Here is a 115,343-nt window from a genome sequence, read left to right on the forward strand (position 1 = left end):
GCCCCCTATGGTCACCAGCGTGGATGGGGCCTCGGAGACGGATGACGGCGGTGCGTCCAAGGGCGACGAGATCGTGCTTGGAACCACGCGCAAGGGGTCATCCCATGCAGTGACTCTGACGCTCGAAGGGGTTGGCGGCCAGAAGGCCGAGGAGTCGTTGCTGATCGACACCGGAGCGGACCAGGTGGTGCTGCCGGTCTCGCTGATGTCGACGCTCGGTATGAGCCCGAGTTCCACGCGGAGCCAGTCGGTCCAGACCGCGAACGGTTCGGTCGAGGCGTACGTCGGCAAGCTTTCGGCCATCTGGTTGGGCGAGACACGTATCTCGGATGTCGAGGTCGCCTTCATCGACGACCAGCGTCTTGGCGGCAATTCGCTGCTCGGTATGAGCGTGCTCGGGCGCTTTCGCATGACCATCGACGACGAGAAGAATCAACTCACGCTGGCGTCCAAGTGAAACCGAAACCGCCGGATCGCGTCTTCATCGCCCCTGTTTGAGCTGGTGTATCTGCTCACGCAGCTCACGCAGCTCGCTCTGGATCTGTTCCATGCTGCTGGCGTGCAGCTCCTCGTGCTTGGCCTGATTGAGGGCGATCTGACGGTTGAATTTGCGTTGCTCGTTCAGATCGCTTTCGACACGGCCCAGGCTGGTGGTGATCTGTTCCAGATGCGCGTTACCCGACTCCAGACGTTCGTCGAGCCCCAGGCGCAGTTTGTTGAGGTTCTCGCGAAGCTCCCTCAGTAGAACCAGTACGAAGCCGTTGGCCATGGTGTGCTCCAGGGGAGTGGGCGGATCAGAGGGACATGGACGTCGAGGTCTGACATGGTCGTTGCGATCGGGTCCGGTTAGATACCAACTGCCGTTCGTGCTGCTGCGCACCGCGCCAGCCCAAGTTCGTCTGAAGGGCGGAACGGATTGATAATTATATCAAGAGTGCTGCTCTTATTGCCGCCTGTGCCGAGCGGCGACGAGTGTAGCGCGCTGCTCCAATGCGCCGGGTCGGTCGCTATGGTGTCATGAAATTTCGACCCGACGCCAGGCATCGAGAGGATCCAGGGAGTGGTGGAGACGGATCTATCGCCGTGTGCTGCGGGGGCTCCGGTCAGGTAATCGTTGCGCCTATCATCCCTGACCTCTGGTGCGCGTCTTGCCGAGTGCCGCGTTTTTTTCGATCAGGTCGATCATGAGGCCAGCAACATCCTTGCTGGTCGTCGACTCGATACCCTCCAGGCCTGGTGATGAGTTGACTTCCATGACGACCGGTCCGTGGTTTGAACGCAGGATGTCGACACCCGCCACGTTGAGTCCCATGATTTTGGCCGCGCGGGTCGCGGTGGAGCGCTCTTCCGGTGTGATGCGAATCAGCGAGGCGCTTCCGCCCCGATGCAGGTTGGAGCGGAATTCCCCTTCCTTGGCCTGGCGCTTCATGGCGGCCACTACCTTGTCACCGATCACCAGGCAGCGGATGTCCGCGCCCTGGGCCTCGCGGATGTATTCCTGGACCAGGATGTTGACCTTGAGGCCCATGAATGCCTCGATCACGCTTTCGGCCGCCTGTTGCGTCTCCGCCAAGACCACGCCGATGCCCTGAGTGCCTTCCAGCAGCTTGATGACCAGGGGGGCGCCGCCGACCATTTTGATCAGGTCCTGGACGTCATCCGGGGCATGCGCGAAACCGGTGATGGGCAGACCGATGCCCTTGCGTGCCAGCAGTTGCAGCGAGCGCAGCTTATCCCGCGCGCGGGTAATGGCGACCGATTCGTTGAGCGGATAGACCCCCATCATCTCGAACTGTCTCAGCACGGCTGTGCCGTAGAAGGTTACGGAGGCGCCGATTCGCGGGATGACGGCATCGAAGTCCTTGAGATCCTCGCCCTTGTAGTGGATCGAGGGCGCGTGCGAGGTGATATTCATGTAACAGCGCAGGACGTCGAGGACCTTGGTCTCGTGTCCGCGGGCCTGTGCTGCCTCGACCAGACGACGGGTCGAATAGAGCGACGGATTGCGCGAAAGGATGGCGATCTTCATACATGCCTCTGCCGCCGAGCCGGCGCCCGGCCCGCGCGATCGGTCGCGTCGATGACCTCTGGGGCGTCAGGGTGCGGTTGTGTGGAAAGTGCTTCGGAAAAGGTGATGAAAAGAAAAGGCGAGGCGGCGATCGGGCCGAGTCCTTTCTGATCTCGACGGCGCCGGCCTTTGTTGGAGGCGCATCATACCCAAATCCTAGACCGCCTTGTGGTTTGGTCGAGTCTTTTCCAGTCGTGGTTCGGGCCGGTCGAGGCGAACTATGGTGTCGCGTCGCGGGACGCGCGGCCCTGGCGCAGATCTTCGACCAGGAAGATCCAGAAGAGCGCGGCGACCCCGAGCGTGATGGCGCTGTCGGCGACATTGAAGGCCGGCCAGGGATTGAAGATGGCGAGCGGGATGACCGGGATGTAGACCTGGATGAAGTCGATGACATGTCCGAGCAGAACGCGGTCGATCAGATTGCCGAGCGCACCGCCGATCAAGAGTGCCAGCCCCGCCGCCTGGACCTTCTCATGCGGCTTGAGCCGCAGCAGCCAGCCCACCAGAACCAGGCTCACCACCAGCGCCAGCCCCGAGAACAGCCAGCGCTGCCAGCCGCCGGCTGTCGAGAGAAAACTGAACGCCGCACCCTCGTTGAACATCAGGGTGAGATTGATGTGCGGTAGCACCTCGACCGGTTCGAACGGCTTCATCAGGGCCAGTATCGACCACTTGGTCGCCTGATCGAGGGCCAGTACGAAGAGCGAAAGCCAAAGCCAGTGTTTCAAGAGTCGGGTTCCTCTTTTGAACCCTCGATCAGGCGTCGAGGATGCGCGACTGGAAGACGGGGGAATGAGGGCAGACAGCGTTTGCCCGGTTGCTCGGCAGTATACCTAAAGTGCCAAGTTTGCCGAGAGATCCCGGCGGCTTGGACATTGGTGGGGCGGTGTGACCTTCTCGCTGGCCGGTTGGCGCCGCCCCGGATTCGCTATCGCTCCATCCGGTTGCAGACCCGCCGTGTGCGTGAATCCGAATCGACGCCCGGCACGGGATGTGCCGGGCGTTCTGAGGTCTAGCGGTCATGCTCCCGTTGGGAGCGGCAGAGTCTAAGCGAAACGTCTGACCTCGCCGTCTCCGGCGACGTTCTCGGCGCAGCGTCCGCAGAGCTCGGGATGCTCGGGGTTGGTGCCGACGTTGGCGCGGTGGTGCCAGCAGCGCACGCATTTGACGTGGGCCGAGGGCGTGACCAGGACGGCGAGTCCGTCGAGATCCGTGTCGGACGCCGTTTCTGGGCGTTCGGCAATCGGATGGACTCTCACCTCAGAGGCGATCAGGGCAAAGCGCAGCTCGTCGTCGAGCCCCTCCAGTTGTCTTAAGCGGTCGTCCGAGGCGTAGATATCCAGCTCGGCATCCAGCGAGGAGCCGATCTGTCCGGCCTTGCGGGCGCCTTCCAGAGCTGGGCCGATGGCGACGCGTGCGGCGATGATGGCGTCCCAGAAATTGCGGTCCATCGGGGTGCCTTCGTCCAAGGTGAAGAGCCCGTCGTACCAGGTCTCGGTGAAGACGGTCTCGGCGCGCTCACCCGGAATGGCCTGCCAGATCTCGTCTGAGGTGAAGCTGAGGATGGGCGCCAGCCAGCGGCTCATGGCCTCGATGATGTGGTACATGGCGGTCTGACAGGAACGTCGCGCCAGGCTGTCCGCTGGGGTGGTGTACTGGCGGTCCTTGATGACATCGAGATAGAAGCCGCCCATGTCGACCACGCAGAACTGCTGCACCTTCTGATAGATGAGATGGAACTGATAGTCCTGGTAGGCGGCGATCACCTCCTGTTGCAGGCGCCAGGCGCGGTCGACCGCCCAGCGGTCGAGCGCGACCATCTCGGCGGGCGGCACCAGATTGCTGGCCGGATCGAAGCCGTTGAGGTTGGCGAGCAGGAAGCGCGCGGTGTTGCGGATGCGGCGGTAGGCGTCGGCGGTGCGCTTGAGGATCTCGTCGCTGACGCTGATCTCGCCACGATAGTCGGTGGCGGCGACCCAGAGTCGGATGATGTCGGCGCCGAGCGTCTTCATCACGTCCTGCGGGCTGACGGTGTTGCCCTTGGACTTGGACATCTTTTCGCCCTTCGCGTCCACGGTGAAACCGTGGGTCAGCGCCTGGCGATAGGGCGCATGGCCGTGCATGGCGACCGAGGTCATGAGCGAGGACTGGAACCAGCCGCGATGCTGGTCGGATCCTTCCAGATAGAGATCGGCCGGCGCGCTCAGATCCTCTCGATGCTCCAGCACGCAGGCATGGGTGACGCCCGAGTCGAACCAGACGTCGAGCGTGTCGTGTACCTTGTCGTAATGCGCGCCCTCGTCGCCGAGCAGATCCGCCGGTTCCAGCGAGAACCAGGCCTCGATGCCGTGCGTCTCGATCCGCTTGGCGACCTCTTCGATCAGCTCTTGGGTGCGGGGATGGAGCTCGGCGGTTTCCTTGTGGACGAACAGGGTGATGGGCACCCCCCAGGTGCGCTGGCGCGAGATGCACCAGTCGGGACGTCCCTGCACCATGGATTCGATGCGATTGCGGCCCCACTCGGGCATCCAGTCGACCTTTTCGATCTCGCGTAGTGCACCCTCCCGCAGCCCCTGCTTGTCCATACTGATGAACCACTGGGGCGTGGCGCGGAAGATGATGGGGGTCTTATGGCGCCAGCAGTGCGGATAGCTGTGGGTGAAGCGGGTCTCCAGCATCAGCGCGCCCTTGGACTTGAGGATCTCGACCACGTGCTCGTTGGCTTGGAAGACGTTCTCGCCCTCGAAGAGCGGCGTTCCGGGAAGGAAGCGGCCGTTGCCGCCGACCGGGTTGTCGACCGGCAGGCCGTAGCGCTGACCGACGATGTAGTCCTCCAGGCCGTGCCCGGGCGCGGTGTGCACGGCACCGGTGCCGGCATCGAGCGTGACGTGCTCGCCGACGATGACCGGTACCTCGCGGTCGTAGAAGGGATGTCTGAGTTTGATTCCCTCGAAATCGATGCCGCGACCGTAGCCGACCACCCGATAGTGCTCGATGCCCCACCGATCCATGGTGTCCTTGAGCAGGCCCTCGGCGACGATGAGCCGCTCCTTGCCCGTCTCGGAGTCGGCCTCGACGATGACGTAGTCCAGTTCGGCGTTGAGCGCGACCGCCTGGTTGGCGGGCAGGGTCCAAGGTGTGGTGGTCCAGATGACGACCGAGACCGGACCTTCGCCGCAGCCGTTCGGGGTTCCGTGACAGCGTTCGGCGAGCAGGGTGGGGTCGATCACGGGGAAGCGCACGTCGATGGCGAGCGACTGCTTGTCGGCGTATTCGACCTCGGCTTCGGCCAGCGCCGACCCGCAGTCGATGCACCAGTGCACCGGCTTCTCGCCCTTCTGGAGATGGCCGTTGGCGATGATACGCCCCAGCGAACGGACGATGTCGGCCTCGAAGCCGAAGTCCATGGTCAGGTAGGGGCGCTCCCAGTCGGCGAAGACGCCGAGTCGCTTGAAGTCCGCGCGTTGGCCGTCGACCTGTTTGGCCGCATACTCGCGGCAGGCGACCCGGAATTCGGCTGCCGAGATTTTCTGGCCGGGCTTCCCCTTTTTCTTCTCGACCTGCAGCTCGATCGGCAGACCGTGACAATCCCAGCCGGGGACATAGGGCGCGTTCATCCCGTCGAGGGTGCGCGCCTTGACGATGATGTCCTTGAGCACCTTGTTGACCGCGTGACCGATATGGATATTGCCGTTGGCGTAGGGAGGGCCGTCGTGCAGGATGAAGGTGGGCGCGCCGGCGCGGGCCTCGCGGATACGTCCGTAGAGGTCCAGGGATTCCCAGTGCTTGAGCATTTCGGGCTCGCGCTGGGCCAGATTGGCCTTCATCGCGAAGCTGGTATTGGGTAGATTCAGGGTGTTCTTATAATCGGTCACTTCTTTCGGTCTCGGGTGCGTCGATAAGGCTAGAAAATTCCTAATGATGCAAGCTACAAGCCGTTCGGTTGAGAATCAAGCGCACCAATCCCGGGCACGTCTGTGCTGGGCGCCTTTTCAGGTGGCTCGGAGAACGGCTCCATTTGCTGGATTTCGATTCTATACCCTATGCTTGCGGTTCTCTGCCGAGGATCGGCGGTGCCGCTCAGGGTCCGGAAGGTCGCGTTTGGTGTGGTCCATGATGTGAGCAATACAACTGTCGAAACGAGTCAGCTGAGGATCGGTCTCTTCGTGCATCTCGATTTGCCGTGGATGAACCACCCGTTCTTGACCGGCAGCTTCAAGATCCGCACCCAGAAACAGCTCGACGCCCTGCGTCAGCTCGGTATCGCCTCGATCCGCATCGACCCCAACCGCAGCGACCCACCGCCCGAGGGCGGGGAGGCGCCCGTGGTGGAGGAGGAGCCCCTGACCGATGAGGTGAAGGAGCATCTCTCGCAGGCGTTGTGGGAGGAGAAGCGGCGGCGCATCGATGTTCTCAAACAGCGCCGATCCCGTCTCAACCAGTGCTCGAAGCGTTATAGTCAGTCGGTCAGCTCGGCCAAGACCCTGATGAATCATCTCCGATCCTCGCCGATGCAGGCGGTCGAGGAGGCCCAGGAACTCGTGGTCCAGATGGTCGACGATCTTACCGCCGATTCCGAGGCCACGGTGCAACTGGTCAATCTCAAGCACCAGGACGAGAACAGCTATTTCCACGCGGTCAACGTGGCTGCGCTGGCCCTGGTGATCGGCCAGCAGCTCACCCTGGAAAAGTCCCAGTTGCGCCTGCTCGGCATGGGGGCGCTCTTTCACGATCTGGGCCATCAGAAGATTCCGCCGAAGATCCTGCTCAAGAAGGAGGCCTTTAACAAGGCCGAGCGCCAGTTCTATGAGCAGCATCCGCGTTATGGCGCCGAGATTGCACGCGCGATCTCGGGTCTGCCCAAGGCGGTGATCGAGGTCATCTCCAGACACCATGAACATCTGGATGGCAGCGGCTTTCCCGAGGGTCTGTCCGGGGGCGATATCGGGATGCTGACACGTATCATCGCGGTCGTGAATCGATACGACAATCTCTGCAACGGATTCGGTGCCGAGCGCGGGCTTTCGCCCCACCAGGCGGTTTCGCGCATGTATTCGCAAGAGCGCAAATGGTACGACGCCAAGGTGCTGACCACCTTCATCACCAATCTGGGCGTTTATCCACCCGGGACGGTGGTCAAGCTCGCCGACGACCGCGTCGCTCTGGTGGTCACCATCAATCCGGCCGATCTGCTCAAGCCCAACGTGCTGCTCTACTCGCCCGAGATCCCTCAGGATGAGGCGCTGATCTTGGATCTGGCGGAGGAGGAGGTCGACATCAGTAAGAGTCTGCACCGATCCGACCTGACCGAGGATCAAATCGAATATCTCAATCTTTCCGACAAACTGAGCTACTACTTCAAGCCGCCATCGGGTCGTCGGTCTGGCTGAGGGGGCGGCTGGACGTCTTATCGATGTCCTCCTGGTCGACAGGCTCAGGCGACTTGGCGGATCGGAACAGGAGTGGAGGTCGAGTATGTCGGCGTTTTGGACCATCGGTTTGGCGCTTATGCTTCTGGCGTCTGCGGGCGTGGGCGCTGGCGAAGCCTTGTATCGCTGGACGGACGATCAGGGGCAGGTGCATTTCAGCGATCGCGTTCCCGACAGGGAGGCGCGTTCGGTCCAGACGCTGCCGATGCCGGAGACCGGGACCTTCGTCGCGCCCGGCGACGATCGCTATTCGGTGATGAACCAGAGCCGGCGGATGCGGGCGGAGCGTCAGGCGCGTGAAACGGCGAGACGCCGGGCCTATTTGGCCGAGTTGGAAGAGCGTCAGCGCCTTGCCGAGATCGCTGCCGCCGAGGCGCGGGCCAGGCAGCTCGACGCGGAGGCCCAGCGGGCACGCGACCCGGTCTATGTCCTTCCATGGGGGTGGTCCGGGCGCCATCCACATCATCGCAGACCGCCACCGCCTGTGCCGCAGCTGAGCCCGCAATCGCCTCCCAGTCAGATGTCGCTGCGGCGACCTGGCCGCTCGCTCAAGCCGGTCGCGCCTGCGGAGGAACGCCGTTGACGGGGTGTGGCGCTGACGGGTATAGAATGCCGCCCGACATTGCCATCCGCGACCTGCCTGGATTCTCACCTTGAACCCGATCAAACGTCTCGCCTCTCAGACGGCCATCTATGGCGTCAGCAGCGTCTTCGGGCGCTTCCTCAACTATCTGCTGGTTCCCTTCCTCACGTACAGTTTCGCGCCGGTCGAGTACGGCGTGGTCGCCGAGTTCTACGCCTACATGGGGTTCTTTGCCGTCGTTCTGGCCTTCGGGCTGGAGACGGGCTATTTCCGCTTCCGCTCGACGGGGGATTGGTCGCCGGAGGCTGTCTACGGGACCGTGCTGCGATTCCTGGTGCTGTCCAATGGGGTATTTTTCGTCACGCTGCTGATGCTGAGTCAGCCGATCGCCGATCTGCTGCGCTATCCGGAGCACCCGGAATACATCTGGTGGTGCGCGGCGATCCTGGCCCTGGATTCGGTCGGTGCGGTCGCCTTCGCGCGGTTGAGGGCCGAAAACCAGGCGCGTCGTTTTGCCATCATCAAGCTGCTGGAGATCGGGGCCAACGTGGGCCTGACGCTCTTTTTCATCTATTCATGCCGACACGCCTACGAGGCCGATCCGGCGTCGCTGCTCGGCCGGCTCTGGGATCCGGAACTCGGGGTGGGCTATGTCTTCATCGCCAACCTGGCCGCAAGCCTCATCAAGCTGGTCTTGCTCACCCCTCAGTTCAGGGGGGGGCTGCGGGTCTTCGATGGCGTGCTCTTCGGACGTCTCATCCGCTATTCGCTGCCGATGGTGGTCATCGGCTTCGCCGGCATCATCAACGAGATGCTGGACCGCGCCGCGCTCAAGTATCTGCTGCCCTACGACACCGAGACCAACCTCGCCCAGCTCGGTATCTACAGCGCCTGCTACAAGCTCTCGATCCTCATGTCGCTCTTCATCCAGGCCTTCCGCTACGCCGGCGAGCCCTTCTTCTTCAGCTATGCCAAACAGAGCGATGCCCGCCAGACCTACGCGTTGGTGCTCAACTGGTTCGTGATCTGCTGCGTCTTCCTCTTCCTGCTGGTCGTGCTCTACATGGACGTCTTCAAATACTTCGTCGGCGATGCCTACCGCGAGGGGCTGGACGTGGTGCCCGTGCTGTTGCTGGCGCAGCTCTGTCTCGGTGTCTACGTCAACCTGTCCATCTGGTACAAGCTGACCGACCGCACCCTGTTGGGGGCGGGTGTGTCGATCGTCGGGTCGCTCATCACCGTCGTCCTGCTGTTCTGGTGGGTGCCCATCTACGGCTATCAGGGCGCGGCCTGGGCGCATCTGGCTTGCTACAGCTCGATGGTGCTCATGTCCTATCTGCTCGGACGGCTGTACTACCCGGTGCCCTACGAGATCGGGCGCGTGCTCGGCTATATCGCACTGGGGCTGGGGCTCTATGCCGCCGCTGGCTGGGTCGAGTCGGTCACCGCCTGGCACTCGCTGGTTACCGGAAGCCTCGCCATGGCCGTCTTCCTGCTGGTCGTTCTGGTTGCGGACGTGCGCCGGCTTCTGGTTCGACGGTCACCGGCGATTTAGCCGCCGGCTTGAGGGGCAGGGGCCTTGGGCGCTCTCTGTCGCCCAAGGCCCGAGGGGGCACCGCAGGGCGCGGTCAGGGCAGGATCTGGATCGGCGTGCCGTCCGGGACCAGACGCCAGATCTCGTCGATCTCGTGGTTCTGGACCGCGATGCAGCCGTGCGTCCAGTCACGACCCCCGTACTGCTTGCGCAGATCCTCCGAGCGCACGTAGTTCGGCAGGCCATGAATCATGATCATGCCGCCCGGGTTGTATCCGAGCTGGCGGCTGACCATGCGGTCGCGATCGTTGGGGTAGGAGATGTGGATCGCCTTGTAGAAGTTGCTGTTGGCGTTACGCCAGTTGAGGACGTAGTCGCCGACCGGGGTGCGCTGATCGCCTTCGCGGTATTTGTGTCCCACGGGCGATCCGCCGAGCGAAACGCGATACTGGCGTACCACCTTGCCGTTCATGACGAGTTCAAGCTGACGCGCCGATTTCTTCACCACAACCTTGTCGATAGGCCCCGTAATTGGGGGCGGGGTGTCTTTCTGCATGGCGCATCCGCCCAATCCGATGAGTCCAGCCAGCGCGAATGCGCCGAACAGGCCCGAGGGAAGCGAGGCGATCCGCGATCTCCAGGTTTTACGATGATGACTTGGCTCGATGTGCTGCATGGGGTTTGGCGTGACTTTCATGGTTGGATCTTGAGTCGATACCGGACGGGAAGGCTCCTATGAGGCATGAGAAAGTCTATGTAGGCGCATGGAAAAAAGCTACCAGCTACCAGCTACCAGCTACCAGCTACCAGCGAGATGATATCGCTGGCGGCTGGCGGCTGGCGGCTGGCGGCTGGCGGCTGGCGGCTGGCGGCTGGCGGCTGAATCAGAATGCCGGCAGGGCGCGCAGGAACAGCGTCTTGAGATAGGCGGTTTCTTGGATCGCCGGATGCACCGGATGATCCGGGCCTTGCTGTCCGGCTTCGAGCAGTTGCAGGCTGCGTCCGGCGCGTCGGCCCGCTTGCTGGACGGTACGCAGGAAGGTGTCGCGTCCCATGTGGAACGAGCAGGAGGAGGTGACCAGCAGTCCGCCCGGTTCGAGCATCTCGATGCCGAGTCGGTTGAGACGCTGATACGCCTGCGTGCCGTCCTTCTCGTCCTTGCGGCGCTTGATGAAGGCGGGCGGATCTAGGAGCACGGTATCGAAGCGCTGTCCCTGATCGCGCAGCTCGCGCAGAACCTCGAAGGCGTCGCCCTGAATGCGGGCGACGCGGTCGGCCAGACCGTTGCGCTCGGCGTTCTCGGCGACCCGTTGGAGCGCCGATTCCGAGCTGTCCACGCAGGTGACCTGCTCGGCTCCCAGCGCCGCCGCACGCACGCCCCAGGCGCCGATATAGCTGCAGACGTCCAGAACCCGTTTGCCGACGCCGTAGCGAGCGAGGCGGGCGCGGTTCTCGGACTGATCGAAGAACCAGCCGGTTTTCTGTCCGCTCAAGGGCGAGATGACGAACTCCTGTTCGTGCTCGATCAGCGTGACCGTGTCCTCGGGGGATCCCAGGACGACCTCGACCTTCTGCTCCAGACCCTCCAGGGTGCGCACCGAGGTGTCGTTGCGCAGCACGATCGCCTTGGGACGAACCACCTGTTCGAGTGCCGCCAGGATCTCGCCGCGTGCCCGCTCCATGCCGGCGGTGGTGATCTGGACGCAGAGCAGATCGCCGTAACGGTCGACGATGAGTCCGGGCAGGCCGTCGCTCTCGCCGAAGACGAGCCGGTAGTAGGGGTGTGGATAGAGCCGCTCGCGCAGGGTGAGCGCATCGTGGATGCGCTGTAGCCAGAGCGCGGGGCTCAGCGGATGGTTCGGGTCGCGGCTGACGATGCGGGCACTGATGAGCGAATGCGGATTGACATAACCATGACCGATCCAGCGCTGGTGGCTGCTCAGGATCTCGACCGGCTGTCCGGGCTCCAGTGACTTGAGGGGGGTCGCTTGGGTGTCGACCTCATTGCTGTAGGTCCAGCAATGGCCGGCGAGCAGGCGGCGTTCCTGGTCCTTGCGCAGGATGAGAGGCTGAATCTTCATGGTGCATGTCCGATCGGTGTGAGGCGAGTCTTCGCTGAGCCGACAAAGACTACCAGAAGGCGCCGCCATGCGGCATGGTCAGCCCAGATCCTCTGGACGGATCAGACCAGGCGATGCCGATCCTTCATGTACAGATAGACCAGGTTCGAGACCTCGCGGATGGCATCGCTGCGCTTGGAGATCCAGCTGCCATAGTGGCGAGCCCGGGTCTGTCGCTCGATGATGCCGATCATGGTGTAGGCGTGAGTGCGACCGTATCGGTCGCGCGATTCGATGATACCCATGTCGCCGCAGAGCTTGGCCGTGGATCCGGTCTTGTCGCAGGCATGTACCGAAGAGGGCATGCTCGCGACCCCCGTGGTGATGCGGTCGTGGTTCGGCAGACGCATCAATCGATGCATCTCCTTGCTGTAGGGCAGTTTGCCGTGGTGCAGCGCGTAGAGGAAACGGCTGTAGTCCCAGGCGGACGCGCGATTGGCGTAGGTTGCACCGCTGGTGGGGATCTTCTCGACCACCCGAACCTGCTTGAAGATGCCCGGCGCGTTCGCTTTGAGCACGGCCTCCACCTCGTGCGGGCCGCGCCCGGCGCCGTGGCGGCTGACCAGATCGAAGAGTCTGTTGGTCGCCCTGTTGTCGCTGTGTTGAATCATCCGCTCCATGGTACGACGCACCGAATCGGTGTAACGGGCGCCTTTTTTACCCTGGGATACCTGATAGAAATAGGCCTGTGCGACGAAGGGTTTGATCATGCTCGCCGCCTGGCGGGGGACGGCCTCGTTGATGGAAACGAGCTTGGTGCGGGTCGTGAAGTCGTAGACGGACCAGGAGGTGCGTTCGCTCGGCAGGATCAGACCTCGCCGACGCATCTTTTTGACCAGGCGAGTCACCTGGTTCTCAAGCGATGAATCGGCGGATTTCGCTGCGGCGAGATCGGGCCAGCCGACCAGCGCGCCAACCGAGCCGACCGCCAGCGTTTCGAGAAACCAGCGTCGTTCGGGGCAGTGAGTGCACGCCACTGCATCCTCGGCGGCATGCTCGGTCGATGTGAAGAACGGCATACCGACCCTCAGGCTTGAAGCAAGAAATAGACTCCGGCGGCGGCCCCGATGCCGGCCAGCGCAGCGAGCGCGACCAGGGTGTAGAGGCGCCCCATGGCGCTGCGCAGCGATTGCTCGACCGCTTGGAGGGATTGCTGGGAGGTCGCGAGCGCCGATTCGATGGCCTCCTGGGTCTCGCGGCGTGCCGCCGCAGCCGCCTTGGTGGCGCTTTCGGGCGCATCCTGTCCTTGACCGGCACCCCCGCGAGGACGCTGATCGCGCATGTGTTTCTCGAAGGATTCCAGCAGGGAGGCACGCTCGGCCTCGATGCCGCGCTTGACCAGGTCGGGCAGGGTTTCGGTCGCCAGGCGCGTGGAAATGGCCTGCAGATCGGCCATGGTGGGCTTCGGGGGCGCTGTTCGCTGGGCGGCCTGATCGGTGGCGAGGCGCTCGTCGAGGATGCGGTTCGTCTCGTTCCGCAGTCCTTCGGTCAGATCCCGGCGCACTTCCTCCACAAATGCGGGCAAAACCCGGGATAGCCGGGCTTCCAGTCTGGACTCGATGAGCTTGAGCACGGCCTCCTCGGACAGACCGGCCGGCGCTGCATGCGGGGTGGCTCCGCGCTCTTGGACCGGGGCCGGGGGGGCGACGCCGTCGAGTTCGGCGTTCAGCCGTTCTAGGATTTCGGGCAGCAGATCGGGCGCCGCCGATTTTGGAAGGATGCCGAAGACGCCTTTCTTCTTAGCTGTGGCGACGAATTCCGGTTCCTCGTGCGAGGTGCACATGACGACGGGAATCGCGGCGGTGCGTGGATCCTCGCGGATGACCTCGAGCGCCTCGAAGCCGTTGAGCCCGGGCATCATGTGGTCCATGAAAATGGCGTCCGGGAGGCTCTTTCGCAGAACCTCGAAGGCGGATTCTGCCGAGTCCGCCGTTTCGACCTCAATGCTGTGGCGCTGGAGCTGGAGTCGCAGCGCGTAGCGCGCGGATTTTGAATCGTCGACCAGAAGTATCTTCATCGGGGCATCGCTTCCAATGATTGGTGTGGTGAACGGCTAAGCTGATCCGCCGGACTCCATGTTGTTGAATTTCCAGTCCGAGCCCAGGGTTTGAGCGCATCCGTGGCGAGGCGCTTCTTGGTTCGGGTCGGGGCCGATCGGTCTGGGAGACGCCGTAGCGGCGGTGCGTCGAGCAACGGTCACGACTGTCGGTAGGCGGTCGGAATGGGTCGGCTTTCGAAGCCATGGCCAAACGACCTGTCGCCTTTTCCCTATGTGTATCGGTGGGATCGCCTCGCCACCTAATCTAGCCGCAGATCGAATCCTGGACTGGGATCCGTTGCACATCTTTCCTCCGCTCGGCGTTGCGGCGGGTGTCGGCGGCTGCATCGGTCGGTCTGTGCGTTCCCTGTAGTCGTGGCGCCATAAGCCGTCATTCTGATACCGGCGCGCGGTGCGGGCAAGCGAATCGGCCCAGGGTTTTGGATACGGGGGCGTCGGTTGCTCGTGGCGTGAGTTGGCGATCGATCGGTGCGGAGAGGGGGCGATGGACGACGCCCCTGGCATTGGGGCGCCGTCAGAGACGGAGAGAGGTCAGATGCGTGGGGCGTCCGTCAGCTGATCTTGATCCGCAGCTGCTCGCCGGATTCCGGGTCCGTGAGATGCACCGCGCAGGCGATGCAGGGGTCGAATGAGTGGATGGTGCGCAGGATCTCGATCGGCTGTTTGACGTCCGCAAGCTGATGGTTGTCCTCCAGCGCGGCCTCGTAGGCCCCGGCCTGATCCGAGCCGTCGCGGGGTCCTGCGTTCCAGGTCGAGGGCACGACGGCCTGGTAGTTGGCGATCTTGCCGTCCCGGATGACAATCCAGTGTCCCAGCGCGCCGCGCGGCGCCTCCATGTAGCCCGCGCCACGGCACTCGGAGGGCCAGGAGGACGGGGCCCAGAGGCTGTCGTCGAAGGTCCGGGTGTCGCCGGCCTTGACGTTGGCGATCAGCGCCTCGTACCAACCGTGCATGGCATCGACCATGACCTTGGTCTCCAGCGTTCGCGCGGCGGTTCGGCCCAGGGTGGAGAAGAGCGCCTCGACCGGCAGGTCGAGCTTCGAGAGGGTCATCTCGACCAATTCCTTGGTCTGAGCATGACCGGTGGCATAGAGCATGAGGACGCGCGCCAGCGGGCCGACCTCCATCGCCTGTCCCTTCCAACGCGGCGCTTTCATCCAGGAATAGCCCTGGTCGACATCGAGCTGGGTGTAGGGCGGTTTGACGCCACCGCGCCCGTCGTATTCCAGATTGGTCTCGCCGTCGTAGGGGTGCAGACCCTGGTCGTTGCCGGCGTCGTAGTCGTACCAGGAGTGGGCGACGAACTCCTGGATCTGGCTCGCGTCGTGGATGTCGATCTCGTGGAGGGTCGAGAGGTCCCGATTCAGGATGACGCCGCGCGGGAACAGGAAGGTTGCGGGGTCCATGGTGCCGGTGTCCGGCAGGTCGCCGTAGCACATGAAGTTGCCCAGTCCCTCGCCGCGCCCGGCCCAGTCCTTGTAGAAGCCGGCGATGGCGAGGGTGTCCGGGACATAGACCTGATCGACGAAGGTCTGCATCGATTGGATGATGTCCAGCACCTCGGCGAAGCGCTTGGCGTTGATGGCCGAGTCCGAGTTCAGATCGATGGGGCAGGCGACGCCACCGACGACGAAGTTCGGATGCGGGTTCTTGCCGCCGAAGATGGCGTGCAGCCGGGCTGCGTCACGCTGCCAGGCGAGCGCTTCCAGATAGTGGGCCACCGCCATCAGGTTGGCCTCGGGCGGCAGCTTGTAGGCCGGATGGCCCCAGTAGCCGTTGGCGAAGATCCCGAGCTGGCCCGATTCGACGAAGGTCTTGAGGCGCTTCTGGGTGTCGGCGAAATAGCCGGGCGAGGACTTGGGCCAGGCGCTGATCGACTGTGCCAGATCCGAGGTCGCCTTGGGATCGGCACCGAGCGCGCTGACCACATCGACCCAATCGAGCGCGTGCAGGTGATAGAAGTGCATCACATGATCGTGTACGTACTGGGCGCCGATCATGAGATTGCGGATGAGTTGGGCGTTGGCGGGCAGCTCGATCTGGAGCGCGTCCTCCACCGAGCGCACCGAGGCCATGCCGTGCACCAGGGTGCAGACGCCGCAGATGCGCTGGGCGAAGGCCCAGGCATCACGCGGATCGCGGCCCTTGAGGATGGTCTCGATGCCGCGCACCGAGGTGCCGGAACTGTAGGCCTGGGCGATGCTGCTGCCGTCCATCTGCGCCTCGATGCGCAGATGGCCCTCGATGCGGGTGATGGGGTCGACGACGAGTCGTTCACTCATGTTGGCGGATCTCCTGCGCGGGGCCGGCGGACCGGCCCCGCAATTGTCGGGTGCTGGCCAGCGGATCAGGCCTCGGCGTCATCCTTGGCGGCGCGCGGTTTCTCGACCAGATGCTCGGCGATCATCTCGGTCAGACCGATGACCGGAATGTCCATGTTGAAGGTCTCCAGTCCTTCTTCGAGCTGGGTCCGGCAGGTCGCGCACATGGTGACCATCCGCTCGGGGGACACCTCCTCGATCTGCGCCTTCTTGCGCTTGAAGGCCGCCATCTTGAGCTCTTCGGCACGCTCGTTGGAGCTGACGCCGCCGCCGGCGCCGCAGCACCATTGGAACTTGCCGTGCTCCTTGAGATCGACGAAATCCTCGGCCACCAAGTCGATGAGGTTGCGCTGCTGCTGGATCACGCCGCTCTTGCGGGCCAGGTTGCAGGGATCGTGCATCGAGAGTCGATCACTCTCCTTGCCCTCGGTCTGGATGCGTCCCGCCGCGCGCAATTCCTCCAGCACCTCGATGATGTGGAAGACCCGGAAGGGGTAGGGGCGTCCGATCAGGTTCGGACCTTCCCAGCGGATGGCGGTGAAGGCGTGGCCGCACTCGGGGCTGATGACCTTGGGCACCTTGAGGGTTTCGGCCGCCGCGACCACCCGCTCGACCAGCTGAGCGGCGATGTCCTTGTTGCCGATCTGGATGCCGGCGTTGGTGGCCTCGAAGCATTCTGTGGAAAGGGTCCAGGTCACTCCGGCGTGATCGAAGATCTTGGTGATGGCTTCCAGGTACTCGGGGAAGTTGATGATCTCCATCGAGGACATGAGCACCATGTATTCGGCGCCTTGCTTGTCGACCGGAATCTCCAGTCCGGTGCTGGCCTCGACGTGCTTGATCTGCACCGCCAGGGTCTTCCACTGCAGGCCCATGGGGCTGCCGGTGGTGATGGCGCGGATCGAGGCGTTGATCAACCCCTCGGGCGCGTGGCCGGCCTGGACCATGCCCTCGCGCGACTTGCGGATCATATAGGCCAGGTCGTTGCCGACCGGGCAGACCATGGAGCAGCGTCCGCACATGGAGCAGGAGTCGTAGAGCAGCTCTTCCCATTCTGCCAGCATGGCGTCGGTGACCTTCTGCTGCAGACCCAGCAGTCCCTTGATCTTGCCCCAGAGGGTGAATTCGGCCTCCCAGACCAGACGCAGCGGTTCGAGCTTGAGGATGGGCGTGTATTTGGGATCGCCGGTTTCCAGATAGAAGGGACAGGACTGGGCGCAGATACCGCAATGCACGCAACTGGAGAAGAAGGCGGCGGTCGGCGCGTCGACCTCGGCGCGAAAGGCCGCGAGTCCGCGTTCGAGTGTGAGCTCGGTCATGACTGAACCCCCTTGCGGCCGAAGGCGGCGCCGTTGTACCAGCGGGCGATGAAGGCCGTGAAGATGTGCGTCAGCTTGGTGAATGGCAGCAGGACGAGCAGCAGCTCGGCCGAGAGGATGTGCATCCCCAGTGCGAGCGGGTAGGGCTCGACCAGGCGGTGATAGGCCAGGTAGCCGGTCAACACCACCATGAAGACCACCGTCCACAGCAGATAGTCCTCGGTCGTGCTGATGCGTTTCTTGACCGGATGGGTCAGCCGATGCACCAGGGTTGCGATCAGTGCGATCAGGGTCACGCCCGTGGCCAGGTCGACGATCGGGTTGGGCAGTCCGGGCCAGTATAGGCCGAGCACGCCCTTGAACAGCTCGATGTGCGGGATGAACAGCAGCAGCGCGATCAGAAAGCCGATGTGCCAGAGCCAGCCGACCACCACGTTGAAGGGCGCTCGCTTGAAGGTGCCGGGATCGGCGACGGTGCGCGTGATCATGGTTCGCAGTCCCGGCAGCCATTCGCCGGCACGGGCCTCGGCATAGTTGGGTGCGCGTCCGAGCAGGAAGATTTCCAGGAGGCGCGCGAACAGACCGATGGCGAAGATCACCATGGCGATGGTGAATAGGGGGCCTTTGACCCACAGCAGAAATTCCATCGAGCCGTTCATAGTTTCTGCTCCAGTTCTTCGATCGTGACGGGCTGGCGCGTTTTCACGGCGTCCTTCTTGCCCTTGCGAGCGACGGTGGCGATTCCGGCACCGGCGACCGCGCCGACCGCCGCTGCTTCGAGGAGCGTCGTCGTGCTGGTCCCGATGGGCACCGAGACCGGCTCGTAGAAACCGCCGCCATCCCAGAAGCCGGGTTCGGAGCAACCGAGACAGGGATGACCGGACTCGATCGGCCAACTGGTGCCCGCGTTCCAGCGCATGGTGGCGCAGGCGTTGAAGGTGGTCGGACCCTTGCAACCGAGCCGGTAGAGGCACCAGCCGAGCTTGGCTCCCTCGTCGTCGAAGCTGTCCGCGAACAACCCCTTGTCGTAGAAGGGCCGGCGATAGCAACGGTCGTGGATCGACTGGCCGTAGAAGGCCATGGGACGGCGGTAGGCATCCAGCTCCGGCAGTCGTCCGAAGGTCAGGTAGTGCGCCAGCACGCCGGTGATGACCATGGGGATGGGCGGGCAGCCGGAGACGTTGATCACCGGCTTGTCCTTCACCAGATCCATCACCGACATGGCACCGGTCGGATTGGGCTTGGCCTGTGGCAGCCCTCCGAAGGCGGCACAGGTTCCGACCGCGATCACGGCGGCGGCATGCTCGACCGTTTCCATCAGGATGTCGTAATTGCTGTGTCCGGCGACCGTCGAGAATCCGGGGTTGGCGTCCGGGCCGGGGATGGAGCCGTCGACGATCACCAGATACTCGCCGCGATTGGTCTCCATCGCCTGCAGCCGGGCCGCCTCGGCGGCTTCGCCAGCGGCGGCCTGCAGGGTGTGGTGGTAGTCGAGCGAGATGAAATCGAAGATGAGTTCCTCGACGCTCGGGCTATGGCTGCGTGTCAGGGATTCGGTGCAGCCGGTGCACTCCTGGAAGGACAGCCAGATGACCGACGGGCGCCTCGCCTGTTCGAGCGCGGCGGCGATCGCCGCCGCCATGCTCGGTGGGAGGGCCATCATGGACGCGGTCGCGGCGCAGAACTTCAGGAATCCACGACGCGACAGCCCGATGTCTCGCAGGCTCTCGCCGAGGGTTTTGTCGGGGGTTTTGCGGGCAGCCATGGTCCCTCCTCAGTATGGTGTCAGGACGATAGTGGCGGGGTGTTCGGTGCCGGGGTGCCGTCCAGGCGGGCATCGAGCCGATCGATCGCGAGCGCGAGATCCTGAGGCTGCGGGCGCAGGATCTGCGGAACGCTGGCGATCTCGATGTGCAGTGTGAGGCGTTGGTTCTCGGCGTTCAGATAGTCCACCAACCAAACGCTTGGAATCGCGGTCTCCTGAATGCGGGTGGGTCCGAGCGCCTCGACCGATGCCTGGACCTCGCCCGTGCCCAAGCAGTCCGTCAGGCGCTCAAGGTCGCCAGGCCCGAAGGGCATGGCGCTGAGGTCGATGCGGGTTTCCTCGCCGCTGGCGATCAAGCGCTCCAAGGCGTGACGGATCTGGCCGAGGACGGCGCGAGCATTCCCGTAGTCGCGAGGCTTGCCCGAGCAGGGCGCGTTCGATTCGATGGAAACGGGAATCTGATCCAAACCTGACATGACCGACCCTCGGCGTCGCGATATTGAGAAAAATTCTAGGCCGATTCGGCGTTCCCGGATTTGATGCAGCGCATCTTTGTTAGAAGTTCAGCATGAACGAATATTAATTCGCATTGAAATTCATAATATTCTTGGATTGGTGATATCGGGTGTCTCCGGTCTACTCGCTATCCCAGCGGGCGAGCAGGTCGTGAATGCGTTGGATCGCGATGGGAACGGCTGCCTCGACCGCTGGCGTCAGGCTCTCGCCCCAACCGATGAACTCGGGCTCGATGCCGATCAGAGCGCGCCGACCGGGCAGGCTGTCGGTTAGACGCGCCATGTCCATGAGGTCGGAGAGGCTGACTTCGTGAACGCTCTTGGCGTTGGAACGTAGCTGGCGATCCATCTCGGCATCCTCGAAGACGCGCACGCCGCCCGGCGTTTCGCCGAGCTTGGCGGCATCGACAACGATCAAACGCTGGCAATCGCCGATCGGAGCGGCGAGCGTGAAGCTCAAGGTGCCGCCGTCGATGCAGGTGATCGATGGGTCTAGTGTCGGATCGGAGGCGAGACGGCGAATCACCTCGGCGCCGACCGCTTCGTCGGTCATGAGAACGTTTCCGAGTCCGAGAACGAGTGTGCGTGGTTTCATGATGCGGGCTTACCGGTCTTGATGGACGACGCCGACAAGCATAGCCTCATCCCCATCCACACCGGGTCGATTCGGAGGTCTGAGGATGTGTTTCGCGATTCCCATGCAGGTCCGCTCCATCGATGGCTTCCTGGCCCACTGCGAGGCTAAGGGTGTCGAGCGCGAAGTGAACCTCTTTCTGATGCAGCACGAGTCGATCGAGGTCGGCGACTATCTCGTCGTCCATCTGGGGCAGGCGATCGAAAAGATCGACGCCGAGCGGGCGATGGAAGCCTGGGAGATCTACGATGCCATGCTGGCGTCGAACGGCTCCCCGAGCGGCTGATCCCCTGGATGCTTTCGCGACCTATTGTCAGAAGGTCGGGCCAGTCTCTATGATGGCGCCGCCAGGCAAGTAGCGTTGGACTCGAAGCTCCGCGATGTGGCCTGCAGTCTCGACCCCACCCCTCCTCGTGCCGTGCTTCTCTGGCGTTTCCGCCATCCTTGGAGAGCCGGTAACGGAAGTGCTCAAGGTTTCAACCGCAACACATTGACGCGCCGATCAGGGCTCGGTTGACCGCGATCCGTCTTTGGAGCCGCTCTCCATCGCGTATTGGCGGGACCTGTCGGATCCGATCGGCGTCGCAGTCTCCCGACCACGCGATTGAGCTGGTGGACGCCGTGTGGAATCGCGGTCCCACGGGTGCGGTTGCGCCCGTGCGTCTTGCGTTTCGAGCGACCGCCAAGTCGGTCTCATGGCGATGAATAGGTCCGACCCCCGCGTGTTAGGACGCCAGAACGATGCTTTCCATCAAGCTCGGAAATATCGATTTCGTTGCCAGGCGTAAGCTGGCCTATGTTTTATCGGCTGTCGCCATCCTCGTTTCATCCCTTTCGCTTGCGATCAAGGGACTGGATCTCGGGTTGGATTTCACCGGCGGGACCCAGGTCGAGATGGGTTTCCCCGAACCGGTCGAGATCGAGTCGATCTCGCGCGTCATGGAGAGGGCGGGGCTTCGCAGCCAGACCATTCAGTATTTCGGGACCAACCGGGATCTGTTGCTGCGTTTTCCGCCTTCCGCCCACATCGACCAGCTTCAGCTCAAGGATCAGTTGGCGCAGGCTTTCCAGGGAAGCGGACAGCCGTCGCCCGAGGTTCGGCGGGTCGAGTTCATCGGTTCTCAGGTCGGCAGCGAGCTGATCGAGGATGGCGGTTTGGCGATGCTGATCGCGCTGGGCGGGATCGCCATCTACATCTGGCTGCGTTTCGAGCGCCGCTTCGCGGTCGGGGCCCTCATTGCGACCTTGCACGATCCCATCATCACGCTGGGCTATTTCTCTCTGACCGGGACCAGTTTCGACCTCACGGTGCTTGCCGCGCTGCTTGCCGTCGTTGGCTACTCGGTGAACGATACGATCGTGGTGTTCGATCGTATTCGCGAGAATTTCCGCAAGATGCGCCAGGCCTCGCCCGCCGATGTGGTCAACACCGCAGTCAATCAAACCATGTCGCGTTCGCTCATTACCTCCGGCACCACGCTCATGGTCGTGGTGGCCATGTTCTTCGTCGGCGGGCCACTGCTCGAAGGATTCTCGCTCGCGCTCATCATCGGCATTCTGGTCGGGACCTATTCGTCCATTTTTGTGGCCAGCACGGTCGCCCTGGATCTGGGCGCGAGTCGGGCCGATCTGATGCCGGTCGATAAGGAGACCGGAAAGCCGATCGAGGGGCCTTGAGCCCGGAGGAAACGCAGACGCCCGACGGGCCAAGGGCCGTCGGGCGTCCATGGGGCGTGCAGGTCGGGGTCAGTTCAGGAATTCGCTGGCGATCCTGTGCTGCTGCTCGGCCTCTTCATACTCGGAAACGCTTTCGTCCTCCATCATGGCGCAGTTGACCGCCATGCGCGCCTGAACCGCCGCCTTCCATGCGCGGTTCTGTTTTTCGGTCATGAATTCTTCCGGAGTCAGCGCGGCCGTGATGGAGGCGGCAACGAAGTGATCCGCCTGCGCCATCCAGTCGGTGTCCTTGCCGCAGTCGGTATAGGTGGTGACGGCATAGGATTTGGCCGACTTGAAGGCGTCTTCCAGCTCTCCGGGGCTCGCGTCGGCGCGCAGTCCGGTGGCGATCGCGCGGTCGATGCGCTCGTCCCGGCTCAGATGCATGACGCGCTCGGCGAAGCGGGAGCCGAGTAGACGCTGCTGCTCGGCATTCAGCCGATTGAGCGCAGCCCGGAGGTCTTGGTCGTTGTCGATGGTGGCCATTGGGTGGTCCTCAGCCAAGTGAAGAAGGTCCCGGCGGGCGGCTCCCCCGTCATCCCGCGCCGGATATCTCGCATATCAACAAATTCCAATATAGAACACATTGACATGGGTCACACCGCCCGGTTGTGATGCACGATCGTTACGGCGCGCCTCGCCGTCGATTCCAATCATTCAGTTGCAGAGAACTCATGAACCGCACCGTCTTCTTCGTCTCCGAAAGCACCGGCATCACCGCCGAGACGCTCGGTCACAGCCTGCTGTCGCAGTTCGATACCGTGAATTTCGAGCAGGTGTACATGCCCTATATCAACACCGAGCTGCGCGCCAAGGCGCTGACCCAGCGGATGGCCGAGGCCGCCGATCGCGATGGGGCGCGGCCGATCGTCTTTGCGACCATGCTCAATCACGAGATTCGCGACATCCTCAAGGGCGGCAACTGTTTCTACGTGGAACTCTTCGAGGTTTTCGTCGAGCCGCTGTCGGCCGAACTCGGTGTGCCGCCGAGTCTGAAATCCGGCCAGAGCCACGCCATCACCAAGCCCAGCTACTACACCAAGCGCATCGAGGCCATCAATTTCGCGATGGCCAACGACGACGGTATCCGACCGGACAATTTCCATCGTGCCGACGTGGTCCTGACCGGCGTGTCGCGTTCCGGCAAGACGCCGACCTGTCTCTATCTGGCTATGCACTACGGTCTGCGCTCGGCGAACTATCCCATCACCGAGGAAGACTTCGAGCGCGGCGACTTGCCCCAGCTCCTCTACGACTGCAGGCACAAGCTGTTCGCCCTGACGATCGAGCCGCAACGGCTGCAGCTCATCCGCGAGGAGCGTCGCCCCGGAAGCGGCTATGCCTCGCTGGAACGCTGCCAGGAGGACATCAAACAGGCCCAGAAGATGTACAAGCGTCTGCAGGTTCCCGTGCTCAACACCACCACCCAGTCGATCGAGGAGATTTCCTCGCAGATCATCAAGATGCTCAAGGACAATCTCGAAGGCGGGGCCGCTTCCGGGGGGAAAACCGCCGTGATCTGATGCCTGCTGGCATTCAGTCAGCGCGTGCGTCGAAAGCGCGGTGTTCGACGCGCTTCATGTTCGAGCACGCGCGTGCTCGAACATGTCGGGCCATCCTTGGCCCTGACAGGAGCGGCGATCAATCAGCGTTCTATCGGCCGATTGCCCATGCATCACTGCGGCATCAGGGCGAACACACCCCAGCCCAGATATTCACGTGTGTAAGCGGCGTAGCGTTCGGGTTCGGTGGTCAGTTGGGCGCGAACATCCTTGGCGAACGCGTCTTCTGGATTGGCCTCAAGCCATCGACGCATGGTGAGCCAGATCCAGGATTGCATCAGTCGTCGAGCCTTTTGATCTCGCCATAGGCGCGATAGAAGTTGCCGCGCGAGGAGGGGCGCAGCTCGTCCACGACATAGCGGCGACCCGCTTCGCGGATGTTCTTCGGGAACTGGACGTTCCAGGCCTCGTAGCCTGCACTCACTACTCGCACCCGCAACTTGGAGCCCTCCTGATAGCACTCGACCACCACCTTGTCACCGGCGTTGTCGACGTGCTCGACGCTCGATTGAACCTGGGCAGCGGCGGTCTCCGTGGGTGCGGTAAAGGTCTTGGCCTCGGGCACCGTACCGGCTTCCGCCGCCTCGATCGCGGCATCGGAGACGTCGAGACAGGCGAGCGTGCCGTCCGAGGTGACGATATAGAGACGATCGCGATGATATTGCATGGACAGGGCCGAGCCGCAGCGGGTGGCCAGCTTCCAGATCCGCTTGCCGTCCTCGGCGAAGCAATAGACGGATGAGCTGTTGTCGCCGGCAAAGACGTACTTGCCATCCTCCGCAGTCGCGCAGGAATAGACCGTGCTGTCGCACGCATAGGTATGACCCGGCTCGCCACGCTTGCTGAACTGCAGCACCTTGTCCGCGCTGGTGGCGGCATAGACATGGGATTCTTCCTGCCAGCCGAACAGGACCTGGCCATCGGTGTCTGCGTGCCAGATCTGGGTGCCATCCTCCCAGTCGTACATGGTGATGCCGCCGCTGTGGCCGTGATAGACGCCAAGCTCGTCGCAACGCACCATCCAGCCCGACTTGCCACGGGACTGCTTCTCCCACTGGGATTCGTCGTCGTGGTTGATGATCACGATCTTGCCGTTGGCGTCCGCCACGCCGAGCACGCCATCGGCGATATCGAGCCAATAGATATCGGTGCTTTCGTGGATCTCGTAGGCCACCATCGGCGCCTTGGACGAGAGGTCGTAGACCTTGCCGTCGTCGCAGCCGGCGTAGAGCCAATCGTCGTCGGCGACGATGCATTTGACGCCGTCGGGCAGCTTGAACTGATGGGTGACGTTGCCCTCGTGGCTGAGACGGAAGACACGCCCGGCCTGGGTGCCTGCCCACACGGACGCCTCGTCGACGAAAATGCCAAAGGTGGCCGCGCCGGTCTCGAACCGCCAGATCACCGGCGATGGCTTGGATCTGGATGGCGAGCTGGCGGTGGCGCGTCGGGTGATCGCGCGTTTCTGGCGAACCCCCATTACCGCGTTCTCGTAGCCCTTCTTCTTCTTTGCGCTGATCTTCTTCTTGGCCTCGGCGAGCGCCTGTTCATGACTGGGGAAGCGCTTTTCCTGGCGCTGTCCCTGGTCGCCGATACGCCCGTAGCGGATGGTCAGGAGACAGTCGCTCACCGCGACTTCGTAGAACTTGTGAGCGCCACCCTCCGCTTCGGAGAGCTCGAGATACTCTAACTGGTCGGCCATGATTGGCTCCTTTTCTGGTCGTATCGGGTCGAGGCGTGCGCCGAGCGGGATGCCGATCTCTGCAGACGACCCTTCCCTGGCACGCTTGAGCCTAAATCCGGCAATTGGAACCGCAAAGGCGCAAGGACACGAAGAAAAACATCGAGTTGCCTTGCTGCATCGTCTCATCCCTTGGGTGAGCATCGCTTCGCGGACAACATGTTGAAATTCTTTGCGCTCTTTGTGCCCTTTGCGGTTCAACTGCTCTTTTCAGGTTGAAGTCCCATGCTGTCAGCGTCTAAAACAGCTTCCACCAGTTCTTCTTTTTCTTCGTGCCATCGACGGCTTCGGGCGCTGTGGTGTCGCGCTTCGGCGCGCTCGTCGAGCTGCCAGTGGATGGGTTAGGGCGCCGACGGCCCTTGAAGGGTGTGGCCTGCTTCGGGTAGCGGGCGATCAGCGCGGCCACTTGCGCCTTGAGCGGCTGACCCTTGGCCGGATCCACCATCGCGACATAGTTGGCGAATCCTTCGATGGCGGCCATCAAGTCGACGCTGTTATCGCCTGTGGCACGGCCCCAGCGCTTGCCTGCCGGGCCGTCCTTTTCGATCTGAAAGAGCGTGGCGCGGAACCGCCTGAGGGTCTCCCGAGGCACCGCGGGGCGCTCGTTGACCACGATCCCGGTCACCTCCTGTCGCCGGCTCTGCCTGAGCACCCGTGTCTTGTCCGGGTGGACGACGAACCCGTGGCGTTGCACCAGCCACCGGACTCGTCCCAGCAATCGGCCCACGTCGGCATTGGCATCGTCGGAGGAGAAGCTCAGGTCGTCGGCGTAACGCGTGTAGCGAAAGCCGAGCTGACGAGCGGTCTTCTCCAGCGCCCGATCCAGGCCGCGACAGATGAGGTTCGTAATGGCCGGGCTGGCCGGCGATCCTTGCGGCAGGACCCGATCGCCGAGCGCCACGAAATAGCGCTGGCCGTCGAGCTCTACTTCCTGGGTCTCCGGCGCGGTGCAGATCAGTCCGAAGATCGAGGCGATCTGCTCGCCATAGCCGAGGGACTGGAACAGCCCTTTGGTACGGCGATAGCTGACGGTGGGGAAGAAATTCTGCAGGTCGCAGTTGACGACCACCCGGGACCCCAGATGGGGCTGGGCGTTGGTGAGAATGGAGCGCCCGTGACGAAAGCCGTGGGCATGCTCGTCGAGCGCGACCGGGTCGAGCACGTTGGCCAAGATCCAGTGCTGCGCATGCTTGAGCTTGGGCATGGGCGCCGAGATCGCGCGCTTACCGCCGGTGCGCTTGGGAATGAAGAAGTGCACATAGTGACTGACCCGACTGGTCGTGCGGGCATAGGCGAGGAAGCGCAGGGTGCCCAGATCGATACCCATGGCCGCCGCCACCGCCGCCGCGTCGGCGAGTTCCGGAAGGCCATGCTCGGCCAATCGCTCGGCGTCGCAGCCCTTGTGCCCGAGCCCGGCGGACACTCCCTCCCCGAGAAACCCGATATCCGTCTCTTTCTTGGCCTTCCAGGTCTCGGCCCGCGCCTGGCGCTCGGCCAGCTTGCGCGCCTTGGTCTCTTGGCGGCGCTCACGGGCCTCGGCCATGCGGCGCTTGCGGACCTCGCGCTTGAGCGCCTCGATATTGTGCAGTCTGGTCTGCTCGGTGCGCAGTGCACGCAACTGGGCCTCAAGCTCGGCGCGCCGGCGGATCTCATCCGCCGGGTCTTCCGGCATGGTGCCGGCGGCCGGCCAGAATCCGAGGCGAATCATCTCCTCGACGATGACGGAGTCCTTCGAGCTCTTGCGGATGCGATCGTATAGCTCTTGGCGAGAGGAGGGCTGGGGCATGGCGCGTCTAGGGTCTGTTGACTGGGATTTGGGGCGGTCTGACGGCGAGCCGCATGGCGCGAGCATGAACGGGAACGGATCTCGCGAGCAGTGCCCCTGCGGTGATGCTCGACAGGCTCGGATGTGGTGAGGTGGCAGGCACGGATGAGGGTGGTGAGGAGGGGGCTGGAGCGGTGCGGAGTCCTTTCGAATGACTCAGGACTAGATCGTCTCAACTCCAGGCGATACGCCCCCTAGGTGCACCTTTGAATCCAAGGGATTCAACCGGCAAAGGCACCTAGGGGGCAGTATCGCCACAGTTAAGAGCGAGCTAGTGACGCATGAACAACCACTTGGCAAAGACGGCGATCCGCCGCCCAAAATGCAAAGGATGAGTCCGCTTCCGATGTCGCGCCTCTAGAGAGCAACGCGACAAGGGATGACCGCGACAGCCTGATCCTCCTCACCGAAACCGGTTCCAAAAGGAACGTTTTTCACTCTTGGCCATGCGCAGCGCCAAGATGTGCTCGCATGGCCCCTGGAACAACTTGTTCTGCTGATAGAAATTGCAGCTGCAACGAGCCTGGATCATACGTCGATCCGCATCGAGCAACAACATCGCTTGGTGGACGTGACTTCCGTCCTTGACGGTGCCCGTGAGTTCCAAGCATTGATCCGGGGCGGCGTTCCTCCGAACCGAGACGCGATGCGCTTCGACCAGCCGCGTCGCGGCCTCCTCTCTGGGACTCACGAAACGCAGCCTGTCCATCGGCAAGGGCTCGCGCGACAGCTCGCGGACCCGGTAGACGCCCTTGTCGATGTCGAAGATGGCGCGGCCGGCCTGCGTGTAGGCGGACAGGGCGCCCAGCACGATGGAACGGTCGAGCTGAAGCCGCCGCGCCAGCGACTCCGGGGCCTCGTACCAGTTTTCCTTCAGAGCATCGAAGACGCGACGTTTGGTCAGGTCGTCGACGTCGGTACGCGGCGCCATCAGGTCGAAGTTGCCGGCGCTGGACCAGTCGTTGGCGGTCCAGCCCGACAGCCCCAGCGTGAAGCTCATGTCTCCGAGATCGGCGACATAGAAGGCGGGCAGGCCGCTGCCGAGCAGATGGACGACGAATCGCTTGGCGACCGGCACCAGCCGCTCGAGGATATGGATGCGCCGCCGCCCCCAGACCCGCACCTCTTCGGCCGTGTCGCCCTGATAGATCGAGCGTGCGCAGATCACTTCGATGTTCCAGGGCTCGAAGATGACCTTGACCGGCTGGCCAGGCGTGAGCACATAGCGCATGGAACGCGGCCCATGCAGCTCCTTGTGGCGCCGCAGCACGAAGCAGAAGTTGTGGATGTCCATCGGGTGCAGCTCGAAGGTGATGGCCGGCAGGCTCATCGCCGAGCTCACCTGGAGGAAACCGCGCACCCAGGAGTCGGGCAGGTCGATCTTGACCTCTTTGTAGCTGTCCTCATCCGTCGTCTCGACCTCGAAACCGGACGGATCCACCTCCAGCCAGGTGGTCTTGTAGCTGCGGATCTTTTGGAATTCGTCGTAGAGCGCCTGGGAATAGTCCACATTGGTGGTGCCGCAGGCGCGCTCGCCCAGGCTGGTGAACACCTCGTAGCTGGCGCCGAGCTTGCCGTAGGTGGATTCGTCCTGGGAGAAGCACTCGAAAAAAAGCTCGTCCGGGTGGACGGTGATCACCGGATCCAGGACATACCAGTAGTCCATGTCGGTGCGGTAGAGGTAATCGAAATAGCGTTTTCGCGCCCGATAGAAGGGGGCCATCCGCTCCGAGCTGGTGCGGCGCAGGCCGTCCAGTTCATGACGCAGCGTCTCGATCTGCTGCCCCAGGGTGCCGCGCTGCTGGAGCACGTGCGCCCAATCGAGCTCATCTTGTGTGGCGAGCCATTCCATGTAGGCGGTGCGATCCTTGGGCTGGAAGCGCAGATCCGAGACGACCACGTCGTGCAGGGCGCTGATGGCCTCGCGGAACGGCAGGGATTTCGCCAGCTCGCCGCGAAAGAAGGTGGGCTCGCGCTTGGTGTCCGGCGCAAAGGACATGTCCGTGCGATCGGCGCCGCCCTGAACCGACGAGCTGCCGCGATAGGCGTAGCTAAACTCCATATTCCCCCCTGCGGCTCGACGGTGCATCGTGCTCCGGCGTATTGATCGGCTGTAGCGGCAGCGCGATCCGCGGCCAGGTCTGTTGGATCCGCACCATGCCTTCGATCATCCGAGCCTTGTCGCCGATGACCATGGTTAGGGATTGACGTGTGAAGATCCGCGCCACCACCTGGGCGCTCGCCTCGTCCGTCAGCGCCTCGGCGACCAGGAACTGGAGTACCCGGCGTTTGGCGATGCGCCCCTTGTTGACGCGCGAGAGGATGGAGACGAAGTAGTGCTCCAGCTCGCCGAGCCGCCCCGCGTTGCCGCTGGCGTAGCGTTCGAGGTAGTTGGTTGCGAACAGCTGTAGCGCCTCGGATGGATGCTCGGCCAGCTTCAGCAGATACTGCTCTCCATGCGCCGAGTCGAAATAGCGGGTGATCAGCTCGCGGCCGAAGGCTTGGACGTCCGGGCGCACGCTGTCGCAGATGGCGACGAGCACCTCGGGCGTCAGCTGGTCCGCATCGAAGCTGTCGCGAAACAGGCCGAAGGCCCATTCACGGGAGTCGTCCCAATTGGTGTCGAGCAGACGCACCGTTTGCGCCATCGACTCTTTGAGACGGTCGAGGCTGCGCTCGCTGAGCCGCCAGCCGGCCTCGCGCACCGCCAGCACCTGGTGGTCGACGAGCCGAACGATCTCCTTGATGGTCAGCGTCTCGGTGAAGGTGTCGCGCTGCAGCATCAGCCCGCCGAGTTCCTGGGCCTGGGGGATCTTGCAGCGCAGGAGCCTGAAGATCTCGTCTTTTCCGAAGACGGGGAGCGCGGTCGACAGCTCGTCGCGCAGGAGACTCAGCAGATGGCTGTGCACGCCCTCGGGCGCCTCCTGGCATAGGCCCTGTATCAGCATCGCGGCAAAGGCGGATCCGAACTCCGGCTCCCGCTCGACGAGTCGGGCCAGTACCGGGCGGATGGTCTCGCGCAGGTCGGCGTGTTCGCTGCAGGTCAGTGCATAGAGCAGCTCCGGACGCTGCGTGAGTTCCCGGTCCTGAATCTGTCCTACCAGTCGCGCCCCGATGATCCGCAGGCTGGAGGTCTCCGAGCGCAGCAGGGCCAGCAGCAGGTCGTCGGCGATCTGTGCGCTTTCTTTCGCCAGCAGGATGTGTCCGGCCAGTTCCCGCAGCGCCACCAGAGGATGCGCCGCCAGGTCGCGGATCACCGGGTCGCCGATCGCCGGCAGTTGCCCGGCGAGGGCCCGGATGACGACGTCGACGGCCCCGGCCGCCCGGTCGGCGTCGTCCGGGCCGAGCAGCAGCAGGGCGGCGAGGATGCGCCCGACCAGGACCCGCGCCTGATGCTCGGGCAGGATGGCCCCGAGGAGCAGCCGCTTCGCCAGGTCACGGGTGTCTTGGTGGGGCGCGAGCACCAGGGCCGCGATCAGGCCGCTGTTCGCCAGGAAGGTCTGGCGATTGCCTTCGATCCAGCGAAACGCGGCCTGGCGCGCGGGCTCATAGGCGCAGCAGGCGACCGCGGACACCAGGTCGACGTCGATGTGCGCGGGGTCGTAGCGCCGCTCGGCCAGCTCGAAACCCAGCTGGGCGGTGACCGCGTAGGGCCGTGACAGCAGCATGACCAGGGCATCGGTGTCGAGCTGGTCGCAGAAGGCGCGATTGTCCCTCAGGGCCTTGACCGCGAACTGGTGGACCGGGAGGCAGTTGCTCTCGTCCAGCAGGTGCAGTAGGCCCTGCGGCAATCGGTCCCACAGCTCCGGAAAGGCCTCCTCACGCTCCGGCACATCGCGCTCGATCGCGGCGCGGTCTTCGGCGCGAAAGGTCTTGTGCCCCTTGTCGGGGCGGAAGCGCCTGCTGTTGCGGTAGAGCAGCTGACAAAAGACCCAGTACCCAGCAAAGGGCGGCCATAGCTGCTGGGTCTCGTGATAACGTCTCTCTCGATGGTCGTAACGCATCTGCTGCCGGACCTGGATCTCGCCGCCATGCGCATCCGTGAAGGGTACCAGTGCACCGACGGCCAGGCCGACCCAGTCGTTGGAGCCGAGTTCGCCCAGACGGCGCAGCAGGCGCCAGCTGCGTCTGACGAGATAGGCGCGCCTCCAGGCATTGCCGCCGCGCTCGGTCTGGAAGCGAAAGGCGAGCAGGCCGAAGGCGCGGCCGTCCCGTCTCAGCTCGGCGCACTTGTAGAGGCGTTTGAGTGCGCGGAAGCCGTTGTCGGCGAATGGAGGCAGCTCCGACAGTATCTGGAGCACCGCCGGCGTCAGGTGCTCGTTGCCGATCAGATAGGCGGTATGCAGCGGCTCGAAGTCGTTTCGCGCCACAAGCTCTCTCAGGACCCGCGCGGCCTCGGTGGCGGGGCCTTCCCTGGCTGGCGCCTTCAGCGCCGCGGGTAGGGTGTCGATCAGACCCTCGAGAAACCGCTCGCGATCGGCGTCGCTGTAGAGCAACCTCAGGGCCTCTCCCGCGATTTGGCGCAGATCGCTCCGCTCTCGCGGGCTTTCGAAGATGCGGCGTAGCGGCTCGATGGCGGCGATCGACCCGCTGCGGCCCAAGGCCCACACACAGCAGTAGCGTCGCAGGTCATGGGCGCGCGGCTCGCAGGCCTGGAGGATGGCGAGGATCTGGGGCTCGGCCTCGCGCAGCTCCAACTCACCGGCGCGCCAAATGGCGCGCTCCAGTGGCCAGTTCGAGCGGGATCGATCGGCCTCGCGCAGACGGCGCAGCACGGCCTCGGCTCGGGCGTCGTTCTGGGGTTGGTGCGCGTCCTCGTCCTGGACGCTGGGCGCCGGAGCCGAGGATGGAGCACGATCGGCCCGTGTCTCGGCAGGCTCGTAACCCTTGGTGATCTTGTCATCGACCAGCTTGTCGAAAACCTGATCGGCCTCGGCTCGGCTCACGGGGGCGATGGTCTTGGAGCCATCGCGAAGCGTGGCGCCGAATCGGCCGTAGCGAAAATTGACGACGAACTGGTCGCGGCCCACTTCGCACAGATCGACCTCGTAGACCTTGTGGGATCTGCCGGCGTGAAACGCGAGCTTGACCTGCTTGACCAACTTCACGGCCGTGGTCTCCGGTTTGGCGAGACCAGGGATCCTACTGATCGGGTTCATCGAGTGTCAATTCAGTGAGCCGCTGATGATGACGCCTCTTTGGTCCCAAACGGACAGGATTGACTTCCACTCTGTTTGGCGTAGCTTATGACGACATCGGCGGCCCTCCGTCGTGATCACCGATAGACGGTGATCCCACAAATATTCATTGGGGGATTCCCATGAATCGCTACGATCTCGCGGTCTATATCGGCCGCTTTCAGCCGTTTCACGACGGCCATCTCGCCTGCGTGCGTCAGGCGCTCGATCTGGCTGCCAATCTGGTCGTCCTGGTCGGATCCATCAATCGTCCGCGCAACATCCGCGATCCATTCGGCTATGCCGAGCGGCGCGAGATGATCGAGTCTGCGCTGCCCGCCGATCTGCGCGATCGGGTCGTGATCACGGGCGTCGCCGATCGGCTCTACAATCTGTCGAGCTGGGTCGCCGGTGTGCAGGGCGCCGTGGACGGGATCGTCGCGGCCGTGGCCGGCGGCGAGGCGTCCATCACGCTGGTCGGTCATCGCAAGGATCACAGCTCCAGCTATCTGGATCTCTTTCCGCAGTGGGACTTCAGCCCGGTCGAGCCGGTCTCCATGCTGTCGGCGACCGAGATCCGCGACGTCTTGCTGGGGGAGGGCGCGTCCAGCCTGGACGAGACCCTGGCCGCCCAGCCCCTGCCGGACGGGGTCAAGTCCTATCTACGCGACTGGATCGGGGCCGAGCCGGACGCCTGGGAGTCGCTGCGGCAGGAATGGGCCTTCGTGCGCCGCTATCGCTCCCAGTTCGCGGCATTGCCCTATCCGCCCATCTTCCAGACCGTCGATGCCGTGGTGCTGCAGGCGGGTCATATTCTCATGGTCGAACGCGGGGCCCAGCCGGGGCGCGGTCTGCTGGCCCTGCCCGGTGGCTTTCTCGACGTCGAGGAGACCATCGAGGACGCGGTGATCCGCGAGCTGCGCGAGGAGACGGGCATCAAGGTTCCGGAGCCGGTCCTGCGCGGCAGCATCCGTGCCCGGGCGCGCTACGATGATCCGCAGCGATCGCTGCGCGGGCGTACCATCACGGATGCCTTTCTGTTCGAGCTGCGTCCGGGACCTCTGCCGCGCGTCAAAGGCGGCAGCGACGCCCGAAAGGCGCAGTGGATCTCGCTGGCCGAGTTCCAGTCGCTCGAGGCGCGGATCTACGAGGACCATTACCACATCGTCCAGGATCTGCTCGGTCGCGCCTGAAGCGATTGCGCGCCTCCGATCGCCGGCCCGATCCGGGCCGGCCCATTCCCGGGGATTCCGGGCCATAGGGGAGAGACCCAATGAACGCATCCGTTCCGTCGCCATTGAACACCAACTTCATCCTCAACAGCGATTCCTACAAGCTCACGCACTATCTGCAGTATCCGCCCGGCACCGAGGCGATCTTCAGCTATGTGGAGTCGCGCGGCGGGCGCTTCTCGCGCACGCTCTTCTTCGGGCTGCAGATGTTCGTGCGCGACTATCTGTCGCGGCCCATCACCCGAGACATGATCGAGGAGGCGGCCGAGTTCCAGGTCCGCCACCTGCCCGGGGCGCCCTTCAACCGCGCGGGCTGGGACCATATCCTGAACCGGCACGGCGGCTGGCTGCCGATCCGGCTGTGCGCGGTCGCCGAGGGCAGCGCGGTGCCGGTGCGCCAAGTGCTGGCCACGGTGGAGTCCACCGATCCGCAGGTGCCCTGGATCGGGCAGTACGCCGAGACCGCCATCCTGCGCGCCATCTGGTATCCGACCACGGTCGCGACCATCAGCTGGCACATCAAGGGCCTGATCCGGCGCTATCTGGAGGACACGGCCGAGTCGCTGGACGGGTTGTCTTTCATGCTGCACGACTTCGGTTCGCGGGGCGTCAGTTCGTTCGAGTCCGCCGCGCTCGGGGGCGCCGCGCATCTGGTCAATTTCCAGGGGTCGGATACCTTGGTCGGGGTGATCGCCGCCAATCGCTATTACGACGCCGAGATGGCGGCCTATTCGATCCCGGCGGCCGAACACGCGACCGTTACCGCCTGGGGCGAGGCGAGCGAGCTGGACGCCTATCGCAACATGCTCGATCGCTTCGCCCGGCCCGGCGGCATGCTGGCGGTCGTCTCCGACTCCTACGATCTGGAGCGCGCCGTGGGCTACTGGAGTCACGAGCTGCGCGAGCAGGTCCGAACGTCGGGCGCAACCCTGGTGATCCGTCCCGACTCGGGCCATCCGCCGACCATGGTGCGCCGCACCTTGGAGCAGCTCGCCGAGGGCTATGGTGCCCGGATCAACGCCAAGGGCTACCGGGTGCTCGACGGGGTGAGGGTCATCCAGGGCGACGGGATCGATCTGGACTCGATCGGCGAGATCTTGGCCGAGGTCAAGCGCGCCGGATTCTCGGTGGAGAACCTGGCCTTCGGAATGGGCGGGGCGCTGCTGCAACGGCTCGATCGCGACACCCAGCGCTTCGCCTTCAAGGCCAGCGCCATCCGGCGCGACGGGGTCTGGCGCGACGTCTCCAAACAGCCGCGCACAGATCCCGAGAAGGCGTCCAAGCCCGGCCGGCTGAGCCTGCTGCACAACCCGGAATTCGGCACCTGGCGCACCCAGCGCGAGGAGCAGTCTGTGGAACCCGGTTGGCGGTCGGCCCTGGACTGCGTCTACGAGGATGGTCGCATCCAGGGGCAGCAGACGCTGGCCGAGATCCGTGCTCGCGCCGACGCGGCCTTGGCGATGTAGGTGTCCGAAGCGGTGTCGTCGTCGCTTGGGGCGCGCCGCCGCATTCCCGATCCCCGGTTGCGGGGATCCGGGTCGGTTACCATAATGCCTGGATTTTTGCCGCCCTCGACGGCGGTGACAGAACAATAAAAGGCGAATCACCATGAAGATCGGAATCCCCTCGGAGACCTGCCCTGGAGAGACGCGGGTCGCCTCGATCCCCGAGGTCGTCAAGAAACTGGTCGGCAAGGGCTTCGAGGTCCTGGTCGAGGCCGGTGCCGGGGTTGCTGCGGGCTTTCCCGACGCCGAGTATGAGGCGGCCGGGGCGCGTCTCACCGACCGCGCTGGCGCCTACGATGTTGACCTGCTGCTGAAGGTTCGGCGCCCGGATGCCGGGGATGTCGAGGCGATGCGCGCGGGCGGTCTCTATGTCGGTCTGTTGGAGAGCTGTGGCGAGGACGCGGTGCTCTCGGCCATGCTGGCGAAGGGAATGCGCGTGCTGGGCATGGAGCGCATGCCGCGCACCTCGCGTGCCCAATCCATGGACGTGCTGTCCTCGCAGAGCAACATCGCCGGTTATCGCGCGACCATCGAGGCGGCGGCCCGTTATGGGCGCTTCTTTCCCATGATGATGACCTCGGCCGGTTCGGCCAAGCCGGCGCGGGTCGTGGTGCTGGGTGCCGGCGTCGCCGGTCTGCAGGCGATCGCGACCGCGCGCCGTCTGGGGGCCGACGTGCATGCCTACGACGTTCGCCCCGAGACCCGCGAGCAGATCCTCTCGCTCGGCGCCAAGCCGATCGACCTGGATCTGGGCGAGAGCGGGGCGGGCGAGGGCGGTTATGCCAAGGAACTCTCGGACGAGGCCAAGGCGCGCCAGCAGGCGGCACTCGGCGACGCGCTGGCCAAGGCCCACGTCATCATCACCACCGCGCAGATCCCCTGCCGTCCGGCGCCCGTGCTGGTGACCGAGGAGGTGGTCCGGCGCATGCGTCCCGGATCGGTCATCGTCGATCTGGCCGCCGGGAGCGGCGGCAATTGTCCGCTGACGGTCGCCGACGAGGTGGTGGTCCGTCACAACATCACCCTGGTGGGATTCACCAACTATCCCGCGATGGTCCCGGCGGACGCGAGCGCCTTCTATGCCCGCAACCTGTTCAATCTTTTGGACATCATGGTCAGCACCGGCGAGGCCGGTCCCGAACTCGCGGATCTGACGCAGGACGACATCACTGCGGCCATGCTGGTCGAGTCGGCCGCCTGACCGGCGTCCTCAGCGCCTCCGCCGTTCGCCGGTGGCGCCCACACAATCACGATTTGGAGTTACGCACATGCCCGAGGCACTGGATCCCTCGATCGTCGCCCTTTACGTTTTCGTCCTCGCCTGCTTCATCGGCTACTGGGTCGTCTGGGGCGTCACCCCGTCGCTGCACACCCCGCTGGTGGCCCTGACCAACGCCATTTCGGGCATCGTCCTGATCGGCGCGCTCTTGGTCGCGGGCGATCCCAATGCCGGGATTGTGGTTCAATTCTTCGGCTTTCTCGCGGTTCTGCTCGCCTCGATCAATGTCTTCGGGGGCTTTCTGGTGACGCACCGCATGCTCTCGATGTTCAAAAAGAAAAAACAATAGGGGCGGTCAGCGATGGAACTTTCGATCAATCAACAGGCACTGGCCTATCTGCTTTCGGCCATCCTTTTCATTTTGGGCCTCAAGGGCCTGACGCATCCGTCCACGGCACGGCGGGGCAACGTCTACGGCATGCTCGGCATGCTGATCGCCATCACCGCGACCCTGATGGGGCGTGATGTGCAGTCCTATGGCTTCATCATCGCCGGTGTCGCCGCCGGCGCGGTGATCGGTAGCATCCTCGCCGCGCGTATCCAGATGACGGCGATGCCGCAACTGGTCGCGGCCTTGCACAGCTTCGTCGGTATGGCCGCCGTGCTGGTCGGCATCGGCACCTTCCTGCATCACCGCAGCGCCGATCTGCTCAATCCGGTGCTGATGGGCGAGATCTCGGCTGGCGTGGTCATCGGCGCCATCACCTTCACCGGATCCGTCATCGCCTTCGGCAAGCTGCAGGGGCTGCTGAGCGGCGCCCCGGTCAAGTTCGCCGGACAGCATCTGCTCAATGCACTGATCGGACTGCTCACGGTGGCGTTGGCCGTGCATTTCGCGATGACCGGCAGCCTGCTTTCGCTGATCGCCATGACGCTGCTGGCTCTGACGCTCGGCGTGACCCTGATTATTCCGATCGGCGGGGCGGACATGCCGGTCATCATCTCCATGCTCAACAGCTACTCGGGCTGGGCGGCGGCGGCGACCGGTTTCACCCTGCACAACAACCTGCTGATCATCGTCGGCGCGCTGGTCGGCTGTTCGGGCGCCATCCTGTCCTTCATCATGTGCCGGGCGATGAACCGCTCCATCATCAACGTGATCTTCGGCGGTTTCGGTTCCGAGTCCGGCGGTGGCGAGAGCGCTGGCGCCCAGGCGGCGGAGAAAGGCGTCAAGTCGGCCTCGGTCGAGGATGCCGTCTACTGGATGGAGGATGCGGGCAAGGTCATCATCGTGCCCGGCTACGGCATGGCCGTTGCCCAGGCCCAGCACTCGCTGAAGGAGCTGATGGAGCTGCTGCAGGCGCGCGGCGTGGAGGTGAAGTTCGCCATCCATCCGGTCGCCGGTCGCATGCCGGGGCACATGAACGTGCTCCTGGCCGAGGCCGATATCCCCTACGACAACGTGCTTGAGATGGACGAGATCAATCCTGAGTTCCCCGGCGCGGACGTGGTCCTGGTGGTGGGCGCGAACGACGTGGTCAATCCGGCGGCCAAGGAGGACACGTCGAGCCCCATCTACGGCATGCCGATCCTGGAGGCCGGGCGGGCGCGTCAGGTCTATTTCCTCAAGCGCTCCATGCGGCCGGGCTACTCGGGCGTCGACAACCTGCTCTTCTACCAGGAGAACACCTCGCTGGTCTTCGGCGATGCTAAGGACACCATCGAGGGAATGAATGCCGCGCTCAAGGGCGGCGGACACTGACCGGGCGCACGAGACGGCGTCCAGGAGCCGGGCGATGCTGAAGACGGATCGAGCGAGTCAGGACCGTGTGAACAAGGTCGTCATTCTGCTGATGGCCTTGGGGATCTCTGCGCTCTTTCTGGCGATGATCCAGGGGTTCCTGATGGTCCTCTTCCTCGCCGGGCTCTTCAGCGCGCTCGCCCGCCCGCTCTATCTGCGTTTCGAGCGTCTGCTCGGAGGCCGGAGCCATCTGGCCTCCGGTCTCTCGCTCCTGGTGGTCGCGGTCATGGTCCTCATCCCGCTGGCCTTGCTGGTCGGGGTTCTGGTCGCCCAGGCGCTCGACGTGAGCCAGGTGATCACCGAGCGATTCAAGGGCGTCATCGAGGATCCGACCTCCTTTGCCGCCTACCTCCAGCATCTGCCGTTCTACGACCTCCTGCTGCAGCATCGCGATCTGATCCTCCAGCACGTCAGTCAGGCGGCGAGTCTCGCCAGCGGCTTCCTGGTCGAATCCGTCTCTTCGTTCACCCTGGGGACGGCCAATGTCGTCTTCCTCTTTTTCGTTCTCCTCTACAGCATCTATTTTCTGCAGATGGACGGTCCGAAGCTGATGGTGAAGATCCTCTATTACCTCCCGCTCAAGACCGCCGAAGAGCGCCTGATGCTGGAGAAGTTCACCTCGGTCACCCGGGCCACGCTCAAGGGCTCCTTTCTGATCGGGCTCTTGCAGGGAACCCTCGCCGGGATCGCCTTCGCCGTCGTCGGCATCGACAACGCCGTTTTCTGGGGCAGCGTCATGGCGGTTCTCTCCACCATTCCCAACGTCGGTGCGGCCCTGGTTTGGATCCCCGCCGTGGTCTTCCTTATCCTCGACGATCAGGTGCTCAGTGGCGTTCTCCTGGCCCTGTTCTGCGGTCTGATCGTCGGCAGCCTGGATAACGTCCTGCGACCCATGCTGGTCGGCAAGGACACCAAGATGCACGAACTGATGATCTTCTTCAGCACCCTCGGCGGCATCTTCATGTTCGGTCTGCCCGGCGTCTTCATCGGCCCCCTGATCGCCTCGCTCTTCATCTCCATCTGGGAGATGTACGGCGTCGAATTCTCCGACATCCTTCCCGACGTGGATCTGGTCCTGCTTGGATTGCGTGAAGCGGAAGGGAGTCAGCAGGTCGTGGAGGCGATTTCGGAGCCTGCCGAAGAGTCGGCCGGCGAACAGGATGAGGATCCCGGCGCGTCGAAGGGTAAGGTATCCCCTGAGAAGCGGGGCTGATCGGTCGCGATGTGTCGCGACAGAAAGGCCACCAGCTTATCGGCGTGGCGGTCGATTGCCTCGATGGATTCATGTCCGGCGTCGGGGATCGGCAACAACGTGACCCGGTCGTCCCGGCGGTTGGCGTGGATTTGATCCGCCTCCGCGAAGGGAACTCGCGCATCGTCCTCGCCATGCACCAGCAGTACCGGACATTGCGCCCGGCGGATGGTCCGGCAGGGGGCGATGTCGTCGAATCGGGCCTGGATGCGGTATTCGATAAAGCGCAGCACCAGCCAGACGATCGGTCTGGGAATGTGCTTGGAACGCAAATGCCGCTCCATCAACTGCTCGGGGTGGGCGAATGCGGCGATGCTGATCGCTGCGGCGAGCTCGGGGCGTCGCGACGCCGTGAGCAGGACCGCGCCGGCCCCCACCGAATGACCGAGCGCCGCCAGTCGCTGCGGATCCACCTCCGGGCGCTGGGCAACCCAGTCGAGCGCGTCTTCCAGATCCTCTGCGAATCGTGGCAGCGATGAGAGCCCGTCGCGATCGCTACGCCCGTGATTGCGAGCATCGAAGAGCAGCACCGCGAAGCCGGCGCGATGCAATGGCACAGCGAACGGTAGCATCTGCTCGGCATTGCCGCCCCAGCCGTGGAGGATGAGCACGGTCGGGGCCGGCCCCAGGTCTTGGTCGGCCGGGATCAGCCAGGCGAACAGCTCTTTGCCCTGGCGCGTCTCGATCCGAGCCTCTCGGTAGGGAAGATCCCAGTCGGCGGGCGTGCCCTGTTCTGGGATGCGCGGTGCCCGATAGGCGCGTTGAATGAGGACGGGGGCGAGGACGATGCCTGCCGCCAGGAGGGTGCAGAGGATGAGTAGATTCAATGGTGATGGACCGGATTGATCGAATCCGCTCAAGATACCGGTATTCGGCCGGTCTCTCGCGCTGACATTTCTCAATAGAGGGCGATCTAGGCCCGCTTTCGGTCTTGGAAAGGGCGTCGAGGGGAAGGTCGATCGCCAGCAGCGGCTGCCGCCGGCGATCGAGGGGCTATCAGAGCGTCTTGGCCTGCTCGGCCAGGTAGATCCAGGTGTCGATCACGGTATCAGGGTTCAGCGAAATGCTGCTGATGCCTTCCTTGAGCAGCCAGTCGGCGAAGTCCTTGTGGTCCGACGGTCCCTGACCGCAGATGCCGACGTACTTATCCTTGGCGCGGCATGCGGCGATGGCCATGGAGAGCATCTTCTTCACCGCAGGGTCGCGTTCGTCGAAGTATTCGGCCACCAGGCTGGAGTCGCGGTCGAGGCCCAGGGTGAGCTGGGTCATGTCGTTCGAGCCAATCGAGAAGCCGTCGAAGTACTCCAGGAACTCCTCGGCCAGGACGGCATTGGAGGGCAGCTCGCACATCATGATGAGACGCAGACCGTTCTTGCCTCGCTCTAGACCCTGCGCAGCCAGCGACTCGGACACGGCCTTCGCCTGACCCAGGGTGCGGACGAAGGGGATCATGATCTCGACGTTGGTCAGACCCATGTCGTCGCGCACGCGCTTGAGCGCCTCGCACTCCATCTCGAAGCAGTCCTTGAAGTCCTCCGCCACGTAACGACCGGCGCCTCGGAAGCCGATCATGGGGTTCTCTTCCTCGGGCTCGTAGCGCGGACCGCCGATCAGGTTGGCGTATTCGTTGGACTTGAAGTCCGACATGCGCACGATGACCGTGTTGGGCGCGAAGGCGGCGGCCAGGGTCGAGATGCCCTCGGCCAGCTTGGTGACATAGAACTCGCGCGGGCTGGGGTAGGCGGCGATGCGCGGTGCGATCTTGGCCTTGAGGTCGGCGGGCAGCTGGTCGAATTCGAGCAGCGCCTTGGGGTGAATGCCGATCATGTTGTTGATGATGAATTCGAGACGCGCCAGACCGACGCCGGCATTCGGCGTGGCCGAGAAGGCGAAGGCGCGGTCGGGGTTGCCGACGTTCATCATGATCTTGACCGGGATCTCGGGCATGGCGGTGAGCTCGACCGTCTTGTGGTCGAACTCCAGCATGCCGTCGTAGATGTAGCCGGTGTCGCCCTCGGCGCAGCTGACGGTGACCTCCTGGCCGTCCTTGACCACGTCGGTGGCGTTGTTGCAGCCGACCACGGCCGGCACGCCCAGCTCGCGAGCGATGATGGCGGCGTGGCAGGTGCGCCCGCCGCGGTTGGTCACGATGGCGGCGGCGCGCTTCATGACCGGCTCCCAGTCCGGATCGGTCATGTCGGTGATGAGCACATCGCCGGCCTCGACCTTGTGCATGTCGGCGATGCTTTCGACGATGCGCGCCTTGCCGGCGCCGATGCGGCTGCCGATGCTGCGGCCGTTGGTCAGGACCGGGCCCTTCTGGCGCAGCACATAGCGCTCGATGACGTTGCCGCTGCGGCTCTGGACCGTCTCGGGACGGGCCTGGACGACATAGATCTTGCCGTCGGTGCCGTCCTTCGCCCACTCGACGTCCATCGGGCGACCATAGTGCTGCTCGATCTGGATCGCCTGCTTGGCCAGTTCCTCGATCTCGGCATCGGTGATGCTGAACAGGGGGCGCATCTCTTCCGGGACCGGCTCGGTCTTCACATAGGAGTCGGCGCCGGGCGCGTTGTAGACCATGCGAATGGCCTTGTCGCCGACGGTGCGGCGCAGGATGGCCGGCCGGCCGGCCTGCAGCGTGGGCTTGTGGACATAGAACTCGTCCGGGTTGACCGCGCCCTGGACCACCATCTCGCCCAGGCCGTAGCTGGAGGTGATGAAGACGGCGTCGCGGAAGCCGGACTCGGTGTCGAGCGTGAACATGACGCCCGAGGCGGCCAGGTCGCTGCGCACCATGCGCTGGATGCCGGCGGACAGGGCGACGTGACGGTGCTCGAAGCCCTGGTGGACGCGATAGGCGATGGCGCGGTCGTTGAACAGGGAGGCGAAGACCTCCTTGATCCGGAATTTGATGTTGTCGATGCCCTGGACGTTGAGGAAGGTTTCCTGCTGGCCGGCGAAGGAGGCGTCGGGCAGGTCCTCGGCGGTGGCGGAGGAGCGCACGGCCCAGGAAACGCCGTCACCGGAGTCGGCGGTCAGCTTCGCGTAAGCGGCGTCGATGGCGGCATCGAGCTCGGGGGGGAAGGGCTGTTCCATGACCCAGCCGCGAATGCGGGGGCCGGCCTCGGCTAGCGCGGTGACGTCTTCCACGTCCAGCGCGTCCAGAACCGATTGGATGCGTTCGTCCAGCCCGTCGCGTGCGAGAAAGTCGCGATAGGCATCGGCTGTGGTCGCAAAACCGCCAGGGACTTGCACCCCGAGATGAGTTAGATTTTGGATCATCTCGCCGAGGGAGGCGTTCTTGCCTCCAACGATGGGTACGTCGTTCATCCCGAGGTCGCTCAGCCAGCGGACGTAGTCGGTCATCGTGTTCGTTCTCCGGTCGCTAAAATTCGTAGGGTCATCTTATTGAGATCATGCGGCGCTCGGCGGGACGCCGACGGCGTACGCCCGGATTGGGGCGATTCGGCTGAGGCGATTGCAGAGGCGGGGGCGTAGCCGCGAGCGTTTAGCGCTGGTTGGTTGATAACGCCGCTAAACAACCGTGAAAATATAGCGCACGGAGGTACTGGGCGTCCTCGGGCTGACTCAATCTTGAGAATTAATGAAACCGACACATGACCTGGAGCATTCGGCGAACGGTTTGTCGGATTTGGATCTTGGTCCCTTGAAGCGGGTGCTCGAATCTCACGATCTTGCTTGAACCGAGCCGCCCGTTCAGGCAGCCTAGGAAGGCTTAGCTGATTGCAAGCAATTTTTCAATTTATCGTTATCCGAACATGAGGATGCACCTAATGAATGAAGTCGTGGCTGGTCGTTTTGCTCAATTCAAGGCCATGCTGGATGAGTACAATGCGGGTACAACCGTCGTCGCTGTCTGGACGCTGTTGATGGTTCTGGGGGGGATTTACGCGGTTTCTCATGATGTTCTCGTCGTCGATCGCGGGTCGATCGATCAGGCTGAGGTTACGGCGAACCTGACCCCGATTGGTCAAGTGGCTCTGGTTCAGCCACCGGCGCCGGCTGAACCGGCAAAGGCAGAGGCTGCCCCTTCCGATGCTGCCGAGCCTGCCAAGGCCGAAGCTGCTCCCGCCTCGGCTGCCGAGCCTGCTAAGGCTAAAGCTGCTCCTGCCCCGGCTGCCGAGCCTGCCAAGGCTGAGGCTGCTCCCGCCCCGGCTGCCGAGCCTGCCAAGGCTGAAGATGCTCCTGCCCCGGCTGACGAGCCTGCCAAGGCTGAAGCTGCTCCTGCACCGACTGCCGAGCCTGCCAAAGCTGAGGCTGCTCCCGCCGCCGAGCCGGTTAAGGCAGAGGCCGAGGCTCCTGCTGATACGGCTGTAGAGACCGCTCCGGTCGAGGCAACGCCCGCTCCGGCTGCGCCGATCGTTCGGCCGATGCCCGAGTGGATGCGTCACATGGCTCCGCGGAATTAAGCGCCAAGCTTGAAATCGGGTCGCGCTGCGTGTGCGATCCGATCCGTCGCGTTCCTGAATCCGCTTCTGGACGTTCGATGCCAATCTTCCCGTCGTCTCGCTACACTCCTAATCGCTCGTCCTGCTCTCGATCTGAACGCGAGTTCGGCGCGCATCGGACCTATTTCAGTCCCCTTCCTTGATTTTCAGGTCTCTCGCCTATGCGGATCCGCTGGCGCTCGACGGTTGTTCTACTCTTCGTCATTGCCGCCTTCGGCGCGCGGCTCGCGCTGGCAGGTTGCCGTTCGGGCGATGAGCTGACGATTCTTCATTTCAACGATTTCCACGGCCAGCTGGAGCCCTACCGGGATCCGGATAGCCAGACGCTCCGGGGAGGTCTCGCGCGTCTGACTGAGGTGGTCCGTCGGATTCGCGCGGAGGATTCGGGGCGCCCGGTTCTGTTGCTGTTCGCAGGGGATCTGTTGCAGGGCACCCTGACGTCGACCCTCTTCCTGGGCGTGCCCGATGCGCTGATGTTCGATCGGATGGGCGTCGACGCAGCGGTCATGGGGAATCACGAATTCGATTATGGGTTGGACGTCTTCCGTCGTTTGGCGGGGCAGGTGGGGTTTCCCTTTCTCGCGGCGAACGTGCGTGTCTCCCCCGAGCCGTTGCCGACCCGTGGTTCGATTGTGTTGGACGAGAAGGGCGTCAAGGTCGCCGTGGTGGGTCTCGTCACGCCCGAGCTGCTCACGGCAACCCACCCGCGCAACACCGTTGGTGTGATCGTCGAGGATCCGGTCGCTGTGGCGCGTCGGCTGGTGCCGGAGCTGCGTGATCGGGCCGATCTGGTGGTGGTGCTCTCTCATCTGGGGTTGGCTCAGGACAGACGTTTGGCCGACTCGGTGCAGGGGATCGACCTCATCGTCGGTGGTCACAATCATCATGTGCTGCAACAGCCGGTCGTTCAGTCCGGTGTGCCTATCCTGCAGGCTGGCGAGCGTGGCGAGTGGATCGGCCGGATGGATCTGGTGTGTCGGGATGGGGCGATGCATCAGGCGGCCTATCGGTTGATTCCGATCGATGCGAGTCTGCCCGAGGATCCGGAGATGGCGCGCGAGATCGCGCGGATCGTCGATCAGGCGGAGGCCGATCTGGGCGAGGAGATCGGTGAGACAAAGGTCGATCTGAGTGCCCGCCGCGAGGACATTCGGCGCGGTGAGGCGGTATTCGGCGATTTTCTGGCCGACCTGGCGCGTTCCGAAACGGGCTCGGATGTCGCCTTTTTCAACGCCGGTGGTTTCCGCGCCGACATTCCTCGGGGAAGGATTTCGCTCAAGCAGATCTATCAGACGTTCCCGTTCAGGAACGAGCTGGTCGTGGGGCGGCTGAGCGGAAGGCAGATCCTCGATGCCTTGGGTCATAGCGCCTCCATGGATCCCGAGGACAACCCCGGCGGCTTTTTGCAGGTCTCCGGGGTGCGTTATGAGATCGTTGGGCGAGGGCTTGGGGCTGTCTCCATCGCGGGCAGACCCATCGATCCGGATCGGCTCTATTCGGTCGTGACGTCCGACTTTCTGGCCGAGGGGGGCGATGGCTACGCCGTCTTCAAGACGATGGTCGAGCCGGTGATGACCGGTCGGCTGATTTCGGACATGCTGGTCCAGGCCATTCGCGAGCGGGGTGTGATCGCGCCGCATCTCGACGGGCGGATTCGGCGCGTTGAAGATCAGCCGCTGCTCTGAGGCTTGCTCCGAGATCAGTGGTCGCGTCTGGCGAGGGTCCAGCGTTCCAGCGTGTGCAGAATGGGGGCGATCGCTGGCGGTTGCGGGTCTCCAGCCCGTGAACGCAGCAATATCCTTCGGTGCGATCCCTCGACGAGGATCGGTGGCGCTGCGTTCGGAAGGCTGAGCGATGCGCGCGTGACGACCCCATCGCCCAGGCCCTTGTCGAGACTGGACCACCAGTCGCCCAGTCGTTTCGTCAACTCTTTCGATCCAAGCTCGCGCCCGATGGTCGCGAGGCTTTGTTCCATCGTTTCCGTGGGTCGCATCAGGCGTCCTCCGATCAGTTGGATGGGGATCGCCGCAGGCCAGGGTCGGGCGTTGAGCGTGTCGAGGAAATCGCTCCCGGGCCGCAGGTCGATCTTCGCCTCCCCAGTTCCGTCGCGTAGCGCCGAGAAGAGTGAAAAGCGCCGCTCGCGCTCGCCGCTCAGGTGATCGCGCAGTTCCAGCCAGACACGCAGTCGTGCCCACTCGGACCCATGATTCGGGGTGCCGACCAGAATGACGCCGAGAAGAGGGGGGCTTTGCACGCGAGTCGCTCCGGGGCTTGGTGTCAGCCAGGCCGTCACGAAGTCACGGATCACCAGTCCGCCCATGCTGTGTCCGATCAGCGCGATAGGCCGGTCCTTTGGGAGCTGTGGCCAGAGTTTCGCGAGGTATTGGGTGCTCTGATCGACGCCCTGGTCGTTCGGATAGCGGAATTCCCAGACGCTCAGGTCCGCCTTGTCGAGTGCGGGGATGAGGTCGTCCCAGATGGTGCCTGGCTCGTCCAGACCGTGGACCAGTAGAACCCGTGCGGGCGTTTCGGGTGTCGCGGGGCGTCGTTCGATGAGCCCATACCAGCTATCCCGCTCGATCGACATGGACTCTGGAAACAGCTGTTCGAGCTGCTGGTGGACGAAGACGCGCAGTGCCCGCTCTTGTCGAGGATGGGCCTCGGCCCACCAGGTCCATCCCAGGGTGGAGGCCCCGATCGCGAGGATGCTGACGGCCGTCAGCCGTCGCCATCCGAGGCGCCCGATCGCGCTTCTGGGTGTGGAGTGTTGCGTGTGCATGGTACGTTGGCTCGGGCGGGATGTTCGCAAAAAGATTGAAACGGCGAGGGCGTCGACATCGGCGGCAGGTCACAGGAAGAGGCGTCGCATCTCCGTGTCTGGGTTGCTGCGCTCCCACATCTGCTCGAAATCCATCCGTAGGAGGCGCGAGTCCTGAGGGTTGTCGAAATCGGCGACGGCCTCCATGGTATCGGCTAGACGCCGTCGTATATAGCCGCGCTCGTCCGCGATCAGGAAGGCGTCGAGCCGTTCGCGGTCGTCTTCGCAGACGCACTGGATGGCGATGCGGGAGGTGAGCCTTCGGCTCAGTTCGATCAGACGATGACCGGTGCCTGTCGCCTTGCGTGTGTCGAATAGAAGAATCCGAACGCAGATCGACGGGCGATGCAGGGCGAGCCGTCTAACGCCATCGAGAAATGGCTGGCTGTCATAGAGTTGGGGGTCGAAGTTTCGGCCGAACAGCAGGAGTTCTCGGCGCGACTGAGTCGCCATGAGGGCGCTGGCATGTCGGATCAGATTGCTTCGATCGAGCGTTATCGCCCCTTTCGAGGCCCCGAGGATGCGGTCGTCGAGAGCGGACTCTAGCTGCATGGATCGGTTCCGCGTGAAAACATTGGGATGGGCGGTTGTTGCCGATACCTGAAAATGCTTGCCGTCACCCGCCGCTTCAATGCCTCGCTTGCGGTGTCTGTTGTGAAATGGTGACGGCTTTCAATGCCGGTTTGTGTGCGCTGAAGGCTGCTGGCAGCGCGTTTGGTTGGCTTCTTGTTGTATCGGTATAACGATCGTTGTAAATATACATCTAAACTATAAAAAAGTTGCACTTATGTTCCTGTTGTGGGCTAAAATGTCTGTGTCCCAAGAGCGGTCGACCTATCGCCGCCCGCACCCAATTATTTTGGATTTCAGTTTCGGGAGAGCGGGATTGCGGCGCTAAAGAAAAAATCACGACGCTGTTGTTTTTTACTGACGTGCATTTCAGCGATAAGCCAGGATTCCCGATTCGATCCTCTCCACCCACCTGAACAGGAAACAAAAGATGCGCAAACAAAAGAACACTTTACGCCTTGCCTCGCTGGCGGCTCCGTTCGCGGTGGCGGCGGTGCTGGCTGCCCCCATGGCCGTGAATGCGGGTGACTACAACAACGAGCATTTCTGGTCGGCCAAGCCGGAGGGCACGGCTTGGGTTACCAATTACGGCGAGTGCTGGCAGAGTCTGCACGGCCCGAACGATCTGGATCCTTGCGTGGCGCCCGCTCCGGTTCCGAAGGAATTCAATGTTCGTCTGAACTTCGAGTTCGACAAGTACCGGATCGAGAACATCGTCAACGATGGCGAACTGCAGCGTCTCGACAACTACATCGCACAGGTCAACGATACCCCGGTGCGCGAGAAGATCTCCCTGGTCGGTCACACCGATGCCAAGGGGTCCGAGGCCTACAACTATCAGCTGGGCATGCGTCGTGCCGAGACCGTGCATGACTACATGATCAGCCGTGGCATTCCTGCCGAGGACATCATGTCCGTCGAGAGTCGTGGTGAGCTCGACATGCTGCCTGGCGTCGACATCTACTCCGTCGAGCAGCGTCGCGTGACCATCAAGGCCGATTACGACGATTGATCCTCGGTGAAACTGGAGGCCGCCGCGTGCGCCGCATCCTTCGCGGCGTGAGTGCGGCCTCCAGCTTGGCGCCGACCCATGTCGCCGGCGCCAGAAGACGTATCGCAGTACATCCCCGATTTTTTGGTATTTGGATCGTTTAAGGTCCAGTGCCAACTCTGGTCCAATGAGCCTCACCCCCCCCGACCGAGGCTTGTGGTAAGGCCGATCATGCCTTGGCATGATCGGCCTTTTTTATTGCCCTCGGAGATTCGATCGAGCTCGGCTTTTGGGTTGAGGCCGAGTGTGTCCGCTGTGGGTCGCGATCAGGCTAGATTTCGCGTGCGAGTCGAGCAGCCTCGCCCAGATAGGTGGCCGGCGTCATGGCGGCGAGCTGGGCCTTGGCCTCGGCGGGGATCTCGAGCGTTGCGACGAATTCGGCAAGCTCCTGCGGGCCGACGCGACGACCACGGGTCAGTTCCTTGAGCTTCTCGTAGGGTGATTCGACGCCATAGCGGCGCATCACCGTCTGGATCGGCTCGGCCAGCACCTCCCAGTTGGCGTCCAGGTCGGCGGCGAGACGCTCTGGGTCCGCCTCCAGCTTGCCGATGCCGCGCAGTGCCGAGGCGAGCGCGATCTGGGTGTGGGCCACGCCGACGCCCAGGTTGCGCAGCACGGTGGAGTCGGTCAGGTCGCGCTGCCAGCGCGAGATGGGCAGCTTGCGGCCCAGGTGCTCGAGCACCGCGTTGGCGATGCCCAGGTTGCCCTCGGCGTTCTCGAAATCGATGGGGTTGACCTTGTGCGGCATGGTTGAGGATCCGACCTCGCCGGCGATGGTGCGCTGCTTGAAGAAGCCGACCGAGATATAGCCCCAGATGTCGCGGCAGAAGTCGATCAGGATGATGTTGAAGCGGGCGATGGCGTCGAACAGCTCGGCCATGTAGTCGTGCGGCTCGATCTGGGTCGTGTAGGGATTCCAGGTCAGCCCCAGCGATTCGACGAACTCGCGCGAAAAGGCGGCCCAGTCGATCTCCGGATAGGCGGCGCGATGGGCGTTGTAGTTGCCGACGGCACCGTTGATCTTGCCCAGGAGCGCGACCTCGGCGATCCGCGCGCGCTGTGAGCGCAGTCGCTGGACCACGTTGGCCATCTCCTTGCCGAGCGTGGTCGGCGTTGCCGGCTGACCGTGGGTGCGCGAGAGCATGGGCAGGTCGGCGTAGCGATGCGCCAGGTCGCGGATCGCCCCGATGAGCTGGTCCATCTGCGGCAGCAGTTGCTCGTCGCGGCCGGCCCGGATCATGAGCCCGTGCGAGAGGTTGTTGATGTCCTCGGAGGTGCAGGCGAAATGGATGAACTCGCCGACCCGTGCCAGTTCGGCATTGTCCGCGATGCGTTCCTTGAGGAAGTATTCGACCGCCTTGACGTCGTGGTTGGTGGTGCGCTCGATCTCCTTGATGCGTTGCGCATGGCTGAGATCGAAGTCGTCGACGATCTGGTCGAGCCTTTGGTTGGCTTCGTCCGAGAAGGGCGGGACCTCGACGATCTGGGGATGGCGAGCCAATGCCTGGAACCAGCGCACCTCCACCTGGACGCGGCAGCGGATGAGTCCGTATTCGCTGAAGATGGCCCGCAGATCGGCGGTCTTGGACGCATAGCGTCCGTCCACCGGGGACACGGCGGTGAGGGTGGATAGCTCCATCGGCATGGATTGCTCCGGATTGTTCATGATCGTGATGGGTTGGGGCCGGTCCCGTGGGCTCTGGCCTCGATTCGGAAAGGGCTGAAGGCTGCCCCAGGATGTGTGGGAAAGCAAGAAGAAGGGGCTTGCTACCTGTTGCGGTCAGGCTACGAAATGAGCGGGCACTCCCGGATCGGGTAACGGCTGGCTGGGGACGCCGTGAATCCATCCCTGGAGGCTTGACGACGGCATCCATGCCGTCGACACCCCTGCCATCCGTCACCCGACCCTCTGTCGGGAGCCAGGTTCCGAGCTAGCGTAGGGCGCAATAGCGAAGCGTATTGCGCCGCATGGCTCCTCGGAGATCCTCTTAGGCCGCCAGCTTGCGCAGGACGTAGTGCAGGATGCCCCCGTTGCGGTAGTAATCCACCTCGTTCGGGGTGTCGATCCGGACCTTGGCCGTGAAGGACTTCACCGAGCCGTCGGCGGCGGTCGCCTTGACCTCGACCTGCTTGGCCTCGCCGTTCTCGAGTCCGACGATGTCGAAGCTCTCGGTGCCGGTCAGACCGAGCGACTGGGCGGTGTCGCCATTGATGAACTCGAGCGGCAGGATGCCCATGCCGACTAGGTTGGAGCGGTGGATGCGCTCGTAGCTCTCGGCGATGACGGCGCGCACGCCCAGCAGACGCGGCCCCTTGGCGGCCCAGTCGCGCGAGGAGCCCGAGCCGTATTCCTTGCCGGCGATGACGATGGCCGGGGTGCCCTCGGCCTGGTACTGCATGGCCGCGTCGTAGATGGACATCTGTTCGCCGCTCGGCTGGTGCAGGGTGACGCCGCCCTCGGTGCCCGGCGCCATGAGGTTGCGCAGGCGGATGTTGGCGAAGGTGCCGCGCATCATTACCTCGTGGTTGCCGCGGCGCGAGCCCAGGCTGTTGAAGTCCTTGGGGTCCACGCCCTTCTCGATCAGGTACTTGCCTGCGGGGGAGTCGGGCTTGATGGTGCCGGCGGGCGAGATATGGTCGGTGGTGATGGAGCGGCCGAGCAGTGCCAGACAGCGCGCGCCCTGGATGTCCTCGACCGGGGCCACGTCCAGGGTCATGCCCTGGAAGTAGGGCGGGTTCTGGATGTAGGTGGAGTCCGCGGGCCAGTCGTAGGTCTGGGTCTCGGCGGCGGCCAGGGACTGCCAGCGCGCGTCGCCGCTGAAGACGTCGGCGTAGGCGGTGGTGAACTCGTCCGGGGTGACGAACTCGGAGATCGCCTGGGTGACCTCGTCCTGGCTCGGCCAGATGTCCTTGAGGTAGACGGGGTTGCCCTGGGCGTCATGCGTCAGGGGATCCTTGAAGGGATCGATGTCGATACGGCCGGCGATGGCGTAGGCGACGACCAGCGGCGGGCTGGCCAGATAGTTCATGCGCACCTCGGCGTGCACCCGGCCCTCGAAGTTGCGGTTGCCCGAGAGGATGGAGACGGCGCAGAGGTCGTTGTCAGCGATCGCGTTGGAGATCGGTTCGGGCAGCGGGCCCGTGTTGCCGATACAGACGGTACAGCCGTAGCCGACGTTGTGGAAGCCGAGCGCCTTGAGCGGCTCGGTTAGCCCAGCGCGGTCCAGATAGCGGGTGACCGCCATGGAGCCGGGACCGAAGGCGGTTTTGACCCAGGGGGCGCGCTTCAGGCCCAGCTCGGCGGCCTTCCTGGCGACCAGGCCGGCGGCGATCAGCACGCTCGGGTTCGAGGTGTTGGTGCAGGAGGTGATGGCGGCGACCACGATGGAGCCGTCGGAGATCTCGACCTCCTCGCCGTCGATCACGGCCTTGGCCGGGCCTTTGCTCGGGATGTTGCGCTCCTGCTTGAGCGATTCGAGGGCGGCCGGGAAGTGGCTGGCCATCTCGGACAGCTCGACGCGGTCCTGGGGACGCTTGGGGCCGGCGAGCGAAGGAACGACGTCGCCGAGATCGAGTTCGAGCGTCTCGGAGTAGTCGGCCTCGGCGGCGTCGGCGGTGTGCCACACGCCCTGCGCCTTGCAGTAGGCCTCGACCAGTGCGAGCTGCTCCTCGCTGCGGCCGGTCAGGCGCAGATAGTCGAGGGTGATCTGATCGATGGGGAAGAGGCCGCAGGTGGCGCCGTACTCGGGACCCATGTTGGCGATGGTGTTGCGCTCGCCCATCGGCAGGCTGCTGATGGCCGGGCCGTAGAATTCGACGAACTTGCCGACCACGCCGTGCTGGCGCAGACGCTCGACGATGGTGAGCACCAGGTCGGTCGCGGTGACGCCTTCCTTGAGGGTGCCGGTCAGCTTGAAGCCGACGACTTTGGGTACGAGCATGGAGATCGGCTGGCCCAGCATGGATGCCTCGGCCTCGATGCCGCCGACGCCCCAGCCCAGCACGCCGATGCCATTGACCATGGTGGTGTGCGAGTCGGTGCCGACGCAGGTGTCGAAGTAGGCCTGGGTCGTGCCGTCGAGCGGTTTGGGGAAGATGACGCGCGAGAGATACTCGACGTTGACCTGATGGACGATGCCGGTGTCGGGCGGAACGACCTTGAAGCCGTCGAGCGCGTTCTGGCCCCATTTGAGGAACTGATAGCGCTCTTTGTTGCGGCTGAACTCGAGCTCGGCGTTGAGACCGAAGGCGGAATCGGATCCGAAATGGTCGACCTGGACCGAATGGTCGATGACCAGCTCGGCCGGCTGCAGCGGGTTGATCTTGCGCGGGTCGCCGCCGAGTGCGGCCATGGCGTCGCGCATGGCGGCGAGATCGACCACTGCGGGCACGCCGGTGAAGTCCTGCATCAGCACGCGGGCGGGGCGGTACTGGATCTCCTTGGCCGGCTCGGCCTGGGAGTCCCATTGGCTGAAGAATTCGATGTCCTGGCGCGTGACGGTCACGCCATCCTCGTTCCGGAGCAGGTTCTCGAGCAGGATCTTCAGCGAGTAGGGTAGCCGCTCGGCGCCCGGGACGGCATCGAGCTTGAAGATCTCGTAATCCTGGCCAGCGACGTTCAGGTTGGTCTTGGCATTGAAGCTGTTGGGCATCTAAAAGGCTCCGGACTGGTTCGCGTGATTCGGTGCAGCCCGAAATTTTACCGTTCTACTCGGTTGTACGCCACATGCTGCGGTGCAGTAGGCGAGGATGTTTATCGTGCGACCCGGATGCTCGCCGTTCATTCGTTCGTTTGAGCGGCGAGATAGCGTCGGGCATCCGCTAGAATCTGTCTGTTTTTGAAAAGGATCTGCCAGCGCGAGCCGCCGATCTGACGCCAAAGCACGGCGGATCTCACGCCCGCTAGCAGCAGTGCGCGGATACGGTTCTGATTGTCCGGGTTTTGCAGATGGAGCGATTCGCCTCGGATGATGATGCGGGGTTCGAGTCTGCTGAGCGTTTCGCTGTAGAGTTCGGCGAAATGGGCCAGGAGATTGGGGTGCAGTGGCCCGAAATGCTCCTGCTTGACCTTGGCCTCGGCGACACCTTCGCTGAGGCGGTCCAGCAGCTTCGGCCGCTGTGCCAAGCTGCGCTCCAACTTGATCAGTTGTACGACATAGCGGGTCAGCTCCAGGTTGCGCTCCGGCTGGCCGGTCAGTTGGGCGACCAGCTGACGCATTCCGCTTGCGATCGCACCGGGCGCTCCGAAAACGGTCTCCACATTGGCGGCATCGATCTGGAAGAGGCTGTGGATGCAGGGCGCCATGGCATCCGTATCCGTGTCCCCCGTGCGCGCGATCTGTATGACGCAGGTGACGGCTTGATAGATGCCTGCGAGCGCGACGACGCGCTCCAGATTGTCACGAGGCATTGGCTTTGAATCTCCAGCAGGTTGGCTCTTGCCCCATTTGAACGCGAAGCCGGGGTGAGCGCCAGATCTTGCCGGCGGCAGGATTGATGGTGGACATGGAATCGATGCATCTCGGGAGGGAGGTCATGCCGCGCGCTCGATGACGGCACCCCCGAGGCATTCGTCCCCATCGTAGAAGACGACCGACTGACCGGGAGTGATGGCGCGCTGGGGGGCGTCGAAGCCGACGCGGCAGCCGGTCGCGTCGACCTCCAGCAGGGTACAGGATTGCAGCGGCTGTCGATGACGCAGCCTCGCACGGCATCGATAGGGTGTTCGAGGGGCCTGCCCGCTAATCCAGTGGGGTCTGAGTGCATGGAGTTCACGGGACATGAGCAGCGGGTGCGCGTCGTCCTGTACGACCACCAGTCTGTTTCGGGTGACATCCTTGACGGCCACGTACCAAGGGGCCTCGCGGCCTCCTGCGATGCCGCCGATCCCCAACCCCTGGCGCTGACCGATGGTGTAATAGGCCAGTCCCTGATGCTCTCCGAGTAGGACGCCCTCGGGGGTTTCGATCGGGCCAGGGGCGCGCGGCAGGAATCGCTCCAGGAAGTCTTTGAACCGGCGTTCCCCAATGAAGCAGATCCCCGTGCTGTCCTTCTTCTGTGCATTCGCGAGTCCGAGGTCGCGGGCGATCCGCCGGACCTCGGGCTTAGTGATGTCCGCCAACGGAAAGCATGCATGGGCAAGCTGAGTCTGGTTCAGAAGATGCAGGAAATAGGTTTGATCCTTACCCTCGTCGGCGCAGAGTCGCAGATGTTGACCGTTCTCGTCCCGTGTCAGCCGCGCATAGTGACCCGTTGCGATCGCTTCGGCGCCGAGCCCCAGCGCATGATCGAGAAAGGCCGCGAATTTGATCTCTCGGTTGCAAAGCACGTCCGGGTTCGGGGTGCGCAGCGCGCGGTACTCGGCGAGGAAATACTCGAAGACATGATCCCAGTATTCGGTCGCGAAATTCACCGTATGGAGTCGGATATCGAGTCGTTCGGCCACCGCGCGGGCATCGGCTAGGTCTTCGGCGGCCGCGCAATAGCCTTCCTCGTCGTCTTCTTCCCAGTTTTTCATGAAGAGGGCTTCGACTTCATGTCCTTCTTCCTTGAGCAGGTGAGCGGCGACCGCTGAGTCGACGCCTCCTGAGAGTCCAACGATGATGCGGTGCTGTGATGTGGTGCGGGTTCTGGCTGTCATGAAAGGCGTCTAATGGAGTCTGCCGCCGAAAGCGAGGAGTGCGGTCGTGGGTGCGTTGAAGGCCGAGCATCCTGAACTATGGATCGGGCGAGATCCAGTCTTTGTGCAAAGTCTGGATCCAAAGGGGCGCAGACTTGGTTGCTTGAAGCAAATATTAGAATAGTCTAATATTTTAAATGTCGGGTGGATGCCGCCCATGTCGCGCTTCGTTCGGTTTTCCTTGTGACCCTAGTTTAATCCTATGGAGTTCCTGATCGTGAAAGCCCTAACCATTCTCAAGGCCCTGACTCTGAGCGAGATCCTTTCGATCGCCCTCGTTCTTGGCCTGCCCATGATGTTCCTCTACGGTCTCGTTGCCTGAAGATTTCGGCTGCGTCCGAAGTTTACTTCCAACGCCTGATCGACCTGCGACTCGAAGACCGCCTTCTTCGAGTCGTTTTTTTCAGAGTCCATATGGATGGATTCAAGCTCGACTCCTCGCGTTTCTTTTTTCGTCCTGCCTTTTGAAACGCCATCGAAGTCGATCGGCTTCCCGCTGTTTCAGCCTCGATCCTCGTTCTGGTGCTTTTGGCGCTAGGTGTCTGCTATTTCACTAGTTTGCGAATTTCAGCAAATTCAAATGAATTTACGGATGCTCTAAATCTGTTGCGCATTGATTTATTGCGCCGCTGTGGATCGTTCTTTTGATGGCCGTTATTGACTGATGAACTTTTGGTGTGTGGCGGTTCTGTTTTGATATGGTTAATTTAGATTATTCTAATAAAATCGTTTTGTTTGATATTCTTTTTTTATCATTGGTTTGCGTTTTTTAATTCTGTGGCATGTTGATCTATGTCAAATGACTTTTCGAGTCGCGCATGTTTATATCTGTGTGCGATAAAGGTTTTCGGATGATGGTGTCGACGCGTTCTTTGTTTTTCGCGTTTTGTGCGAATTAGAGGGCGGGATAGGGTTTTCGAGCGTCTGATCGAGCGCTTTTTTGGTTGTTTGGGTGTTATTGATCTTTGCGGGTTTTATATTAAATGAATTGGTTATTGCATTGTTCAATGTAATGCGGCTTGAGGTCGAAAATGACCCTGGCTGAAAATTGGATGATCATCATTAGAAAGGACGACGGAGGATGCGATGACAAGCGGAGAAACCCTGGGTGAATTTCTAGGGCGCCAGGGCGTGAGTCGCAGGGCTTTTCTCAAGTTCTGCTCCGCCATGACCTCAATGATGGCGTTGCCTGCCGCGAGCGTTTCGGCGCTGGCCGACGCATTGGAACAGGCTCGCCGTCCCTCGGTGATCTGGCTTTCCTTTCAGGAGTGCACCGGATGCACCGAGGCGCTGACCCGCTCCAACACGCCGAGCATTGAAGGACTCATCTTCGATTTCATCTCGCTCGACTATCACCACACCCTGCAGGCGGCCTCGGGCGCGGCGGCGGAGGCGGCCCGTGAACAGGCGATGCATGAGAACGCCGGCCAGTATCTGTTGCTGGTCGACGGGGCGATCCCGTCGGTCAAGGCCTATTCCACCATCGCCGGAATCAGCAATCTCGACATGCTGACCGAAAGCGCGGCCGGCGCCGCCGCGATCATCGCGATCGGGACCTGCGCGGCCTACGGGGGGCTGCCCAAGGCGGCGCCCAATCCCACGGGTGCGATGTCGGTGGAGGAGATCATCACGGATCGTCCGATCGTCAATATCCCCGGTTGTCCGCCGCTGCCGCTCGCCATCACGGGCCTGATCGCGCATTACCTGACGATGGGTTCCATGCCCGAGTTGGATCGGCTTGGGCGCCCGCTGGCCTTCTACGGCGAAAACGTTCACGACCGCTGCTACCGCCGCCCCTTCTATGATCGGGGTCTGTTCGCGGAGACCTTCGATGATGAGGGTGCCCGTCGGGGTTGGTGTCTCTACAAGTTGGGGTGCCAGGCCCCTGAGACCTACAACGCTTGCGCGCAGGTCAAGTGGAATCAGGGAACGAGTTTCCCGATCCAGTCCGGGCACGGATGCATCGGTTGTTCCGAGCCGAATTTCTGGGACAAGGGCGGCATCTACGATTCGGTCGCCATGGGACAGTTCGGCAGCGGGCCGAAGATTGCGGTCGCGGCCTCGGTCGGGGCCGTTGCCGGTGCCGGTGCGGCGCTGCTTGCACGCGATAAGAAGCATAAAACAGAGACGAAGCTGCATTCGGACGAATGACCCGAGTGCGGGTTGCATACGTCCGGACGATTCATTCGTCCGCCAAAAAACTCAGGAGGAGAACGACACATGACCCTGTTGGATTTCGCACGAGGGCCGGCGATCCATTGGTCCCTCATCATCATGGCGACTGGAACCATTTGGCGTCTGCTCGGCGTTCTGGTGCTGACGCGCGGGGCCGATCTGTCCCGTCCGAGGGATGCCTTCGGCAACTTCAAGGGCTATCGAACCGTTTTCAGTCGCGCCTGGCCGAGCGGCGAATTCACGACCGCGACGCGTTATCAGACGGCCATGGCCTATGTCTTCCACCTGGCCACGCTGGTCGTGGTGATCGGGATCGTCCCGCACATCGAGTTCATCACCCGTTTGACCGGGGCCTCCTGGCCAGGCTTGCCGAATGCCGTTGGAGTCGGAGCCGGAGTCCTGGCCCTGGCGTCCCTGCTCGCGCTCATCGCCCGGCGCATGTCGAAGCCGGCTGTCTATTGCTCCAACTGGGGAGACTATCTCTCTTGGATCCTGATGGCGGCACCTCTGGTGACAGGGCTGATGGCGTTCGCCCATTTGGGGCCGAGGTACGAAACCATGTTGGCTCTTCACATCCTGAGCGCAGCTTTGCTGTTCGCTTGGTTCCCCTTCGGGAAGCTGATGCATGCGGTCTGGTTCGTCTTTTCGCGCGCCCAGAGCGGTGTCGCCTATGCCCACAAGGGGGTCCGCATATGAGCAGCGTCGCTGTGCCGAAACGGATTTTTCCGACCTTCGATCAGGTTTTCCAGGGCTTCGCCTCCCAAATCGGGATGTTGCGCGAGATGGCGCCTCCCCCGAGTCTTCCCGAAACCGTGCGGGTGAGGAGGGCGATCGACACGCTGATCGCCGAGACAAACGCGGACGAGGCCGTGTGGCTGGAGAGCTGTATCCGCTGCGGTCAGTGCACCAACGCCTGTCACTTTTTCCAGGCTACCGGCGAGACCAAATACGCCCCGCTGCGCAAGATGAATCTCTATCGGCGGGTCTATCAGCGCGAGCTGGGGCCCTTTCGCTGGTGGTATCGGCTGGTGTTGAGTCCGGTCAAGCTGAGCGACCTCGAAGAGTTGCAGGAGCTGGTCTACGACTCGTGCTCTGAGTGCGGTCGCTGCACCATGGTCTGTCCGATGGGAATCGACATCGCCTCGCTGGTGCACCACCAGCGAAGCGCGCTCGTGGCCGCAGAATTGGTACCGCCCGAACTGGCGGCCCTGCGCATGGAGCAGCTGCATCGCGGTACCGTGTTCGGGGCCTCCGCCGAGACATTGAAGCGCATGGTCGGCACCATCCGCGAGCAGGCCGGAATCGAGGTCCCGCTGGATCGCGAGCAGGCCGAGGTGATGGTTCTCAGCTCCGCCGTAGATCTGGTCGGCAACGGTCAGGGGCTGCTGGCGACGGCGAAGGTGATGAATCATCTGGGCGTCGATTGGACCCTCTGTAGCGATGGGTTCGAGAGCGCGAACTTTGGACTCTTGTCGGGTGATATGGCGCTGTGGAAAAAACAGGTCGATCCCATCGTCGCCGCCGCCCGGCGCATCGGCGCCAAGATGCTCGTCATCGCCGAGTGCGGCCATGCCTATCCGGCGCTGCGCTGGAACCCGATGCTCAAGGGCGGAGAGCTGCCGTTCGAGATGATGTACATGTCCGAGTTTCTGGGGCGTCAGGCCAAGGCCGGTCGGCTGAAGTTGACCCCGATCGAGGGTCGGATCACCTATCACGACCCCTGCAAGACCGGACGGCGTGGAGGGGCATTCGAGGAGCCGCGCGCCCTGCTCAAGGCGATGGATGCGGATTTCGTGGAGATGCCGGCCAACAGGGAATTCAATTGGTGCTGTGGCGGAGGCGCCGGCATCTTTCTGTTGGAGCGGGCGACGCATCTGCGCGACGCCTCGTTTCGAATCAAGATGCGGCAGGTCGATGCCACCGGCGCCGGCACGGTGGTGGTGAGCTGTGCCAGTTGCCGGCTCAATTTCGAGGCCGGTCGCCAGAAGAACCATTGGGGCACGCGGGTCGAGAGTCTGGTCGAGCTGGTCGCCGAGCATCTCGGGGATGAGCCGCGCACTGGCAGGGTGATGCCGATTCGGGGAGAGGCTGCATGAGCACAAGGTTAGTGGTCGATCCGGTGACCCGGATCGAGGGCCATCTGCGGATCGAGGCGCAGATGGATGGCAATCTGATCCAAAGCGCCTACTCGTCCGGCACCATGGTGCGCGGCATCGAACTGATCGTGCGCGACCGCGATCCGCGCGACGCCTGGGCCTTCGTTCAGCGCATCTGCGGTGTCTGCACCCTGGTGCATGGATTGGCTGGGGTCCGCGCCGTCGAAGATGCGCTCGACTATCCCATCCCACCCAATGCGGAGCTGATCCGCAATCTCATGGTGGGCGCTCAGTACGTGCATGACCATGTCATGCACTTCTATCACCTCCATGCGCTCGACTGGGTCGATGTCGTCTCCGCGCTGAGCGCAGATCCCAAGGCGACCTCCGAACTGGCCCAGTCCATCAGTCGCTATCCCAAGTCGTCACCGGGCTATTTCGGGGACGTCCAGCGGAAGCTGAAGGGATTCGTCGAGTCGGGTCAGCTCGGGATCTTCGCCAACGGCTATTGGGGGCATCCGGCCTACAGGCTGCCGCCAGAGGCCAATTTGACGGCGGTCGCCCACTATCTCGATGCGCTCGCCTGGCAGCGCGAGGTGGCGCAGCTTCATGCCATTTTCGGCGGCAAGAACCCGCATCCCAATCTGGTCGTGGGCGGCGTTCCCTGTGCCATCAGCATCGACTCTGGAAGCCAGGCAGGGACGGCGCTCGATATGGCTGGGCTGGAGCGGGTGCGTTCGCTCATCGCCGAGATGCATGCGTTTGTGGAACAGGTCTATCTGCCGGACACGGTTGCGATCGCGGGCTTCTACAAGGATTGGTTCCAGCAGGGCGAGGGCGTCGGCAATTTCATGTGCTACGGCGATTTTCCCGCCAAGGGCTTCGGCGATCGCAGCTCTTATCTGGTGCCTGGCGGTGTCATCCTTGATCGGAATCTCGCCGACATCCGCGAGGTCGACCTGAATGCCGAGGACGAGATCCAGGAATTCGTCTCGCGCTCCTGGTACGACTATGACGCCGGCAGGAACGCGGGGCTGCATCCCTACAGCGGCGAGACCGACTTCGATTACACCGGACCCGAGCCGCCCTACCAGCAGCTGGACGTTGACAACCAGTATTCGTGGCTCAAGTCACCCCGCTGGCGTGGCCGTCCCGTGGAGGTCGGGCCGCTGGCGCGGGTCCTGATGCTCTACGCGACCGGGCATACGCGGACCAAGGAACTGGCCGACGGCATGCTCGCCTCGCTCGATCTGCCGCTCGAAGCGCTCTATTCGACGATGGGCAGAACGGCGGCCAGGGCCTTGGAGACCCAGATCATGGTCGAGGCTATGGATGGCTGGTACGACCAACTGCTCGCCAATATTCGTGGCGGGGATCTGCGAACCTTCAACGAGACGCTCTGGGATCCCTCGACCTGGCCGTCCAAGGCCAAGGGGGTCGGCCATCTGGAGGCGCCGCGCGGTGCATTGGGGCATTGGATCGTCATTGAGGATGGTCGCACCGCCAACTATCAGGCCGTGGTACCCAGTACCTGGAACGCGGGTCCGCGTGACGCAAGCGGGCAACTTGGCCCCTATGAAGCCGCGCTTGAGGGGCATGCCCTGGCCGATGTGGATCGGCCGATCGAGATCCTGCGAACGGTGCACAGCTTCGACCCCTGTATCGCCTGCGCGGTCCATCTGACAGACCCGGATGGGGAGGAGGTGTTGAAGGTTCGCGTTCGCTGACTTGATTCCGTGGTCGGGCGGGGTTGCTCAAGCACGCGCCGAGCGGCGATCCAACGGCCGGTTCCCGCAATCGCGGGCTCGGTTTCGATAATGAATCGTCTGCGGCCTGGCCCTGGGAGGCCAGGTGTTAGGCTCTGTCTGGCGGGCTGGAGAGACGTGTGAGGGCGTCGGGCCTGCTCAAAAAGGCGGCAGGATGGTAGGATCACGCCTTTTCTCTCCACCGCCAACAGAGTGATGCACATGGCCTATCAGAAGATACAGATTCCGACCACGGGCGAAAAGATCCAGGTCAATTCCGACTTTTCCCTCAGTGTTCCCGATAAGCCGATCATCCCCTTCATCGAAGGTGACGGTATCGGTGTCGATATCACCCCGGTGATGCGCGCGGTGGTCGATGCGGCGGTCGAGAAGTCCTACGGCGGCAAGCGTCAGATCCAGTGGATGGAGATCTATGCCGGCGAGAAGTCGACTCGGACCTATGGCGAGGATGTCTGGTTGCCCGAGGAGACTATGGAAGCGGTCAGGGATTTCGTCGTGTCCATCAAGGGGCCGCTCACGACGCCGGTGGGTGGCGGCATCCGCTCGCTCAACGTGGCGCTGCGTCAGCAGCTGGATCTCTATGTCTGCCTGCGTCCGGTGCGTTATTTCAGTGGCACCCCCAGCCCGCTGAAGGAGCCCGAGCATACCGACATGGTCATCTTCCGCGAGAATTCGGAGGATATCTACGCGGGTATCGAATGGCAGCAGGGCAGTGCCGAGGCGCAACGCCTGGTCGATTTCCTGCGCAACGAGATGGGCGTCACCAAGATCCGCTTCCCCGAGACCTCCGGCATCGGCATCAAGCCGGTCTCCAAGGACGGCACCGAGCGCCTGGTCCGCAAGGCGATCCAGTATGCTATCGACAACGATCGTCCGTCGGTGACCTTGGTGCACAAGGGCAATATCATGAAATTCACCGAGGGCGCCTTCAAGGAATGGGGCTATGACCTGGCTAAGTCCGAGTTCGGTGCGGCCGAAATCGATGGCGGACCCTGGTGCAGCTTCAAGAACCCCAAAACCGGCCGTGAGATCGTCGTCAAGGATGTGATCGCCGATGCCTTCCTGCAGCAGATCCTGCTGCGCCCGAAGGAGTACTCGGTGATCGCTACGCTCAATCTCAACGGCGACTACATCTCCGATGCACTGGCGGCTCAGGTCGGTGGAATCGGCATGGCTCCGGGTGCCAACCTGTCCGATTCGGTCGCCATGTTCGAGGCGACCCACGGCACGGCGCCCAAATACGCAGGCAAGGATCAGGTCAACCCGGCCTCCCTCATCCTCTCGGCTGAGATGATGCTGCGTCACATGGGGTGGACCGAGGCGGCCGATCTCATCATCAAGGGTGTGGAAGGCGCGATCGCGGCCAAGACCGTGACCTACGACTTGCATCGTCTGATGGACGACGCCACCAAGCTGAGCTGCTCTGGATTCGGTGCGGCGGTGATCGGGAAGATGTAAGAGGCTGGCTCTCGCGCCGGGCCGGTTTGGCCTCGGCGCGAGAGCCGCATCCTGTCAGATGATGACCGGGTGGCCCGGCCTGGAATGGATGGTCAGCTGACGCGATGGACGTTGGCTGCGTGCAGCCCCTTCGGCCCCTCGCTCAATTCGAATTCGACCCTCTGTCCCTCCCTGAGTGTTTTGTAGCCTTCCATGTCGATCGACGAAAAGTGAACGAAAACGTCCTCTTCGCGTCCATCGGGTTGCACGAAGCCGTAGCCCTTAGCGTTATTGAACCATTTAACGACACCGGTGATCATTGACGCACTCCTCCTAGGGTTGCGGGGCTCTCGTTAGCGATAGTTATTCTTCTTCTGGCGCCATGCCTTGAATCCGGCAGTTGACACCACAACTCAGTAGTATAGTGAGTTGATTTCGCTGGTCAAATCGACTGATCGAGCGGTTTGCGAGAGGGGTGCTGGAGATGTTGGTGGGCGCTCGAACCCCCGTTTTTCCCGGTTGATTCGTTCAGGTGCGCGGTCTCGTTCCGGCTCTTGGAGGAGATCGAAGACCTGAATCAAATTTGACTAGAATCCGAGATCATGAGCAACGATATACCAGGCGAGGAACGCGACTCAGGACTCACTGTCCAAGAGGCGCGACCCAAGCTACGCCGTCCACCTTTGTTCAAGGTGTTGTTATTGAACGACGATTACACCCCGATGGAGTTCGTCGTTCTGGTTCTGGAGATCTTCTTCGCTATGAATCGTGAAAAGGCGACCCAAGTTATGCTGCATGTGCATACGCGTGGTGTCGGTGTCTGCGGTGTATTCACCAAGGATATCGCCGAAACCAAGGTCTCCCAGGTGAACGATTATGCGCGCACCAATCAGCATCCGCTGATGTGTACGATGGAAGAGGCTTGAGGTGTTGCCTGTAGACCGCTGTGCGGAAGCATGACAATGATTTTATAAACCCGGTTTCATAAACCCCCGCTTGGAATTAGGCCGATGCTGAGCAAAGAACTCGAATTTTCGCTAAACCGAGCCTTCAAGGAGGCTCGCGCAAAGCATCACGAATACATGACCGTCGAGCACATGTTGCTGTGTTTGCTGGACAATCCAACCGCAGCCAAGGTGCTGCGCGCCTGTGGCGCGGACTCAGATCGGCTACGCAAGGAGATTTCCTCTTTCATTGAGGAGACGACGCCGCTTATCCCTGAAAGCGAGGATCGGGATACCCAGCCCACGCTTGGGTTCCAGCGGGTTCTGCAGCGCGCGGTCTTTCATGTTCAATCGGCCGGGAAGAAGGAAGTCACGGGCGCCAATGTTTTGGTCGCGCTGTTCAGCGAACAGGATTCGCAGGCCGTCTACTTGCTCAATCAGCAGGACGTGACGCGTCTCGACGTAGTCAATTTCATCTCGCACGGGATCTCCAAGGTTCCGGGCGAGAGTCAAGAGGATGAGTCGCCTGGCGATGCCGACGAGGTTCGCGGTGAAGAGAAGGAGGGTGGCGGCTCTCCGCTCGAGAATTTCGCGACCAATCTGAACGAAATGGCTCGCCAAGGTCGTATCGACCCCCTGATCGGTCGAGCGAAGGAAGTGGAGCGCACCATTCAGATTCTCTGCCGGAGGCGCAAGAACAATCCCTTGTTCGTCGGTGAGGCCGGTGTTGGGAAGACGGCCATTGCCGAGGGGTTGGCCAAGAAGATCGTCGATGGCGAGGTGCCGGATGTGCTCGACGATGCGGTCATCTACTCGCTCGATCTAGGCGGCCTGGTTGCGGGCACCAAATATCGTGGCGATTTCGAGAAGCGTCTGAAATCGGTTCTGGCGCAGCTCAAGCGCCAACCCCAGGCGATTCTCTTCATTGACGAGATCCATACCATCATCGGCGCGGGTTCGGCGTCCGGTGGGGTCATGGATGCCTCCAATCTCATCAAGCCGGTCCTCGCGTCGGGAGATCTGCGCTGCATCGGGTCTACCACCTATCAGGAGTACCGGGGAATCTTCGAAAAGGATCGGGCCTTGGCGCGGCGTTTCCAGAAGATCGACGTCGAGGAACCGTCCGTCGAGGAAACGATCGAGATCCTCAAGGGGCTCAAATCGCGTTTCGAGGATCACCATCAGGTCAGCTACACCAATCCGGCGCTACGGGCGGCGGCCGAGCTGTCAAGCCGTCACATCAATGATCGGCATCTGCCCGATAAGGCGATCGATGTCATCGATGAAGCGGGCGCCTATGTCCAGCTGATGGCGCCCTCTAAGCGCAAAAAGCGGATCGACGTCGCCGATGTGGAGTCCATCGTCGCCAAGATGGCGCGTATTCCCTCGAAGCGGGTGTCGGCGTCTGATACGGAATCGCTGAAGAACCTGGATCGCAATCTCAAGATGGTCGTCTATGGTCAGGATCCGGCGATCGATGCGTTGGCGTCGGCGATTCGTATGAATCGCTCTGGACTGGTCAACGAGGGTAAGCCGATCGGCTCCTTCCTCTTCACGGGGCCGACCGGTGTTGGCAAGACGGAGGTGACGCGTCAGTTGGCCCGGATTCTCGGTATGGAGCTGTTGCGCTTCGACATGTCCGAGTATATGGAGCGCCATACGGTCTCGAGGTTGATTGGCGCGCCTCCCGGCTATGTTGGGTTCGATCAGGGCGGTCTGCTGACCGAGCAGGTCAACAAACATCCCCATTCGGTCCTGCTGCTCGATGAGATCGAGAAGGCGCATCCCGATGTCTTTAACCTGCTGCTGCAGGTCATGGACCACGGGACCTTGACCGACAACAATGGTCGCAAGGCCGATTTCCGCAATGTGGTGCTGGTAATGACCACGAATGCGGGGGCGGAGGAGACCTCGCGTCGCTCGATCGGGTTCACCGAGCAGGATCACTCGACCGATGGCATGGAGGCCTTGAAGCGTCACTTCTCGCCCGAATTCCGTAACCGTCTCGACGCTGTGGTGCAGTTCTCCTCACTGGCGGAGGAAACCATCCATAGCGTTGTCGACAAGTTCGTCTTCGAGCTCGAACAGCAGTTGGCGGAGAAGAAGGTGCAGCTGGTGGTCGATGCCGGTGTGCGCCACTGGCTGGCCGAGAAGGGGTACGACCCCAAGATGGGTGCCCGTCCCATGGCTCGGGTCATTCAGCAGCACATCAAGAAGCCCTTGGCGAATGCGCTTCTGTTCGGAGAGTTGGTCGGGGGAGGCACCGTGCGCGTTTGCGCGGACGGCGAGGAACTCTCGTTCGAGATCAATGGCGAGGTGTGCGATCTGGTCGGCGCCTGATCTGGCTGGCGGTTCCTGCGGGAGGGCGGTTCGGATGGTGCGTCGCTGGATTTAGTCCAGGCGCTCGAACGATCCGCAAGCATGCGGAGAATTGTCCGCCGTTTTTCCTGCAGGGAGCGAGGCCGCCATGGATGGCGGTTGCCAACCAAGTCTGCCGCATACCTGTGTTTTCGCGCCCTGGGCGAACCGACTCAGCCGAAGCGGCGCGGTATGCTGAGCCTATCTGGCTCGGTAGACGATGCGGCCCTTGGTCAGATCATAAGGTGTGAGCTCGACCGTGACTTTGTCGCCGGTGAGGATGCGGATGTAGTGCTTGCGCATCTTTCCGGAAATATGAGCGGTCACGTTGTGGCCGTTTTCCAGCTGGACTCGGAAGACCGTATTCGGCAAGGTCTCAGTGACCGTGCCTTCCATTTGAATGACGTCGTCTTTTGACATAGTGTGTTTTCTAGGTGAACAGCTCGGCTATCAAAGCCCACGGATTATATCACATCGGATTGGGTTCGCGGCATTTCATTCGAGGCTGCTGTCGTGCGATCTGTGAGCGGTGGGTCACTTGATGGCAGATCCTTCTCCGTTGCCGGGCGGGCGCCATTCCTGCCCATCCCACGCCTCGATCGGGCGAAAGTGTTTCTTGTACGCCATTTTTTTGCTGCCCGAGATCCAGTAGCCGAGATACAGATAGGGTAGGCCGATACGTCGCGTGAGCTCTATTTGCGCGAGCACGGCGAAGGTTCCGGGGGCTTGCGCGGACAGTTCTGGGTCGAAAAAGGTATAGACGGCGGAGAGGCCGCGCTCCAGTACGTCGGTTACGGCGACTCCGACAAGTCGTTCGTCCAACCGCAGTTCGACGAACTGGGTCCGTCCACCCCAGGGCTCGACCAGGAAGCGGCGATAGCTTTCTTCTGTCGCGTCTTCCGCCATGCTCCCATCGGGATGACGTCTTTCGAGATAACGCCGATAGAGCGCGAAGTGCTCCTCGTCGAATTCCGCCGGGCGTTCGCGGAGCAGTATCCTGGGGGCGTTCGACTTCCAGTTGCGCCGTTGCGAGCGATTCGGTGCGAAGCGATCGACCGGGATTCGCACCGGAATGCACTCGGTGCATCCTTTGCATGCAGGGCGGTAGACATGCGTCCCGCTGCGGCGGAATCCCTGATCGATCAGAGCCTGATAGGTTGAGCTGTCGATGCGGATGCTCGGATCGACGAAGAGCGTTCTGGCGAGCCGATCATCTAGGTAGGAGCACGCATGATCGGCGGTCGTGTACAGCGCGATGTGACGACCCTGTCGAGATCTATCATTCTGATTCATCATGAAATTAGGACTCATCAACGAACCCCGGTTCATCACGATGGTGGGGTTGTTGGCTTGGGCGCGGTCGTTTCCAATGCCGTCGTCGGATCCTCGAAACCCTCGAACCAGTTGGAATTGAAGCCGGATCGGGGGCAATGCTCGTCGAGCAGAGTCAGGAACTCTTCGCGTGGAATCTCGATCGCCCCCATTTTGGTGAGGTGGTCGGTCCGCATCTGGCAATCGACGACGCCAAACTGCCAGTCGGCAAGACGTTTGCACAGATGGACGAGCGCGACCTTGGATGCATCCGTAACGCGACTGAACATGGACTCGCCAAAGAAGGCGCGGCCGATCGCGACGCCGTAGAGTCCGCCCACCAGTTCTGCTTCCCGCCAGACCTCGACCGAATGGGCAAGCCCAATTGCGTGGAGACTTTGATAGGCGGCAATCATTTGGGGCAGGAGCCAGGTTCCGCCCTGATCGTCGCGAGGTTGGGCGCAACCATGGATGACGCCGAAAAAATCGCGATCGAATGAGACTCTAAGATCATGCTTGCGCAGATGTTTTCGAAGGCTGCGGGAGATATGAATCTGCTTTGGAAAGATGACGGTGCGCGGGTCGGGAGACCACCAGAGGATGGGGTCTCCGGGGCTGAACCAGGGGAAGATGCCGCGTCGATAGGCGTTGTGCAGACGTCCTGTGCTGAGGTCGCCGCCCACGGCGAGCAGGCCGTTCGGTTCCTGCAGTGCGACGCGTGGGTCTGGAAAGGACTGTCGGTCGTAGGGGTCGAGTAGCGCGATCATCGACTATCCGCACCGGGCGAAGAGGCGGGTGGCTTGCGCGATATTCCATCATGCAAGAGCCCGATAGGGACTATGTGTCTGCATCGCGGCGAGATACTCATCCATGCCTCTGGTGTCCTGTTCGAGGAATCGAGCAATGGCCGCTCGGAAGGTTGGGTCCGCCACCCAGTGGCCAGACCAGGTTCGGGTTGGCAGGAAACCTCGGCTGACCTTGTGCTCACCTTGGGCGCCTGGCTCGAAGCGGTTCAAGCCCTGTTCGATGCAATATTCAAGTCCCTGATAGTAACAGGCTTCGAAGTGAAGGCTATGGAAATCCTCGGTGCATCCCCAGTGCCGTCCATAGAGCGAGTGCCTTCCAACGAGGTTGAACGCCGCCGCGACGATGCGGTTCCCCTGGTAGGCCAGCACGAGCAAAAGGTTTTCCCCCATGTCCTGTGCGATGGCCTGAAAAAAGGGGAGGGTGAGCGTCGGGAGGCCCCCTCGCTTATCGAACGTGTTGCAATAGAGGCGGTGAAAGAGGCCCCATTCCTCCTCGGTGACTTCGTCGCCTCGCACGCGGCGCAGGCGTAGCCCCGCTTCTGTGACGCGCCGACGCTCGCGTTTGATCTGCTTGCGTTTGGTCGAGGTGAAGGTATCGAGCATCTGGTCGAAGTTTTCGTACCCTCGGTTGTTCCAGTGGAACTGGCAGCCGACACGTCGCATGAATCCCTGCAACTCCAAGAGGTTTGCCTCTTCATCCGTATTGAAGAGGCAATGGGTCGAGGAGACGCCAAGGCGCTCCACGACGCGGGCGGCAGCCTGGATGAGTGCGGAGGCATGCTGCTCGCGTGCCGCGCCCTGTTCGGTGAGTATTCGCGGTCCGGTAGCGGGGGTGTAGGGCGAGGCGATGACAAGCTTGGGGTAGTAGCTCAGTCCGTGCCGATGATAGGCGTCGGCCCATGACCAATCGAAAACGAATTCGCCATAGGAGTTGCTCTTGAGATAGCAGGGCGCCGCACCGAGCAGGTGGCCGTGCTCGTCCCTGAGTGCCAGATGCATGGGTAGCCAGCCCAGGCTTTCGCCGACGCAGCCGTGATCCTCCATGGCTGCCAGGAATTCGTGGCGCATGAACGGGGTGTCCGGGCTTGCGAGTCGATTCCAGTCACTGGCGGGGATCTCTCGAATCGCGGGGTGTGTCGTCACCCTGTAGGTGTTTGGAGCGAGTTTGATGGTGCCGTCCATGGCATCGAGATATGGGCTCGCGGGTCAGCTCCAAGCAGGGCGGTCCTCAGATCGCTTCCGTTGCGAGCGCGTCGAGATATTTTTCGGCATCCAGCGCGGCCATGCAGCCGCTTCCTGCCGAGGTGATGGCCTGTCGATAGATCTGATCCATGACGTCGCCAGCCGCGAAGACACCGGGAATGGAGGTGGCGGTGGCATTCCCCTGGGTGCCGCTCTGGACCCTGATGTAGCCGTTCTCCATGTCGAGCTGTCCGGCGAAGATCTCGGTGTTGGGCTTGTGCCCGATCGCGATGAAGACGCCGTGCAGGTCGATGTCTTGGGTGGAGTCGTCCTGGGTGCTCTTGATGCGGATTCCGGTCACGCCGGTCGCGTCTCCGAGAACCTCGTCGAGGACATGGCTCCAGGCGATGCGGACGTTGCCATGCTCGACCTTCTCGAACAGCTGCTTCTGCATGATCTTCTCTGCCCGCAAGCTATCGCGTCGGTGGACCAGCACGACCTCCGAGGCGATGTTCGAGAGATAAAGGGCTTCCTCGACCGCCGTGTTGCCGCCTCCGATGACAGCGACCTTCTGATTGCGATAGAAAAAACCGTCGCAGGTCGCACATGCCGAGACTCCGCGTCCGCGGAATTCCTGCTCTGAAGGAAGGCCGGTGTACATGGCGCTGGCGCCTGTGGCGATGATGAGCGCATCGCAGGTGTAGGTGGCCGAATCACCCATGAGTTTGAGTGGGCGTCCGCTGAGATCGGTCGCATTGATGTGATCGAAGATGATCTCGGTTTCGAAGCGTTCGGCATGTCGGCGCATCCGCTCCATGAGCTCCGGGCCTTGCACGCCATCCGGGTCGCCTGCCCAGTTGTCCACCTCCGTTGTCGTCATGAGTTGCCCGCCCTGCTCGAGGCCGGTCACCAGAACGGGCTTGAGGTTGGCGCGGGCCGCGTAAACGGCTGCGGTATAGCCGGCCGGCCCTGATCCAAGGATCAGTAGCCGGCAGTGTTTGGTTTCGGGCATGGGTTGCACTCCAAGGGGGAGGGCGAATACCTGCTTTCAGGTTCGCCCGCTTGCGAAGGGTTTGCTGGGAAACGGATGGAAATTTGATTTCCGTCAATCTAATAAATTTAAGGTTTGCGGCTGGTTGCGTAAAGCCTCCGTGGCGCATGGGGTGTGACGGCAGTCGTCGATGTTGCCGTTCAGCGTGCTTGACATAGATGTTGGATGCACTTATATGTTTATTTAAAACAGCATATTATGACTGTAATTGTGAGTTATTTATGAAGGTTCGTGTGCGTTGGCTATTGATCTGTTTAGGGGCTGTTGGGGGGCTGTTTCTCGTGTCGGGCTGTTCCAGCATCGCTGGGCGCGAGGGCGACGATGCGACGAAGCGGCGGGCTGATGTGGTTCTGGCGGGGCTGGCTCAGGTCGGAACACCCTATGTCTATGGGGGCGAGACGCCGAAAGAGGGCTTCGATTGCAGCGGGCTGACCTTCTACGCGCATCATGTTGTGGGTTTGAATATCCCTCGAACGGCCAAGGCGCAGCGAAAGGCGGCGAAGCCTGTTTCCGGTGATCGTCCACGTCCGGGTGACATGGTTTTTTTCAAGACCGGGCCAGGTGTCTATCATGTTGGATTGATGATCGATCGAGAGCGTTTCGTGCACGCGTCGACGTCGCGTCATCGGGTACGTATCGCGCGCCTGGCAAACCCATACTGGCGCGCGCGCTATCTCGGCGCGGGAACCTATCTCAACTGACACGGGTCTGATCCGTCGCGCGATTCACTTAACGCTTAACGGTGAGTGACTCGCCTTTTTCGATCTAGTGATGCAAAATGAACGACGACCTCCGGTTTGAGGCCGGGAGTGTCGAGACTTCAATACTGTGCCTAATCCCTCAGGAGTGACTCAATGTCCGATAAGCCAATCTGCAAGAGCCGTCGCGACGCCGTCAAAGTGATGCTGGGTACCGCCGCAGCGATTCCGATGATCAACTTGGTCGGTGTCGGCACCGCTCGCGCTCAGGCCCCCGCGAATGCCGTGACCCCCGATGACCCGACCGCAGCGGCCCTGAAGTACCACGAGAATGCCGCTGAATCCGATCGCCTTGCAGCCGCTCGTCCTGGGTTGCCCCCGGCAGAGCAGCATTGCGGCAACTGCCAGTTCATGCTTCCGGACGCTGAGGGCGCGACGGATACGTGGAAGGGTTGCCAGCTGTTCCCCGGTAAGCTGATCAACCTGAACGGCTGGTGTGCCTCCTGGACTCTGCGGGCCGGCTGATCGCGTCGAATTCGATCCCTCGGATCGGATACGTAAACGGGGCCGCTGGCCCCGTTTTTCTTTGTGTGAAGTCTTTCTCGTCGCATGCCTGTCAGGCCTCGTACCATTAACGGCAATGATCCGCCATGATGTTTCTCTATCGGCGCGCGCCTCTTGGGCGTTTTGCTTGCGGTGATTGAGCTGGGTCATGGGGAGGGGTGCGGCCTTGATGCATCCTTGATTCAGCAGTCCTTATGCAGTATGCGGTGGTGTGTCCATGTCTCCCGAGAGTTCGACCGAATTTGCCAATGCTCGACCCTATGCCGCGCTTGAAGTCGCAGATCTCACCTTGAAATCACGCGCGCGGTCCGCGTTCCTTCGCGGTATCGTCTGGAGCCTGATCGGCATGATCTACGCCCCCTTGTTCATCGGGGTCGTGCTGCTCTTGAAGGGAATGGGGTTCGGCTATTTTTCCTATGTCGTTGCCGCATCGGCCGCTGGTGGCGTGGGCGCGGTTCTTTATGGTGCGCGCGAACTCGCGCTCATCAGTACTGGAGTGGGCGCGATGGTGGGTGTCGCCATGCTGATCCTGCTCGGGGGGCAGGTGTCGCTCTCGGATGTGGCCTTGGTGGCGGCCATATTGGCGGCAACCGTCGGGCTCACCATTTCCTTCCCCAAGCGCTGCTCGCGTAGCGTTCCTGGCAAGGCGCTAGCCGGGCTCGCGACCGGCTTGGTCGGTGGGACTGTGCTGGCGATCGCCGAGCCGCTTCACCCCGAGCCGTTTCCGATCTTCGCAATTCTTGCCTTCGTGGTGAGCGTTAACGGTATCCTCTATGTCTCGACCGTGCGCTGGTGGGTCACCCTGTCGCGCCGCATTCGGCTCGAATCGCATCCCTGCTATGTGATCGAGGCCCTCATCATGGCGGTTCTCGCCGGTGTCGCGGCTGGCAGCGTCTGGATGGTCGCTGGCCCGCTGCTGAGTCTTGGCGAGGGGGTGTCGCTGATCGCGAGCGAGACCATGCATCTCGAAATTCAGCAGGCCATTCTGGGGGGGCTCTTCGGTGGTGGAACGGCGGGTGTTTTGCTTGAACTCTTTCGTTTCCGCTGGGTTCACGACCTCTGACATCAGTCGACTCGCTCGATTTGCGGCAGGCTCATTGCTCGGAATGTGTTAGCCTAACCGGCCGGCTTGATGCCGGGCCGGCTTTCGTACCGTTTCTCCTTCCTGACCCCTTCCGTTCCACTCATGGCAAGAAGCAAATCCAGTCGGCGTTGGCTCGACCGTCACGTCAACGATCCCTACGTCAAGCGCTCCCAGATTGATGGGTATCGTTCGCGCGCGGCCTATAAACTCCTGGAGATCCAGGAGAAGGATCGCGTCCTTTCGCCCGGAATGCGCGTGGTCGATCTGGGCGCGGCGCCCGGAAGCTGGTCGCAAATCGCCGTCCAGCTGGTCGGAGCGAGCGGGCGCGTCATCGCTCTGGATATCCTTCCGATGGACCCGCTCGCCGGGGTCGAGATTTTGGAAGGCGATTTTCGCGATGACGTGGTGCTCTCGGAGCTGCGCGCCGCGCTTGGCCAGGAGCCGCTGGATCTGGTGCTATCGGATATGGCGCCCAATATCACCGGAACGTCCATTGTCGATCAGAGTCGGAGTATGTACCTCTTGGAACTGGCGCTGGAGCTGGCGCGCGAGCAGTTGAAGCCCGGAGGATCGATGGTCGTCAAGGCCTTTCAAGGCACCGGATTCGACGCCTATCTGCGCGACTTGCGCGGGAGCTTCCGACAGGTCGCGAGCCGCAAGCCCAAATCCTCGCGCGCCCAGAGCCGAGAGCTTTATCTGGTCGCAAAAGGCTTTAATCGCTAGTGCGTCGGTGCTAACTTCATGGATTAACCTGTGCCAGCGTTATGGGCAGACAACCGTTAGGGGCCAATAAGCCGTGAGTGACATGGCGAAAAATATTCTTCTTTGGGTGGTCATCGCCATCGTGCTGATGTCCGTGTTCAACAATTTCACTACCACCCAATCGACCCCAAGAAGCCTGAATTATTCGGATTTCATCGAGCAGGTGAAACAGGGTGGCGTCAAAGAGGTCACCATCCAGGGGCGGACGATCGAGGGTGTCAACGAGTCCGGACAGCGTTTCACGAGCTACAGTCCGGGGGACGACGGATTGGTCGGCGATCTGCTGAATCATGGCGTGGTGATCAAGGCTGCGCCGCCCGAGAAGCAGTCCGTGCTGGTGCAGATTCTCATCAACTGGTTCCCGCTGCTGATCCTCGTCGGCCTTTGGATCCTCTTCATGCGCCAGATGCAGGGTGGAGCGGGCGGTCGCGGAGCCATGTCGTTCGGCAAGAGCCGCGCGCGCTTGCTGTCCGAGGATCAGATCAAGGTCACCTTCCAGGATGTCGCCGGCGCCGAGGAGGCCAAGGAGGAGGTCACCGAGATGGTCGACTTCCTCAAGGATCCGAGCAAGTTCCAGAAGCTCGGCGGCAAGATTCCCAAGGGCGTCCTCATGGTCGGTCCTCCCGGAACCGGTAAAACCTTGCTGGCTCGCGCCATCGCCGGTGAGGCCAAGGTGCCGTTCTTCACCATTTCGGGTTCGGATTTCGTCGAGATGTTCGTCGGTGTCGGCGCTTCGCGGGTTCGAGACATGTTCGAGCAGGCGAAGAAGCATGCGCCCTGCATCATCTTCATCGACGAGATCGATGCGGTCGGACGTCATCGCGGAGCCGGCCTCGGCGGCGGACATGATGAGCGTGAGCAGACCCTGAACCAATTGCTGGTCGAGATGGACGGCTTCGAGGGCAACGAGGGTGTGATCGTGATCGCGGCCACCAACCGCCCGGACGTTCTGGATCCCGCGCTCTTGCGCCCAGGCCGATTCGACCGTCAGGTCGTGGTGCCGCTTCCCGACGTGCGCGGACGCGAGCAGATCCTCAAGGTCCATATGCGTAAGATTCCGGCGGCCGAGGATGTCAAGGCGTCGATCCTGGCGCGCGGGACTCCGGGCTTCTCCGGTGCCGACCTGGCGAACCTGGTCAACGAGGGCGCCTTGTTCGCCGCGCGTGCCAACAAGAAGTTGGTCGACATGGACGACATGGAGAAGGCCAAGGACAAAATCATGATGGGCGCCGAGCGTCGATCCATGGTGATGTCCGAGGACGATAAGCGGCTGACCGCCTACCACGAGTCGGGTCACGCCATCGTCGGGCGCCTGGTTCCGGATCACGATCCGGTGCATAAGGTCAGCATCATCCCGCGCGGTCGCGCGCTGGGCGTGACGCTGTTCCTGCCCGAGGACGACCGCTTCAGCTACAGCAAGCAGCGTCTGGAAAGCAGCGTCTCCAGCCTCTTCGGCGGTCGTGTGGCCGAGGAGCTCATCTTCGGTCCCGATTGCGTGACCACCGGGGCGCAGAACGACATCCATCGCGCGACCGAGATTGCCCGCAACATGGTGACCAAGTGGGGGCTGTCCGACCGGCTCGGACCGCTGACCTATAGCGAGGAGGAGCAGGAGGTGTTCCTCGGTCATTCGGTGACCCAGCACAAGAGCGTGTCGGACGAGACCACCCATGTCATCGACGAGGAGATCCGCAACGTCATCGAGCGTAACTATGAGCGGGCTCGGACGTTGCTCGTCGAGAACATCGAAAAGCTTCACACCATGGCTGAAGCGCTGATGAAATACGAGACGATCGATTCGGCCCAGATCGGCGATATCATGGAAGGTCGCGTCCCGCGTCCGCCTCGGGATTGGGAGGACGACGAGCCCAAGCGTCCCGCCGGTTCGTCCGAGGATAAGGGGAATCTGTCCGACGGCGGTCCCGTCGCGCGTCCCGCTGGAGAGCATTGATCGATGCGTCGCTATTTCGGTACGGATGGCATTCGTGGGCGCGTTGGCGAGGGTCATATCACCCCTGATTTCGTGCTCAAGCTCGGCTGGGCGGCCGGGCGCGTGCTCGGCAACGGCAGGGGCAAGATTCTGATCGGAAAGGACACCCGTATTTCGGGCTATATGTTCGAATCCGCCCTGGAGGCGGGGCTGGTGGCGGCAGGCGTCAATATCCGCCTGCTCGGTCCCATGACCACTCCGGGCGTTGCCTATCTGACGCGCGCCTTTCGCGCCTCGGCGGGCATCGTCATCACCGCCTCGCACAATCCCTATCAGGACAATGGCATCAAATTCTTCTCTTCGGACGGCGATAAGCTGCCGGACGAGGTCGAGATGGCGATCGAGGCGGAGCTGGAGTGCCCGTTGCGGACCGTCGATTCGAGCGCCTTGGGCAAGGCCAAGCGTGTCGAGGATGCCAACGGTCGGTACATCGAGTTCTGCAAGAGCACGATTCCATCGTCGATGAACTTTCGGGGCCTCAAGATCGTCGTCGATTGCGCCAATGGCGCGACCTACAATACGGCCCCCCATGTCCTTGAGGAGTTGGGCGCGAGCGTTGTTTCGATCGGGACCGAACCCGACGGGTTCAACATCAATCGGGATGTCGGCTCGACCGAGCCTGGGGCGCTCTGCGCGACCGTGGTGGCCGAGGGCGCCGATCTTGGAATCGCCTTCGATGGCGACGGGGATCGCGTGCTCATGGTGGACGCGCGCGGCCGATTGATCGACGGCGATCGTCTGCTCTACATTATCGCCAAGTCCCGGCTGGCGGCCGAGACCATGCGCGGCGAGGTCGTGGGGACCTTGATGAGCAACCTGGGTCTGGAGCATGCGTTGCGGCGTCTGGGGCTCGGGTTCGCACGCACCAAGGTCGGTGACCGCTATATCATGGAGCGCCTCAGGGATACCGATGGCATTCTGGGGGGAGAGCCCTCTGGACATATCATTTGTCGCGACCGTACCAGTACCGGTGACGGGATTGTCTCCGCCTTACAGGCACTGGCGGCGATCAATCGCCTCGAACGCTCTTTTGAAGACTTGGCGGACGAGGTCGAACTCTATCCGCAGAGACTCGTCAACGTGCGTCTGGGTGGCAATCGAGAGGTCGTCAGGGCGCCTGCGGTGCTGGACGCGGTCGCGACGGCCGAGCGCGAACTCGGAGAGCGGGGGCGGGTGCTTCTACGTCCCTCGGGCACGGAGCCGCTGGTCAGGGTGATGGTCGAGGGCGTGGATGCCGATCAGGTAGAGCGGCTCGCCGAATGGTTGGCCGATATCGTGCGAGATCAGGTCTCGGCCTAGCCGATTTCGGCGTGTCGGACCCTGAGCCCCGCTGTTTCCAGAACAACAAGTTGGTTCGTTAGAAAAATAGTGGCTACCGTCAAGAAAAGTGCGCTGGTGTCTCATTCGGCATCGCAAATGTTCCATCTCGTCTACGACGTCGGTTCCTATCCCAAATTCCTTCCTTGGTGCAGCAGCACCTCTGTGTTGTCGGAGACCGACGAGAAGATCTGCGGTCAGATCGAGGTCGCCCGCATGGGGATCCGTCAGACCTTCAGTACCTGTAACCGTTTCGAGCGCGACCGATGGATGACGCTCGATCTGGTCGATGGCCCGTTCCGCAAGCTCAACGGCTGCTGGCATTTCACCGCGTTGCGCGAGGATGCCTCGAAGGTGGAATTGGAACTCGAGTTCGAGTTTTCGGGAAAGCTGATCGACAAGGCCTTCGGCGGCGTTTTCAATCAGATCGCCAACACCCTGGTCGATGCCTTTTGCAAGCGTGCCGACGAGGTCTACCGGTGAGCGATTATCTGCAGATTTCGGTTGCCTACGTTGGTGCCTCGGAGCAGTTCCAGCGCGATCTCGAGGTGCGCGTCGGAACCAGCGTCGAGGAGTCGATCGAGCAATCCGGGGTGCTTGCGCGTTTCCCGGAGATCGATCTTGGAGTCAACAAGATCGGCATCTTCGGCAAGCTTGCCAAGCTCAATCAGGTCCCGCAGGATGGCGACCGGATCGAGATCTACCGCCCGCTGATCGCCGATCCCAAGGCGGCGCGCAAGCAGCGGGCGGCGGATACCACAGGCACGGGCAAAACGACCGCCACCGCTTGAGTTTGAGCCGAATCGTGTCGACGATTAGTTTTCCGGTTCCAGCCCGACGGCCTCGAGCCCGCGCGTGATCAGGCCCTTGCGTTCCTTATAATCGGGAACGGTGACCAGTATCTCCGAGGGTTCCTGGGCGGCTTTGCGATTGGGGTCCGGGTGCATATCGCCCGCGATGCGGACCAGGGTGTCATCCTTGAAGTAGAGCGTCAGCGAGCGCTGCTCCATGCTTTGGTGTCCGCGTTTGATGGTGTAGACGTAGTCCCAGCGGTTGGTGTGGAAGAAATCGGTGAGTAGCGGCGTGCCCAGCAGGAAGGCAACCTGGCGCTTGTTCATCCCGAGTTCGAGCTTGTCGACCATCTGCTCGGTAATGATGTTCCCTTGTTGAACCGTCATTTTGTAGACGAACGGCAGATCCTCCAGAACCGATGCCTGATAGTCGTCCGGTTTCTCTTCCCGTGCGCATCCCATGACAGCCAGTGCCGCCAGCCAACCAATCATCGGAGAACTGAATATCTTTCGCATCTTGCTCTGACAACGACTTTGCGATAAACCGCAGCATCATACAGCAGCGCCGGCACCCGTTTACAGGGGGGGCATGGCAAGGTGTGTCGAATCGGGCCTGTCTTGGCTCATTGGCACCTGACGGGGAGATCCAATTGGAAAGCCAGCAGATCAAACAGGCCGGACTCAAGGTGACTGCGCCTCGGGTCAAGATCCTGAAAATTCTTGAAAATTGTGGGAAGCGTCATCTGAGTGCGGAGGACGTCTACAAGGAACTCCTGAGCCAGCAGGAGGAAATCGGCTTGGCGACCGTCTATCGCGTGCTCACTCAGTTCGAGAGTGCCGGGCTGGTTTGTCGGCGCCACTTCGAGGGCGGTCAGTCGGTTTTCGAGCTCAACCACGGCGATCACCACGATCATTTGGTCTGCATCAAGTGCGGCAAGATCGTCGAGTTCGTCGATTCCACGATCGAAAACCGTCAGACGCGCATCGCCTCCGAGCACGATTTCCGTATCGAGGACCACTCGCTGGTGGTCTACGGTATCTGCTCCGGATGCCAGAAGAAGTCCTGATCCCCAGGACGGGCTGGTCTTGCGAGCCGATCGAATGCCGGGATGGCGTTGATCGGCGACTCCCTCTTTATCCAATCAATTCTGCGACTACCGCGTTGGTCTGCCGCAACCGTTGTTGCGGTTCCGGCATCTGGCGGAAGAACTTGAGCTTGTCGCCACCGTCGAGCTTGAACTCCCGGGGCTTGGTCTGGATCAGTCGGATCAGGTTGGCCGGGTCGATCTTGGGGTTTTCGTCGAACAGGATGCGTCCGCTTGCCGGACCCGCTTCTATTTTACGGATACCGTAGGGTTGGACCTTGAGTTTGAGTTCTGTGATGTCGAGCAGGTTCTTGGCCGGCTCCGGCAGCAGTCCGAAACGGTCGATCATTTCGACCTGCAATTCCTTCAGTTCCTCCGTGTCCTTGGCGCTGGCGATGCGTTTGTACATCACCAGACGGGCATGCACGTCCGGCAGATAATCGCTCGGCAGTAGGGCCAGGATGCCGAGATCGATCTCGGTGCCGTGATCGAGCGGGCGGTCCAGCTCGGGCGCGCGTCCGGCCTTGAGCGCTTGGACTGCGCGCTCCAGTAGATCCATGTAGAGCGTGAAGCCGATTTCGGCGATCTGGCCGGATTGTTCGTCGCCGAGCAGCTCGCCCGCGCCTCGGATCTCCAAGTCGTGGGTTGCCAGGGTGAAGCCGGCGCCCAGATCTTCCATCGACTCGATCGCCTCCAACCGCTTCTTGGCGTCGGCCGTCATGGCCTTGGTCGGTGGCGTCACCAGATAGGCGTAGGCGCGGTGGTGCGAGCGTCCGACACGTCCGCGTAGCTGGTGCAGCTGCGCCAGGCCCAGCCTGTCGGCCCGGTTGATGATGATGGTGTTGGCGCTCGGGACATCGATGCCGCTCTCGACGATGGTGGTGCAGACCAGCAGATTGAAGCGCTGATGGTAGAAGTCGCGCATCACACGCTCCAGATCGCGTTCGCGCATCTGTCCGTGGGCCACCTGGAGTCGCGCCTCGGGGATCAGTGCCTGGAGCTTCTGCGCCTGATTCTCGATCGTTTCCACCTCGTTGTGGAGGAAATAGACCTGTCCGCCACGCTTGAATTCGCGCAGCACCGCCTCTTGGATCAGTGTGTCGTTCCAAGGGCTGACGAAGGTCTTGATGGGGTGACGTTCCACCGGTGGGGTGGCGATGATGGAGAGGTCGCGCATGCCGGACAGGGCCATGTTGAGCGTGCGCGGGATGGGCGTGGCGGTCAGGGTCAGAACGTCCACCTCGCTGCGGAGGTTTTTGAGCTGCTCCTTGTGGCGCACGCCGAAGCGGTGTTCCTCGTCGATGATGGCAAGCCCCAGGTTTTTGAACTTGGTACTCGGCTGCAGCAGCTTGTGGGTCCCCACCACGATGTCGATGGTGCCGTTTGCCAGGCCCTCCAAGATCGCCTTTTGCTCCTTGGCGGTGCGGAAGCGCGATAGGCTCTCGACCTTGATCGGCCAGTCGGCGAAGCGGTCGGAGAAGTTCTCGAAATGCTGTTGGGCGAGCAGGGTCGTCGGTACCAGCACGGCGACCTGGCGTCCGCCGTTGACCGCCATGAAGGTCGCGCGCATGGCGACCTCGGTTTTGCCGAAGCCGACGTCACCGCAGACCACCCGGTCCATTGGCTTGGGCGAAGCCATATCGCTCAGGACCGATTCGATCGCCCGCAGCTGGTCCGGGGTCTCTTCGAAGGCAAAGGCCGCAGCGAAGGAGGCATATTCTTCCCCGCCCTCGGGGCAGGCGACGCCCTGCCGCGCCGCTCGGCGCGCATAGATGTCCAGGAGCTCGGCCGCCACGTCGTGGGCCTTCTGGGCGGCCTTGCGCTTGACCTTCTCCCACTGATCGCCGCCCAGTCGGTGCAGTGGCGCGTTTTCGGGCGAGGTCCCCGTGTAGCGCGAGATGAGATGCAGCGAACTGACCGGTACATAGAGTCGGTCGCCGTTGGCATATTCCAGCGTGAGGAACTCGGCAGTCATGCCGCCGACATCCAGGGTCTGGAGTCCGAGATAGCGCCCGACGCCGTGCTCCTCGTGGACGACCGGGGCGCCCTCGGTCAGCTCGGTGAGGTTGCGGACGATGGCGTCGCTGTCGCGCTCGCGGGTACGTCGGCGCCGTTCCTGGCGCACGCGCTCGCCATAGAGCTGGGTCTCGGTGACGACGGCGATCCCGCTGTCTTCGAGTAGCAATCCCTGTTCGAGCGGGGCGACCGTGAGGCCGATGGGGATGTCGCTCGCGAGGAATGCATTCCATCCGGCGACCTGGCGTGGGCGGATCTCGAAACCGGCGAGATGTTGGGCCAGCATCTCGCGCCGGCCGGTGCTTTCGGCGACGAACAGGGTTCGGCGTTCGGGCGCGGAGATGAACGCCTTCAGCGCCTGGGCCGGTTGAGCCGCGCGTGCCTGGATTGCGAGCGGTGGCAGGAGCCCGGTGGCGAAATTGCCGACGCTCGCATAGCCACGGCGCCGCGTGGCGATCTCGTGCGACTGGTAGTTGACGCCGGAGAGGCCATTGAGCGCCGAGGCGATCTGATCGGGCGCGAGGTAGAGCCCGTTGGGCGCGAGCAAGGGCCGTTCGCGGTCGTAGCGACGCTGTTCATAGCGCTGCTCTACGTTGGCGAAGAAGGCGGCGGCCGTTTCTCGCGCATCCTCTGGCTCGAAGGCCAGCGTTGTGTTCGGCAGGTAGTCGAACAGGGTCGCTGTCTGGTCGAAGAAAAGCGGCAGATAGTATTCGAGTCCGCCGGGCGTTCGGCCCTCGGAGACCTCGCGATAGATGAGACTCGATTGCGGGTCGCCCTCGAAGCTTGCCCGGTAACGCTGTCTGAAGCCGGCGACAGCCTCCTCGTCGAAGGGAAACTCGCGCGTGGGTAGTAGCCGGATGTGCTCGACCTGCTCGCGCGTGCGCTGAGTCTCTGGATCGAAGGTGCGGATGCTTTCCACCTCCAGATCGAAGAGGTCGATGCGCAGCGGTGTTTGGCTGCCCATCGGAAAGACGTCGAGCAGGGATCCGCGCACGGCATATTCGCCGTGTCCCATGACCTGAGAGACGCAGGAGTAACCCGCTCGTCCCAGACGCTGACGCATGGCTTCGAGATCCAGTCGGTCCCCGACCTGGAGTACCAGCGACTGGCGGTCGACATAGTCTCGTGGTGGAAGGCGCTGCATCAGGGTGCCGACTGGGACGATCAGCACGCCCCGAGTGAGGGTCGGTAGCTGATGCAGCGTCAGCAGCCGTTCGGAAATGAGTTCGGGAAGCGGTGAGAAGACATCGTACGGCAGCGTTTCCCAGTCGGGAAAACCGAGGATTGGGAGATCCGTATCGGCGAGGAAGAATCTCAGCTCTTCGCGTAGCCGTCCGGCGGCCTGGACATCTTGGGCGATAACCAGCGCCAGCCCCTCGTGTTCCTGCGCGGCCCGGGCGATCGCCAGTCCGGGGGAGGCGCCGTAGAGGCGTCCCCATAGCAGGCGCTCTCCAGCTCGGCTGGGTCGCGGTGGAGTGAGTGCTGAACAGCGATGGGGCGCAGTATCCGGATGGGCCGAAGCCTCCGGATGCGTCTTGTCCTCCGGGTGCATGGACGGCAATACCTCAAGTCGTCTAATGGGTGGGATTCTCGCATACCGGGGACAGGCGTGCAGTTTGGCCGCTCGTCCGAACGATGGAGTCGGCGGATTTGGACGATGCCGGGCGATGTTCGTTCCTTGTGGTGTACGCCGGCCGCCGTTCGGGCGCGCTGAATTCGATGAAGGTGGGATTTTTCGGTGCTGATGGGCGCCAAGGATGCGGTCGCTGTGTGGGAACCCGCATTGTTCCTGTGCTGTTTTGGACCTATAACTGAGCGGCTGAAGGTTGCAAGCATCGCTCGTCAACCTGATGCCATTGCAGGTTTGTGTCCTGTTCGATCGAGCGGTGCCGGATCCTCGGCGCTCGTCGCTGGGTGGATCCCTGTCAACTGGCTGCGGGCGATGAAAGCGAGTTAGAGTGTACGTGTTTCCTGGCGCTTTTCTGGGGCCAGGCGTCTTTATCATCTAGGGGGCTGGGACCGTTCGGCCCCTTTTCGATTCAGAACCAACAGCGACTTCAGGGCGCAGCCAATGGCCAAAACGATACTTACAGTGGACGACTCTCCGTCAATCCGTCAGATGGTGTCCTTCACCTTGAAGGGGGCCGGGTACTCGGTGACGGAGGCGGTTGACGGCCAAGATGGTCTGGACAAGGCCCGTGCCGGAACTTTCAACCTCATTTTCACGGATCAGAACATGCCACGTCTGGATGGTCTCAGCCTCATCCAGCAATTGCGTGCGCTTCCGCAGTACCGCTCCGTGCCGATTCTGATGCTGACCACCGAATCGAGCGACGCCATGAAGACCCAGGGGCGCGCTGCGGGCGCTACTGGCTGGTTGGTCAAGCCCTTCGACCCGCAGAAGCTGCTTGAGGTCGTCCGTAAGGTCATTGGCTGATCGGGTTGCGGCAACACCCGCAGGGGGAACGGGAATGACCATCGACATGAGTCAGTTCTATCAGGTGTTCTTCGAGGAAGCGAGTGAGCACCTGAGTGCGATGGAAAGTTTGCTGTTGGAGCTCGATGTTGATGCGCCCGATCTCGAAACGCTCAATGCGATCTTTCGAGCGGCACATTCCATCAAGGGCGGGGCGGGTACCTTCGGTTTTTCCGATATGGCGAACGTCACCCACGTCCTTGAGACCCTTCTCGATCGCTTGCGCAAGGAGGAGACGCGTCCGACCGTCGAAATGATCGATACCTTCCTGGAGGCTGGCGACGTCTTGAAGGCTCAGCTGGCGGCGCATCAGGAGGGAGGCGAGTTCGATGACCCCTGTATCGCGCAGGTGTGCAGCACGCTCGACGCGTTGGCGCGGACCGAGGCCGGACTCTCCGTTGCGACCACCGATCCGAACATTCAGGGCTCTGCGGACGATAGGGCGTGGCTGATCGAATTCCATCCTGAGATCTTGCAGCTTCAACCGGGCTCGGATCCCCAGACATTGAAGAACGCGCTGGGTGAGATCGGGCGTCTGGAGGTTCTGAGCGAGGAGCCCTCGGCGCCTTACGTCTGGCGCCTTACGACGCATCTCGATCGTGAGGCCGTGCTTGAGACCTTCGCCTTCGTCTGCGATCTTGAGGACGTTTCGGTCCGTGCCGACGCATCGGACTCTGAGGATGATGGCTTCGGTTTCTTTGAGGGTGCGCCCGGAAGCGGGCATCTGTCGGACAAGACGCCGCCGGATCAGGACGACGCCGGTTTCGGGTTCTTCGCCGGCGCGCCTGGAAGCGAGGTGCTTTCCGATCAGGAGGGCGAGGGGTTCGGGCTTTTCGGCGGCAGTCCGGGGATGGGGGAGGTCGTTGCCGTTGCCGAGTCCGAGCGGGTCGAACAGCAGCGGGGCTATGGTTTCTTCGCGACCTCGCCCGGGGCGCCGGAGCCCAAGGGGGAGACGGCTTCGACGCATCAGGTCGGGGCCGGCGGTCGGTCCGTTTCCGATACCACCTCCCACAAAGGCGTGGCGGCGCCGGCCAAACGTGTAGCGACGGGCGATTCGTCCATTCGGGTCAGTGTCGAGAAGGTGGATCAGCTCATCAATCTGGTCGGAGAGTTGGTCATCACCCATGCCATGCTGGCCGAGTCCGCGTCCCCGCTTGATCCGGTGCTCAATGACCGTATCTTTAGCGGCCTATCCAACCTGGAACGCAACTCCAGGGATCTGCAGCAGGCGGTCATGTCGATTCGCATGATGCCGATCAGCTTCGTCTTCAACCGCTTTCCGCGGGTGGTTCGCGACACGGCGGCGACGCTCGGAAAACAGGTGACGCTCAAGTTGATCGGTGAGGATACGGAACTCGACAGAGGGTTGATCGAGCGTCTGGCCGATCCGCTCAACCATCTGGTGCGCAACAGTATCGATCACGGTATCGAACTGCCCGAACGGCGTCGCGAGGCGGGCAAGCCCGAGATGGGCGAAATCATACTGCGGGCGAGCCATCGCGGCGGGAGCGTCGTCGTCGAGGTGATGGACGACGGTGGCGGACTGAATCGGGACAAACTGCTCGCCAAAGCGGAGGCGCAGGGGATCCCGGTGCCGGACAATCCATCGGACAAGGAGGTTTGGCAGCTCATCTTCCATCCCGGTTTCTCGACGGCGGAGAAGGTCACCGACATCTCGGGGCGCGGTGTTGGCATGGACGTCGTTCGGCGCAACATCGAGGAGATGAACGGTCGTGTCGATATCGATTCCTATCCTGGGCAGGGGACCCATCTCACGATCCGTCTGCCTCTGACGCTGGCGATTCTCGATGGGCTCTCGGTGCGTATGGGCGAGGAGATCTTCATCCTGCCGATGACCGCCATCCAGGAGTCCATTCAGCCTCGCCACGAGCAGTTCAAGTCGATTTCCGGGCGTGGTCGAGTGGTGCACGTGAACGGAGAGTATCTGTCGCTGATCGTGCTGCGTGACATCTTCAATCTCGGCGCGGGACGCGACCAGCAGGATGACGGCATCCTGGTGATCGTGGATACGGCCGAGGGGCGCGCTGCGCTTCAGGTCGATGAGCTGGTGGCCCAGCACCAGGTGGTCATCAAGAGTCTCGAGACCAACTACCGCAAGGTGGAGGGCGTCTCGGGTGCGACCATCATGGGCGATGGACGGGTGGCGCTGATACTCGATGTGGACGCGCTCGTAAGACTCAACCGCAAAGCGGCATGAACCGGGGCCGTGGCTGAATTCGGCTATCGATGGGGTGATCAACATGAATGAAGAACGCAACGACGGCGCTTTGCCCCGCAGCGAAGACTCGCAGGAATATCTGACCTTCACCCTGGGCGACGAGGAATACGGAATCGACATCCTGAAGGTGCAGGAGATTCGCGGCTATGACGCCGTGACCAAGATCGCCAACTCGCCGACCTTCATCAAAGGGGTCATCAATATGCGGGGCGTGATCGTCCCGATCATCGACATGCGCCTCAAGTTCAATCTGGGGCAGGTCGAGTATGACGCCTTCACCGTCGTCATCATTCTCAACATCGCGGGTCGAGTGTTGGGAATCGTGGTGGACGGCGTCTCGGACGTGATCGCGCTGAGTCGGGAGCAGGTCAGGCCTGCGCCCGAGTTTGGCGCCGTGCTGGACACGGATTATATCGATGGGCTCGCGACGCTGGACAAGCGCATGATCATCATGGTCGATATCGAGCGGCTCATGACCAGCAGCGAGATGGGCCTGGTGGAGCAGTCGCAGCTCAGTGCCTAGGCGCTCAAGGAGCGGCGAGGGCATTTTATAGTTGGGGTTTCCCGATTTCGGACAGGAGGTCATGGTGCATGGGGCTTGATGCGTTTCCGTTCTCACCGTCCGGTGTGTCTCTCGGCGCATGAGTGAACGGGAGTTTCTCTTCACGGATCGGGATTTCGAGCGGATCCGCTCGCTGATTTACGCACATGCCGGGATTTCGCTGAGCGCGGCCAAGGTCGATATGGTCTATAGCCGGATCGCCCGGCGGCTGCGGGCGAACGGCCTGACATCCTTCAATGAGTACCTCGGTTTCCTCAATATCAACCCCGAGGAATGGCAGCCGTTCATCAACTCGCTGACGACCAATCTGACTTCCTTTTTCCGCGAGGCGCACCACTTTCCAGTGTTGGCCCAGGTCGCTCTGGATGCCAGGCGTCAAGGGCGTGCTCCGGTCATGCTCTGGTCCTCGGCCTGTTCGACGGGCGAAGAGCCTTATTCGATGGCGATGACCATGATCGACGCCTTCGAGTCCTGGGCGCCGCCGGTGAAGATCCTGGCGACCGATTTGGATACCAATGTCGTTCAGCAGGCGGCGCAGGGCATCTATTCGCTCGACCGGGTCGAAAAGATGCCGGAGGCCGATCTCAAGCGCTTCTTTCAGCGCGGTAAGGGTCCCCACAAGGGGATGGCGCGAGTGCGTCCGGAGGTGCGCGCGTTGGTACGTTTCCATGCCTTTAATCTATTGGAGGACCGCTGGCCTATGAAGGGGCCGTTCGATGCCATCTTTTGTCGCAATGTCATGATTTATTTCGATAAACAGACGCAGGCCAGGATTTTGGCGCGATTTCATCCGCTGTTGCGTCAGGACGGACGGCTCTTCGTCGGGCACTCGGAGAATCTGGCGCATGTCGCGGATCTGTTCCGTCTACAAGGCAAGACCGTCTATGCACCCACCGTCCGCAACTGAGACAGGTCAAGATGCAGCAGCGTTTCGAGGAAGTTCTGGCCCCCAATCTTTACTACGACCGCAATTTCGACATGGATGCGGTCAAGATTCTCCCTGGGGAATATTACGTATCGACCCGTGAGATCCTGATGGTGACCGTGCTCGGCTCCTGTGTGGGCGCCTGTATTCGCGATCGCATCAGCGGTATCGGCGGCATCAACCATTTCATGCTGCCCGACGACAAGCGTGACGAGGACAGCCGTTTTGGGCGCTCGATGCGCTATGGCGACTATGCCATGGAGATCCTCATCAACCAGTTGCTCAAGCTCGGTGCCCGTCGCGCGCATCTGGAGGCGAAAGTCTTCGGAGGAGGCAATGTCCTCCCCGGTTTCAAGAACCACGTGGTTGGCGAGCGCAATGCACATTTCGTCATGGACTACCTGGCGACCGAGGGCATTCCTGTCGTTGCCAGGGATCTTCTTGGGAGTCATCCACGCAAGGTCTATTTCTTCCCAGCGACCGGGCGTGTCCTGGTGAAAAAGCTGCGCAGCCTACACAACGATACCATCATCGAGCGCGAACTCAGCTATAGCGAAGCGTTGCGTCAATCGCGCGTCGAAGGCGATGTCGAGCTCTTCTCATAATGAATGTCGTACCGAAATGGCGGCGAATGGATACTGCTCGAAAGGAGGTCTCGTGTTGGGTAAATTGAAACCCTATTGGCTGCCCCTGGTGATCGCCGCAGTCCTGATTCTACAGTCGCTGGTGTTCCCCGGTTTGCTTCCGTCTTGGCTCGATCCGGTCCTCGTGACCGCCGTCTGGGTGGTGGCGGTGCTTTTGAAAAAGGAGGGGCCGGATTCTGGGACCGCTCAGTCTGTCCCAATGGCGGGTGGGCAGAGCCATCGTCCTAGCGAGCGCGAACTCTGGGATCTGGTGGTCGAAACGGATCGGTTGATCGGACCTCAGATGACGGAACTCCGCGCTCTCGTCGATCAGGCATCTTCGCTGATCTCGCATGCCGCCAGCGATTTGCAGGTGAGTTTCAGTGGTCTGTCCGACGAATCCAAGGCTCAACAGAAACTGGTGCTGAATCTCGTTTCGCGCGGTGCCAGCTCCTCCGACGATTGCAGCAGCGATCAGGTCGATGTCAACGCCTTTCTGTCGGCCAACAGCGACCTGCTGGCCGAGAACGTCGATCGTTTGATCGATATGGGTAAACACAGCGTGCAGGTGGCTCATCAGATCGACGATCTCTCGACTCAGATGAGTGAGATCTTCATCAGCCTGGAAGGATCGAAACGCATTGCCCGCCAGACCAATCTGCTGGCGCTCAACGCGGCGATCGAGGCATCCCGCGCAGGCGAGTCCGGACGGGGATTCGCCGTGGTCGCACAGGAGGTGCGCAAGCTTTCGCAGGACGCCGCCGAGTTCAACGACCAGATTCGCGAGCAGGCGGAGCGGGCCCAGGTCGTTTTCGACGAGACCCGCGACATCGTTGGCGAGATGGCCTCGCAGGATCTCAATGCGTCCATCACGGCCAAGGGCGCGATGGACGATATGATCGTCCAGGTTCAGGGGCTCAATACCATGATCGCCAACGGACTCATCCAACTATCCTCTGTCGTGGATCGCATCCAGGTCAACGTCGACTCGGCGGTGCGTCTGCTGCAGTTCGAAGACATCTCGCGACAGGTGCTGGCGCAGGCCGAGATGCGCATCGATTTCATCGATCGCTTCGTCGCGGAACTCAAACAGATTCCGATGGGGCAGGCTCGCTCGGACGAGGATCTCGCCCAGGCCAAGGCTCGGCTGGAGGTGCTGCGCGAGCAGCTGATTGCGGCGGTTCACCGTCCGGTGAGCCAAACGTCCATGCATGAAGGTGAGATAGAGCTCTTTTGAGGCAACTGTGACCAAACCGATTCGTGTGCTGGTGGTCGATGATTCGGCCTTGGTAAGGAAGATCCTCTCCGAGATCTTGTCCCAGGAGCCGGATATCGAGGTGGTGGGTACGGCCCAGGATCCGTTCGTGGCGCGCGACAGGATCAAGGAACTCAACCCCGACGTTCTGACGCTCGATGTCGAAATGCCGCGCATGGACGGTTTGACCTTCCTGCAGAACCTGATGCGCCTGCGCCCCATGCCGGTGGTGATGGTGTCCTCGCTGACCGAGCGCGGGGCCGAGGTGACGCTGCGTGCGCTGGAATTGGGCGCGGTCGATTTTGTGCGCAAGCCGGGCCGCGATCTCGCCCATGGTCTTGAGGCTTACGGAACGGAATTGGTGGACAAGGTTCGAATGGCTGCGGCTGTGCGGGTGCGTCCGTTGACCGCGCGTTCCAGCCCGTCCCAAGCCGCAGCGGCGGGGGTGGCGATTCCCAAGCCCAAGGCTCCCGCCGGCTGGGCGAGCAATCGCGTTTTGGCCATCGGTGCCTCGACTGGAGGGACGGAAGCGATCAAGGAGGTGCTGCTGGGGCTGCCTCCCGACGCGCCGGGCGTTGTGATTGCCCAGCATATCCCGCCCGGTTTCAGCGCGGCCTTCGCCGAGCGCATGAATCGGCTGACGGGCCTTGTGGTGAAGGAGGCGGCCGAGGGCGATCGTGTCATGCCGGGTCATGCCTACATCGCCCCGGGCGATCGGCATTTGCTGCTGGTCCGCGACGGGGGGCGCTACAGTTGTCGTCTCACTCAGGGCGAGCTGGTGAATCGGCATCGCCCGAGCGTGGACGTGCTCTTTCGATCGGTCGCCCAGTCGGCTGGAAAAAATGCCTGCGTGGCCCTCTTGACCGGCATGGGCGCGGATGGCGCGCAGGGGCTCAAGGAGCTGAGGGATCTCGGGGTCTATACGATCGCCCAAGATGAGGCGACCAGTGTCGTCTGGGGCATGCCGGGCGAGGCGGTGAAACGCGGTGCGGCGGTAGAGGTTGTCCCGATAGGAGGGGTTGCCGACGCGCTACTCAGAGGGGCGGCGGCGAAACGGACGCTCTGAGTTCGTTTCGAATTTGAAGGAGAGCATGAAATGGGCGTTACAGCTAAGGTCGATCAAGACAAACATCTGGTCACTATCATCATCGATGGTCGTTTCGATTTTGCGCAGCACAAGGCGTTTCGCGATGCCTACAAAGACCGGGATCCCAAATCGACACGGTTCCTCGTCGACCTGTCAGGGGCCTCCTATCTGGACAGTTCCGCACTGGGCATGCTGTTGCTGTTGCGCGAGTTCGCCGGAGGCGATCCGTCGCGGGTGACGATCGGGGGCTGTGCGGACGATGTGCGTCGCGTGCTTGCGATCGCCAACTTCGGAAAGCTTTTTACACTCGACTGATGCTTTCGTGATGAGAGGATCGGACCTGCCTGCATCCCAGGCTCGGAGTGCGTCGGCCCCGGCCTCCGCCCGGGGGACGGTCCTCATTGTCTATCCAGATGCGTCCGAGCGCGACCGACTGCGCCGGATCCTCCAGGTCGAGGGCTTTCGGGTCATTCTTGCTGCCGGTGGCGAGGCCGCTTTGCAGCTGTTCGAGCGCGAGTGGCCCGATCTCGTTCTGGTGAATGTCGATCCCGCGAGTCCCGTCGATTTCGAGACCGTGCGACGGATCAAGCAATTTGCCGGTAGGGGGTTTACTCCGCTCATCGTCTTAAGCAACTCGGACGAGGGTTCGGTCATCCTGCGCGCGGCCGAGTCCGGTGGGGACGATTTCATTTCCACGCCGGTGAGTGCGCGGCGACTCAAGGCGCGGATCCTCGTGTCCGAGCGGGTACGCGACCTACACCGAGCCAATGCTGACAGGCAGGCGGTCTTGGCGGCACACCTGGAACGCGATCGCGAGGAGCAGGCGTTGGCCGAACATCTCCTCAGCCACGCGGTGCGCAGTCGCAATGTCGCCATGGATCGACTGGGGCTGGTTCAGCGTCCGGCCGCCATCTTCAACGGCGATTTGATGCTGAGTCAGTTCTTGCCGGACGGCGGGCTGCGCGTGCTGCTGGGGGATTTTACCGGGCATGGTCTTGCGGCGGCGGTCGGGGTGCTGCCGGTGGCGGATGCCTTCCACACCATGACCCGCAAGGGGGTGAGCGATTCACTGCTCCTGGCCGAGATCAACCGCAAGCTCTATCAGTTGCTGCCGGCCGATCGCTTCATGGCGGCCTGTCTCGTCTCCTTACCCGGCAAAGGAGAGGCGGTGCGCTGGTGGAACGGTGGTATGCCCAGCGCCTGGTTGCGAACCCGATCCGGGCTGACCGAACTGACCTCGCATGCGCTGCCGCTGGGAATCCTGCCGGAGCTTCCGGCCCAGGAGATTCCGCGTCGCGTCCATTTGTGCGGTGAGGATCGAATTCTGATGATGAGCGACGGATTGCTGGAGGCGAGCGACCGCGATGGAGTCATGTTCGTCAATGCCGCGTTCGATTCGGTCTTGCATTCCTGGCAGGATAACGCCCCCATTCTGCCCAGGCTGATTGACGCGCTGGATCAGCATTGCCAGGGGGCGGAGCAGTTGGACGATATCGCCGCATTGGAGATACCACTCGATCCGAGTCTCCTGATGCCCGACCTTGGGCGTGAGACGGCCTGTCCTAACACCGGCTGGTGCTGGTCGTTGGATCTTGAGGGCGCGCGACTGTGCAATCAGCCGACGCTTGAGTCGGCACTCAGGCCGTTGGGGTTCCTGGAGGGTTTGGAGATGCAGCAGGGGGTGCTGGAGACTATTTTGGCCGAACTCTTCACCAATGCACTCGATCACGGCGTCCTCAAGCTGGACTCCCTTATGAAGGTGACCCCAGAGGGTTTCGACGCCTATTATCGCGAGCGTTCCAGCCGGTTGGCCTCGGAGGTCAGCGGTATGGTCTCGATCCGAATCGGCTACGAGCCCGGCCCGAATGGCGGTGGCTCGGTTCGGATGTGCGTCCGAGATTCCGGGGGCGGGTTCGACGAAGCGGAGATCCAGAATCTGTGCCAGGCCCCGCTGTATTCCTGGGGGCGCGGCATCATGCTCCTGAGACAGCTGTGCGAATCGCTCGTCTTTCGCTGTAATGGCTCCGAGGCCGAGGTACTCTACCGCTGGTAGCGTGTCCGGCTGTCGTTCGAGCCATCGCCCATTCTTTCAGCCTTGGTTGGAGACCATCCAATGTCGTCGGTGAGCCTTCGAGATGGACGCCGAAATCAGGGCGTTGCTGTCGGTCCAGGCGTGACGCGACGCAGCTCGGTTTTGACCGCCATCAGCGATTCGGAGGTTCGTCGCGAACTGGTCGAGATGCTGCGTGCCGAGCGTTTCGATCCGCTGGAGTCCGATAGCGGAGAGGCGGCGCTTGCGCTGTTCGAGAGCGCTCGACCGGACCTCGTTCTGGTGGCCGTCCAGATGTCCGACATGAGCGGCCACGATGCCACCCGATACATCAAGGCGATGGCGGGAGCGGATTTCGTGCCCGTGATACTCGTCTGCTGCGCCCACGACGAGGAGAGCCTGACACGCTGCATCCAAGCGGGCGGCGACGACTTCCTGGTGTGGCCCTTCAGCGCCGGCTTGCTCCGGACCCGAATCCTCGCCATGAACCGCATGCGCGGTCTGCATCGCGCCGTCTTCGCCAGCTGTGCTCCGCTCACACAACGCCTGGAGTTGGAGCATCAGGAACAGGCGCTGGCCGAGCGGGTCTTCAGTCGCGCGATCGGAAATCGCAACGTGGTGGCCGATTCGCTATCGCTGGAGCAGCGAGCCGCCGCCATGTTCAACGGCGATCTGGTGCTGACCCAGCACCTTCCTGACGGCGGTCTGCGCATGCTGATGGGGGATTTCACCTTGCACGGCCTGGCGGCCACGATCGGGGCGCTACCGGTCGCGGAGGCATTCCATGCGATGACGGCCAAAGGGGTCTCGGACGACGAGGTTCTGGAGGAAATCAACCTCAAGCTGCATGCGTTGCTTCCGCCGGGTCGTTTCATGTCGGCCACACTCATCTCGATCCCGAGCAGCAGTCAGTACCTCTACTGGTGGAATGGCGGCATGCCCAGTGCCTGGCTGCGTACGGCGGAGGGGCTCTATGAGTTGTCCTCGCACGCCCTTCCGCTGGGTGTTCTGCCCAAGCTGGGCGATGGCGACGTGCCGCGTAAGATCAGCGTTAGGCAGGGCGATAGTCTGCTGGTGTTCACCGATGGCCTGCTCGAAGCGAGCGATACGGCTGGGCGCCGCTTCGAGGAGGTGTGTCTGCGTGGCGTTCTCGATGATTGGCGTCATGGGGATCGGGTCTTTCCAGGTCTGATCGAGGCGCTCGATCGGCATTGCACCGGCGCCGATCAGGCCGATGATATCGCTGTGCTCGAAATTCCGATCGAGACGTCCATCTTCTCCATCCCTGAACCGGTTTGGCGCAAACTTCCGTTTGGTGGTTGGACTTGGTCGGTCGAGTTGCGCGACGGGCGCTTGGGCGCCATGCGCTCGGTGGATTCGCTGCTGCGTCCGCTCGGATTGCTCGATGGACTGGATACACACGTGCCGGCCCTCGAGACGATTGTCGCCGAACTCTATTCCAATGCGCTTGAGCACGGAATCTCCATGGCCCCTTTGGCCGTCAAGATTTCGCCGGACGCACTCGCCTCCGGCGAGTTCTCGGTTTCGGAGGCAGCGAATGGTGCGCCCCGTTCCGGCTGGATCCGAATCGAGATTCGCTATCTGCGATACGCAGACGGCGGGGCCTTCGCAGTCAGTCTGAGCCACGGCGGGAAGGGATTCGAGTGCCAGGGCGACTCGGACGGGAACTGCCTTCCGCCGCGACCCTGGGGTGAGGGGCTCGCCTTGCTTCAGGGTTTGTGCGAGTCCCTCAATTACAGTGAGGGGGGGCGCCGCGCCGATGCATTCTACCGCTGGAGGTCCTGATCATCGGCGCCCTGATTCCGTCCTATTGAATGATGAAGCCGGTGAAATAGATGGCGCTGACCACGACGCGTCCGGTCTGATTCCCCAACGCTTCGCGCAGCTTCGACAACAATTCGGCGCGCAGATCGTCTCTTTGTTGCGTCGTCTGCATCTCATCGGCCGAACGTCCGCCCAGCAGGCTGATCAGCCGATCGCGCACGAGCGGCATATTCTTTTCGAGCAGGGCGGCATCCTCTGCCGTGTCCACTTGGCATTGGATGTCCACTTTCAGATACTTCGCACGCCCCGAAGGGTCGAGATTGACCACGATGGAGGGGTTGAGCGGAACATAGCCAGGATAGTCTGAACTCGCAGCTTCCTCGCTTGCTTGGCCGAGTGCGGGAAGAAGGCACAGTAAAAGGATTGGCAAGAGGCTGAATCGATGGTGGGTAAGGCTCATTCCAGTCTGTCCGTTTGAAGTGTTCCGATTTGAGTGGGTTTGGTTCGGCCCGATGGCCCGACTCGAGCGCGGCTCCGATCGTTCATCATACCTTGGTGAATGATTCGTTTCCGCCAAAGGCGCCACATTGGACGCCATCTCGACGTGGTCGCGTCAGTCCGCCGAGGTGTGATGGCGTGAGCATCGAGCGTTTAGACATGATGCCTGCTGAATGTTTGGTGTATCGGCCACCGTTGGAACCATGATTCAAGAAGAGATGTCCACGCTGCGAATGGGTTCGCGAAAACCGAACACCACAGAGGCGATGCGCCAGGTCATCGCGGAGGTCCGAGTGCGGATTCCGTTCGATCTGCCGCAGGCGCGGCTCTGTATGGGAAACTGCCACGGGTGCTCGATGAAGCTGCTCCAATTCCTCGACGGTGAGTTGGAGTCCTGGGAGCGTCGTCTCGACGGCGGTGAGCGGCCGGGATTCGAGGAACTCTCGAACCTTGTTCGTACCGCGAGAAAGGTACATCGGGTTCTGGAGCGAAATGGGCTGACCGGCGACCAGGCGCCGCCACCGGCTGGACGCTCCTGATATCCAGCACGGCATTGCACCGATGCGATGCGTTCCTCACCGCAGCGACGACAGGGGCGTCCTTGCGGGGAGACCGCCTCAGATGCCGGATAGGCGTTGCGCCTGGATCTCGACCTGTAGAACCCCATCGGTGCAGCGCTCCGGATCGCCGACGCGTGCCGCGCGTTCCAATGCCTCGATCGCTGCATCGAGTGCGGGGACCCCGCAATACTGGGTGGCGCCTCGCATCTGATGCGCGTACTCGGCCAATCCAGGCCAGTCGGATTCGCCGAGCGAGTCGCGTAGTGCGTCGAGCTCGGCGGGAAGTCCCGACATGAGGGCGTGCAGCAGCTCGGTGGACAGCTCGGCGTCACCGCCGGCGCTGGTCAGGGCCGCAGACTCGTCACGGGCTGGCAGCATGTCGAACCTAGAGGCAGGATCATTGGTGTGCATGAGGGAATCCTCTTTGCAACCGGAGTGATGGAATTAAACGGCATCGAATGCCTTGGGTCCAGACGTTGGAAGGTACGTTCGTCCGATGGTGATTCCAATGGTTCGGGCTCGAAGCCAAGGCATTCGTTATGATGCACGTCTTCGACCGCCGTTCGCTGTGACCTTGGACGACGGTTGGAACGGAAAAATTTCGGATACGAACGACGAGAAGCCGCCATGTCCAACCCGAGCCCCGCATTTCCGACCATCGAGAACTGCATCGGTGATACCCCGCTGGTCCGTCTGCAGCGTCTCCCCGGCGAGACCGACAATCTGGTGCTCGTTAAGCTCGAAGGCAACAACCCGGCGGGCTCGGTCAAGGATCGCCCGGCGCTGAATATGATCCGGCGCGCCGCCGAACGCGGGACCATCCGTCCGGGGGATCGGTTGATCGAGGCGACCAGCGGCAACACCGGGATCGCGCTGGCGATGGCAGCGGCTATCATGGGCTACCGCATGCGTCTTATCATGCCGGAGCACATGAGCGAGGAGCGCCGGGGGTTGATGAAGAGCTTCGGCGCCGAGATCGTGCTCACTCCCAAGGAAGGCGGCATGGAGGCGGCCATCGATCTCGCCAACGCGATGGAGACGCGCGGGGAGGGGATAAGGCTCGATCAGTTCTCCAACCCTGACAACCCGGCGGCCCATTACGAGACCACCGGTCCCGAGATCTGGCGCGATACGCGGGGACGCATCACCCATTTCGTCAGCTCCATGGGCACCACGGGCACGATCATGGGGACGGGGCGGTATCTGAAGGAGTGCAACCCGGCGGTTCAGATCATCGGGGTGCAGCCGGAGGAAGGCTCCAACATCCCCGGCATCCGGCGCTGGCCGGAGGCCTATCTGCCGCGCATCTACGATCCCAAGGGGGTCGATCGCATCATCGACGTCTCACAGGGCCGGGCCGAGCAGGTCGCCCGCGATCTGGCTGCGCGCGAGGGCATCTTCGGCGGCATCTCGTCCGGTGGCGCCATGGCGGCCGCGCTGCGTCTCTCGGCCGAGGTCAGGGATGCGGTGATCGTCGTCATCGTCTGCGATCGCGGCGACCGCTATCTGTCGACCGGGGTCTTTCCCGTCTGAGCAACGAGGTCGCGGTCCGATCGTCTCCCGTGCCTTTCGGGATGCGTGCGCCTCTCAGGGGCCGGATAGAGGCCCCGAATCAACCTGTCTGCAACCGACGCAGATGAAACCGCAACTGACTTAACGAACACTGACTGATACCGTGTCGAGAAAACGCAAACCCCTTCCGCAAGAGCTCGTCGAGGTCGACATCGAGTCCCTCACCCACGAAGGCCGTGGCCTGACCCATATCGACGGCAAGGCCGTCTTCATTGATGGAGCACTCCCCGGTGAGCGGGTGCGGTTTCGGTATCAGCGTATCCAGCGTCGGTATGACGAAGGCGTTGCGGTCGAGGTGCTGCGCGCCTCGCCGGATCGGGTCGAACCCAAATGCCCCCATTTCGGCGTCTGCGGCGGATGCAGTCTCCAGCATCTGAGCGCGGAGGCCCAGATTCGCGTCAAGCAGGACAGCTTGGAGGATGTCTTCACCCGCATCGGTAAGGTTGCGCCCCAGCGTTGGCTGTCGCCCCTGACGGGCGATCACTGGGGCTATCGACGCAAGGCGCGCCTGGGTGTCCGGCATGTCGCCAAGAAGGGCAAGACCCTGGTCGGCTTTCGCGAGCGCGGCAACTCTTTCCTGGCCGATCTTAGCCGCTGTGAGGTGCTGCACCCCAAGGTGGGCGAACGTCTGGAGGCGATCGGCGAGGCGATCGACGCCCTGAGCATTCGCGATCATGTCCCTCAGGTCGAGGTCGCCATGGGCGACGGACCCTGCGTTCTGATCTTCCGGGTGATGGAACCCTTGAGCGCCTCCGATCTCGCCGTGCTCATGTCCTTCGCCGAGCGCGAGGATTTCCACGTCTATGTTCAGGATGGCGGCGTGGACAGCATCCGCCCCCTGCCCGGACAGGGCATCGATCTGCACTACACCTTACCCATGCAGCGGGTGCGGCTGGAGTTCCAGCCGACCGACTTCACGCAGGTCAATCTGGAACTCAATCGGGTCATGATCGACCAGGCGCTGGATCTGCTTGAGCTCCAGCCCGATGACCGGGTGCTGGATCTCTTCTGCGGTCTGGGCAACTTCACCCTGCCGCTGGCCCGCCAGGCCGGGTTCGTCGTTGGCGTCGAGGGCGAGGAGGGGCTGGTGAGGCGGGCCGAGTCCAATGCCGCGCAGAACGGCATTGCGAATGTTCGCTTCCATACCGCCAACCTCTATGGCGAGCTGACCCAGCAGCCCTGGATGGACGAGCGTTTCATCAAGGTTCTTCTGGATCCACCGCGTAGCGGGGCGCTGGAGGTGCTCGACTGGCTGCCAAAACTGGGTGCCGAGCGCATCCTCTACGTGTCCTGCTATCCGAGCACCTTGGCCCGCGACGCCGACCGTCTGGTCAACGATCTGGGCTATGAACTCCGGGCGGCGGGCGTCATGGATATGTTCCCCCACACGGCGCACGTGGAGTCCATGGCCCTGTTCGAACGGGCGAAATAACGCGGATTCAGGAGCCGAGTCCATGGCCGTCGAGATCGAACGTAAATTTCTGGTCCGGGGAGCGAGCTGGCGTGATCGGGTGCTCTCCGAGACGCGCCTGCTGCAGGGCTATTTGAGCGCGTATCCCGCGCTCACGGTGCGGGCCAGGATCCGTGGCGAGACGGCCTTTCTGACCCTCAAGGGGCGGACTCAGGGGATCTCGCGCGCCGAGTTCGAGTATCCCATTCCGGTCGCGGATGCCGAGGTCATGCTCCGCGATCTGGCGGTCTCGCCACTGATCGAGAAGACCCGCTTTCGAGTCGCCTGTGGCGATCACATCTGGGATCTGGACGTCTTCGCCGGCGAGAACGCCGGTCTGGTGCTGGCCGAGATCGAGCTGGAGTCCGAGGACGCTCCCTTCGAGCGACCGGACTGGCTGGGCGAGGAGGTCTCGGACGATCCGCGTTATTACAACGTCAATCTCGCCGGCCATCCGTTCAGTCGCTGGTGAATCCCATGCGCGCTCGGCTGGTATGGGTGCTCTTGGCGCTATTGCTGGTCCCATTGCTGACCGGATGCGGTGCATCCGGTCCGGAGGACGATGGGATCCTGCGGTTCGGATTGGCCGAGCCGCCGCGTAACCTGGATCCGCGCTTCGCCACCGACGCCACCTCTGAGCGTGTCAATCGGCTGCTCTATCGTCGCCTGGTCGAATTCGACGCGCATGGTCTGCCGGTGCCGGGCATCGCCACCTGGGAGCGGATCACGCCGACCCGCTATCGATTCCGACTGGGCGAGGAAGGGCGGCGTTTCAGCGATGGCAGCTGTCTGACGGCCGCCGATGTCGCCGCGACCTACGGCTACATCCTCGATCCCGACACGGCCTCGCCGCACCGCGCTCAGTTGAGCCTGATCGCCTCGATCCAAACACCGGATGCCGACACGATCGAATTCAGTCTGAACGATCCGGATCCACTGTTTCCGGCCTATCTGGCCGAGGGCATTCTGCCCGCACGGGTCATCCGGGAGGGCCGAACCCTGAGCGACGCGCCACTGGGCAGCGGTCCCTTCGTTCTGCGCGATTGGCCCGAGCCGGGTCGGTTGCGGCTGGAGCGGCGCTCGGACGGGCTGCAGGTCGAGCTGCTGGCGGTCAAGGATCCGAGCGTGCGGGTCATGAAGCTGCTGCGCGGCGAGATCCAGATGCTCCAGAACGACCTCTCGCCCGAGCTCTATGCCTATCTGCGCGAGCAGGAGGGGATAGGGATCGAGGTGCGTCCTGGCACCAATTTTTCCTATCTGGCGTTCAATCAGGAGGATCCGGCGACCGGTCGGCTCGCCGTTCGCAAGGCGATCGCCCATGCACTGGATCGCGAGACGCTGCTCCATTATCTCTTTCGCGATCTCGGTCGCACCGCCGAGTCCATCTTTCCGCCCGATCATTGGGTCGGAGTTCAGGGGCTTGAGCCCTATGCCTACGCGCCCGAACGCGCCGTCGCACTCCTGAAGGACGCAGGATTCGATGCCGCGCATCCGTTGCGCCTGACGCTCAAGACCTCAAGCGATCCCTTTCGGTTGCGGCTGGCCACGGCCATTCAGTCGCAATTGGCGGCGGTCGGGATCCAGTTGTCGATTCGCAGCTACGATTGGGGGACCTTCTTTGGCGACGTCAAGGCGGGGCGGTTCCAGCTTCATGGTTTGACCTGGGTTGGCGTCCATACCCCGGACATCTTCCGTTATGTCTTTCACAGCCGCTCGATTCCGCCCAATGGGGCCAATCGCGGGCGCTATCGAAATCCAGAGGCGGATCGTCTGATCGACCAGGCGGCCAGCGAACCGGACCTGGAACACCAGGCCAGGCTCTATCGCGCGTTGCAGCGACTGCTGCACGAAGAGCTGCCTTATGTGCCCCTTTGGTACGAGGCCCAGATCCTGGCCGTCCGCCGGGGCGTCGAAGGCTACCGTCTCGCCGCCGACGGTAACTACGACGGGCTCGAACAGGTGCGTCTGGTGCCCGCCAATCACAGCGTGACGACGGATTCGGACTGAATGCCGTGCGGGATCCTGTGGTTGCGCAGACCGCTGCGCCCGACGTCGCCCCGCTAAAATGCGACAATAGACATCCTATCTTCCCCATCCTACGAGTGAGACCGATGCGAATCCTCCACACCATGCTGCGCACTGGAGATCTCCAGCGCTCGATCGATTTCTATACCGAGGTTCTGGGCATGAAGCTGCTGCGGCGCCAGGACTACCCGGAGGGCAAGTTCACGCTCGCCTTCCTCGGCTACGGTGACGAGTCCACGAATACCGTCATCGAGCTGACCTACAACTGGGGCGTCGAGACCTACGAGATGGGTTCCGCTTACGGCCATATCGCCATCGAGGTGGACGATGTCTACGCAGCCGTCGAGCGCATCCAGGCCAAGGGCGGCAAGATCCTGCGCTCGGCTGGCCCCATGAACGCAGGGACCACCATCATCGCCTTCGTCGAGGACCCGGACGGCTATCCGATCGAGCTGATCGGGGTGTGAATGCCGTTCGAGACATTCACCCGCCCGAGGGCGCTCGGGAAGCGTCGATGGGGTGCGTGAGCCGCGCGCGGTATCTGCTCCTTCTGTGCTGCCTGTCCTTCGTCTCCACCGTGCTTGCCGACTGGCGTGTCGTCTGGAGCGACGAGTTCGACTATGTCGGACCGCCGGACGCGAACAAATGGAATATCGAGACCTGGCCTCCCAGGAGAGTGAACAACGAGCTCCAGTCCTATACCGCCGATCCGGAGAACGTCCGCGTCGAGAACGGTAGCCTCGTGATCGAGGCGCGGGTCGATCCAGACGATGACAGCATGTTCACCTCGGCCAGAATCAATTCGCGAGGTCTGGGAGCCTCGGCCTACGGTCGCTTCGAGGCGCGGATTCGCTTTCCCGACGCGCGCGGGACCTGGTCCGCCTTCTGGTTGATGCCGAGCGATCCGAGCCTCTATGGCTGGAACGAGGAGGAGGGCTGGTATTGGCCGAACTGCGGCGAGATCGATATCGTCGAACAGGTCGGGTTCGAACCTGAGGTCGTTCATGCATCCGTCCACAGCAAGGCCGCCTATTTCAAGAACGGAAATCAGCGTACCGATCAGATCGAGATCGCGGACGCCGCAGATACCTATCATCGCTATGCGGTCGAGTGGCTGGAAGACTCCATGGAGTTCTTCGTCGACGACGAGAGCTTCTTCAGAGTGGAGAACAACGGCGAGGGTTGGGAGTGGTGGCCGTTCGACCAGGAGTTCTACGTCATCCTCAATCTGGCCGTCGGTGGAAGCTGGGGCGGTCGGGAGGGAATCGACCTGGATGCCTTGCCTCAGCGGATGTTGGTCGATTACGTTCGTCTTTCCGAATATTCGGACCCCGATGATCCCGAGGCCGACCTGGAGCGCTGATGGGGCGTATCGGTCTGTCAAATCGATAGGGATGGATTAAAGCCGATGCCCGCCATGCCGCGAGCGCATGCCGGCGCGGGCTTGCCAATGAGGTATCCCTGCGCGAAATGCACGCCCATGGATTCCACCGTGTCGAAGATCGCTTGATCGGCGACGAATTCCGCAATCGTTTTGATCCCCAGCTTCTCGGCGAATTCGACGATGGTTTCGACGACGATTTCGGAATTCTTGTCGGTCGTGATGTCTCGGATCAATGAACCGTCGATCTTGATGAAGTCCACGTCGAGATGAATGAGCGTCTCGAAGCTCGAAAAGCCGCTACCGAAATCATCAATGGCGAATCGTGCCCCGAGCCGTTTCGTTTCGCGTATGAAGGACTTGATCTTGTCGGGATTGGAGAAACCCTCCTGCTCGGTGATCTCGAAGATCACACGGTTCGTCATGCCATAACGCTCGTGCAGGTCGCGGAGGGTCGCAAGTATGTCGTTGCGCTCGATGTCCTCGATCGAGAGATTAATGCTGAGCGTTACATCGCTGGCGCTCGATTCTGCGATCGCCTTTGTGATCGTCCGTGTCGATAGACGTCTGTAGGTGTCCGATCGCTTGGAAATTTCCAGGAATTCCGCCGGATGGTAGATCCTGCCTTCCGCGTCGCCGATGCGCATCAGCACCTCGTATTTGTTGACGACGCCGGTTTGGATATCCTGAATGGGCTGGTAGTAGGGAATGATCCAATCCTCCGCGATGGCTTTTCTGATGAGGCGGGTCGTGCGGAGATTGCGCTGATACTCGTTGAGTATCGGCAATGCGTCGTTATAGATCGCCGTCTTGAGCTGCGTCGACTTGGCATGATTGAGTGCCGTGGAGGCCGCTACGATCGGGCTGGGATGACTTTGGTTGCAGATTCCGGCGGTGATAGATGCGGCGACGATCTGTCCCTTGACCGGGAGTTCCTCTTCGTCGAAATGTTGTAGGAAATCCTTGATCTGCTTCTCGAAAATATCGAGCGGCTCAGGTCCTTCGTCGAGCACGGCGAATTCGTCGCTGTTCAGGCGGTACACGGAATAGTTGTGCTTTGAGAAATGGACTCTCAATGAGCGGGCCGTTGCTTGCAGTAGTTCGTCTCCGGCGTCCATTCCAAGCAGATCGTTGATTTCACGGAATCGATCGATGTCGAGAATCGCCAGGTTGAAATGATGCACATTCTTGATGTCGAAGATGAGCCGTTGTCTGGAGAATAGCATCGTCAAGCTGTCGTAGTTGGCGAGTTGATTCAGCTTGGCAATGAGTTTTGCGATATGTTCATGAAAATACTGATTCAGTCGGCCTAGTTCGATATTTGGGTTGGTTCTGGCGCTGGGGTGTTTTTGTTCTGGTGTGCCGTTTGCCATCGATTGCATATCCGCAAGCAGCGAGTAGACGGGTTGAATGATTCCATGGTTGATCTGCCTGGCGACGAGTAGTAGCAAGGCGGTGGTGGTTATTGCGTAAATGATTGTCTGAACGAGAATGCTTTGACGGGTTATTGAGCGTATTTCGCTGTGCAGATCTGCGCGGATTTTATTCATCTGCGACTCTCTCATGGCGATCGTCGCCGCGAATGGTGCAAGTGAATAGGAGACATCGAGGCGGCCGATCGGTTTTCCCTTATGTTGGATGTCTATAGACCGATCGACACATTCGCGTGTGGATTGTTTGCTTGCCTGTGAAATGGGCTTGCCACTGAGCGCATCGATGATGACGATGGAGCAGATGGCGTCGTGCTGGAGAAATTTGCGGCTTTTGTCTTGAAGCGATGTGCGATTGAAGTCATAGAGTTCCTGCGAAACGGAGAACGCCAGCATTTGAATGTATTGTTGAATGTCTTTCTGGAAATGGTCGGTGAATAATTGCTGTTCCTGCTCGTCGTAATCCTTCAGTGCTTCGATGCTGCTCGTTTCGATTCTTGCTTCAAGATTCAGGGCGTTTTTAATCTGAATGCCGAACAGAACGACGAGCAATAGAAAGATGATGAGCGAGATCACGAGGAGCAGCTGAAACTTGATCGAGTCTTTCTGGAGCATAATAATTAGACTTTTGTTTTTATTCATTATTTATCATGATGACTCGTTAAGGAGCGATTCAAGACGACGCCTCGTCAAGCGTTGAGTGAGTCTAGTGCACCGAATGTTATGACCAAAATCGGTCGAAGATGGCTTGCCGAGCATACCTCAGGCTCGACCGTACGTTCAGGTGGATGCGGTGTTTTCGTCATTTCGCAAAAACGTCATCTCTCGCCGGTACCATGGTGTAAACGCAGCTGATGAAATCGTCCGGTTTGATGCCGCTTCAGTTTTCGGCCCTTCTTCGTGATGAGGTGTGTGCGCTCATCGAATCATGGAGTTCTATTCGGACAGGTAAACGGATCGCTGGCGCGATCCGGTCGATGTCCTGAGTTCGTGGTCGTTTGTGTCGAAGCGGTTCGGCGATCCGAACGTTCCTCGCGCTCCTCACGCCAGACTGTTTTTAAATTAATTTTGCGCCCTTCATCGACGTCTGTCGGACCCCGAGTTGGTCACGGCTCGCCGTTAGCGTTACGTGTACGATTTCGACTGAAGCGTGTCTGCCTGCGATCAGTGTCTCGCCGGGGCAGGCTGGTATTTGACATAATCTGCCTTTCAATAGGGCTCACCCAGGCCGGGCCTTCGGCGGCGCATTCATGTGCGTTTTCGTTGTCGCGGCCTTGCCCTGCCTCCCCCAAATCATGCCTCGGTATCCTTCCCGATGATCAAGAGCGGTTTGAAAACGAACCTGAACCTGGCCCTCATCCTCGTTGTTACGCTGGTTCTGGCGGCCTATGGCGTCTGGGACGTCATGCGTATCAAGGCGAGCGAGACGGTGCGGCAGGAGCATGATGTGGCCTCGGTGCTGAATCGTCTGGCGCTCGGTCTGCCCAAGCCGCTGTGGGATTTCTCCATGACCACGGTCGACGACATCCTGCATGGAGAGATGAGTCACCCGGCGATCCTCGGCATCGCGGTGCTGGATGAGCAGGGCGCTCTTGTGGTCGGCCTGGCCCAGGGAGAGAAGGAGATCGAAAAGGTCGATGCCTTGCCGGATCTGCCGAGGACGACTAAGGCGGAGCGGAAATTGAGCTATTCGGACGGGACCGAGGATCATCCAATCGGCTCCGTCGTGCTGTTCGTCTCGAAGGATCCGCTGCGTCAGGCCGTTCGCGATGCCATCGTGCGCAACCTCATCATCATGCTGGTGCTCAACGCGGTTCTGGTGTTGTCGCTGGGGTTCGCGCTGACGCGCTTGGTGCTCAAGCCGCTCGACCAGATTCTCCTGCGCGTGCGCGACATCGCCGAGGGGGAGGGCGATCTGACCAAACGGGTCGAGTCGCCGCGTCGGGATGAACTCGGCCATCTGGCGCAGGCATTGAATCAATTCATCGCCTCGATCAGGGACATCGTCACCCAGGTCAACGGCGTCATCGAAGGGCTCAACGACTCGGCGCATCAGGCCAAGGAGATCACCCAGGATCTCAATCTTCAGCTGAATCAACAGCAGGAAGATCTCTATATGCTGACCACCTCGCTCACCGAGTTCAGCGCCACGACGGACGAGGTGGCGCGCAACGCCGCGCTGGTCGCGGAGTCGGGAGAGCAGGCCGGGAAGCGCGCCGAGGCGGGTCTGCAACTGGTCCGGGAGGCGAATGCATCCAATAGCGAATTGGCCGCGACCGTTGACGAGGCATCCGGTGTCATTTCGGAACTCAGGCAGAGTACCGAGGCCATTACCGGGATCCTGGATGTGATCCGAGGCATCGCCGATCAGACCAACCTGCTGGCGCTCAACGCGGCGATCGAGGCGGCGCGGGCGGGCGAGCAGGGGCGCGGATTCGCGGTCGTCGCGGACGAGGTGCGCACCCTGTCGCAGCGCACCCAGGACTCGACCCGTCAGATACAGGAGACCATCGAGGGATTGCGCGAACGCACCCAGCAGGCGGTCGAGACAATGGCCCAGAGCAAGCTCAAGTCGACCCGCAGCGTCGAGCTGGCATCGGATGCGGGTGAGGCGTTCGCCGAGATCGATGAGGCGATCAAGCAGATCATCCAGATGATGACCAGCGTGGCCACTGCCGCCGAGCAGCAGAGCTCGACCGTCGCCGAGATCGACCGCAATGTCAGCAGCATCCAGCAGGTCCATCAGAAGACCGTCGTGCTATCGGATTCGACGAACGTCTCGGGCGAATCGCTTGCGAGCAGTGTCACCCGGCTGCGCTCGCTGTTTGCCAAATTTCGATTTTGATTTTGATCCCGCGTGGCGGGTATATCACCCCCCGTCTCCAAGTAGAGCGGGGAATGCAATGATAGAGCGAGTAATGCAATGAGCCCTCGATTCGAAACCTCGGCGTCGCCTTGCGCGTTGCGCCCTCTGGCGTTCGGTGCCGCCGTGCTTGGCGCCACCATCGGACTGCCCGCGCAGGCGGACTGGTCGACCACGGTGACCGCTGCCAGCGACTATCTGTTCAACGGCGTCACCCAGACCGGCCACAAGCCCGCCTTGCAGATTGGTCTGGATTGGTCGGCCGCCACGGGAGGGTTCTACGGTGGGCTTTGGGCCTCGAACGTCGATTTCGAGGATGATACCAAGCTCGAATTCGATGGCGCGGCTGGGTATCTGATGCAGTTGCATCCCGAGATCACGCTCGATGCGGGTGTCGCCTACTACACCTATCATGGGGACAGTGACAGCAGCGATTACAACTATCCAGAGGTCTATCTCAAGCTCGGTCTCTATGGGTTCAATCTCAACGCCTGGTACAGCTACGACTATTTCGGGTTGGATGTCGGTCATGTCATCCTGATGCTGTCCAAGGATATTCAGATCAACGATCGACTCTCGTTCAGGGCGCAGATCGACCGTTCGACCAGTCTCGATGTCGACCGTTATGCCTGGGACGATAACGAGGATAGCTATCTCCACTGGCAGGTCATGGGAAATTATGCCTATTCCGGTTTCGATTTCTCGCTCGGCGTCAGCGGCACCGACCTGAGCTACTCCACAGGAGACACTCGGGTGCTGTTCACCCTGAGCCGGACATTTTCACTCGCGGGGGGAGCATGAAATGAAGCAGCATTCGCGCAACGCAGCGTTACTGAGTGTCTTCCTGGGATTGGTCGGCATCTTTCAGTCGGCCGCAGCCGAGAAGGTCTATATGACCTCGCTCGAATGGCCGCCGTACTCGGGCGCCGCCTTGCCCGATCAGGGCGCTGCGATCGCTGTCGCCAAGGCCGCCCTGGAGGCGATGGGGCACGAGTTGGTCGTCGAGTTCTATCCCTGGTCGCGCGCGGTGAAGCTCGTGCAGCAGCCGAATTCGAAATACGTCGCCTATCTGCCCGAGTACAAATACGAGACCGAGGATTTCCAGTTCTCGGAGCCGCTCGGGGAGGGGCCGCTCGGGCTGGTGGAGAATGTGTCGGCGCCGATCACCTGGGAGGGCGTCGAGGATCTCGAACGCTATCGGATCGGGGTCGTGCAGGATTACGTTAACACCAAGGCGTTCGATGACCTGGTTGCCGCCGGGCGCATCAAGGTCGAGGCGGTGGGCACGGATACTCAGAACATCCTCAAGGTCGCCGCTGGTCGTCTCAACGCAGCGGTCATCGACTCCCACGTCATGGCCTATCTGCTCGCCAACACCCCACAGCTGACGTCGGTTTCCTCCAAGGTCAGGATGAACGACCGCCTTCTGGAGATGAAGGATATCTATGCGGCCTTCGCCAACAATGAGGCAGGCATCGAATGGCGCAAGATACTCAATGAGGGGCTGACCAAGATCGATGCCGGGGCGATTCTCGACACGCAGATCGGGGCTTCGAAGTAGCCGTCCCTGTCTTCAAGCGCCATCATTTATCGGCAGGTACGCGTTGCTTCGCGTCGGCCCGCATTTTAGGATCGAGGGATACCTGTCCTGGAATCCCGGAGAACAACATGGAAGGCCGTGCGCCCCAGCATAAACCCCTTCGCTTTACCATCTTCTATCAGATACTCCTCGCCATGTGCGTCGTGTCGACCATTCCCATTGTCGGGCTCTGGTATATCAGCGTCCACGAATCCAGGCTGGAGTGGAGTGCGATCGTTTCGCAGAATTTGAGCCAAAGCGCGGATGCCTTGGGGCGTACCGTCGAGGACTGGACGGCGGCGAATCTACGCCTGCTCGACCAGAATGCCCGTACCCCGGCGATTCGCAGCATGGATGCCAGGCTTCAGGATCCTGTGCTGGCGACGGTTGCCGAGACCTACGATTGGATCTACCTGGCGTTCACGGTTTCGCCCGACGGCAAGAATCTGGGCCGGAGCGATGGTGAGCCGCAGACCTTTTACGGCGATCGCTCCTACTTCAAACAGGTCATGGAGGGCGCGCCGGTCGGTCAGCAGGTCCTGCTCGGAAAGACCTCGAAGAAGCCCGCGTTCATTCTGGCGAAACCGATATTCGCCGATACGGGCGATACCCAAGGCGTCATCGCGATTGCGATGACGCTGGAGGATCTCTCCAGCACGATTACCAAGACCCGTATCGGCAAGACCGGTTACGCGATCCTGCTCGACGAGAACAACCGCCTCATCGCGCATGGCGCGGGCGAGATCTCGTCGGAGCTACAGGACTTCAGCGACTATCCGGCCGCGCGTCTGCGCTCGCAGCCGGGCGACGCGCCCTTCATCTTCGAGGAAGGAGGCAAACGCTTCGTCGCCTATACCAAGGTGCTGGAACAGGGTTGGAAGTTCATCGTCCAGCAGGATGCCAGCGAGGCCTATGCGGCAGCCGATCAGGCGCAACGCCATGCCCTGATCTTGCTGACTTCGACCTTGATCGCCGTGCTTCTGGTCGCCTTGTTGCTGGCGCGGCGACTCAGTACCCCGATCCGCGCATTGACCGCCGCTGCGGATGAGATCAGTCGGGGCAGCTTCAAGACCAAGGTTGGCGAAACCGAGCGAAGCGATGAAATTGGCGCCTTGGCGCGGGCTATCGAACGGATGCGCGTGAGTCTGGAAATGGCACTCGATCGATTGCGTAAGCGGTAACGGCTATGGCAGATGGCTACATTATTTTCGCCAAGATCGTCGAGGAGATTCGGCGGCTCGTGTCGCAGCAGGTGACGGGCACGCTCTTTATCGCGACGAACGAGAACCGTAGTGCACAGGTCTCCATCGAGGCTGGCAAGATCGTCTATCTCTACTTCAGCAATACGGTCGGCGTGACCGCGCTTGAGCGCATGGCGCAGATCCATTCGGGCCGATATCGGTTTCAAGAGGGTCCGGCCGGTCTGCCTCGTGTGGATCTGCCGCCGACGGAGACGATTCTGGCGGCACTTGAGGCGGCGGCCTCTCGGGGCGACGCCTCGGGTCCGCGCGAAGGCGCCGAGGCATCCGGGCTGACGGAGCCTCAAAAGACCGTGCTCGTTGAGTGTCTGGTCGAGTTCATCGGGCCGATCGCGGAGATTTTGTCTGAGGATCATCTCCGCCAGGCGAGCGATTTAAACACGACCATCGACGCCTTGGCCGGCGAAATCCCCTCACCGGATCAGGCCACGCAGTTCCGCGCGCTGGTGCGGGCTAAGCTGCGTGCTTGATCGACTGCGGGTTTGGGCTGGGTGAGGAATGCCCCCCTGCGTTGCCGTTGGGGGGCGCTTTCGTTCGCGCCAATCCGGAAATCGCCTTTCCGAGTCGATCGTCAGACGATGCTGTCGACGACGCCGCCATCCACGCGCAGTGCAGCACCCGAGGTTGCCGAGGAGAGGGACGAGCAGACGTAGACGGCCATGTTGGCGACCTCTTCGACGCGTGCCGCCCGCTGGATGATCGACGAGGGCCGATTGGCCATGACGAACTCGGCGGCTGTCTCCTCGATCGGCTGGCCCGGCTTGATCGCGTCCTTCAGCATCTCGACCAGTCCGTCGGACAGGGTGGGGCCTGGGAGCACCGAATTGACCGTGACACCGGTCCCCGCAACCCGCTTGGCAAGTCCCCGGGCGATGGAGAGTTGGGCGGTCTTGGAAAAACCGTAGTGGATCATGTCGGACGGAATGTTGAGCGCCGACTCCGAGGCGATGAAGACGACCCGCCCCCATTCCCGCTCGATCATCCCCGGCAGATAGGCGCGGGAGAGACGCACGCCGGACATGACGTTGGTCTCGAAAAAACGGTTCCACTCGCTGTCCGGTGTCTCGAAGAAGTCTTGCGGGCCGTAGACGCCCAGGTTGTTGACCAGGATGTCGACGTTCGGATGGGCTGCAACCAACGATTCGCAGCCTTCCGCCTGACCGAGATCGCCGACGAATCCCTCGACGCTTGCGTTTGGCACCGAGGCGCTGACGTCCGCCAGCGCCCGTTCCACTGAGCTCTCCTTGCGACCGTTGAGAATCACCCTGGCGCCGGTTGTCGCCAGCCCCTTCACGATCGCCAATCCGATACCCGCTGTCGAACCGGTAACCAGTGCCGTCTTGCCGCTCAAATCGATCTTCACACGCACTCCTTTTCAGCATTTCAATTCGCGAATGCCGAGGACATGGTGATCGGATATTCAAAAAATAAGGCGTGGCTTGGACACGCGGCGATTGGATTCGGTCGAGTCATGTGCGGCGTCGCCGATCTGACGTGGTTGCGCGACGGCGACTTCGAGTGCGTCCGTCACGGTGCATTGAGGCCCATCGACCTCAACTATGGACAACAGAGCCAGACCGAACCTCGGACTGCGTCGTGTATGCGGTGAGTTTTGGGTAGATTGGCTGCGATATCGAACCTGTTCCGAGCCGGTTCGGGACAGATTGCCACGACTCGGGAGAGCAGGGTATTGCGTTGCAATTGGCTGGGTATCTTCGTGTTGCTCGCCGCGTTCTGGCTTGCTGGGGCCTCGTCGGCGCGGGCGGTGATGGTCGACGCCTTCTATGGCGAGTATCTGGCGGACGCCAAGGCGCCAGGTGCGCCGGCGGCCTCGCTGAGGGGGCCGATATCGGAGCGCTGGCGATACGTCGAGCGGGCGCGCGGCTCCTACAGGATTGGCGTCCTCTTTCCGCACCTCAAAGACGCCTACTGGGGCGCGGTCGATTTCGGGATCGCCGAGCGAGCGGTTTCGGGCGGCGTCGCTTTCGAGCTCTTGGAGGCGGGCGGTTACGCCAATGTGGCGACGCAGATTCAGCAGCTAAGACGCCTGCGGGATCAAGGGGTAGACGGCGTGATTCTGGCCGGGGTCGCCTACGACACGCTGGATGCGGAGGTGGCCGCAACGGTCGTGGCGAATATCCCGGTGGTGGCGGTGGTCAACGACATCCGCGCATCTGAGGTCCAGGCCAAGTCGATGGTGTCCTTCTATGAGATGGGCGCGAAGGTGGGAGAATATCTGGGCGCGGACATGGGCGCGCGGGCGGTGAACGTCGCCTTTTTCCCCGGACCGAAGAAGAGCGGTTGGGCGCCCGAGAGTCTGGCTGGATTCACCGACGCGTTGGAGGGTGCTCCGGGTATCCGTCTGCTGGCGCCTTTCTGGGGCGACACCGACGAGAAGACCCAGCGCAGTCTGATTCGGCGTGCCTTCCATTTCTACCCGCAGATCGACTATCTGGTCGGCAATGCGGTGATGGCCCAGGTCGCCCCGAGCGTTCTGGCCGAGCTCGGACGCTCGCCCGGAGAGGTGCGGATCCTCTCGACCTATCTGGTTCCACAGGTCTATGCGCACATCCAGGCCGGGCGGGTTGAGGCCGCGCCGGCCGACCTCAACATCGATCAGGGTCGCATCGCCATGGATATGATGATCCGGCTCCTGGACGGTCAGCGTCCAGGTGTGGACTTCCCCTTCCGTGCCGGCCCGCAGATCCCGATCATCACCGCAGAGACCATCCGTGAGTATCCGTTCGAACGCCTGTTTGGCGATCGCGATTTCGTGCCGATCATCCGTTACCAACCGGACGCGCCGGAGACGGACGCACCATGAGGCTCGCCTATAAGTTAATGATTCCGCTCGTTTTGATTCTCGTCGTCGGTTTCGGGATGCTCTATGTCCTATGGATCCAGTCGGAGCGGGCGATGATCGACGCCTTCGAGGAGCAGTCGAGTCGCGTCATCATGGATGAGCTTACGCAGCATCGCGAGCGGCGCCTCGAAGTCGAGCGGGCCTATCTGGAATTCGTCGCCAGTATGGCGGCGAAGGTGGCGGTCGAATTCGTTTCCAACATGAACTATGGGGGGATCGAGCAGCCGATATCGGAGCTGCTCGCCCTCGATGGCGTCACTGCCGTGCAGGTCTTCGATGCGACGACGGATCAGACCTTTGTTGCGGCCTATCGGGAGGATGGACGCTCTCAGGTCGGTGCCGAGCTGCCGGAGGCGTTTGCGGGTTATCAGCAGTTCCGCCATCCGCTCACCGGTTCTTTCGATGGGCATGTGGTCGATTATGGCTATATCGCGATTTACTACGATGACGCCCTTTTGCGCGAGGAGGTCGGGGCGATGGAGCATGCCTCGCTCGGTCGCATCGAGCAGATCAAGACGGATGTCCAGCGCATGCTGGTGCAGCGGCTCTCGTTCCAGCTCCTGCTGTTGATCATCGTCGCCTTGTCGCTCGCCGCTAGCGTCTTGCTGCTGGTCTATCGTTTCGTGCTGGTGCCACTGCGTACCCTGCATGAGGGGCTGGACGGATTCTTCGCCTTCCTGCAGCGGCAAGAGGATCGTATCGAGCCCATCGCGCTGAAGGGCGGCGACGAGTTCTGCGACATGGCCCGCGCGCTCAATAAGAACATCGAGATCAGTGCCGAGCTCCTCCAGTCGATCAATGCCTTGAACGCGACGCTTGAGCACAAGGTCGAGGCACGTACCCGCCAGCTGCGCCTGGCCAACGAGAAACTGGAGCTGAGTCTCGAAGGGGGGCGTCTGGGTTCGTTCGACTGGGACATCACTAGCGATCGCTACAGCATCGACGAGCGCTGGGCGAACTTGCTCGGCTTCGAATTCGATGCGGCCGAGCACAAGCTCGACGTGTGGACCTCGCTGATTCATCCGGAGGACCTTCGTTCGACCCTTCAGCGACTCCAGCGCTATCTCGCCGGAGAGGATCCGCACTACGAGACCCAGTACCGGGTGCGCACCAAGGACGGTCGCTATCTGTGGATTTTGGCTCGGGGCAAGATCGTCGCCTGCGATGCTGAGGGCCGCCCTGTCCGGGTGGCGGGAACCCATATGGACATCAGCCCGATCAAGGAGACCGAGCAGCGCCTCCTCGATGCGACTCGGCGGGCGGAGCGCGCCTTGGCGGAGCTGCAATCGACTCAGGCGCAGCTCGTCCAGTCCGAGAAGATGGCGGCCCTCGGACATCTCGTCGCTGGGGTCGCCCACGAGATCAACACCCCACTGGGTGCGGTCAAGTCCAGCGGCAGCAACATCGCGCATTCATTGGAGCAGGCGCTGGGCAATCTGCCCAAACTCTTCCGCCTCCTCACGCCGGAGGAAGAGCCCTTGCTCCTCGATCTGCTGGCGTGCGCTCGGGCGCAAACGGGTGTTCTCTCCAGTCGCGAGGCGCGCCGGCTCACCCGAGCGCTGGCCGGCGAGCTGGAGCGGAACGGTGTGGCGAACGCGCGCCGGATCGCCGATATCCTGGTGCAGCTCGGGGTCCACGACTCCCCGGACCTCTATCTGCCCTTGATTCGCCATTCCCACTGCGACTTCATTCTGGAGACCGCCTACAGTGTTGCGGCGATCGCCACCAATACCGTCAACATCAACCACGCCGTCGAGCGTGCGGCGAAGATCATTGTGGCGCTCAAGTCCTTTTCACGGCACGACGCGAGCGGGAAGCGCAGCGAGACCGATCTGCGCCAGAACATCGAGACCGTGCTCACGCTCTATCACAACCAGATCAAACAGAACACCGAGCTGGTGTTTCGCTATGCCGAGATCCCGCCGCTGCCCTGCTATCCGGACGAGCTCTGTCAGGTGTGGACCAACCTCATACACAATGCCTTGCAGGCGATGGATTGTCGTGGCACGCTCCGAATCGATCTCGCCGCCGAGAACGGTGCCGCCGTAGTGACCGTGGCCGATACCGGTGTTGGGATACCCGCAGAGATTCGCGAGCGCATCTTCGAGCCCTTCTTCACCACCAAGCGGGCGGGCGAGGGCAGCGGACTGGGGCTCGACATCGTCAAGAAGATCATCGCCAAGCACGACGGTCGCCTCGAGATGGCGAGCGAAGTGAGTGTCGGCACGACCTTCAAGGTCTATCTACCCTACCCGGAGCCGATATGATGATGGAGCAGGGGATCTTGCTGTGCGTGGGCGACGAGATGATGGTGCTCAGCGCCTTGCGCAACCAACTGCGGTGCGTCTATGGCGACCGCCACCCGATCGAGATCGCAGAGCATGCGGAGGAGGGGCTCGACGCCTTCTGGGGGCGTGGGCGGTCATGATGAGCCAGCATTCTGCGATGCAGAGCCGGCGCTGTGCCGAACCGAGGCGCGACGTATGACTCAGAGCACCATTCTCTGTGTCGATGACGAGCCGATGGTCGTCAATGCGCTACGCACGCTGCTGGAGCAGCACCTGAAGGAGGTTCAGCTCATTGAGGTCGCCGAGTCGGCCTCCGAGGCGCTGGAGGTGGTGGAGGAACTGCTGCAGGACGGTATCGAGCTGAAGGCGGTCGTTGCCGACTACATCATGCCTCAGATGCGTGGCGACGAGTTGCTGGTGCGCATCCATCAGCGCTTGCCCCGGGCCAAAAAGATCCTGCTCACTGGGCAGAGCGATATCGGCGGGGTGAAGCGGGCGATCAACGAGGCCGATCTCTATCGCTTCATCGAGAAGCCGTGGCAAAACGAGGATCTGCTGCTGACGCTGCGTGGCGCGCTGACCGCCTACGACCAGGAGCGCGAACTGGAGCGTCAGAACGAACAGCTGCGTCGGCTCAACGAAGAGCTGGAGCTCAAGGTTGTCGAGCGCACGCAACAACTGGCGGAGAAGAATCGCGAGCTTGAGCGTCTGTCGATCACGGACCGTCTGACCGGTCTCTTCAACCGGCTGAAGCTGGACGAGGAGCTTGAGTACGAGCTGTCACGGGCCAAGCGCTATGGCTCGCCGTTTTCCGCCGTGCTTCTGGATATCGACCGCTTCAAGCGGGTCAACGACATCCATGGTCACCTGATGGGCGATCGTGTCTTGGTCGAGCTTGCCGACATCCTCCGCCGCACCGTTCGTGACACCGACCGGGTTGGGCGTTGGGGCGGTGAGGAATTCCTCATCATCTGCCCCGGAACTCCTGTTGACGGAGCCACCCTCCTGGCCGAGAAGCTGCGTGTTGCGATCGCGGGCCACCGTTTTCCGGTCACGGACTGCTGTGGTGCGAGCTTCGGGGTCAGCGCCTATCGCGAGGGCGACAGTATCGAAACCCTGCTCGCGCGCGCGGACGCAGCCCTGTATCGGGCCAAGGAGGGCGGGCGCAATCGGGTCGAGGCGGGGTGAGGCCGCGTTTCCTCGCACCCAAGGGCCGTAGGGCGGAATAGCGATGGCGTATTCCGCCGGATGGAGGCTGCTGGTCGACCTGTCGATCGCGCTCCTTCATGAAGTCGTCCGACACTCCCAACGACTCGAACCAACTGTCCCAGGACGCGCCGGCGGATGTAGCGGATCTGGCGCAGATATATATGCCTTCAGGTTATAAATAAGAAGGTTAAGTGATTTCACGCGACCTATAGGACGTCTCATACTCTCCCGCAACTGAAACCGATCGAAGGCCGCGCGCGTCGGCATCGTCCGGCCCGTCATCGATCCAGCGAGAGACTTCCATGAGCGAAACATTGCAATCCGGTTGGTCAGCACCCGGAGTCGAGCACCAAGCGGACGGCATCGAATCGGCCAATCGGCACCTGAACGCGCTGAGTGCGGAGGACCGCGTCGCCTGGGCGCTGGATCGGCTTCCCGGCAACCACGTCCTTTCCTCCAGCTTCGGCGTTCAGGCGGCCGTCATGCTGCATCTGCTCACCCGCATCGCGCCGCGCATCCCCGTCGTCTTCATCGACACCGGCTATCTCTTCCCCGAGACCTACCGCTTCGTCGACGAGCTGACCGAGCGCCTGGACCTCAACCTGCACGTCTACCGCGCCCCCCTGTCCTCGGCCTGGCTTGAGGCGCGGCACGGCCGGCTCTGGGAGCGTGGGCTGGATGGGATCGAGCGCTACAACCGTATGAATAAGGTCGAGCCCATGTGTCAGGCGTTGGATGACCTGGAGGTCGGGAGCTGGTTCGCCGGGCTGCGCCGGGACCAATCCAGCAGCCGTCAGGAGGTGCCGGTGCTGGCGCGCAAGGATGGCCGTTTCAAGGTCCATCCCATCGTCGACTGGCGCGACCGGGACGTCTATCGGTACCTCAAACGGCACAATCTGCCTTACCACCCCTTATGGGACAAGGGGTATGTCTCGGTCGGGGATGTGCATACAACCCGACCGCT

98 protein-coding genes and 1 pseudogene (2 of these 99 running past the window's edge) are annotated in these 115,343 nt (G+C 62.2%); 59 read left to right on the forward strand and 40 right to left on the reverse strand.

Features of this window, described 5'->3' with window-relative positions:
* Window positions 1-457, forward strand: the 3' portion of a protein-coding gene (locus ACFSJC_RS03665) for a retropepsin-like aspartic protease family protein (RefSeq protein WP_386023375.1). The gene continues 311 nt to the left of window position 1, outside the view; 457 of the gene's 768 nt are visible here — the last part of the coding sequence; its start codon lies off the left edge, out of view; its stop codon occupies window positions 455-457.
* A 24-nt stretch (window positions 458-481) separates the two neighbouring features.
* On the opposite strand, the gene ACFSJC_RS03670 is transcribed toward ACFSJC_RS03665, so the two are convergent.
* From ACFSJC_RS03670 to ileS, 4 genes are all read right to left on the reverse strand, one after another.
* On the reverse strand, window positions 482-769 hold the full coding sequence (locus ACFSJC_RS03670) for a hypothetical protein (protein WP_386023378.1): 288 nt from the start codon (window positions 767-769) through the stop codon (window positions 482-484).
* Window positions 770-1,123: 354 nt separating this feature from the next.
* Window positions 1,124-2,029: a 30S ribosomal protein S6--L-glutamate ligase gene (gene rimK, locus ACFSJC_RS03675; protein ID WP_386023381.1), complete on the reverse strand. Its 906-nt coding sequence runs from the start codon at window positions 2,027-2,029 to the stop codon at window positions 1,124-1,126.
* 257 nt (window positions 2,030-2,286) lie between these two features.
* On the reverse strand, window positions 2,287-2,796 hold the full coding sequence (gene lspA / locus ACFSJC_RS03680; RefSeq protein WP_386023384.1) for a signal peptidase II: 510 nt from the start codon (window positions 2,794-2,796) through the stop codon (window positions 2,287-2,289).
* Between the two features lie 318 nt (window positions 2,797-3,114).
* A complete protein-coding gene (gene ileS / locus ACFSJC_RS03685) occupies window positions 3,115-5,943 on the reverse strand; it encodes an isoleucine--tRNA ligase (protein WP_386023387.1) in 2,829 nt (942 codons plus the stop codon).
* Window positions 5,944-6,255: 312 nt separating this feature from the next.
* Between ileS and ACFSJC_RS03690 the strand changes: the two genes are divergently transcribed.
* The 3 genes from ACFSJC_RS03690 (at window position 6,256) to ACFSJC_RS03700 (ending at window position 9,635) form a co-directional block, all read left to right on the forward strand.
* A complete protein-coding gene (locus ACFSJC_RS03690; RefSeq protein ID WP_386023390.1) occupies window positions 6,256-7,458 on the forward strand; it encodes an HD-GYP domain-containing protein in 1,203 nt (400 codons plus the stop codon).
* Window positions 7,459-7,543: 85 nt separating this feature from the next.
* A complete protein-coding gene (locus ACFSJC_RS03695) occupies window positions 7,544-8,080 on the forward strand; it encodes a DUF4124 domain-containing protein (protein WP_386023393.1) in 537 nt (178 codons plus the stop codon).
* A gap of 70 nt (window positions 8,081-8,150) precedes the next feature.
* Window positions 8,151-9,635: an oligosaccharide flippase family protein gene (locus ACFSJC_RS03700; protein WP_386023396.1), complete on the forward strand. Its 1,485-nt coding sequence runs from the start codon at window positions 8,151-8,153 to the stop codon at window positions 9,633-9,635.
* A gap of 73 nt (window positions 9,636-9,708) precedes the next feature.
* Here ACFSJC_RS03700 and ACFSJC_RS03705 read toward each other — a convergent pair whose 3' ends face one another.
* The 10 genes from ACFSJC_RS03705 to ACFSJC_RS03750 all read right to left on the reverse strand — a co-directional run bounded on the left by ACFSJC_RS03705 (window position 9,709) and on the right by ACFSJC_RS03750 (window position 20,308).
* A complete protein-coding gene (locus tag ACFSJC_RS03705) occupies window positions 9,709-10,311 on the reverse strand; it encodes a L,D-transpeptidase family protein (RefSeq protein ID WP_386023399.1) in 603 nt (200 codons plus the stop codon).
* 187 nt (window positions 10,312-10,498) lie between these two features.
* On the reverse strand, window positions 10,499-11,695 hold the full coding sequence (locus ACFSJC_RS03710) for a class I SAM-dependent rRNA methyltransferase (protein ID WP_386023402.1): 1,197 nt from the start codon (window positions 11,693-11,695) through the stop codon (window positions 10,499-10,501).
* A 101-nt stretch (window positions 11,696-11,796) separates the two neighbouring features.
* Window positions 11,797-12,753 carry a serine hydrolase gene (locus ACFSJC_RS03715; protein WP_386023405.1) on the reverse strand — a complete coding sequence of 319 codons (957 nt, stop codon included), beginning with the start codon at window positions 12,751-12,753 and terminating at the stop codon, window positions 11,797-11,799.
* A gap of 8 nt (window positions 12,754-12,761) precedes the next feature.
* On the reverse strand, window positions 12,762-13,751 hold the full coding sequence (locus ACFSJC_RS03720) for a response regulator (RefSeq protein ID WP_386023408.1): 990 nt from the start codon (window positions 13,749-13,751) through the stop codon (window positions 12,762-12,764).
* Between the two features lie 593 nt (window positions 13,752-14,344).
* The gene (locus ACFSJC_RS03725) at window positions 14,345-16,075 is read right to left on the reverse strand and encodes a nickel-dependent hydrogenase large subunit (RefSeq protein WP_386023411.1); all 1,731 of its coding nucleotides are present in this window, start codon (window positions 16,073-16,075) and stop codon (window positions 14,345-14,347) included.
* A gap of 65 nt (window positions 16,076-16,140) precedes the next feature.
* On the reverse strand, window positions 16,141-17,433 hold the full coding sequence (locus ACFSJC_RS03730; RefSeq protein WP_386023414.1) for a (Fe-S)-binding protein: 1,293 nt from the start codon (window positions 17,431-17,433) through the stop codon (window positions 16,141-16,143).
* Complete coding sequence (locus tag ACFSJC_RS03735; protein WP_386023417.1) at window positions 17,430-18,092, reverse strand: hypothetical protein; 663 nt, start codon at window positions 18,090-18,092, stop codon at window positions 17,430-17,432. Before ACFSJC_RS03735 ends, ACFSJC_RS03730 begins: the two co-directional genes overlap by 4 nt.
* Complete coding sequence (locus tag ACFSJC_RS03740) at window positions 18,089-19,198, reverse strand: hydrogenase small subunit (RefSeq protein WP_386023420.1); 1,110 nt, start codon at window positions 19,196-19,198, stop codon at window positions 18,089-18,091. Before ACFSJC_RS03740 ends, ACFSJC_RS03735 begins: the two co-directional genes overlap by 4 nt.
* A 20-nt stretch (window positions 19,199-19,218) precedes the next feature.
* Window positions 19,219-19,674 carry a hydrogenase expression/formation protein gene (locus ACFSJC_RS03745; RefSeq protein ID WP_386023422.1) on the reverse strand — a complete coding sequence of 152 codons (456 nt, stop codon included), beginning with the start codon at window positions 19,672-19,674 and terminating at the stop codon, window positions 19,219-19,221.
* Window positions 19,675-19,834: 160 nt separating this feature from the next.
* Window positions 19,835-20,308, reverse strand: coding sequence for a HyaD/HybD family hydrogenase maturation endopeptidase (locus ACFSJC_RS03750; RefSeq protein ID WP_386023425.1), 474 nt, complete (start codon window positions 20,306-20,308; stop codon window positions 19,835-19,837).
* 85 nt (window positions 20,309-20,393) lie between these two features.
* Here ACFSJC_RS03750 and ACFSJC_RS03755 point away from each other — a divergent pair, with 85 nt between their 5' ends.
* Both ACFSJC_RS03755 and secF read left to right on the forward strand, forming a co-directional pair.
* Window positions 20,394-20,633, forward strand: coding sequence for a HypC/HybG/HupF family hydrogenase formation chaperone (locus tag ACFSJC_RS03755; protein ID WP_386023428.1), 240 nt, complete (start codon window positions 20,394-20,396; stop codon window positions 20,631-20,633).
* Between the two features lie 455 nt (window positions 20,634-21,088).
* A complete protein-coding gene (gene secF, locus ACFSJC_RS03760; RefSeq protein ID WP_386023431.1) occupies window positions 21,089-22,024 on the forward strand; it encodes a protein translocase subunit SecF in 936 nt (311 codons plus the stop codon).
* A 69-nt stretch (window positions 22,025-22,093) separates the two neighbouring features.
* Here the strand turns inward: secF and ACFSJC_RS03765 are convergent, their stop codons facing one another.
* Window positions 22,094-22,549 (reverse strand): hypothetical protein, encoded by a 456-nt coding sequence (locus ACFSJC_RS03765; RefSeq protein ID WP_386023434.1) that lies wholly within the window; start codon window positions 22,547-22,549, stop codon window positions 22,094-22,096.
* A 188-nt stretch (window positions 22,550-22,737) separates the two neighbouring features.
* Here ACFSJC_RS03765 and ppsR point away from each other — a divergent pair, with 188 nt between their 5' ends.
* Window positions 22,738-23,586 (forward strand): posphoenolpyruvate synthetase regulatory kinase/phosphorylase PpsR, encoded by an 849-nt coding sequence (gene ppsR / locus ACFSJC_RS03770; protein ID WP_386023437.1) that lies wholly within the window; start codon window positions 22,738-22,740, stop codon window positions 23,584-23,586.
* A gap of 152 nt (window positions 23,587-23,738) precedes the next feature.
* Here ppsR and ACFSJC_RS03775 read toward each other — a convergent pair.
* The 5 genes and pseudogenes from ACFSJC_RS03775 to ACFSJC_RS03795 all read right to left on the reverse strand — a co-directional run.
* Window positions 23,739-23,888, reverse strand: a pseudogene (locus tag ACFSJC_RS03775) (SAM-dependent methyltransferase); the annotation flags it as partial.
* Window positions 23,889-23,902: 14 nt separating this feature from the next.
* Window positions 23,903-25,327, reverse strand: coding sequence for a WGR domain-containing protein (locus ACFSJC_RS03780; RefSeq protein WP_386023440.1), 1,425 nt, complete (start codon window positions 25,325-25,327; stop codon window positions 23,903-23,905).
* Between the two features lie 277 nt (window positions 25,328-25,604).
* The gene (locus ACFSJC_RS03785; protein ID WP_386023443.1) at window positions 25,605-27,152 is read right to left on the reverse strand and encodes a reverse transcriptase family protein; all 1,548 of its coding nucleotides are present in this window, start codon (window positions 27,150-27,152) and stop codon (window positions 25,605-25,607) included.
* Window positions 27,153-27,594: 442 nt separating this feature from the next.
* Window positions 27,595-29,253, reverse strand: coding sequence for an SWIM zinc finger family protein (locus tag ACFSJC_RS03790; RefSeq protein WP_386023445.1), 1,659 nt, complete (start codon window positions 29,251-29,253; stop codon window positions 27,595-27,597).
* The gene (locus ACFSJC_RS03795) at window positions 29,243-32,299 is read right to left on the reverse strand and encodes a WGR domain-containing protein (protein ID WP_386023447.1); all 3,057 of its coding nucleotides are present in this window, start codon (window positions 32,297-32,299) and stop codon (window positions 29,243-29,245) included. The genes ACFSJC_RS03790 and ACFSJC_RS03795 overlap by 11 nt, the downstream gene beginning before the upstream one ends.
* A 212-nt stretch (window positions 32,300-32,511) precedes the next feature.
* Here ACFSJC_RS03795 and ACFSJC_RS03800 point away from each other — a divergent pair, with 212 nt between their 5' ends.
* From ACFSJC_RS03800 to ACFSJC_RS03825, 6 genes are all read left to right on the forward strand, one after another.
* Entirely contained in the window at window positions 32,512-33,561 is a 1,050-nt protein-coding gene (locus ACFSJC_RS03800) for a bifunctional nicotinamide-nucleotide adenylyltransferase/Nudix hydroxylase (protein ID WP_386023450.1), read from the forward strand.
* An 80-nt stretch (window positions 33,562-33,641) separates the two neighbouring features.
* On the forward strand, window positions 33,642-35,066 hold the full coding sequence (locus ACFSJC_RS03805) for a nicotinate phosphoribosyltransferase (protein WP_386023453.1): 1,425 nt from the start codon (window positions 33,642-33,644) through the stop codon (window positions 35,064-35,066).
* A 142-nt stretch (window positions 35,067-35,208) separates the two neighbouring features.
* Window positions 35,209-36,306, forward strand: a complete 1,098-nt coding sequence (locus ACFSJC_RS03810) for a Re/Si-specific NAD(P)(+) transhydrogenase subunit alpha (RefSeq protein ID WP_386023456.1) — start codon at window positions 35,209-35,211, stop codon at window positions 36,304-36,306.
* A gap of 67 nt (window positions 36,307-36,373) precedes the next feature.
* Window positions 36,374-36,673, forward strand: a complete 300-nt coding sequence (locus ACFSJC_RS03815; RefSeq protein WP_386023459.1) for a proton-translocating transhydrogenase family protein — start codon at window positions 36,374-36,376, stop codon at window positions 36,671-36,673.
* 12 nt (window positions 36,674-36,685) lie between these two features.
* Window positions 36,686-38,086: an NAD(P)(+) transhydrogenase (Re/Si-specific) subunit beta gene (locus tag ACFSJC_RS03820; RefSeq protein ID WP_386023462.1), complete on the forward strand. Its 1,401-nt coding sequence runs from the start codon at window positions 36,686-36,688 to the stop codon at window positions 38,084-38,086.
* Between the two features lie 34 nt (window positions 38,087-38,120).
* Window positions 38,121-39,338: an AI-2E family transporter gene (locus tag ACFSJC_RS03825; protein ID WP_386023465.1), complete on the forward strand. Its 1,218-nt coding sequence runs from the start codon at window positions 38,121-38,123 to the stop codon at window positions 39,336-39,338.
* Here ACFSJC_RS03825 and ACFSJC_RS03830 read toward each other — a convergent pair.
* Both ACFSJC_RS03830 and ppsA read right to left on the reverse strand, forming a co-directional pair.
* The gene (locus tag ACFSJC_RS03830) at window positions 39,230-40,204 is read right to left on the reverse strand and encodes an alpha/beta hydrolase family protein (RefSeq protein ID WP_386023468.1); all 975 of its coding nucleotides are present in this window, start codon (window positions 40,202-40,204) and stop codon (window positions 39,230-39,232) included. The two genes, ACFSJC_RS03825 and ACFSJC_RS03830, sit on opposite strands and share 109 nt — an antisense overlap.
* A gap of 169 nt (window positions 40,205-40,373) precedes the next feature.
* Window positions 40,374-42,746, reverse strand: coding sequence for a phosphoenolpyruvate synthase (ppsA, locus tag ACFSJC_RS03835; protein ID WP_386023471.1), 2,373 nt, complete (start codon window positions 42,744-42,746; stop codon window positions 40,374-40,376).
* Between the two features lie 428 nt (window positions 42,747-43,174).
* On the opposite strand from ppsA, the gene ACFSJC_RS03840 reads away from it, so the two are divergent.
* Together ACFSJC_RS03840 and ACFSJC_RS03845 are read left to right on the forward strand one after the other, a co-directional pair.
* Window positions 43,175-43,810 carry a hypothetical protein gene (locus ACFSJC_RS03840; protein WP_386023474.1) on the forward strand — a complete coding sequence of 212 codons (636 nt, stop codon included), beginning with the start codon at window positions 43,175-43,177 and terminating at the stop codon, window positions 43,808-43,810.
* A gap of 200 nt (window positions 43,811-44,010) precedes the next feature.
* Window positions 44,011-45,534 (forward strand): bifunctional metallophosphatase/5'-nucleotidase, encoded by a 1,524-nt coding sequence (locus tag ACFSJC_RS03845; protein ID WP_386023477.1) that lies wholly within the window; start codon window positions 44,011-44,013, stop codon window positions 45,532-45,534.
* A gap of 14 nt (window positions 45,535-45,548) precedes the next feature.
* Here the strand turns inward: ACFSJC_RS03845 and ACFSJC_RS03850 are convergent, their stop codons facing one another.
* Window positions 45,549-46,628: an esterase/lipase family protein gene (locus ACFSJC_RS03850; protein ID WP_386023480.1), complete on the reverse strand. Its 1,080-nt coding sequence runs from the start codon at window positions 46,626-46,628 to the stop codon at window positions 45,549-45,551.
* A 69-nt stretch (window positions 46,629-46,697) separates the two neighbouring features.
* Window positions 46,698-47,219, reverse strand: coding sequence for a DUF7931 domain-containing protein (locus ACFSJC_RS03855; protein ID WP_386023483.1), 522 nt, complete (start codon window positions 47,217-47,219; stop codon window positions 46,698-46,700).
* A gap of 448 nt (window positions 47,220-47,667) precedes the next feature.
* Here ACFSJC_RS03855 and ACFSJC_RS03860 point away from each other — a divergent pair, with 448 nt between their 5' ends.
* On the forward strand, window positions 47,668-48,249 hold the full coding sequence (locus ACFSJC_RS03860) for an OmpA family protein (protein ID WP_386023486.1): 582 nt from the start codon (window positions 47,668-47,670) through the stop codon (window positions 48,247-48,249).
* A gap of 310 nt (window positions 48,250-48,559) precedes the next feature.
* On the opposite strand, the gene purB is transcribed toward ACFSJC_RS03860, so the two are convergent.
* The 4 genes from purB to mnmA all read right to left on the reverse strand — a co-directional run bounded on the left by purB (window position 48,560) and on the right by mnmA (window position 54,928).
* Window positions 48,560-49,927, reverse strand: coding sequence for an adenylosuccinate lyase (gene purB, locus ACFSJC_RS03865; RefSeq protein ID WP_386023489.1), 1,368 nt, complete (start codon window positions 49,925-49,927; stop codon window positions 48,560-48,562).
* A gap of 349 nt (window positions 49,928-50,276) precedes the next feature.
* Entirely contained in the window at window positions 50,277-52,940 is a 2,664-nt protein-coding gene (gene acnA / locus ACFSJC_RS03870; RefSeq protein WP_386023492.1) for an aconitate hydratase AcnA, read from the reverse strand.
* A gap of 128 nt (window positions 52,941-53,068) precedes the next feature.
* The gene (gene hflD, locus ACFSJC_RS03875; RefSeq protein ID WP_386023495.1) at window positions 53,069-53,698 is read right to left on the reverse strand and encodes a high frequency lysogenization protein HflD; all 630 of its coding nucleotides are present in this window, start codon (window positions 53,696-53,698) and stop codon (window positions 53,069-53,071) included.
* A gap of 123 nt (window positions 53,699-53,821) precedes the next feature.
* Entirely contained in the window at window positions 53,822-54,928 is a 1,107-nt protein-coding gene (gene mnmA, locus ACFSJC_RS03880; RefSeq protein ID WP_386023498.1) for a tRNA 2-thiouridine(34) synthase MnmA, read from the reverse strand.
* Between the two features lie 1,125 nt (window positions 54,929-56,053).
* Between mnmA and ACFSJC_RS03885 the strand changes: the two genes are divergently transcribed.
* The 5 genes from ACFSJC_RS03885 to icd all read left to right on the forward strand — a co-directional run bounded on the left by ACFSJC_RS03885 (window position 56,054) and on the right by icd (window position 62,462).
* Entirely contained in the window at window positions 56,054-57,118 is a 1,065-nt protein-coding gene (locus tag ACFSJC_RS03885; protein ID WP_386023501.1) for a hydrogenase small subunit, read from the forward strand.
* 69 nt (window positions 57,119-57,187) lie between these two features.
* On the forward strand, window positions 57,188-57,838 hold the full coding sequence (locus ACFSJC_RS03890) for a nitrate reductase (protein WP_386023504.1): 651 nt from the start codon (window positions 57,188-57,190) through the stop codon (window positions 57,836-57,838).
* Window positions 57,835-59,238: a (Fe-S)-binding protein gene (locus ACFSJC_RS03895; protein ID WP_386023507.1), complete on the forward strand. Its 1,404-nt coding sequence runs from the start codon at window positions 57,835-57,837 to the stop codon at window positions 59,236-59,238. The genes ACFSJC_RS03890 and ACFSJC_RS03895 overlap by 4 nt, the downstream gene beginning before the upstream one ends.
* Window positions 59,235-60,965 (forward strand): nickel-dependent hydrogenase large subunit, encoded by a 1,731-nt coding sequence (locus ACFSJC_RS03900; protein WP_386023510.1) that lies wholly within the window; start codon window positions 59,235-59,237, stop codon window positions 60,963-60,965. Before ACFSJC_RS03895 ends, ACFSJC_RS03900 begins: the two co-directional genes overlap by 4 nt.
* A 240-nt stretch (window positions 60,966-61,205) precedes the next feature.
* A complete protein-coding gene (gene icd, locus ACFSJC_RS03905) occupies window positions 61,206-62,462 on the forward strand; it encodes an NADP-dependent isocitrate dehydrogenase (RefSeq protein WP_386023513.1) in 1,257 nt (418 codons plus the stop codon).
* Window positions 62,463-62,554: 92 nt separating this feature from the next.
* On the opposite strand, the gene ACFSJC_RS03910 is transcribed toward icd, so the two are convergent.
* A complete protein-coding gene (locus ACFSJC_RS03910) occupies window positions 62,555-62,761 on the reverse strand; it encodes a cold-shock protein (RefSeq protein WP_007039024.1) in 207 nt (68 codons plus the stop codon).
* A 282-nt stretch (window positions 62,762-63,043) separates the two neighbouring features.
* On the opposite strand from ACFSJC_RS03910, the gene clpS reads away from it, so the two are divergent.
* Together clpS and clpA are read left to right on the forward strand one after the other, a co-directional pair.
* Entirely contained in the window at window positions 63,044-63,367 is a 324-nt protein-coding gene (gene clpS, locus ACFSJC_RS03915; protein ID WP_386023516.1) for an ATP-dependent Clp protease adapter ClpS, read from the forward strand.
* 84 nt (window positions 63,368-63,451) lie between these two features.
* Entirely contained in the window at window positions 63,452-65,725 is a 2,274-nt protein-coding gene (gene clpA, locus ACFSJC_RS03920; protein WP_386023519.1) for an ATP-dependent Clp protease ATP-binding subunit ClpA, read from the forward strand.
* Between the two features lie 219 nt (window positions 65,726-65,944).
* On the opposite strand, the gene infA is transcribed toward clpA, so the two are convergent.
* The 5 genes from infA to trxB all read right to left on the reverse strand — a co-directional run bounded on the left by infA (window position 65,945) and on the right by trxB (window position 70,054).
* The gene (gene infA, locus ACFSJC_RS03925) at window positions 65,945-66,163 is read right to left on the reverse strand and encodes a translation initiation factor IF-1 (protein WP_007039021.1); all 219 of its coding nucleotides are present in this window, start codon (window positions 66,161-66,163) and stop codon (window positions 65,945-65,947) included.
* 114 nt (window positions 66,164-66,277) lie between these two features.
* Window positions 66,278-67,036 carry an arginyltransferase gene (locus ACFSJC_RS03930; RefSeq protein WP_386023824.1) on the reverse strand — a complete coding sequence of 253 codons (759 nt, stop codon included), beginning with the start codon at window positions 67,034-67,036 and terminating at the stop codon, window positions 66,278-66,280.
* A 35-nt stretch (window positions 67,037-67,071) separates the two neighbouring features.
* On the reverse strand, window positions 67,072-67,821 hold the full coding sequence (gene aat / locus ACFSJC_RS03935; protein WP_386023523.1) for a leucyl/phenylalanyl-tRNA--protein transferase: 750 nt from the start codon (window positions 67,819-67,821) through the stop codon (window positions 67,072-67,074).
* A gap of 48 nt (window positions 67,822-67,869) precedes the next feature.
* Window positions 67,870-69,042: a GNAT family N-acetyltransferase gene (locus ACFSJC_RS03940; protein ID WP_386023525.1), complete on the reverse strand. Its 1,173-nt coding sequence runs from the start codon at window positions 69,040-69,042 to the stop codon at window positions 67,870-67,872.
* 46 nt (window positions 69,043-69,088) lie between these two features.
* Complete coding sequence (trxB, locus tag ACFSJC_RS03945) at window positions 69,089-70,054, reverse strand: thioredoxin-disulfide reductase (protein WP_386023528.1); 966 nt, start codon at window positions 70,052-70,054, stop codon at window positions 69,089-69,091.
* A gap of 260 nt (window positions 70,055-70,314) precedes the next feature.
* On the opposite strand from trxB, the gene ACFSJC_RS03950 reads away from it, so the two are divergent.
* From ACFSJC_RS03950 to ACFSJC_RS03985, 8 genes are all read left to right on the forward strand, one after another.
* Entirely contained in the window at window positions 70,315-70,794 is a 480-nt protein-coding gene (locus tag ACFSJC_RS03950; protein WP_386023531.1) for a C40 family peptidase, read from the forward strand.
* A 153-nt stretch (window positions 70,795-70,947) separates the two neighbouring features.
* A complete protein-coding gene (locus tag ACFSJC_RS03955; RefSeq protein ID WP_386023533.1) occupies window positions 70,948-71,316 on the forward strand; it encodes a high-potential iron-sulfur protein in 369 nt (122 codons plus the stop codon).
* Between the two features lie 256 nt (window positions 71,317-71,572).
* The gene (locus ACFSJC_RS03960) at window positions 71,573-72,418 is read left to right on the forward strand and encodes a hypothetical protein (RefSeq protein WP_386023535.1); all 846 of its coding nucleotides are present in this window, start codon (window positions 71,573-71,575) and stop codon (window positions 72,416-72,418) included.
* Window positions 72,419-72,541: 123 nt separating this feature from the next.
* The gene (rlmE, locus tag ACFSJC_RS03965; RefSeq protein WP_386023536.1) at window positions 72,542-73,162 is read left to right on the forward strand and encodes a 23S rRNA (uridine(2552)-2'-O)-methyltransferase RlmE; all 621 of its coding nucleotides are present in this window, start codon (window positions 72,542-72,544) and stop codon (window positions 73,160-73,162) included.
* Window positions 73,163-73,244: 82 nt separating this feature from the next.
* Entirely contained in the window at window positions 73,245-75,152 is a 1,908-nt protein-coding gene (gene ftsH / locus ACFSJC_RS03970; RefSeq protein ID WP_386023538.1) for an ATP-dependent zinc metalloprotease FtsH, read from the forward strand.
* Window positions 75,153-75,155: 3 nt separating this feature from the next.
* Window positions 75,156-76,490, forward strand: a complete 1,335-nt coding sequence (gene glmM, locus ACFSJC_RS03975) for a phosphoglucosamine mutase (RefSeq protein ID WP_386023540.1) — start codon at window positions 75,156-75,158, stop codon at window positions 76,488-76,490.
* 69 nt (window positions 76,491-76,559) lie between these two features.
* Entirely contained in the window at window positions 76,560-76,991 is a 432-nt protein-coding gene (locus ACFSJC_RS03980) for a type II toxin-antitoxin system RatA family toxin (RefSeq protein ID WP_386023542.1), read from the forward strand.
* Window positions 76,988-77,299, forward strand: a complete 312-nt coding sequence (locus ACFSJC_RS03985; protein WP_386023544.1) for an RnfH family protein — start codon at window positions 76,988-76,990, stop codon at window positions 77,297-77,299. Before ACFSJC_RS03980 ends, ACFSJC_RS03985 begins: the two co-directional genes overlap by 4 nt.
* 24 nt (window positions 77,300-77,323) lie before the next feature.
* Here ACFSJC_RS03985 and ACFSJC_RS03990 read toward each other — a convergent pair whose 3' ends face one another.
* Window positions 77,324-77,791, reverse strand: a complete 468-nt coding sequence (locus tag ACFSJC_RS03990; protein ID WP_386023547.1) for an outer membrane protein assembly factor BamE — start codon at window positions 77,789-77,791, stop codon at window positions 77,324-77,326.
* Window positions 77,792-77,949: 158 nt separating this feature from the next.
* Between ACFSJC_RS03990 and fur the strand changes: the two genes are divergently transcribed.
* The gene (gene fur, locus ACFSJC_RS03995) at window positions 77,950-78,366 is read left to right on the forward strand and encodes a ferric iron uptake transcriptional regulator (protein WP_386023550.1); all 417 of its coding nucleotides are present in this window, start codon (window positions 77,950-77,952) and stop codon (window positions 78,364-78,366) included.
* A gap of 67 nt (window positions 78,367-78,433) precedes the next feature.
* Here the strand turns inward: fur and mfd are convergent, their stop codons facing one another.
* Window positions 78,434-81,952, reverse strand: coding sequence for a transcription-repair coupling factor (gene mfd / locus ACFSJC_RS04000; RefSeq protein ID WP_386023553.1), 3,519 nt, complete (start codon window positions 81,950-81,952; stop codon window positions 78,434-78,436).
* Window positions 81,953-82,471: 519 nt separating this feature from the next.
* Here mfd and ACFSJC_RS04005 point away from each other — a divergent pair.
* From ACFSJC_RS04005 to ACFSJC_RS04050, 10 genes are all read left to right on the forward strand, one after another.
* Window positions 82,472-82,837, forward strand: coding sequence for a response regulator (locus ACFSJC_RS04005; RefSeq protein WP_386023556.1), 366 nt, complete (start codon window positions 82,472-82,474; stop codon window positions 82,835-82,837).
* Window positions 82,838-82,871: 34 nt separating this feature from the next.
* A complete protein-coding gene (locus ACFSJC_RS04010; RefSeq protein ID WP_386023559.1) occupies window positions 82,872-85,094 on the forward strand; it encodes a chemotaxis protein CheW in 2,223 nt (740 codons plus the stop codon).
* A gap of 43 nt (window positions 85,095-85,137) precedes the next feature.
* The gene (locus ACFSJC_RS04015; RefSeq protein ID WP_386023562.1) at window positions 85,138-85,638 is read left to right on the forward strand and encodes a chemotaxis protein CheW; all 501 of its coding nucleotides are present in this window, start codon (window positions 85,138-85,140) and stop codon (window positions 85,636-85,638) included.
* A 118-nt stretch (window positions 85,639-85,756) separates the two neighbouring features.
* Window positions 85,757-86,584, forward strand: coding sequence for a CheR family methyltransferase (locus ACFSJC_RS04020; RefSeq protein ID WP_386023565.1), 828 nt, complete (start codon window positions 85,757-85,759; stop codon window positions 86,582-86,584).
* 11 nt (window positions 86,585-86,595) lie between these two features.
* Window positions 86,596-87,207: a chemoreceptor glutamine deamidase CheD gene (gene cheD, locus ACFSJC_RS04025; protein WP_386023568.1), complete on the forward strand. Its 612-nt coding sequence runs from the start codon at window positions 86,596-86,598 to the stop codon at window positions 87,205-87,207.
* Between the two features lie 565 nt (window positions 87,208-87,772).
* Complete coding sequence (locus ACFSJC_RS20015; RefSeq protein WP_417852010.1) at window positions 87,773-88,462, forward strand: methyl-accepting chemotaxis protein; 690 nt, start codon at window positions 87,773-87,775, stop codon at window positions 88,460-88,462.
* A 7-nt stretch (window positions 88,463-88,469) separates the two neighbouring features.
* On the forward strand, window positions 88,470-89,546 hold the full coding sequence (locus ACFSJC_RS04035) for a protein-glutamate methylesterase/protein-glutamine glutaminase (RefSeq protein WP_386023572.1): 1,077 nt from the start codon (window positions 88,470-88,472) through the stop codon (window positions 89,544-89,546).
* Window positions 89,547-89,576: 30 nt separating this feature from the next.
* The gene (locus tag ACFSJC_RS04040; RefSeq protein ID WP_386023574.1) at window positions 89,577-89,882 is read left to right on the forward strand and encodes an STAS domain-containing protein; all 306 of its coding nucleotides are present in this window, start codon (window positions 89,577-89,579) and stop codon (window positions 89,880-89,882) included.
* Between the two features lie 10 nt (window positions 89,883-89,892).
* Window positions 89,893-91,620, forward strand: a complete 1,728-nt coding sequence (locus tag ACFSJC_RS04045; protein WP_386023576.1) for an ATP-binding SpoIIE family protein phosphatase — start codon at window positions 89,893-89,895, stop codon at window positions 91,618-91,620.
* Window positions 91,621-91,680: 60 nt separating this feature from the next.
* Window positions 91,681-93,423, forward strand: coding sequence for a PP2C family protein-serine/threonine phosphatase (locus ACFSJC_RS04050; protein ID WP_386023578.1), 1,743 nt, complete (start codon window positions 91,681-91,683; stop codon window positions 93,421-93,423).
* A gap of 22 nt (window positions 93,424-93,445) precedes the next feature.
* Here the strand turns inward: ACFSJC_RS04050 and ACFSJC_RS04055 are convergent, their stop codons facing one another.
* Complete coding sequence (locus tag ACFSJC_RS04055; protein ID WP_386023580.1) at window positions 93,446-93,862, reverse strand: flagellar basal body-associated FliL family protein; 417 nt, start codon at window positions 93,860-93,862, stop codon at window positions 93,446-93,448.
* Between the two features lie 256 nt (window positions 93,863-94,118).
* On the opposite strand from ACFSJC_RS04055, the gene ACFSJC_RS04060 reads away from it, so the two are divergent.
* On the forward strand, window positions 94,119-94,439 hold the full coding sequence (locus ACFSJC_RS04060; RefSeq protein ID WP_386023583.1) for a hypothetical protein: 321 nt from the start codon (window positions 94,119-94,121) through the stop codon (window positions 94,437-94,439).
* Between the two features lie 78 nt (window positions 94,440-94,517).
* Here the strand turns inward: ACFSJC_RS04060 and ACFSJC_RS04065 are convergent, their stop codons facing one another.
* A complete protein-coding gene (locus ACFSJC_RS04065) occupies window positions 94,518-94,871 on the reverse strand; it encodes an Hpt domain-containing protein (protein ID WP_386023585.1) in 354 nt (117 codons plus the stop codon).
* Window positions 94,872-95,087: 216 nt separating this feature from the next.
* On the opposite strand from ACFSJC_RS04065, the gene cysM reads away from it, so the two are divergent.
* The 6 genes from cysM to ACFSJC_RS04095 all read left to right on the forward strand — a co-directional run bounded on the left by cysM (window position 95,088) and on the right by ACFSJC_RS04095 (window position 100,870).
* Window positions 95,088-95,993 carry a cysteine synthase CysM gene (gene cysM / locus ACFSJC_RS04070; protein ID WP_386023588.1) on the forward strand — a complete coding sequence of 302 codons (906 nt, stop codon included), beginning with the start codon at window positions 95,088-95,090 and terminating at the stop codon, window positions 95,991-95,993.
* A 142-nt stretch (window positions 95,994-96,135) separates the two neighbouring features.
* Window positions 96,136-97,464 carry a 23S rRNA (uracil(1939)-C(5))-methyltransferase RlmD gene (gene rlmD / locus ACFSJC_RS04075; protein WP_386023591.1) on the forward strand — a complete coding sequence of 443 codons (1,329 nt, stop codon included), beginning with the start codon at window positions 96,136-96,138 and terminating at the stop codon, window positions 97,462-97,464.
* Between the two features lie 22 nt (window positions 97,465-97,486).
* Window positions 97,487-97,954, forward strand: a complete 468-nt coding sequence (locus ACFSJC_RS04080) for a CYTH domain-containing protein (RefSeq protein WP_386023595.1) — start codon at window positions 97,487-97,489, stop codon at window positions 97,952-97,954.
* A 5-nt stretch (window positions 97,955-97,959) separates the two neighbouring features.
* A complete protein-coding gene (locus ACFSJC_RS04085; RefSeq protein ID WP_386023598.1) occupies window positions 97,960-99,489 on the forward strand; it encodes an ABC transporter substrate-binding protein in 1,530 nt (509 codons plus the stop codon).
* Window positions 99,490-99,593: 104 nt separating this feature from the next.
* Window positions 99,594-99,974: a lactoylglutathione lyase gene (gloA, locus tag ACFSJC_RS04090; RefSeq protein ID WP_386023601.1), complete on the forward strand. Its 381-nt coding sequence runs from the start codon at window positions 99,594-99,596 to the stop codon at window positions 99,972-99,974.
* 56 nt (window positions 99,975-100,030) lie between these two features.
* Window positions 100,031-100,870: a glycoside hydrolase family 16 protein gene (locus ACFSJC_RS04095; protein ID WP_386023604.1), complete on the forward strand. Its 840-nt coding sequence runs from the start codon at window positions 100,031-100,033 to the stop codon at window positions 100,868-100,870.
* Window positions 100,871-100,887: 17 nt separating this feature from the next.
* Here ACFSJC_RS04095 and ACFSJC_RS04100 read toward each other — a convergent pair whose 3' ends face one another.
* Window positions 100,888-102,933, reverse strand: a complete 2,046-nt coding sequence (locus ACFSJC_RS04100) for an EAL domain-containing protein (protein WP_386023607.1) — start codon at window positions 102,931-102,933, stop codon at window positions 100,888-100,890.
* 715 nt (window positions 102,934-103,648) lie between these two features.
* On the opposite strand from ACFSJC_RS04100, the gene ACFSJC_RS04105 reads away from it, so the two are divergent.
* From ACFSJC_RS04105 to ACFSJC_RS04125, 5 genes are all read left to right on the forward strand, one after another.
* Window positions 103,649-105,163 (forward strand): methyl-accepting chemotaxis protein, encoded by a 1,515-nt coding sequence (locus tag ACFSJC_RS04105; protein WP_386023610.1) that lies wholly within the window; start codon window positions 103,649-103,651, stop codon window positions 105,161-105,163.
* A gap of 78 nt (window positions 105,164-105,241) precedes the next feature.
* On the forward strand, window positions 105,242-105,982 hold the full coding sequence (locus tag ACFSJC_RS04110; RefSeq protein ID WP_386023613.1) for a TorF family putative porin: 741 nt from the start codon (window positions 105,242-105,244) through the stop codon (window positions 105,980-105,982).
* A gap of 1 nt (window position 105,983) precedes the next feature.
* Entirely contained in the window at window positions 105,984-106,742 is a 759-nt protein-coding gene (locus ACFSJC_RS04115; RefSeq protein WP_386023616.1) for a substrate-binding periplasmic protein, read from the forward strand.
* A gap of 107 nt (window positions 106,743-106,849) precedes the next feature.
* Complete coding sequence (locus ACFSJC_RS04120) at window positions 106,850-107,941, forward strand: HAMP domain-containing protein (protein WP_386023619.1); 1,092 nt, start codon at window positions 106,850-106,852, stop codon at window positions 107,939-107,941.
* A gap of 5 nt (window positions 107,942-107,946) precedes the next feature.
* The gene (locus ACFSJC_RS04125) at window positions 107,947-108,489 is read left to right on the forward strand and encodes a DUF8082 domain-containing protein (protein ID WP_386023622.1); all 543 of its coding nucleotides are present in this window, start codon (window positions 107,947-107,949) and stop codon (window positions 108,487-108,489) included.
* Window positions 108,490-108,590: 101 nt separating this feature from the next.
* Here ACFSJC_RS04125 and ACFSJC_RS04130 read toward each other — a convergent pair whose 3' ends face one another.
* On the reverse strand, window positions 108,591-109,382 hold the full coding sequence (locus ACFSJC_RS04130) for an SDR family NAD(P)-dependent oxidoreductase (protein ID WP_386023624.1): 792 nt from the start codon (window positions 109,380-109,382) through the stop codon (window positions 108,591-108,593).
* A gap of 327 nt (window positions 109,383-109,709) precedes the next feature.
* Here ACFSJC_RS04130 and torT point away from each other — a divergent pair, with 327 nt between their 5' ends.
* From torT to ACFSJC_RS04155, 5 genes are all read left to right on the forward strand, one after another.
* Window positions 109,710-110,843 (forward strand): TMAO reductase system periplasmic protein TorT, encoded by a 1,134-nt coding sequence (gene torT / locus ACFSJC_RS04135; RefSeq protein ID WP_386023627.1) that lies wholly within the window; start codon window positions 109,710-109,712, stop codon window positions 110,841-110,843.
* Window positions 110,840-113,149, forward strand: coding sequence for a sensor histidine kinase (locus ACFSJC_RS04140; protein ID WP_386023630.1), 2,310 nt, complete (start codon window positions 110,840-110,842; stop codon window positions 113,147-113,149). The genes torT and ACFSJC_RS04140 overlap by 4 nt, the downstream gene beginning before the upstream one ends.
* Window positions 113,146-113,310: a response regulator gene (locus tag ACFSJC_RS04145; protein WP_386023633.1), complete on the forward strand. Its 165-nt coding sequence runs from the start codon at window positions 113,146-113,148 to the stop codon at window positions 113,308-113,310. Before ACFSJC_RS04140 ends, ACFSJC_RS04145 begins: the two co-directional genes overlap by 4 nt.
* Window positions 113,311-113,365: 55 nt before the next feature.
* Window positions 113,366-114,358, forward strand: coding sequence for a GGDEF domain-containing response regulator (locus ACFSJC_RS04150; RefSeq protein ID WP_386023636.1), 993 nt, complete (start codon window positions 113,366-113,368; stop codon window positions 114,356-114,358).
* Window positions 114,359-114,681: 323 nt separating this feature from the next.
* Window positions 114,682-115,343, forward strand: partial view of a phosphoadenylyl-sulfate reductase gene (locus ACFSJC_RS04155; protein WP_386023639.1) — the 5' portion only. Its footprint extends 70 nt past the window's final position; the window shows 662 of its 732 coding nt (coding positions 1-662); it begins with the start codon at window positions 114,682-114,684; its stop codon lies beyond the right edge, outside the window.

It is taken from the genome of Thiorhodococcus fuscus (assembly GCF_042682685.1).
Taxonomy (GTDB): domain Bacteria; phylum Pseudomonadota; class Gammaproteobacteria; order Chromatiales; family Chromatiaceae; genus Imhoffiella; species Imhoffiella fuscus.

Bases quoted from the DNA above. Each gene is read 5' to 3' on its own strand.
- ACFSJC_RS03670 (WP_386023378.1), bottom strand. From the start codon at position 769: ATGGCCAACGGCTTCGTACTGGTTCTACTGAGGGAGCTTCGCGAGAAC.
- rimK (WP_386023381.1), bottom strand. From the start codon at position 2,029: ATGAAGATCGCCATCCTTTCGCGCAATCCGTCGCTCTATTCGACCCGT.
- ACFSJC_RS03690 (WP_386023390.1), top strand. From the start codon at position 6,256: ATGAACCACCCGTTCTTGACCGGCAGCTTCAAGATCCGCACCCAGAAA.
- ACFSJC_RS03695 (WP_386023393.1), top strand. From the start codon at position 7,544: ATGTCGGCGTTTTGGACCATCGGTTTGGCGCTTATGCTTCTGGCGTCT.
- ACFSJC_RS03705 (WP_386023399.1), bottom strand. From the start codon at position 10,311: ATGAAAGTCACGCCAAACCCCATGCAGCACATCGAGCCAAGTCATCAT.
- ACFSJC_RS03710 (WP_386023402.1), bottom strand. From the start codon at position 11,695: ATGAAGATTCAGCCTCTCATCCTGCGCAAGGACCAGGAACGCCGCCTG.
- ACFSJC_RS03715 (WP_386023405.1), bottom strand. From the start codon at position 12,753: ATGCCGTTCTTCACATCGACCGAGCATGCCGCCGAGGATGCAGTGGCG.
- ACFSJC_RS03720 (WP_386023408.1), bottom strand. From the start codon at position 13,751: ATGAAGATACTTCTGGTCGACGATTCAAAATCCGCGCGCTACGCGCTG.
- ACFSJC_RS03725 (WP_386023411.1), bottom strand. From the start codon at position 16,075: ATGAGTGAACGACTCGTCGTCGACCCCATCACCCGCATCGAGGGCCAT.
- ACFSJC_RS03730 (WP_386023414.1), bottom strand. From the start codon at position 17,433: ATGACCGAGCTCACACTCGAACGCGGACTCGCGGCCTTTCGCGCCGAG.
- ACFSJC_RS03735 (WP_386023417.1), bottom strand. From the start codon at position 18,092: ATGAACGGCTCGATGGAATTTCTGCTGTGGGTCAAAGGCCCCCTATTC.
- ACFSJC_RS03740 (WP_386023420.1), bottom strand. From the start codon at position 19,198: ATGGCTGCCCGCAAAACCCCCGACAAAACCCTCGGCGAGAGCCTGCGA.
- ACFSJC_RS03745 (WP_386023422.1), bottom strand. From the start codon at position 19,674: ATGTCAGGTTTGGATCAGATTCCCGTTTCCATCGAATCGAACGCGCCC.
- ACFSJC_RS03750 (WP_386023425.1), bottom strand. From the start codon at position 20,308: ATGAAACCACGCACACTCGTTCTCGGACTCGGAAACGTTCTCATGACC.
- ACFSJC_RS03755 (WP_386023428.1), top strand. From the start codon at position 20,394: ATGTGTTTCGCGATTCCCATGCAGGTCCGCTCCATCGATGGCTTCCTG.
- secF (WP_386023431.1), top strand. From the start codon at position 21,089: ATGCTTTCCATCAAGCTCGGAAATATCGATTTCGTTGCCAGGCGTAAG.
- ACFSJC_RS03765 (WP_386023434.1), bottom strand. From the start codon at position 22,549: ATGGCCACCATCGACAACGACCAAGACCTCCGGGCTGCGCTCAATCGG.
- ppsR (WP_386023437.1), top strand. From the start codon at position 22,738: ATGAACCGCACCGTCTTCTTCGTCTCCGAAAGCACCGGCATCACCGCC.
- ACFSJC_RS03780 (WP_386023440.1), bottom strand. From the start codon at position 25,327: ATGGCCGACCAGTTAGAGTATCTCGAGCTCTCCGAAGCGGAGGGTGGC.
- ACFSJC_RS03785 (WP_386023443.1), bottom strand. From the start codon at position 27,152: ATGCCCCAGCCCTCCTCTCGCCAAGAGCTATACGATCGCATCCGCAAG.
- ACFSJC_RS03790 (WP_386023445.1), bottom strand. From the start codon at position 29,253: ATGGAGTTTAGCTACGCCTATCGCGGCAGCTCGTCGGTTCAGGGCGGC.
- ACFSJC_RS03800 (WP_386023450.1), top strand. From the start codon at position 32,512: ATGAATCGCTACGATCTCGCGGTCTATATCGGCCGCTTTCAGCCGTTT.
- ACFSJC_RS03805 (WP_386023453.1), top strand. From the start codon at position 33,642: ATGAACGCATCCGTTCCGTCGCCATTGAACACCAACTTCATCCTCAAC.
- ACFSJC_RS03810 (WP_386023456.1), top strand. From the start codon at position 35,209: ATGAAGATCGGAATCCCCTCGGAGACCTGCCCTGGAGAGACGCGGGTC.
- ACFSJC_RS03815 (WP_386023459.1), top strand. From the start codon at position 36,374: ATGCCCGAGGCACTGGATCCCTCGATCGTCGCCCTTTACGTTTTCGTC.
- ACFSJC_RS03820 (WP_386023462.1), top strand. From the start codon at position 36,686: ATGGAACTTTCGATCAATCAACAGGCACTGGCCTATCTGCTTTCGGCC.
- ACFSJC_RS03825 (WP_386023465.1), top strand. From the start codon at position 38,121: ATGCTGAAGACGGATCGAGCGAGTCAGGACCGTGTGAACAAGGTCGTC.
- ppsA (WP_386023471.1), bottom strand. From the start codon at position 42,746: ATGACCGACTACGTCCGCTGGCTGAGCGACCTCGGGATGAACGACGTA.
- ACFSJC_RS03840 (WP_386023474.1), top strand. From the start codon at position 43,175: ATGAATGAAGTCGTGGCTGGTCGTTTTGCTCAATTCAAGGCCATGCTG.
- ACFSJC_RS03845 (WP_386023477.1), top strand. From the start codon at position 44,011: ATGCGGATCCGCTGGCGCTCGACGGTTGTTCTACTCTTCGTCATTGCC.
- ACFSJC_RS03850 (WP_386023480.1), bottom strand. From the start codon at position 46,628: ATGCACACGCAACACTCCACACCCAGAAGCGCGATCGGGCGCCTCGGA.
- ACFSJC_RS03855 (WP_386023483.1), bottom strand. From the start codon at position 47,219: ATGCAGCTAGAGTCCGCTCTCGACGACCGCATCCTCGGGGCCTCGAAA.
- ACFSJC_RS03860 (WP_386023486.1), top strand. From the start codon at position 47,668: ATGCGCAAACAAAAGAACACTTTACGCCTTGCCTCGCTGGCGGCTCCG.
- purB (WP_386023489.1), bottom strand. From the start codon at position 49,927: ATGGAGCTATCCACCCTCACCGCCGTGTCCCCGGTGGACGGACGCTAT.
- acnA (WP_386023492.1), bottom strand. From the start codon at position 52,940: ATGCCCAACAGCTTCAATGCCAAGACCAACCTGAACGTCGCTGGCCAG.
- hflD (WP_386023495.1), bottom strand. From the start codon at position 53,698: ATGCCTCGTGACAATCTGGAGCGCGTCGTCGCGCTCGCAGGCATCTAT.
- mnmA (WP_386023498.1), bottom strand. From the start codon at position 54,928: ATGACAGCCAGAACCCGCACCACATCACAGCACCGCATCATCGTTGGA.
- ACFSJC_RS03885 (WP_386023501.1), top strand. From the start codon at position 56,054: ATGACAAGCGGAGAAACCCTGGGTGAATTTCTAGGGCGCCAGGGCGTG.
- ACFSJC_RS03890 (WP_386023504.1), top strand. From the start codon at position 57,188: ATGACCCTGTTGGATTTCGCACGAGGGCCGGCGATCCATTGGTCCCTC.
- ACFSJC_RS03895 (WP_386023507.1), top strand. From the start codon at position 57,835: ATGAGCAGCGTCGCTGTGCCGAAACGGATTTTTCCGACCTTCGATCAG.
- ACFSJC_RS03900 (WP_386023510.1), top strand. From the start codon at position 59,235: ATGAGCACAAGGTTAGTGGTCGATCCGGTGACCCGGATCGAGGGCCAT.
- icd (WP_386023513.1), top strand. From the start codon at position 61,206: ATGGCCTATCAGAAGATACAGATTCCGACCACGGGCGAAAAGATCCAG.
- ACFSJC_RS03910 (WP_007039024.1), bottom strand. From the start codon at position 62,761: ATGATCACCGGTGTCGTTAAATGGTTCAATAACGCTAAGGGCTACGGC.
- clpS (WP_386023516.1), top strand. From the start codon at position 63,044: ATGAGCAACGATATACCAGGCGAGGAACGCGACTCAGGACTCACTGTC.
- clpA (WP_386023519.1), top strand. From the start codon at position 63,452: ATGCTGAGCAAAGAACTCGAATTTTCGCTAAACCGAGCCTTCAAGGAG.
- infA (WP_007039021.1), bottom strand. From the start codon at position 66,163: ATGTCAAAAGACGACGTCATTCAAATGGAAGGCACGGTCACTGAGACC.
- ACFSJC_RS03930 (WP_386023824.1), bottom strand. From the start codon at position 67,036: ATGAATCAGAATGATAGATCTCGACAGGGTCGTCACATCGCGCTGTAC.
- aat (WP_386023523.1), bottom strand. From the start codon at position 67,821: ATGATCGCGCTACTCGACCCCTACGACCGACAGTCCTTTCCAGACCCA.
- ACFSJC_RS03940 (WP_386023525.1), bottom strand. From the start codon at position 69,042: ATGGACGGCACCATCAAACTCGCTCCAAACACCTACAGGGTGACGACA.
- trxB (WP_386023528.1), bottom strand. From the start codon at position 70,054: ATGCCCGAAACCAAACACTGCCGGCTACTGATCCTTGGATCAGGGCCG.
- ACFSJC_RS03950 (WP_386023531.1), top strand. From the start codon at position 70,315: ATGAAGGTTCGTGTGCGTTGGCTATTGATCTGTTTAGGGGCTGTTGGG.
- ACFSJC_RS03955 (WP_386023533.1), top strand. From the start codon at position 70,948: ATGTCCGATAAGCCAATCTGCAAGAGCCGTCGCGACGCCGTCAAAGTG.
- ACFSJC_RS03960 (WP_386023535.1), top strand. From the start codon at position 71,573: ATGTCTCCCGAGAGTTCGACCGAATTTGCCAATGCTCGACCCTATGCC.
- rlmE (WP_386023536.1), top strand. From the start codon at position 72,542: ATGGCAAGAAGCAAATCCAGTCGGCGTTGGCTCGACCGTCACGTCAAC.
- ftsH (WP_386023538.1), top strand. From the start codon at position 73,245: ATGGCGAAAAATATTCTTCTTTGGGTGGTCATCGCCATCGTGCTGATG.
- glmM (WP_386023540.1), top strand. From the start codon at position 75,156: ATGCGTCGCTATTTCGGTACGGATGGCATTCGTGGGCGCGTTGGCGAG.
- ACFSJC_RS03990 (WP_386023547.1), bottom strand. From the start codon at position 77,791: ATGATTGGTTGGCTGGCGGCACTGGCTGTCATGGGATGCGCACGGGAA.
- mfd (WP_386023553.1), bottom strand. From the start codon at position 81,952: ATGCACCCGGAGGACAAGACGCATCCGGAGGCTTCGGCCCATCCGGAT.
- ACFSJC_RS04005 (WP_386023556.1), top strand. From the start codon at position 82,472: ATGGCCAAAACGATACTTACAGTGGACGACTCTCCGTCAATCCGTCAG.
- ACFSJC_RS04010 (WP_386023559.1), top strand. From the start codon at position 82,872: ATGACCATCGACATGAGTCAGTTCTATCAGGTGTTCTTCGAGGAAGCG.
- ACFSJC_RS04015 (WP_386023562.1), top strand. From the start codon at position 85,138: ATGAATGAAGAACGCAACGACGGCGCTTTGCCCCGCAGCGAAGACTCG.
- ACFSJC_RS04020 (WP_386023565.1), top strand. From the start codon at position 85,757: ATGAGTGAACGGGAGTTTCTCTTCACGGATCGGGATTTCGAGCGGATC.
- cheD (WP_386023568.1), top strand. From the start codon at position 86,596: ATGCAGCAGCGTTTCGAGGAAGTTCTGGCCCCCAATCTTTACTACGAC.
- ACFSJC_RS20015 (WP_417852010.1), top strand. From the start codon at position 87,773: ATGGGTAAACACAGCGTGCAGGTGGCTCATCAGATCGACGATCTCTCG.
- ACFSJC_RS04040 (WP_386023574.1), top strand. From the start codon at position 89,577: ATGGGCGTTACAGCTAAGGTCGATCAAGACAAACATCTGGTCACTATC.
- ACFSJC_RS04045 (WP_386023576.1), top strand. From the start codon at position 89,893: ATGAGAGGATCGGACCTGCCTGCATCCCAGGCTCGGAGTGCGTCGGCC.
- ACFSJC_RS04050 (WP_386023578.1), top strand. From the start codon at position 91,681: ATGTCGTCGGTGAGCCTTCGAGATGGACGCCGAAATCAGGGCGTTGCT.
- ACFSJC_RS04055 (WP_386023580.1), bottom strand. From the start codon at position 93,862: ATGAGCCTTACCCACCATCGATTCAGCCTCTTGCCAATCCTTTTACTG.
- ACFSJC_RS04060 (WP_386023583.1), top strand. From the start codon at position 94,119: ATGTCCACGCTGCGAATGGGTTCGCGAAAACCGAACACCACAGAGGCG.
- ACFSJC_RS04065 (WP_386023585.1), bottom strand. From the start codon at position 94,871: ATGCACACCAATGATCCTGCCTCTAGGTTCGACATGCTGCCAGCCCGT.
- cysM (WP_386023588.1), top strand. From the start codon at position 95,088: ATGTCCAACCCGAGCCCCGCATTTCCGACCATCGAGAACTGCATCGGT.
- ACFSJC_RS04080 (WP_386023595.1), top strand. From the start codon at position 97,487: ATGGCCGTCGAGATCGAACGTAAATTTCTGGTCCGGGGAGCGAGCTGG.
- ACFSJC_RS04085 (WP_386023598.1), top strand. From the start codon at position 97,960: ATGCGCGCTCGGCTGGTATGGGTGCTCTTGGCGCTATTGCTGGTCCCA.
- gloA (WP_386023601.1), top strand. From the start codon at position 99,594: ATGCGAATCCTCCACACCATGCTGCGCACTGGAGATCTCCAGCGCTCG.
- ACFSJC_RS04100 (WP_386023607.1), bottom strand. From the start codon at position 102,933: ATGCTCCAGAAAGACTCGATCAAGTTTCAGCTGCTCCTCGTGATCTCG.
- ACFSJC_RS04110 (WP_386023613.1), top strand. From the start codon at position 105,242: ATGAGCCCTCGATTCGAAACCTCGGCGTCGCCTTGCGCGTTGCGCCCT.
- ACFSJC_RS04115 (WP_386023616.1), top strand. From the start codon at position 105,984: ATGAAGCAGCATTCGCGCAACGCAGCGTTACTGAGTGTCTTCCTGGGA.
- ACFSJC_RS04120 (WP_386023619.1), top strand. From the start codon at position 106,850: ATGGAAGGCCGTGCGCCCCAGCATAAACCCCTTCGCTTTACCATCTTC.
- ACFSJC_RS04125 (WP_386023622.1), top strand. From the start codon at position 107,947: ATGGCAGATGGCTACATTATTTTCGCCAAGATCGTCGAGGAGATTCGG.
- ACFSJC_RS04140 (WP_386023630.1), top strand. From the start codon at position 110,840: ATGAGGCTCGCCTATAAGTTAATGATTCCGCTCGTTTTGATTCTCGTC.
- ACFSJC_RS04145 (WP_386023633.1), top strand. From the start codon at position 113,146: ATGATGATGGAGCAGGGGATCTTGCTGTGCGTGGGCGACGAGATGATG.
- ACFSJC_RS04150 (WP_386023636.1), top strand. From the start codon at position 113,366: ATGACTCAGAGCACCATTCTCTGTGTCGATGACGAGCCGATGGTCGTC.